This is a genomic window from Bradyrhizobium sp. CCGE-LA001 (assembly GCF_000296215.2).
Classification (GTDB): Bacteria; Pseudomonadota; Alphaproteobacteria; order Rhizobiales; family Xanthobacteraceae; genus Bradyrhizobium.
This window is the reverse complement of sequence record NZ_CP013949.1, coordinates 5693182-5804322: the sequence shown is the minus strand read 5'-3', so window position 1 is coordinate 5804322 and position 111141 is coordinate 5693182. Positions and strand designations below refer to the sequence as shown.

General features: G+C 64.9%; 106 protein-coding genes, 1 tRNA gene and 1 pseudogene (1 of these 108 only partly in view). 44 read left to right on the top strand and 64 right to left on the bottom strand.

From position 1 onward, the window contains the following. The first annotated feature begins 80 nt into the window (after window positions 1-80). The gene (gene ppdK / locus BCCGELA001_RS27160) at window positions 81-3020 is read left to right on the top strand and encodes a pyruvate, phosphate dikinase (protein WP_060736727.1); all 2940 of its coding nucleotides are present in this window, start codon (window positions 81-83) and stop codon (window positions 3018-3020) included. A 507-nt stretch (window positions 3021-3527) separates the two neighbouring features. Further along, window positions 3528-4973, top strand: coding sequence for a cell wall hydrolase (locus BCCGELA001_RS27155; RefSeq protein WP_060736726.1), 1446 nt, complete (start codon window positions 3528-3530; stop codon window positions 4971-4973). Between the two features lie 102 nt (window positions 4974-5075). Here BCCGELA001_RS27155 and nadC read toward each other — a convergent pair whose 3' ends face one another. From nadC to nadA, 3 genes are all read right to left on the bottom strand, one after another. Then, entirely contained in the window at window positions 5076-5954 is an 879-nt protein-coding gene (gene nadC, locus BCCGELA001_RS27150; protein ID WP_008562133.1) for a carboxylating nicotinate-nucleotide diphosphorylase, read from the bottom strand. Between the two features lie 10 nt (window positions 5955-5964). Continuing rightward, on the bottom strand, window positions 5965-7572 hold the full coding sequence (locus BCCGELA001_RS27145; RefSeq protein WP_060736725.1) for an L-aspartate oxidase: 1608 nt from the start codon (window positions 7570-7572) through the stop codon (window positions 5965-5967). A gap of 189 nt (window positions 7573-7761) precedes the next feature. Further along, on the bottom strand, window positions 7762-8871 hold the full coding sequence (nadA, locus tag BCCGELA001_RS27140; RefSeq protein WP_008562147.1) for a quinolinate synthase NadA: 1110 nt from the start codon (window positions 8869-8871) through the stop codon (window positions 7762-7764). A 334-nt stretch (window positions 8872-9205) separates the two neighbouring features. Between nadA and BCCGELA001_RS27135 the strand changes: the two genes are divergently transcribed. From BCCGELA001_RS27135 to BCCGELA001_RS27110, 6 genes are all read left to right on the top strand, one after another. Beyond that, the gene (locus tag BCCGELA001_RS27135; protein WP_008562149.1) at window positions 9206-10456 is read left to right on the top strand and encodes an MFS transporter; all 1251 of its coding nucleotides are present in this window, start codon (window positions 9206-9208) and stop codon (window positions 10454-10456) included. Window positions 10457-10497: 41 nt separating this feature from the next. Next, entirely contained in the window at window positions 10498-11484 is a 987-nt protein-coding gene (gene acuI / locus BCCGELA001_RS27130) for an acrylyl-CoA reductase (NADPH) (RefSeq protein WP_060736724.1), read from the top strand. A gap of 116 nt (window positions 11485-11600) precedes the next feature. Beyond that, window positions 11601-12200 carry a hypothetical protein gene (locus BCCGELA001_RS27125; protein WP_060736723.1) on the top strand — a complete coding sequence of 200 codons (600 nt, stop codon included), beginning with the start codon at window positions 11601-11603 and terminating at the stop codon, window positions 12198-12200. A gap of 164 nt (window positions 12201-12364) precedes the next feature. Beyond that, the gene (locus BCCGELA001_RS27120; protein WP_008562160.1) at window positions 12365-12601 is read left to right on the top strand and encodes a DUF6894 family protein; all 237 of its coding nucleotides are present in this window, start codon (window positions 12365-12367) and stop codon (window positions 12599-12601) included. Window positions 12602-12950: 349 nt separating this feature from the next. After that, window positions 12951-14921, top strand: coding sequence for a methyl-accepting chemotaxis protein (locus tag BCCGELA001_RS27115; protein WP_060736722.1), 1971 nt, complete (start codon window positions 12951-12953; stop codon window positions 14919-14921). Window positions 14922-15174: 253 nt separating this feature from the next. Continuing rightward, window positions 15175-16863 carry a methyl-accepting chemotaxis protein gene (locus BCCGELA001_RS27110; RefSeq protein WP_060736721.1) on the top strand — a complete coding sequence of 563 codons (1689 nt, stop codon included), beginning with the start codon at window positions 15175-15177 and terminating at the stop codon, window positions 16861-16863. Window positions 16864-16867: 4 nt separating this feature from the next. On the opposite strand, the gene BCCGELA001_RS27105 is transcribed toward BCCGELA001_RS27110, so the two are convergent. The 6 genes from BCCGELA001_RS27105 to ygfZ all read right to left on the bottom strand — a co-directional run bounded on the left by BCCGELA001_RS27105 (window position 16868) and on the right by ygfZ (window position 23572). Next, window positions 16868-19567 carry a DUF2339 domain-containing protein gene (locus tag BCCGELA001_RS27105; protein WP_060736720.1) on the bottom strand — a complete coding sequence of 900 codons (2700 nt, stop codon included), beginning with the start codon at window positions 19565-19567 and terminating at the stop codon, window positions 16868-16870. A 45-nt stretch (window positions 19568-19612) separates the two neighbouring features. After that, window positions 19613-20581, bottom strand: coding sequence for an NUDIX hydrolase (locus BCCGELA001_RS27100; RefSeq protein WP_060736719.1), 969 nt, complete (start codon window positions 20579-20581; stop codon window positions 19613-19615). Window positions 20582-20801: 220 nt separating this feature from the next. Then, window positions 20802-21308: a tyrosine phosphatase family protein gene (locus BCCGELA001_RS27095; protein ID WP_008570647.1), complete on the bottom strand. Its 507-nt coding sequence runs from the start codon at window positions 21306-21308 to the stop codon at window positions 20802-20804. A gap of 148 nt (window positions 21309-21456) precedes the next feature. After that, on the bottom strand, window positions 21457-22071 hold the full coding sequence (locus BCCGELA001_RS27090) for a YfbR-like 5'-deoxynucleotidase (protein WP_008562188.1): 615 nt from the start codon (window positions 22069-22071) through the stop codon (window positions 21457-21459). Next, the gene (locus BCCGELA001_RS27085) at window positions 22068-22694 is read right to left on the bottom strand and encodes a DNA-3-methyladenine glycosylase I (protein WP_008562191.1); all 627 of its coding nucleotides are present in this window, start codon (window positions 22692-22694) and stop codon (window positions 22068-22070) included. Before BCCGELA001_RS27085 ends, BCCGELA001_RS27090 begins: the two co-directional genes overlap by 4 nt. Further along, entirely contained in the window at window positions 22691-23572 is an 882-nt protein-coding gene (gene ygfZ / locus BCCGELA001_RS27080) for a CAF17-like 4Fe-4S cluster assembly/insertion protein YgfZ (RefSeq protein WP_060736718.1), read from the bottom strand. Before ygfZ ends, BCCGELA001_RS27085 begins: the two co-directional genes overlap by 4 nt. Window positions 23573-23673: 101 nt before the next feature. On the opposite strand from ygfZ, the gene BCCGELA001_RS27075 reads away from it, so the two are divergent. From BCCGELA001_RS27075 to BCCGELA001_RS27055, 5 genes are all read left to right on the top strand, one after another. Beyond that, entirely contained in the window at window positions 23674-25008 is a 1335-nt protein-coding gene (locus BCCGELA001_RS27075; RefSeq protein ID WP_008562204.1) for a dihydroorotase, read from the top strand. Window positions 25009-25180: 172 nt separating this feature from the next. Then, the gene (locus BCCGELA001_RS27070) at window positions 25181-26050 is read left to right on the top strand and encodes a sulfurtransferase (RefSeq protein ID WP_008562211.1); all 870 of its coding nucleotides are present in this window, start codon (window positions 25181-25183) and stop codon (window positions 26048-26050) included. 90 nt (window positions 26051-26140) lie between these two features. Beyond that, window positions 26141-26830: an RNA polymerase sigma factor gene (locus BCCGELA001_RS27065; protein WP_008562212.1), complete on the top strand. Its 690-nt coding sequence runs from the start codon at window positions 26141-26143 to the stop codon at window positions 26828-26830. 87 nt (window positions 26831-26917) lie between these two features. Beyond that, window positions 26918-27451 carry a DUF4142 domain-containing protein gene (locus BCCGELA001_RS27060; RefSeq protein ID WP_060736717.1) on the top strand — a complete coding sequence of 178 codons (534 nt, stop codon included), beginning with the start codon at window positions 26918-26920 and terminating at the stop codon, window positions 27449-27451. Window positions 27452-27460: 9 nt separating this feature from the next. Beyond that, the gene (locus BCCGELA001_RS27055; protein ID WP_008562214.1) at window positions 27461-27781 is read left to right on the top strand and encodes a cupredoxin domain-containing protein; all 321 of its coding nucleotides are present in this window, start codon (window positions 27461-27463) and stop codon (window positions 27779-27781) included. Window positions 27782-27964: 183 nt separating this feature from the next. On the opposite strand, the gene BCCGELA001_RS27050 is transcribed toward BCCGELA001_RS27055, so the two are convergent. The 4 genes from BCCGELA001_RS27050 to BCCGELA001_RS27035 form a co-directional block, all read right to left on the bottom strand. After that, entirely contained in the window at window positions 27965-28231 is a 267-nt protein-coding gene (locus BCCGELA001_RS27050) for a hypothetical protein (protein ID WP_008562226.1), read from the bottom strand. A gap of 211 nt (window positions 28232-28442) precedes the next feature. Further along, window positions 28443-28820 carry a TIGR02301 family protein gene (locus tag BCCGELA001_RS27045; protein WP_008562229.1) on the bottom strand — a complete coding sequence of 126 codons (378 nt, stop codon included), beginning with the start codon at window positions 28818-28820 and terminating at the stop codon, window positions 28443-28445. Between the two features lie 45 nt (window positions 28821-28865). Further along, the gene (locus BCCGELA001_RS27040) at window positions 28866-29300 is read right to left on the bottom strand and encodes an NUDIX hydrolase (RefSeq protein ID WP_008562231.1); all 435 of its coding nucleotides are present in this window, start codon (window positions 29298-29300) and stop codon (window positions 28866-28868) included. A 3-nt stretch (window positions 29301-29303) separates the two neighbouring features. Continuing rightward, window positions 29304-29804, bottom strand: coding sequence for a hypothetical protein (locus BCCGELA001_RS27035; RefSeq protein ID WP_060736716.1), 501 nt, complete (start codon window positions 29802-29804; stop codon window positions 29304-29306). 77 nt (window positions 29805-29881) lie between these two features. Here BCCGELA001_RS27035 and BCCGELA001_RS27030 point away from each other — a divergent pair, with 77 nt between their 5' ends. Further along, entirely contained in the window at window positions 29882-30646 is a 765-nt protein-coding gene (locus tag BCCGELA001_RS27030; RefSeq protein ID WP_008562234.1) for an SOS response-associated peptidase, read from the top strand. Window positions 30647-30761: 115 nt separating this feature from the next. Here BCCGELA001_RS27030 and BCCGELA001_RS27025 read toward each other — a convergent pair whose 3' ends face one another. From BCCGELA001_RS27025 to BCCGELA001_RS26995, 8 genes are all read right to left on the bottom strand, one after another. After that, entirely contained in the window at window positions 30762-31955 is a 1194-nt protein-coding gene (locus BCCGELA001_RS27025; protein WP_008562236.1) for a CaiB/BaiF CoA transferase family protein, read from the bottom strand. 36 nt (window positions 31956-31991) lie between these two features. Next, the gene (locus BCCGELA001_RS27020; protein ID WP_060736715.1) at window positions 31992-32921 is read right to left on the bottom strand and encodes a glycine/sarcosine/betaine reductase selenoprotein B family protein; all 930 of its coding nucleotides are present in this window, start codon (window positions 32919-32921) and stop codon (window positions 31992-31994) included. Between the two features lie 173 nt (window positions 32922-33094). Continuing rightward, window positions 33095-33487 (bottom strand): hypothetical protein, encoded by a 393-nt coding sequence (locus BCCGELA001_RS27015; RefSeq protein ID WP_236840754.1) that lies wholly within the window; start codon window positions 33485-33487, stop codon window positions 33095-33097. Next, window positions 33484-33663, bottom strand: coding sequence for a hypothetical protein (locus BCCGELA001_RS36220; protein ID WP_082813680.1), 180 nt, complete (start codon window positions 33661-33663; stop codon window positions 33484-33486). The genes BCCGELA001_RS27015 and BCCGELA001_RS36220 overlap by 4 nt, the downstream gene beginning before the upstream one ends. A gap of 189 nt (window positions 33664-33852) precedes the next feature. Next, window positions 33853-34434, bottom strand: coding sequence for a hypothetical protein (locus tag BCCGELA001_RS27010; protein ID WP_008562249.1), 582 nt, complete (start codon window positions 34432-34434; stop codon window positions 33853-33855). 10 nt (window positions 34435-34444) lie between these two features. Next, window positions 34445-34888 (bottom strand): GNAT family acetyltransferase, encoded by a 444-nt coding sequence (locus tag BCCGELA001_RS27005; protein WP_008562251.1) that lies wholly within the window; start codon window positions 34886-34888, stop codon window positions 34445-34447. Further along, window positions 34885-36309: an FAD-binding oxidoreductase gene (locus tag BCCGELA001_RS27000; protein ID WP_060737861.1), complete on the bottom strand. Its 1425-nt coding sequence runs from the start codon at window positions 36307-36309 to the stop codon at window positions 34885-34887. The genes BCCGELA001_RS27005 and BCCGELA001_RS27000 overlap by 4 nt, the downstream gene beginning before the upstream one ends. Window positions 36310-36325: 16 nt before the next feature. After that, window positions 36326-37315: an L-threonylcarbamoyladenylate synthase gene (locus BCCGELA001_RS26995; RefSeq protein ID WP_060736713.1), complete on the bottom strand. Its 990-nt coding sequence runs from the start codon at window positions 37313-37315 to the stop codon at window positions 36326-36328. Between the two features lie 68 nt (window positions 37316-37383). On the opposite strand from BCCGELA001_RS26995, the gene BCCGELA001_RS26990 reads away from it, so the two are divergent. Then, window positions 37384-37460 (top strand) — tRNA-Pro (locus BCCGELA001_RS26990). A gap of 290 nt (window positions 37461-37750) precedes the next feature. On the opposite strand, the pseudogene BCCGELA001_RS39475 reads toward BCCGELA001_RS26990, so the two are convergent. The 3 genes and pseudogenes from BCCGELA001_RS39475 to BCCGELA001_RS26980 form a co-directional block, all read right to left on the bottom strand. Beyond that, window positions 37751-37837 (bottom strand): annotated as a pseudogene (locus BCCGELA001_RS39475) (hypothetical protein); the annotation flags it as partial. 61 nt (window positions 37838-37898) lie between these two features. Next, window positions 37899-38225: a hypothetical protein gene (locus BCCGELA001_RS26985; protein ID WP_008562260.1), complete on the bottom strand. Its 327-nt coding sequence runs from the start codon at window positions 38223-38225 to the stop codon at window positions 37899-37901. A 110-nt stretch (window positions 38226-38335) separates the two neighbouring features. Beyond that, on the bottom strand, window positions 38336-38560 hold the full coding sequence (locus BCCGELA001_RS26980; RefSeq protein ID WP_060736712.1) for a hypothetical protein: 225 nt from the start codon (window positions 38558-38560) through the stop codon (window positions 38336-38338). A 782-nt stretch (window positions 38561-39342) separates the two neighbouring features. Here BCCGELA001_RS26980 and BCCGELA001_RS26975 point away from each other — a divergent pair. The 4 genes from BCCGELA001_RS26975 (at window position 39343) to msrA (ending at window position 45077) form a co-directional block, all read left to right on the top strand. Then, entirely contained in the window at window positions 39343-41367 is a 2025-nt protein-coding gene (locus tag BCCGELA001_RS26975) for a TonB-dependent receptor (RefSeq protein WP_236840753.1), read from the top strand. Window positions 41368-41545: 178 nt separating this feature from the next. Then, window positions 41546-43867: a molybdopterin guanine dinucleotide-containing S/N-oxide reductase gene (locus BCCGELA001_RS26970; protein ID WP_060736711.1), complete on the top strand. Its 2322-nt coding sequence runs from the start codon at window positions 41546-41548 to the stop codon at window positions 43865-43867. Between the two features lie 115 nt (window positions 43868-43982). Beyond that, window positions 43983-44405, top strand: coding sequence for an OsmC family protein (locus tag BCCGELA001_RS26965; protein WP_008562279.1), 423 nt, complete (start codon window positions 43983-43985; stop codon window positions 44403-44405). Window positions 44406-44561: 156 nt separating this feature from the next. Continuing rightward, window positions 44562-45077, top strand: a complete 516-nt coding sequence (gene msrA, locus BCCGELA001_RS26960) for a peptide-methionine (S)-S-oxide reductase MsrA (protein ID WP_060736710.1) — start codon at window positions 44562-44564, stop codon at window positions 45075-45077. A gap of 145 nt (window positions 45078-45222) precedes the next feature. On the opposite strand, the gene BCCGELA001_RS26955 is transcribed toward msrA, so the two are convergent. After that, the gene (locus BCCGELA001_RS26955; RefSeq protein WP_008562283.1) at window positions 45223-46383 is read right to left on the bottom strand and encodes an MFS transporter; all 1161 of its coding nucleotides are present in this window, start codon (window positions 46381-46383) and stop codon (window positions 45223-45225) included. A gap of 1267 nt (window positions 46384-47650) precedes the next feature. Here BCCGELA001_RS26955 and BCCGELA001_RS26950 point away from each other — a divergent pair. Next, window positions 47651-48583 (top strand): AraC family transcriptional regulator, encoded by a 933-nt coding sequence (locus tag BCCGELA001_RS26950; protein ID WP_008562285.1) that lies wholly within the window; start codon window positions 47651-47653, stop codon window positions 48581-48583. Between the two features lie 3 nt (window positions 48584-48586). Here the strand turns inward: BCCGELA001_RS26950 and BCCGELA001_RS26945 are convergent, their stop codons facing one another. The 7 genes from BCCGELA001_RS26945 to BCCGELA001_RS26915 all read right to left on the bottom strand — a co-directional run bounded on the left by BCCGELA001_RS26945 (window position 48587) and on the right by BCCGELA001_RS26915 (window position 55601). Continuing rightward, window positions 48587-49501: a catalase gene (locus tag BCCGELA001_RS26945; protein ID WP_008562287.1), complete on the bottom strand. Its 915-nt coding sequence runs from the start codon at window positions 49499-49501 to the stop codon at window positions 48587-48589. A 115-nt stretch (window positions 49502-49616) separates the two neighbouring features. Next, on the bottom strand, window positions 49617-50849 hold the full coding sequence (locus BCCGELA001_RS26940; RefSeq protein ID WP_060736709.1) for a Zn-dependent hydrolase: 1233 nt from the start codon (window positions 50847-50849) through the stop codon (window positions 49617-49619). Beyond that, complete coding sequence (locus BCCGELA001_RS26935; RefSeq protein WP_008562294.1) at window positions 50842-51627, bottom strand: ABC transporter ATP-binding protein; 786 nt, start codon at window positions 51625-51627, stop codon at window positions 50842-50844. The genes BCCGELA001_RS26940 and BCCGELA001_RS26935 overlap by 8 nt, the downstream gene beginning before the upstream one ends. Further along, window positions 51624-52397 carry an ABC transporter permease gene (locus tag BCCGELA001_RS26930; RefSeq protein ID WP_008562296.1) on the bottom strand — a complete coding sequence of 258 codons (774 nt, stop codon included), beginning with the start codon at window positions 52395-52397 and terminating at the stop codon, window positions 51624-51626. Before BCCGELA001_RS26930 ends, BCCGELA001_RS26935 begins: the two co-directional genes overlap by 4 nt. 72 nt (window positions 52398-52469) lie before the next feature. Then, window positions 52470-53414, bottom strand: a complete 945-nt coding sequence (locus tag BCCGELA001_RS26925; RefSeq protein ID WP_060737859.1) for an ABC transporter substrate-binding protein — start codon at window positions 53412-53414, stop codon at window positions 52470-52472. Between the two features lie 106 nt (window positions 53415-53520). Further along, window positions 53521-54246, bottom strand: coding sequence for a histidine utilization repressor (hutC, locus tag BCCGELA001_RS26920; protein WP_008562299.1), 726 nt, complete (start codon window positions 54244-54246; stop codon window positions 53521-53523). After that, window positions 54243-55601, bottom strand: a complete 1359-nt coding sequence (locus BCCGELA001_RS26915) for a formimidoylglutamate deiminase (protein ID WP_060736708.1) — start codon at window positions 55599-55601, stop codon at window positions 54243-54245. The genes hutC and BCCGELA001_RS26915 overlap by 4 nt, the downstream gene beginning before the upstream one ends. A gap of 84 nt (window positions 55602-55685) precedes the next feature. On the opposite strand from BCCGELA001_RS26915, the gene hutI reads away from it, so the two are divergent. From hutI to hutU, 3 genes are read left to right on the top strand one after another with little or no spacing between them, the layout of a single operon-like run. Then, window positions 55686-56900 carry an imidazolonepropionase gene (gene hutI / locus BCCGELA001_RS26910; protein WP_008562313.1) on the top strand — a complete coding sequence of 405 codons (1215 nt, stop codon included), beginning with the start codon at window positions 55686-55688 and terminating at the stop codon, window positions 56898-56900. Further along, window positions 56897-58456 carry a histidine ammonia-lyase gene (hutH, locus tag BCCGELA001_RS26905; protein WP_083543529.1) on the top strand — a complete coding sequence of 520 codons (1560 nt, stop codon included), beginning with the start codon at window positions 56897-56899 and terminating at the stop codon, window positions 58454-58456. Before hutI ends, hutH begins: the two co-directional genes overlap by 4 nt. A gap of 9 nt (window positions 58457-58465) precedes the next feature. Further along, window positions 58466-60136 (top strand): urocanate hydratase, encoded by a 1671-nt coding sequence (gene hutU, locus BCCGELA001_RS26900; RefSeq protein WP_060736706.1) that lies wholly within the window; start codon window positions 58466-58468, stop codon window positions 60134-60136. Window positions 60137-60141: 5 nt separating this feature from the next. On the opposite strand, the gene BCCGELA001_RS26895 is transcribed toward hutU, so the two are convergent. Further along, window positions 60142-60762 (bottom strand): TetR/AcrR family transcriptional regulator, encoded by a 621-nt coding sequence (locus BCCGELA001_RS26895; RefSeq protein ID WP_060737858.1) that lies wholly within the window; start codon window positions 60760-60762, stop codon window positions 60142-60144. 255 nt (window positions 60763-61017) lie between these two features. Between BCCGELA001_RS26895 and BCCGELA001_RS26890 the strand changes: the two genes are divergently transcribed. The 8 genes from BCCGELA001_RS26890 to BCCGELA001_RS26855 are packed head-to-tail and all read left to right on the top strand — an operon-like array spanning window position 61018 to window position 69381. Further along, window positions 61018-61878 carry an FAD binding domain-containing protein gene (locus BCCGELA001_RS26890; protein ID WP_008562331.1) on the top strand — a complete coding sequence of 287 codons (861 nt, stop codon included), beginning with the start codon at window positions 61018-61020 and terminating at the stop codon, window positions 61876-61878. Beyond that, entirely contained in the window at window positions 61875-62399 is a 525-nt protein-coding gene (locus tag BCCGELA001_RS26885; protein WP_008562334.1) for a (2Fe-2S)-binding protein, read from the top strand. The genes BCCGELA001_RS26890 and BCCGELA001_RS26885 overlap by 4 nt, the downstream gene beginning before the upstream one ends. Further along, the gene (locus BCCGELA001_RS26880; RefSeq protein WP_060736705.1) at window positions 62396-64771 is read left to right on the top strand and encodes a xanthine dehydrogenase family protein molybdopterin-binding subunit; all 2376 of its coding nucleotides are present in this window, start codon (window positions 62396-62398) and stop codon (window positions 64769-64771) included. Before BCCGELA001_RS26885 ends, BCCGELA001_RS26880 begins: the two co-directional genes overlap by 4 nt. A 23-nt stretch (window positions 64772-64794) precedes the next feature. Next, on the top strand, window positions 64795-66036 hold the full coding sequence (locus tag BCCGELA001_RS26875) for an ABC transporter substrate-binding protein (RefSeq protein WP_060737857.1): 1242 nt from the start codon (window positions 64795-64797) through the stop codon (window positions 66034-66036). Window positions 66037-66046: 10 nt separating this feature from the next. Further along, complete coding sequence (locus BCCGELA001_RS26870) at window positions 66047-66922, top strand: branched-chain amino acid ABC transporter permease (protein WP_060736704.1); 876 nt, start codon at window positions 66047-66049, stop codon at window positions 66920-66922. Then, complete coding sequence (locus BCCGELA001_RS26865; protein WP_060736703.1) at window positions 66919-67917, top strand: branched-chain amino acid ABC transporter permease; 999 nt, start codon at window positions 66919-66921, stop codon at window positions 67915-67917. The genes BCCGELA001_RS26870 and BCCGELA001_RS26865 overlap by 4 nt, the downstream gene beginning before the upstream one ends. Continuing rightward, window positions 67914-68669 carry an ABC transporter ATP-binding protein gene (locus BCCGELA001_RS26860; protein ID WP_060736702.1) on the top strand — a complete coding sequence of 252 codons (756 nt, stop codon included), beginning with the start codon at window positions 67914-67916 and terminating at the stop codon, window positions 68667-68669. The genes BCCGELA001_RS26865 and BCCGELA001_RS26860 overlap by 4 nt, the downstream gene beginning before the upstream one ends. After that, window positions 68662-69381: an ABC transporter ATP-binding protein gene (locus BCCGELA001_RS26855; protein ID WP_060736701.1), complete on the top strand. Its 720-nt coding sequence runs from the start codon at window positions 68662-68664 to the stop codon at window positions 69379-69381. The genes BCCGELA001_RS26860 and BCCGELA001_RS26855 overlap by 8 nt, the downstream gene beginning before the upstream one ends. A gap of 2 nt (window positions 69382-69383) precedes the next feature. On the opposite strand, the gene BCCGELA001_RS26850 is transcribed toward BCCGELA001_RS26855, so the two are convergent. From BCCGELA001_RS26850 to pstS, 5 genes are all read right to left on the bottom strand, one after another. Further along, a complete protein-coding gene (locus tag BCCGELA001_RS26850) occupies window positions 69384-71393 on the bottom strand; it encodes a putative bifunctional diguanylate cyclase/phosphodiesterase (RefSeq protein WP_060736700.1) in 2010 nt (669 codons plus the stop codon). Between the two features lie 310 nt (window positions 71394-71703). Beyond that, window positions 71704-72588, bottom strand: coding sequence for a BJP family subclass B3 metallo-beta-lactamase (blaBJP, locus tag BCCGELA001_RS26845; RefSeq protein ID WP_008562361.1), 885 nt, complete (start codon window positions 72586-72588; stop codon window positions 71704-71706). 291 nt (window positions 72589-72879) lie between these two features. Then, a complete protein-coding gene (locus BCCGELA001_RS26840; protein ID WP_008562362.1) occupies window positions 72880-73998 on the bottom strand; it encodes a hypothetical protein in 1119 nt (372 codons plus the stop codon). A gap of 450 nt (window positions 73999-74448) precedes the next feature. Continuing rightward, window positions 74449-74727 carry a hypothetical protein gene (locus BCCGELA001_RS26835; protein WP_008562364.1) on the bottom strand — a complete coding sequence of 93 codons (279 nt, stop codon included), beginning with the start codon at window positions 74725-74727 and terminating at the stop codon, window positions 74449-74451. Window positions 74728-74891: 164 nt separating this feature from the next. After that, window positions 74892-75947: a phosphate ABC transporter substrate-binding protein PstS gene (gene pstS, locus BCCGELA001_RS26830; RefSeq protein WP_008562366.1), complete on the bottom strand. Its 1056-nt coding sequence runs from the start codon at window positions 75945-75947 to the stop codon at window positions 74892-74894. 393 nt (window positions 75948-76340) lie between these two features. Between pstS and BCCGELA001_RS26825 the strand changes: the two genes are divergently transcribed. From BCCGELA001_RS26825 to BCCGELA001_RS26810, 4 genes are all read left to right on the top strand, one after another. Continuing rightward, complete coding sequence (locus BCCGELA001_RS26825; RefSeq protein WP_060736698.1) at window positions 76341-77192, top strand: 3-hydroxybutyryl-CoA dehydrogenase; 852 nt, start codon at window positions 76341-76343, stop codon at window positions 77190-77192. A 136-nt stretch (window positions 77193-77328) separates the two neighbouring features. Beyond that, window positions 77329-77793 carry a group III truncated hemoglobin gene (locus BCCGELA001_RS26820; protein ID WP_008562378.1) on the top strand — a complete coding sequence of 155 codons (465 nt, stop codon included), beginning with the start codon at window positions 77329-77331 and terminating at the stop codon, window positions 77791-77793. A gap of 234 nt (window positions 77794-78027) precedes the next feature. Next, window positions 78028-78684 (top strand): QcrA and Rieske domain-containing protein, encoded by a 657-nt coding sequence (locus tag BCCGELA001_RS26815; RefSeq protein WP_060737856.1) that lies wholly within the window; start codon window positions 78028-78030, stop codon window positions 78682-78684. A gap of 137 nt (window positions 78685-78821) precedes the next feature. After that, the gene (locus BCCGELA001_RS26810; RefSeq protein ID WP_060736697.1) at window positions 78822-80567 is read left to right on the top strand and encodes a methanol/ethanol family PQQ-dependent dehydrogenase; all 1746 of its coding nucleotides are present in this window, start codon (window positions 78822-78824) and stop codon (window positions 80565-80567) included. Between the two features lie 107 nt (window positions 80568-80674). Here the strand turns inward: BCCGELA001_RS26810 and BCCGELA001_RS26805 are convergent, their stop codons facing one another. The 7 genes from BCCGELA001_RS26805 to xoxF5 form a co-directional block, all read right to left on the bottom strand. Beyond that, window positions 80675-80932 (bottom strand): hypothetical protein, encoded by a 258-nt coding sequence (locus tag BCCGELA001_RS26805; protein WP_008562384.1) that lies wholly within the window; start codon window positions 80930-80932, stop codon window positions 80675-80677. Between the two features lie 54 nt (window positions 80933-80986). Further along, window positions 80987-83299 carry a xanthine dehydrogenase family protein molybdopterin-binding subunit gene (locus BCCGELA001_RS26800; RefSeq protein WP_008562386.1) on the bottom strand — a complete coding sequence of 771 codons (2313 nt, stop codon included), beginning with the start codon at window positions 83297-83299 and terminating at the stop codon, window positions 80987-80989. Between the two features lies 1 nt (window position 83300). Beyond that, entirely contained in the window at window positions 83301-83753 is a 453-nt protein-coding gene (locus tag BCCGELA001_RS26795; RefSeq protein WP_060737855.1) for a (2Fe-2S)-binding protein, read from the bottom strand. A 629-nt stretch (window positions 83754-84382) separates the two neighbouring features. Next, window positions 84383-84946: an S-(hydroxymethyl)glutathione synthase gene (gene gfa / locus BCCGELA001_RS26790; protein ID WP_008562400.1), complete on the bottom strand. Its 564-nt coding sequence runs from the start codon at window positions 84944-84946 to the stop codon at window positions 84383-84385. A 33-nt stretch (window positions 84947-84979) separates the two neighbouring features. After that, window positions 84980-86089: an S-(hydroxymethyl)glutathione dehydrogenase/class III alcohol dehydrogenase gene (locus BCCGELA001_RS26785; RefSeq protein ID WP_060736696.1), complete on the bottom strand. Its 1110-nt coding sequence runs from the start codon at window positions 86087-86089 to the stop codon at window positions 84980-84982. A 60-nt stretch (window positions 86090-86149) separates the two neighbouring features. Next, window positions 86150-86641 carry a c-type cytochrome, methanol metabolism-related gene (locus BCCGELA001_RS26780; RefSeq protein ID WP_060737854.1) on the bottom strand — a complete coding sequence of 164 codons (492 nt, stop codon included), beginning with the start codon at window positions 86639-86641 and terminating at the stop codon, window positions 86150-86152. A gap of 115 nt (window positions 86642-86756) precedes the next feature. After that, window positions 86757-88562, bottom strand: coding sequence for a lanthanide-dependent methanol dehydrogenase XoxF5 (gene xoxF5 / locus BCCGELA001_RS26775; RefSeq protein ID WP_060736695.1), 1806 nt, complete (start codon window positions 88560-88562; stop codon window positions 86757-86759). A 513-nt stretch (window positions 88563-89075) separates the two neighbouring features. Between xoxF5 and BCCGELA001_RS26770 the strand changes: the two genes are divergently transcribed. After that, window positions 89076-90044 carry a helix-turn-helix domain-containing protein gene (locus BCCGELA001_RS26770; RefSeq protein WP_060736694.1) on the top strand — a complete coding sequence of 323 codons (969 nt, stop codon included), beginning with the start codon at window positions 89076-89078 and terminating at the stop codon, window positions 90042-90044. A gap of 56 nt (window positions 90045-90100) precedes the next feature. Here BCCGELA001_RS26770 and BCCGELA001_RS26765 read toward each other — a convergent pair whose 3' ends face one another. The 6 genes from BCCGELA001_RS26765 to BCCGELA001_RS26740 form a co-directional block, all read right to left on the bottom strand. Next, entirely contained in the window at window positions 90101-90526 is a 426-nt protein-coding gene (locus tag BCCGELA001_RS26765; protein ID WP_060736693.1) for a hypothetical protein, read from the bottom strand. A gap of 134 nt (window positions 90527-90660) precedes the next feature. Then, the gene (locus BCCGELA001_RS26760) at window positions 90661-91650 is read right to left on the bottom strand and encodes a Bug family tripartite tricarboxylate transporter substrate binding protein (protein WP_060736692.1); all 990 of its coding nucleotides are present in this window, start codon (window positions 91648-91650) and stop codon (window positions 90661-90663) included. A 107-nt stretch (window positions 91651-91757) separates the two neighbouring features. Next, window positions 91758-92816 carry an FUSC family protein gene (locus BCCGELA001_RS26755; RefSeq protein ID WP_008562439.1) on the bottom strand — a complete coding sequence of 353 codons (1059 nt, stop codon included), beginning with the start codon at window positions 92814-92816 and terminating at the stop codon, window positions 91758-91760. Between the two features lie 157 nt (window positions 92817-92973). Continuing rightward, window positions 92974-93903, bottom strand: coding sequence for a substrate-binding periplasmic protein (locus BCCGELA001_RS26750; RefSeq protein ID WP_008562440.1), 930 nt, complete (start codon window positions 93901-93903; stop codon window positions 92974-92976). Next, a complete protein-coding gene (locus BCCGELA001_RS26745; protein ID WP_008562441.1) occupies window positions 93900-94253 on the bottom strand; it encodes a c-type cytochrome in 354 nt (117 codons plus the stop codon). The genes BCCGELA001_RS26750 and BCCGELA001_RS26745 overlap by 4 nt, the downstream gene beginning before the upstream one ends. Window positions 94254-94265: 12 nt before the next feature. Beyond that, window positions 94266-95930, bottom strand: a complete 1665-nt coding sequence (locus BCCGELA001_RS26740; protein ID WP_008562442.1) for a methanol/ethanol family PQQ-dependent dehydrogenase — start codon at window positions 95928-95930, stop codon at window positions 94266-94268. A 333-nt stretch (window positions 95931-96263) separates the two neighbouring features. On the opposite strand from BCCGELA001_RS26740, the gene BCCGELA001_RS26735 reads away from it, so the two are divergent. The 5 genes from BCCGELA001_RS26735 to BCCGELA001_RS26715 all read left to right on the top strand — a co-directional run bounded on the left by BCCGELA001_RS26735 (window position 96264) and on the right by BCCGELA001_RS26715 (window position 98834). Then, window positions 96264-96656, top strand: coding sequence for an EF-hand domain-containing protein (locus tag BCCGELA001_RS26735; RefSeq protein ID WP_008569482.1), 393 nt, complete (start codon window positions 96264-96266; stop codon window positions 96654-96656). Window positions 96657-96778: 122 nt separating this feature from the next. Next, complete coding sequence (locus BCCGELA001_RS26730; RefSeq protein WP_060736691.1) at window positions 96779-97102, top strand: hypothetical protein; 324 nt, start codon at window positions 96779-96781, stop codon at window positions 97100-97102. 224 nt (window positions 97103-97326) lie between these two features. Then, on the top strand, window positions 97327-97407 hold the full coding sequence (gene pqqA / locus BCCGELA001_RS26725; RefSeq protein WP_008562446.1) for a pyrroloquinoline quinone precursor peptide PqqA: 81 nt from the start codon (window positions 97327-97329) through the stop codon (window positions 97405-97407). Window positions 97408-97624: 217 nt separating this feature from the next. Next, window positions 97625-98494, top strand: coding sequence for a hypothetical protein (locus BCCGELA001_RS26720; protein ID WP_060736690.1), 870 nt, complete (start codon window positions 97625-97627; stop codon window positions 98492-98494). 130 nt (window positions 98495-98624) lie between these two features. Next, window positions 98625-98834 (top strand): hypothetical protein, encoded by a 210-nt coding sequence (locus BCCGELA001_RS26715; RefSeq protein WP_060736689.1) that lies wholly within the window; start codon window positions 98625-98627, stop codon window positions 98832-98834. A gap of 21 nt (window positions 98835-98855) precedes the next feature. On the opposite strand, the gene BCCGELA001_RS26710 is transcribed toward BCCGELA001_RS26715, so the two are convergent. The 5 genes from BCCGELA001_RS26710 to BCCGELA001_RS26690 are packed head-to-tail and all read right to left on the bottom strand — an operon-like array spanning window position 98856 to window position 102519. Then, a complete protein-coding gene (locus tag BCCGELA001_RS26710; protein WP_144441484.1) occupies window positions 98856-99203 on the bottom strand; it encodes a hypothetical protein in 348 nt (115 codons plus the stop codon). 26 nt (window positions 99204-99229) lie between these two features. Then, window positions 99230-100024: a pentapeptide repeat-containing protein gene (locus tag BCCGELA001_RS26705; protein WP_060736688.1), complete on the bottom strand. Its 795-nt coding sequence runs from the start codon at window positions 100022-100024 to the stop codon at window positions 99230-99232. 48 nt (window positions 100025-100072) lie between these two features. Next, window positions 100073-100810, bottom strand: a complete 738-nt coding sequence (locus BCCGELA001_RS26700) for an ABC transporter ATP-binding protein (RefSeq protein ID WP_008562477.1) — start codon at window positions 100808-100810, stop codon at window positions 100073-100075. Then, entirely contained in the window at window positions 100800-101537 is a 738-nt protein-coding gene (locus BCCGELA001_RS26695) for an ABC transporter permease (protein WP_008562479.1), read from the bottom strand. Before BCCGELA001_RS26695 ends, BCCGELA001_RS26700 begins: the two co-directional genes overlap by 11 nt. A gap of 1 nt (window position 101538) precedes the next feature. Then, window positions 101539-102519 carry an ABC transporter substrate-binding protein gene (locus BCCGELA001_RS26690; protein ID WP_060736687.1) on the bottom strand — a complete coding sequence of 327 codons (981 nt, stop codon included), beginning with the start codon at window positions 102517-102519 and terminating at the stop codon, window positions 101539-101541. Window positions 102520-102606: 87 nt separating this feature from the next. Between BCCGELA001_RS26690 and BCCGELA001_RS26685 the strand changes: the two genes are divergently transcribed. Next, on the top strand, window positions 102607-102966 hold the full coding sequence (locus BCCGELA001_RS26685; protein ID WP_060736686.1) for a hypothetical protein: 360 nt from the start codon (window positions 102607-102609) through the stop codon (window positions 102964-102966). Between the two features lie 181 nt (window positions 102967-103147). Here BCCGELA001_RS26685 and BCCGELA001_RS26680 read toward each other — a convergent pair whose 3' ends face one another. After that, window positions 103148-103966 carry a quinoprotein dehydrogenase-associated SoxYZ-like carrier gene (locus BCCGELA001_RS26680; RefSeq protein WP_060736685.1) on the bottom strand — a complete coding sequence of 273 codons (819 nt, stop codon included), beginning with the start codon at window positions 103964-103966 and terminating at the stop codon, window positions 103148-103150. Between the two features lie 50 nt (window positions 103967-104016). Continuing rightward, the gene (locus tag BCCGELA001_RS26675; RefSeq protein ID WP_060736684.1) at window positions 104017-104943 is read right to left on the bottom strand and encodes a quinoprotein relay system zinc metallohydrolase 2; all 927 of its coding nucleotides are present in this window, start codon (window positions 104941-104943) and stop codon (window positions 104017-104019) included. Between the two features lie 125 nt (window positions 104944-105068). Between BCCGELA001_RS26675 and BCCGELA001_RS26670 the strand changes: the two genes are divergently transcribed. Further along, on the top strand, window positions 105069-105953 hold the full coding sequence (locus tag BCCGELA001_RS26670; RefSeq protein WP_060736683.1) for a substrate-binding domain-containing protein: 885 nt from the start codon (window positions 105069-105071) through the stop codon (window positions 105951-105953). Then, on the top strand, window positions 105950-106507 hold the full coding sequence (locus tag BCCGELA001_RS26665) for a PQQ-dependent catabolism-associated CXXCW motif protein (RefSeq protein WP_060736682.1): 558 nt from the start codon (window positions 105950-105952) through the stop codon (window positions 106505-106507). The genes BCCGELA001_RS26670 and BCCGELA001_RS26665 overlap by 4 nt, the downstream gene beginning before the upstream one ends. Before the next feature lie 39 nt (window positions 106508-106546). Here BCCGELA001_RS26665 and BCCGELA001_RS26660 read toward each other — a convergent pair whose 3' ends face one another. The 6 genes from BCCGELA001_RS26660 to BCCGELA001_RS26635 all read right to left on the bottom strand — a co-directional run. Next, window positions 106547-106849 carry a copper-binding protein gene (locus tag BCCGELA001_RS26660; RefSeq protein WP_008562514.1) on the bottom strand — a complete coding sequence of 101 codons (303 nt, stop codon included), beginning with the start codon at window positions 106847-106849 and terminating at the stop codon, window positions 106547-106549. A 142-nt stretch (window positions 106850-106991) separates the two neighbouring features. Continuing rightward, entirely contained in the window at window positions 106992-107600 is a 609-nt protein-coding gene (locus tag BCCGELA001_RS26655) for a hypothetical protein (RefSeq protein WP_008562515.1), read from the bottom strand. Then, window positions 107597-108445 carry an ABC transporter permease gene (locus BCCGELA001_RS26650; protein ID WP_008562518.1) on the bottom strand — a complete coding sequence of 283 codons (849 nt, stop codon included), beginning with the start codon at window positions 108443-108445 and terminating at the stop codon, window positions 107597-107599. The genes BCCGELA001_RS26655 and BCCGELA001_RS26650 overlap by 4 nt, the downstream gene beginning before the upstream one ends. After that, the gene (locus BCCGELA001_RS26645; RefSeq protein ID WP_008562521.1) at window positions 108442-109248 is read right to left on the bottom strand and encodes an ABC transporter ATP-binding protein; all 807 of its coding nucleotides are present in this window, start codon (window positions 109246-109248) and stop codon (window positions 108442-108444) included. The genes BCCGELA001_RS26650 and BCCGELA001_RS26645 overlap by 4 nt, the downstream gene beginning before the upstream one ends. Then, the gene (locus BCCGELA001_RS26640; RefSeq protein WP_060737851.1) at window positions 109245-110213 is read right to left on the bottom strand and encodes a YVTN family beta-propeller repeat protein; all 969 of its coding nucleotides are present in this window, start codon (window positions 110211-110213) and stop codon (window positions 109245-109247) included. The genes BCCGELA001_RS26645 and BCCGELA001_RS26640 overlap by 4 nt, the downstream gene beginning before the upstream one ends. Window positions 110214-110221: 8 nt before the next feature. Then, window positions 110222-111141 carry the 3' portion of an ABC transporter substrate-binding protein gene (locus tag BCCGELA001_RS26635; protein ID WP_060736681.1) on the bottom strand. The gene runs 262 nt beyond the window's last position, so the window shows 920 of its 1182 coding nt (coding positions 263-1182); the start codon falls outside the window, past its right edge; the stop codon is at window positions 110222-110224.

Here is a 111141-nt window from a genome sequence, read left to right as displayed (position 1 = left end):
ACTGTCCGTCTTGCGCGGGCCCGCCCAAAATGGTGTAAGGCCCGCGATTTCCCATTCCTCTCGCAGGTTGTGTGCAAGCTATGGCCAAAGCCGCCTCGAAGCCGAAGAAAATCCCAGCGAAAATGCCAGTGAAATCAAAGTCCTCGGCCGCCGCTAAAGCTGCGCCGCCGGCCCGCAAGGCGCTGGCTAAGAGCGCGCCGAAGCCGGTTGCCAAGCCTTCTGCAAAGCCCGCCGCCAAGCCGGCGGCGAAGGCCGTGACCAAGGCGGCTGCGCCGAAGGTCGCTGCGAAGCCCGCGCCGAAGAAGGCTGCGCCCGCCAAGGCCGCGCCGACGGCGGCCAAGGCCGGCAAATGGGTGTACACGTTCGGCGACGGCAAGGCCGAGGGCCGCTCGGAGATGCGCGACCTGCTCGGCGGCAAGGGCGCCAACCTCGCTGAGATGGCCAATCTCGGTCTGCCCGTGCCTCCCGGCTTCACCATCCCGACCTCGGTCTGCACCTACTTCTACGCACACGACAAGTCCTACCCCAAGGAGTTGCAGTCGCAGGTCGAGAAGGCGCTGGACCATGTCGGCAAACTGACGGGCAAGGTGTTCGGCGACACCGGGAACCCGCTGCTGGTCTCCGTGCGCTCCGGCGCGCGTGCCTCGATGCCGGGCATGATGGACACCGTGCTCAACCTCGGCCTTAACGACCAGACCGTGGAAGCGCTGGCCGAATTGTCGGGCGACCGCCGCTTCGCCTATGACAGCTACCGCCGCTTCATCACCATGTATTCCGACGTGGTGCTCGGCTTCGAGCATCATCACTTCGAGGAGATCCTCGACACCTTCAAGGACAGCCAGGGCTACACGCTCGATACTGACTTGTCGGCCGACGACTGGGTCGAACTGGTCGGCAAGTACAAGGACGCGGTCGCGCGCGAGATCGGCAAGGAATTCCCGCAGGATCCGCACGACCAGCTCTGGGGCGCGATCGGCGCGGTGTTTTCGTCCTGGATGAATGCGCGCGCGGTGACCTACCGCAAGCTGCACGACATTCCGGAATCCTGGGGCACCGCGGTCAACGTGCAGGCCATGGTGTTCGGCAACATGGGCGAGACCTCGGCCACCGGCGTTGCCTTCACGCGCAATCCCTCCACCGGCGAGAGCAAGCTCTACGGCGAGTTCCTGATCAACGCCCAAGGCGAGGACGTGGTGGCGGGCATCCGCACGCCGCAGGACATCACCGAGGATGCACGCAAGGAGTCGGGCTCCGACAAGGCGTCGATGGAATCGGCGATGCCGGAGGCCTTCAAGGAGCTGACGCGAATCTACACGCAGCTCGAAAAGCACTACCGCGACATGCAGGACATGGAGTTCACCGTCGAGCGCGGCAAACTCTGGATGCTGCAGACCCGCGGCGGCAAGCGCACCGCCAAGGCCGCGCTCCGCATCGCGGTCGAGCTCGCCAATGAAGGCCTGATCTCGAAGAAGGAAGCGGTCATCCGCATCGATCCGGCCTCGCTCGACCAGCTGCTGCATCCGACCATCGATCCCAATGCCAAGCGCGACGTCATCGCGACCGGCCTGCCGGCTTCGCCGGGTGCCGCCTCCGGCGAGATCGTGTTCTCCTCGGACGAAGCGGCCAAGCTCCAGGGCGACGGACGCAAAGTCATTCTGGTCCGCATCGAGACCAGCCCGGAAGACATCCACGGCATGCATGCCGCCGAGGGCATCCTGACGACGCGCGGCGGCATGACCTCGCATGCGGCGGTGGTCGCGCGCGGCATGGGCAAGCCCTGCGTCTCCGGCTGCGGCACCATCCGCGTCGATTACGGCCGCGGCACCATGAGCATCGGCTCGCGCACCTTCAAGACCGGCGACGTGATCACTATCGACGGCTCGCTCGGCCAGGTGCTGGCCGGCCGGATGCCGATGATCGAGCCGGAACTGTCCGGCGAGTTCGGCACGCTCATGACCTGGGCCGACCAGGTCCGCAAGATCGGCGTCCGCGTCAACGGCGACACGCCCGATGATGCGCGCACCGCGATCAAGTTCGGCGCGGAAGGCATCGGCCTCTGCCGCACCGAGCACATGTTCTTCGAGGAGACCCGCATCCGCACGGTGCGCGAGATGATCCTCTCCGAGGACGAGCAGTCGCGCCGTGCCGCGCTCGCCAAGCTGTTGCCGATGCAGCGCGCCGATTTCGTCGAGCTGTTCGAGATCATGAAGGGCCTGCCCGTCACGATCCGCTTGCTCGATCCGCCGCTGCACGAGTTCTTGCCGCACACCCATGCCGAGGTCGAGGAAGTGGCGCGCGCCATGAACACCGACCCGCGGCGCCTCGCCGACCGTGCGCGCGAACTCTCGGAGTTCAATCCGATGCTCGGCTTCCGCGGCTGCCGCATCGCGATCGCCTATCCCGAGATCGCGGAGATGCAGGCCCGCGCGATCTTCGAGGCTGCGGTCGAGGCGCAGAAGCGCACCGGCAAGGCCGTCGGCCTCGAGGTGATGGTGCCGCTGATCGCGACCAAGGCGGAGCTCGACCTCGTCAAGGCGCGGATCGATGCCACCGCGCAGGCGGTGATGCGCGACACCAACACCAAGCTCGCCTATCAGGTCGGCACCATGATCGAGCTGCCGCGCGCCTGCCTGCTCGCGGCCGAGATCGCGCAGTCGGCCGAGTTCTTCTCGTTCGGCACCAACGACCTGACGCAGACCACCTACGGTATCAGCCGCGACGACGCGGCGAGCTTCCTCGGTCCCTACGTTGCGAAGGGCATCCTCTCGGTCGATCCCTTCATCGCGCTCGATCAGGAAGGCGTCGGCGAACTCGTCAAGATCGGCGTCGCGCGCGGCCGCAAGACGCGCCCGCAGCTCAAGGTCGGCATCTGTGGCGAGCACGGCGGCGATCCCGCTTCGGTCGCCTTCTGCCACCAGATCGGCCTCGACTACGTCTCGTGCTCGCCCTACCGCGTGCCGATCGCGCGCCTCGCCGCCGCGCAGGCCGCACTCGGCAAGGCCGTCGCGAGCCAGGCGTAAGACGCATTGTAGTGTTGAATGCGAAAGAGGCGGGGCCAAGCCCCGCCTCTTTCATTTCGTGCAACGCTCTCACCAAACGTCATTGCGAGCGCGCGACACTCGGTGTCATCGCCCGGCTTGACCGGGCGATCCAGTACTCCGAGACAGGAGTGATCTACTCGAGAGGCCGCGGCGTACTGGATGCCCCGCCTTCGCGGAGCATGACAGCTGCGGAGGCGCCTTGTGAAACGCTAAAACAGCGGAAACCCCACGCGTCCCGTAATGACACGTTTCGTCAAGAGTTCCTTCACCATTCGCGTTGACCGGTTGTTTACCGCTTTGGCTCGTGTAGCATTTACCAATACGCTCAATCTCCCCGTGAAAACACCCGTACTCGCTTGAGTGTGCCGTGCGCGCAACGCGGATTAACGCCCCGGCAACCTAAATTGGATACTTACGATAAAGATCGAATTGCACGGATGTACTGACGTTCGGTCTTTCTGGCGTAAGCGTAGCGTGAGCGTAACGATGTCAGTGTTGCGTAACCATCCGAAGGGCGCGCGGTTCGCGTCCTTCGGCATCGGTCTCTGCATCTTCGCATTGATGCCGAGAGAGACCGGCTATCAGGACATTGCCTCGCTCTTGGCACGTCAACCCGGCGTCGCCGAGCGGTGGCAGAAGCAGGTCTTTTCCGCCGCGTCCTCCATTCAGCTGGCAACTTACAGCTTCTCCCGGCCCATTGGCACTTCCGTTCCGCAGAGCGCGATGGTTCGTCTCGCGAGCATCGATGGCCGCGACGTCACCGGCGCGATCAGCCGCAATCCGGCGCTGCAGGCGCCGCCGCGCTACCAGGCCGCCGATTTTCCCAAGGTCGACCGTTCGATGAAGGGTGATCGCCTCGCGATCGCGGCGCCGACAACGTCTCCCGACACGGCTGCGCCGTCAGCGCCCGCGCAGGAAGATCCCGCGACGTCGAACAGTTCGGTGTTCGGTGCCAAGACCGCGGCGTTGCCGCAAGCGATGTCGCCGGAAACCGCAGCCGCGCTCGATCCCGAGCTCCAGGAAGCGCTCCGCGCGCCGCCGCTGCCGCAATACACCAATGCGCCGCAGGCGAGCGATGCCGCGCGCGCGTTCGCGGTGCAGCCGCTGGAAGCGCTGAAGCGGGCCACCGCGCCGGCCGCGCCCGCACGCGATCCCTTTAGCGTCAAGACGTCGAACCTGTTCTTCGGCAGCTCCTCGCTCGGCGGCAATCTCGAAAGCATCGAGAGCTGGCAGCCTGGCGCCGAGCCGCTGATCGTGACGCCCGATCCCGACATGAAGGTGACGGCCTCGCTGTCGCCGCCAACGGCGGAAATCGCCAAGGACATCGAGAGCGGCGAGAGCGTCGCGCCGAAGGGCGAGGTCAATGCCGACAACCAGCGCACCAAGTCGCCGGCGGAGCGGCTCGCGCTCGACGACAAGTCGCGCGCCAAGTCCGAGAAGTGCCTTGCTGAAGCCGTTTATTTCGAGGCCCGCGGCGAAGCCGTGCGCGGCCAGATCGCGGTGGCGCAAGTGGTGATGAACCGCGTGTTCTCCGGCAAATATCCCGACACCGTGTGCGGCGCGGTCTATCAGAACAAGCACCGCCATCTCGCCTGCCAGTTCACCTTCGCCTGCGACAACAACACCGACGTGATCCGCGAGCCCGAGATGTGGGAGCGCGCGAAGAAGATTTCGAAGGCCATGCTCGACGGCCAGATCTGGCTGCCCGAGGTCGGCAAGTCCACGCATTACCATGCCTATTGGGTGCGCCCGTCCTGGGTCGCCGAGATGAAGAAGATGTACAAGACCGGCGTGCACACCTTCTATCGCCCGCGCAAATGGGGCGACGGCAGCGAGGCGCCGGCCTGGGGCACGCCCGCACAGACCGCGGCGCTCTCCGCCGAGCTCGCGCAGGAAGCCAAGAGCTCCGCGGAAATGGGCGAGCGGCGGTAGTGATCGTCATGCCCGGGCTCGTCCCGGGCATCCCCGTTCTTCGCAGCGCATGGCAATCCGTGGATGGCCGGGACAAGCCCGGCCATGACGAGAGAAGTTCCCTTACGCTTCGATATCGAGCGCACAGTCGAAGTTCGGCGCCGAATGCGTCAGCGCGCCGGCGGAGGCGTAGTCGACACCGGTCGCCGCAATGGCCGCGATCGAGTCCAGCGTGACGCCGCCGGATGCCTCCAACTCGAGCCGCCCCTCGTTGAGCCTCACGGCCTCACGCAGCGTGGCGAGGTCCATGTTGTCGAGCAGCACCGCGTCGGCCATTCCGGTGGCGAGCACCTCGCGCAGCTGCGCCAGCGTGTCTACCTCGATCTCGATCTTGACGAGATGGCCGGCATGGGCGCGGGCGCGCTCCAGCACCGGGCGGATGCCGCCGGCGACCGCGATGTGGTTGTCCTTGATCAGGATCGCATCGTCGAGGCCGAAGCGGTGATTGAAGCCGCCGCCGCAGCGCACGGCATATTTCTCCAGCGCGCGCAGGCCGGGGGTCGTCTTGCGCGTGCAGCAAATGCGCATCCGCGTGCCTTCGGTGCGGGCGACATAGTCGGCCGTGAGCGTCGCGACGCCGGAGAGGCGCCCGACGAAGTTGAGCGCGGTCCGCTCGGCCGTGAGAATGGCGCGCGCGGGCCCTGACATCGTCAGCACATGCTGCCCACGGGCAACGCGTGCGGCGTCGCGGACATGCGCGCGCACCTCAATGTCGGACGAGAGCTTTTGCAACGTCGCCAGCGCCAGCGGCAAGCCGGCGATGACGCCGGACTGCCGCGCGACCAGGATCGCCTGCGCCGTCGTTGCTTCCGGAATCGTCGCCAGCGAGGTGACGTCGCCGGCACGCCCGAGATCTTCGTCGAGTGCGCGCTGCACGGCCGCGTCAACCGCGAGCGGGGAGAGGAAGGCGTCGGGATAGAGCAGTGAGATTGCGGTGATCATGAGAACTCCGTCAGGCCATCAGGGGTTGCGCGATGCGCGGTGTTGAGCGATCGGCGAGGCCGTCGGCGGCCTCGCGCATAGCGGCGAGCGTGGTCATCGTTCGCTTCGCCAGGGCAGGGAGTTCAGCCGGGTGATCCAAGCGGAAGTGCGCGCCGCGGCTCTCACGCCGGATCCAGGCCGCGGCGGTCACGAGCAGCGCAGCCGCTGCCATGTTGCGCAGCGCGATGCTCGCAGCCTCGCGCTCGAGGGCGGCGAAGCTGCGGACGGCATCGGTCAGGCCATCGTCGTCGCGGATCACGCCGACCCGTGCACTCATCATCGTCCGGAGCCGTTTCACGGCCGCAGCATCCGGTGCGGCGCCGTGCGACGTCACCAACGCGTCGGGAAGCCGGGCAAGCGAGGGGACGGCACAGCCGGCGATGTCCTCGGCAATGCGCGCGGCATAGACCACGGCTTCCAGCAGCGAATTGGAGGCGAGCCGGTTGGCGCCATGCGCGCCGGTGCAGGACACTTCGCCCGCCGCCCAGAGCCCGTCGATCGAGCTGCGGCCGCGCGCATTCACGGCAATGCCGCCCATATGATAGTGCGCGGCGGGCGCGATCGGGACGGCCTGGCTGGCGGGATCGATGCCGGCAGCAATGCAGCTCGCATGGACGGTCGGAAATCTTTCGGCGAAGCGCGCGCCCAGCGCCTGCCGCGCATCGAGGAACGCGCCTCGCCCGGCCGCAATCTCCGCGAACACGCCGCGGGCGACTATGTCGCGCGGCGCGAGCTCGGCAAGCGGATGGCGTGCCGTCATGAAGCGCTCGCCGCGGCCGTTGATCAGCGTCGCGCCTTCGCCGCGTAGTGCCTCCGTTGCAAGGGGCGCGGGATCACGCCCGGCCATGATGGCGGTGGGGTGGAACTGCACGAATTCGGGATCGGCGATCACGGCGCCGGCGCGTGCGGCGATCGCAAGGCCCGAGCCGCCGGCCTCGCGCGGATTGGTGGTGACGGCATAGAGATGCCCGAGGCCGCCGGTGGCGAGCACGATCGCGCCCGAGGCGAGGAGGATCGGCCGTGCGGTGGGATTGTCGGCATCGCGCAGCTGAAGACCGGTGACCGCGCCATCCTCGGTCAACAACGCTTCGGCGGCGAAACCTTCGATGATGCGGATCGACGGCGTGCGGCGCACGGCCTCGCTCAACGCGGCGATGATCGCGGCTCCCGCGCCGTCGCCGCGCACATGCACGATGCGTCGCGCCGAGTGCGCCGCCTCGCGCCCCATGGCGAGCCTGCCTTCGAGGTCGCGGTCGAATGGCACGCCATAGGCTAGCAGATCATGAATCCGCGGCCCGGCCTCACGCGCGATGCCGAGCGCGACCGCTTCGTCGACGAGGCCGCCGCCGACCGCGACGGTATCCGCCGCATGCGCTTCGGGGCTGTCGCCTTCGGCCATCGCCGCCGCGATGCCGCCTTGCGCCCATGCCGATGATGCGCCCCGCCCGAGCGGCGCGGCCGAGATCAGCGTCACTGGCCGCGGCGCCAGCTTCAGCGCGCAGAACAGCCCGGCGAGGCCGCCGCCGACGATGACGACGTGGTCGGTGCTGCGGGTGAGGTCGTGGATATTGTTGGCCATGATATTTCCTCTTGCTACGCAGTCGTCCCCGCGAAGGCGGGATCCATAATCCCAGGGAGTAGTTGCGACGCGAGCTCATCACCACGAGTCATCGCCAAACATCTGCCTGTGGTTATGGGTCCCGGATCTTCGCTCCGCTTCGCTGCGCTTGTCCGGGACGACAGCTGTGGTCGTTGCTGCGCTTCGTACTCAGTTCTTCAGGTTGATCATCCGCTCGACCGATTGGCGCGCGCGGCTCGCGAGCGCGGGATCGATGGTCACTTCCTCGCGGAGCGTCAGCAGGCTCTCCAGGATGTTGGCGAGCGTGATGCGCTTCATGTGCGGGCAGAGATTGCAGGGGCGCAGCATCTCCACATCGGGCAGCTCGGCCCGGACGTTGTCGGCCATCGAGCATTCCGTGATCATCACCAATCGCCGCGGCCGCTTGTCGCGCACCCAGCTGATCATGTGCGCGGTCGAGCCGGTGAAGTCGGCTTCCGCCAGCACGTCCGGGGGGCATTCGGGATGCGCGATGATCTGCACCGTGGGATCGGCTTCGCGGAGGCCGCGCAGCTCGTCGCCCGTGAAGCGCTCGTGCACCTCGCAGGCGCCCTTCCAGGCGATGATCTTCACGTCGGTCTTGGACGCCACGTAGGTCGCGAGATAGCGGTCGGGGAGGAAGATCACGCTCGGCGCGTTCAGGCTCTCGACCACCTGCACCGCGTTCGACGACGTGCAACAGATGTCGACCTCGGCTTTCACCTCCGCCGAAGTGTTGACGTAGGCGACCACAGGCACGCCAGGAAACTTTTCGCGGAGCAGGCGCACGTCGGCCCCGGTGATGCTGGCGGCGAGCGAGCAGCCGGCTCGCGAGTCCGGTATCAACACCGTCTTGTCCGGGTTGAGCAGCTTCGAGGTCTCCGCCATGAAGTGCACGCCGCACTGCACGATGATGTCGGCCTTCACCTTGGTGGCTTCGACCGCGAGTTGAAGCGAGTCGCCGCCGATGTCGGCAACGCAGTGGAAGATCTCCGGCGCCTGGTAATTGTGCGCGAGGATCACGGCGTTCCGGGCGCGCTTCAGTTCGTTGATCGCCTTGATCGTCGGTGCCATCAGCGGCCATTCGATCGGTGGGATCACGTGCTTCACGCGCTCGTAGAGGGATGCGGTGGCGCGCTCGACCGTTGGCGTCCAATCCAGTGAGGGCGTCGGCAGGGCCAGTTCGGGCCGGCGGGGCGTGGGGGGAGGGACGCTGTTGACGGTCTGGCCCTGCGGCCGGTTGGCGAAATCGTCGGGGCCGTAAATTCCAGTGATCGGCATCGAAGCCTCCCTCAGATACAATATACTCAATATGAGTATATCTAAAGCCCGAATATTCCGACCTGCAGGCCGGAGCAGATAAGATCAGGAGTTAGATATGCTCAACGTGAGTAAATCAAAGGTAACATGCTTCCTGGGTGCCCGCTAGGGGCTGCCACACACATTCCCGTCAAGTCGCCGGCCTGTCTCGGACCGGACGCAGGAAACGCAATGCTCCCGCGGCAGCCCTTCTTGGAATGCAATCGTTTTCAGCTTGGGATTTTCATGCAGATGCATTAAGTGCGTCGCTGGGGCTTGCTATCCGCGGAGCCGCCAGCGACAGACGAGGAACACCATGTCGACACAGGTAGGCGAGCTTCAGGCCTCACGTGCCTCCAATTGGCGCACCCCGGCTGTCATCATCCTCTGCGGCTGCGCGATCGGCATGCTCGGCTTCGGTCCGCGCTCGGTGCTGGGCTTCTTCGTGCAGCCGATGAGCCATGAGTTCGCTTGGGGCCGCGACGTGTTCGGCCTTGCGATCGCCGTCCAGAACCTGCTGTGGGGCCTCGGCCAGCCCGTCGCGGGAGCGGTCGCCGATCGGTTCGGCCTTTTCCGCGTAATGTGTGTCGGTGCTCTGCTCTATGCCGGCGGCCTGCTCATGATGCGCTACTCCTCGACGCCGCTGTCGCTCGACATCGGCGCCGGCGTCATGATCGGCTTCGGTCTCGCCGGCTGCTCGTTCAATCTGGTGCTGTCGGCGTTCAGCAAGCTCCTGCCGGCCGAGAAGCGCGGCCTTGCGCTCGGCGCCGGCACCGCGGCGGGATCCTTCGGACAGTTCCTGTTCGCGCCGATCGGCGTCGCGCTGATCGACAATTTCGGCTGGCAACAGGCGCTCTCCGTATTCGGCTTCCTGATGCTGCTGATCATCCCGCTATCGCTGGCACTCTCGACGCCGCCGGTCGCGAGCACTGCCAACACGACGCCCGCGGACGAGCAGACGTTCACGAGGGCGCTCGCAGAGGCCTTCGGCCACCGCTCTTACGTGCTCTTGGTGCTTGGCTTCTTCACCTGTGGCTTCCAGCTCGCCTTCATCACCGTGCATCTGCCCGCCTTCCTGGTCGATAGCGGCATCACGGCGCAAACCGGCGGCTGGGTGATCGCGGCGATCGGCCTGTTCAACATCGTGGGCTCGCTCAGCGTCGGCTACCTCCAGAACTCGCTGCCCAAGCGCTACATCCTCTCGACGATCTACTTCACCCGCGCGCTTGCGACGCTCGCCTTCATCTCATTCCCGATCACGCCATTCTCGGCGATCGCATTCGGCGCGGTCTCGGGCCTGACCTGGCTGTCGACGGTGCCGCCGACCTCCGCGCTAGTGGCGCTGATGTTCGGCACGCGCTGGCTTGCGACGCTCTACGGCTTCGCCTTCGTCAGCCATCAGGTCGGCGGCTTTCTCGGCGTCTGGTTGGGGGGCATCGTGTTCGAGCGCTTCGGTTCCTACACGCCGATCTGGTGGCTCTCGATCCTGTTTGGTGTGCTCTCCGCGCTGATCAATCTTCCCATCGTGGAGAAACCGGTTCAGCGGGCGGTTGCGCAGCCTGCCTGATCGGCTAAACATTCCCGACAAACAAGTCAGGGAGTTCAGTCGTGGGCACATTCAAGGCAATCCGGATCGACAAGGCGGATAAAGGCACTACCGCCGCTCTCACGCAGTTCGACGAAGCCGAACTGATGGACGGTGACGTCACCGTGCGCGTGGAATGGTCGACGCTGAACTACAAGGATGGCCTCGCGCTCACCGGCAAGGCGCCGGTGGTGCGCCGTTTCCCGATGATAGCCGGCATCGATTTCGCCGGCACGGTCGAAGCGTCCTCGCACCCGCATTGGAAGGCGGGCGACCAAGTGGTTTGCACCGGCTGGGGCATGGGCGAAACCCATCTCGGCGCCTATGCCGAGAAGGCGCGGGTGAAGGGCGATTGGCTGGTCGCGTTGCCGCAGGGCCTGTCGGCGCGCGACGCCATGGCGATCGGCACCGCCGGCTTCACCGCGATGCTCTCAGTGCTGGCGCTGGAGAAGCACGGCATCTCGCCGAAGAGCGGCCCTGTCGTGGTGACGGGCGCGGCTGGCGGCGTCGGCTCGGTTGCGACGGCGGTGCTGTCGAAGCTCGGCTACCACGTCATCGCCTCGACCGGCCGTGCCTCGGAGGCCGACTACCTGAAACACCTGGGTGCAGCCGAAGTGATCGACCGCAACGAATTGTCGGCGCCGGCAAAGCCTTTGGCCAAGGAGCGCTGGGCGGGTGGCGTTGACAGCGTCGGCTCGACCACGCTCGCCAACCTGCTGTCGATGACGAAGTACGGTGGCGCGATCGCGGCCTGCGGCCTGGCGGCCGGCATGGACCTGCCATCGTCCGTCGCACCGTTCATTTTACGCGGGGTGTGCCTTCTCGGCATCGATTCGGTGATGTGCCCGATCGAGCCGCGAAAGGCCGCCTGGCAGCGCCTTGCGTCCGATCTGGATCGGACGAAGCTCGCTGAAATCACTAAGGAAATTTCGCTTTCCGAGGCGCCTGACTGGGGCGCGAAAATCCTCGCCGGCGAGGTCCGCGGCCGTATCGTGGTAAAAATTGTCTAACGGCGTTCAGACTTTACCAACCAACCTGCTCCAATGTTGCCATGGTTGGTATGGTAAGCAGCGGGTAAAGGAAGATACGGCATCGCCCGCTGCGGGGGTTGGGTTCGGAGTAGAGCATGCTTGCGCGTATTGTGTTGGGGGCTGTCACGGCGGCAGTGACGTTTGCGCCGGCCATTGCCGGAAGCATGAATGCTGATGAGGCGCGCCGCTTCGTCGCCGGCAAGGTGTTCGCCTTCACCTGCTTCGATGGCACCCGCGGTGCGGGCCGCATTCTCGACGACCTCGGCGCTGCCGGCGCCGTGCAGTTCTCGGGCGCGGGCCCGGTCAAACATCTCCGCCTGCCCGGCAACACGCTCCAGATCCGCGGCCAGAACGTCTGCGCCTCGATCAAGGGAATTCCGTTCGAGCCCTGTTTCAACCTTGAAAAGACCGATGATCGCAGCTTCCGCGGCTCGGTCTCCGGCATGGGCTTCGCCTATTGCGACTTCCACCATCAGGGCGGCAATCAGATGCTGATGGCGCGCGCCGCCGCGCGTCCGCGTTCGCTGCGCTCTTCGGAGCGTACCGGTTCGGTCCCTGCACCGCACACCGAAGTCGCCGCGCGCGTCGAGACGCCGCGTGTCGAGAGCGGTCGCCTTGAGCCGGTGAAGGCGGAAGCCAAATCGGAAGCCCCGAAGATCGAGGCTCCGCTGGAGCTGCGCCGCTCTACGCAGTGAGTCGGCTGCGGACCGTTCCCGCACACTTTTCCCGTTGAAGACATCGATCGAGCACGGAGTCGCCGCGCCGTAGTCGTACGGACGGCGGTTTTCATGCGTTGGTAGCTGTTCGCGTCCCAGTTTGCGTACGGCCGAGGGACGCGGCCCTACGCAAGGGTTCAACGATGTCGCTGTACTTCTTCCGCATCAGCACCGGCCGTTATTCCGGCGCCGCCGATCAGCCCTACGAGTTCGAGGACCGCGCAGCGGCCTGGACCGAAATGACCGAGGTCTGCGCCAATCTGCTCGGCAGCATCGCCCGCGGCCTGAAGCCGAATGGCGAGTGGCGCATGGAGCTGCTCGACGAAAACAAGAAGCCGGTCTTCTGTATCAGCCTCGTGGGAGAAACCGTGATGCGGTAGAACGAGGCCTCCATCGCTGCTTGTGATCGACTTGTGCAGCGCACGACGATAGAGACGGGGGCTGGGCGTCCTCGCAGGTGCTGTCCCCGCGCAGATGTTTCTGGCGACAGCGATCGACTGAAGGTCGAGGGTTGGCCGGTGTCCCGCGGCCCGACCGTGGCGTCTCTCAACAGAAGGTCTGCAACCGACGCGCGTGATGGCGCCGCGGCAGCGCGCATCCGTACTGCCGTGCCGCGACAGATTCGCGCAGGGTTAACCTTCCGGAAAAGCGATGTAGGCATGATCTCTGCAATTGTCCGGGCGCTGAGTCGTCCTACGCGTATTGCGTCTTCATCGTTGGAGCACATTCATGAGCGGCATTTCCATTCGCCTCACCCATAAGGTCATGGCGATCGGACTTTTCGGCCTCGTCGGTCTTGCCGCCTTCGGCGCGATCTATGAGATCGGCAGCCTCTCCCAGGATGCGTCCCGCGAAATTGCCAACCGTGCCCGCGCGATCGCCGATCTCAACAAGCAGCTCTCGATCGAGATGCTGGAAGCGCGCCGCAACGAGAAGAATTTCCAGCAGCGGCGGAACGAGAGCTACGCCAAGGCGCATGGTGAACTGATGGGGCAAATCAACCGCGATTTCGAGGAAATGGAGCGGCTGACGGCGGCCGGCGGCATGCGTGCGTTGTCCGACAAGATGAAGCAGGCCCACGCCGGGTTCAAACGCTACGCCGCGGACTTCGGTGCACAGGTGACGGCCGAGACCAGGCTCGGGTTGAACGAGACGCTCGGCCTCTCCGGTTCGCTCCGCACCGCGGTGCACGACATCGAGGTCAAGCTGAAGGAGATCGACGATCCCCGGACGACGAGCTGGATGCTGATGATGCGCCGGCACGAGAAGGACTTCATGCTGCGGCGCGATCCCAAATACGTCGCCGAGGTGAAGAAGGCCGGAGTTGAATTCTCCAAGGCGATCGAGGTCGTGGCCGTCCCGACGGCGGTGATGCACGACGTCACGTCCAAGCTCCAGAAGTACCAGTCCGAGTTCGCGGCTTGGGCCGAGACCGCGCAGCAAAGTGCCGCACTCGATGCCAGCATGATGAAGACGTTTCGCGATCTCGAGCCCATGATGGTCGAGGTGCGGACCGCGGTCGATGCCATGTACAGACAGGCCGACGCCGCTGAAGCGGCGACCCGCGAGGCCGTGCGCTTGTGGATGGCCGTTGCCTTCGGCGTCACCCTTGTCGCGCTCGCCGTGATCGGCTTCGTGCTCGGCCGCTCGATCTCGAAGGCGCTCGGCGCCATGGTAGGGGCCATGACGCGGCTGGCGCGCGGCGAGCTTTCGATATCCGTTCCCGGTGTCGGACGCCGCGACGAGATCGGCGAGATGGCCGGCGCGGTCGAGGTATTCAGAACCAACATGGCGGACGCCGAGCGGCTGCGTGCCGAGCAGGCGGAGGCCGACGCACGCGGGCGCGAACAACGCAAGGCGGACATGCGGCGGCTCGCCGACGCCTTCGAGGGCACGGTCGGTGAGATCGTCGAGACCGTGTCGTCGGCGGCAACCGAGCTTGAGGCGTCTTCCAACACGTTGACGCAGGCGGCCGAGCGCGGCAACGGGCTTGCCACGACTGTGGCAGCGGCCTCGGAGGAGGCCTCTGCCAACGTGCAGTCGGTGTCTGCGGCGAGCGAGGAGATGACCTCCTCGATCTCCGAGATCAGCCGTCAGGTGCAAGAATCGGCGCGAGTCGCCGACGTTGCCGTGGACCAGGCGCAGCGCACCAATGCGCGGATCGCCGAGCTGACGAAAGCGGCCGGCCGCATCGGCGACGTAGTCAGTCTGATCAATACCATCGCCGCCCAGACCAATCTGCTGGCGCTGAATGCCACGATCGAGGCGGCCCGGGCAGGCGAGGCGGGCAAGGGCTTTGCCGTCGTGGCCACGGAAGTGAAGGCACTTGCCGAGCAGACTGCGAAGGCGACCGGCGAGATCGGCCAGCACATCGGCGCAATCCAGGCTGCGACGGAGGACTCCGTCGGTGCGATCAAGGAGATCGGCGACACCATCGCGCGCATGTCCGAAATCTCCTCGACCATCGCCGCTGCGGTGGAGGAGCAGGGCGCGGCGACCCAGGAGATCTCCCGCAACATCCAAAATGCTGCGCATGGCACCTCGGAGGTATCGGAGAACATCGGTCAGGTCCAGCGTGGTGCCGGCGAGACTGGAGCGGCTTCGGCGCAGGTACATTCGGCCGCACGGTCTCTGTCGCAGGAGAGCAACCGGCTGAAGAGCGAGGTGACGCGTTTCCTGGAGTCCGTGCGAGCGGCGTGACGCTGGTTGCGTCGTTACTGCAAACCATCACACGGGGCCGAGATCTGTGCGGCTGGTTGCAGAAATGGTGACTGCCCGGCGGTGTCCCGTAGTTTTACGTAGGATCGTGTTAACGACTGCTTGCGACAATGCGGCGCAATCTTACGGGATAAGAACCAGCCAGCATTGTTGAACTGATCCCCGCCCGGTCGTCCGTCATGACGCCTGAGGCGCGGGTGACGTGCGCGTTGCCGGTATCATCGGGATTTGTGTGATGTCGAAGTTGTCGATCGTTTTCAAGCTGCTGACCGTGCTGTCGGTCCTCGTGCTCTCGCTCGCCGGAGTCGGCGTGATGGCGATCGGCACGATGCAGAACATCAACGCCCACACCGTCGAGATCGCGGAGAGCTGGCTGCCGAGCGTGCGAGCTCTCGGCTCGATGCGCGCCGACATCAACGAACTGCGCGTCGCGCTGCGTCTTCATCTGATGCAGGACACCGCCGAAGGCAAGGAGGCCGCCGAGAAGCGGCTAGCAGGCCTGCGCGAGCGCATCGAGAAGTCTCGCAGGGTCTACGAACCGCTGATCAACGCTGCCGAGGAACGCTCACTCTACGAGCAGTGGACCAAGGCGTGGGCCGAGTACCTGAATGGCGTGCAGGAGGTCATGGCGCTCTCGCGCAAGAGCATCGGGCGCTTCCCGACCGACGCCAACGAGATGTTGCAGACCAAGGTGGCGAAGATGGCCCAGGCTGCCGATCCGCTGCTCCAGAGAGGCATCGAGCTCAATAACAAGGGCGCCGAACTGGAGACGAAGCAGGCGGCTGACAGCTACGCCTTGATCTTCCGCGTGCTCGTGGGCGTCATCGTCGCGGCCGTCGTGATCGCGATCGGCGCGGCCTATTATCTCGTGCGCGACGTCTCTCGCGGCATTGCCTCGATCATCCGTCCGATGCAATCGCTCGGCGAAGGCGACCTCTTGGCCGAGGTGCCGCATCGCGGCGAGAAGACCGAGATCGGCGCGATGGCCGATGCGCTCCAGATCTTCAAGGAGGCGCTGATCGCCAAGAAGGCCGCCGACGAGGCAGCCAGGCTCGACGCCGAGGCCAAGATCGAGCGCGGCCGCCGCGTCGATGCCATCACCCGCAAGTTCGAAGCCATGATCGGCGAGGTCGTCGGCACCGTCTCCTCGGCCTCGACCGAGCTCGAGGCATCGGCGTCGACGCTGACCAATACGGCGCAGCGCGGCCAGGAGCTTGCGACCGTCGTCGCAGCGGCCTCCGAGGAAGCCTCCACCAATGTCCAGGCCGTGGCCTCCGCCTCGGAGGAACTGTCCTCCTCCATCACCGAGATCAGCCGCCGCGTTCAGGACTCGGCGCGGATGGCCGCGGAAGCCGTCGAGCAGGCGGCGCGCACCAACGAGCGCGTCAACGCGCTGTCGCAGGCCGCCGCGCGCATCGGCGACGTCGTCGAGCTCATCAACACCATCGCAGGCCAGACCAACCTGCTGGCGTTGAACGCGACTATCGAGGCCGCGCGCGCGGGCGAAGCCGGCCGCGGCTTCGCGGTCGTCGCGTCCGAGGTCAAGGCGCTGGCGGAGCAGACTGCGAAGGCGACCGGCGAGATCGGTGCGCAGGTGTCGGGCATCCAATCCGCCACCCAGGAATCGGTCAGCGCCATCCAGGAGATCGGCGGCACCATCGAGCGGTTGTCCGAAGTGTCCGCGGCGATTGCCGCCGCCGTCGAGGAGCAGGGCGCGGCGACGCAGGAAATTTCCCGCAACGTGCAGCAGGCCTCGGTCGGCACGCAGGAGGTCTCGGCGAACATCACCGACGTGCAGCGCGGTGCGTTCGAGACCGGTGAGGCCTCGGTCGAAGTGCTGTCGGCTGCGAAGTCGCTCGCGACCGACAGCACCCGCCTGAAGGTCGAGGTCGCGCAGTTCCTGGAATCGGTGCGCGCGGCCTGATCCCTTAGCTGCTCGCCTGCGGCGCCGGCGGCGGTGCGATCTGCCGTCGGAACAGGATGCGCTGGTAGAGCCAGCCGATCGCCACCAGCACGACGCCGAGGCACATGAACGACAGCGCGCGATAGACGCCTGTCAGCGTCGACATGTCGATGACGAAGGCCTTCAGGATCGTCAGCGCGATGACCGCGGCGGAGGCGAGCCGCGCGCGCTCCGAATTGACGAGGATGCCGACGCCGAGCAGCACCACGCCGAAGGCGAGCCAGCCGATCGAATAGGTGTATTGCTCCGCGCCCGTGGTGCCGCCGTAGAGCAGGACCGGGCCGTGATAGAAGCGGCGGATCTCCAGGGTCACATAGCTGAGTGCGAACACCAGTGCGCCACCTGCAATCGTGTTGGCGTAGGCGACGGAGCGATGTCCCGCCACTGCATAGGACAGCAGCAGCATCAGCACGGCCGGCAGGGCATAGCCGAGCAGCAGCAGGTTGAACACGAGACCGCCGACGTTGACGCCGGAGAACAGCAACGGGTTCTCCAGGATCAGGAGGCCGAACACGCTGATGACGCCGGCGATCGCCGTGAGCGCGACAGCGCCGACATTGTGCACGAGGCTGCCGCTGCGCAGCCGCAGCCGTTCCAGCCCGATCGCCATCGCCAGCGTGATGCAAACCTGGAGAGCGAATTCGAGCAGCGAGGGGACCGCGGTCATGCGGCCGCCGGTCGCGAAGTGGCGGATCTCCATGAAGGCGAGCAGCGCGGTGAACAGGATGGCCGCTGCCTCGACCACGCGCAGCGGCGCGTCGTCGGCGCGGCGGCGCAGGAAGATGCTCGCGCCCCAGAACGATGCCGCCGGGAGGCCGTAGCCCCACAGCAGCCAGTTGAAGACCGGCGTGGTGCCGACGGCATCGCCGACGATGCGCGGATCGTAGCCGATCCGCGCAGTGACGATCGCGGCGAAAATCGCAGCTAGCCGGCGCAGCACAGGAATCGGCCGCTGCAACGAGATCCAGGCCGTACCGAGCGACATCAGCGCGAGCGCGATCGTGAGCCAGCCCTTCTCCAGCGCGAAGGTCAGCGCCAGCGCCAGCGCGCCGAGCGTGCCCGTGGCGAACAGTGCGATGGACGTGGCGAGCCCCGGTCGGTCGTCGCGGCGCGAGAGGGCTTCGGTCGCGGCGCCGAAGGCGGCAGCGAGCAGCACGGCGAGGATCGCGAACGGGATCGAACGGTCGAGATGGGCGATGCGCGCATAGAGCGCGACCAGGATCGCGATCGGGGTTGCGACCGCTGCCGCCGACCACACCACCGGAATGACGGCCGAGTTCGACCGGCCCTGCGCCAGGAAGCCGGCAATGCCGAAGCCGGCTGCGAAGACCGCAGCCGTCACCAGATGCAGCGTTACGGAGCCGTCGATCGCCGTCGGGCCGACACCGGCAATCGGGCCGCCCGGCAGCACCAGCATGTCGGGATTGGCGCGCACCGCCCATTCGGCGAACACGATGAAGACGGCTGCACCGGCCGCGCCCAGCGCACCGGTCGCGGCCGGCGCGCGCCAGGCGACGAACAGTGTTCCGGCGACCAGCAGCGCGAAGGCGATCAGCGCTAGATCGGCATGTGCGCTCGACAGCACGATCAGCATCGCGCCGAACAGATAGGCGCCGAGCGAGCTCGATGACACCGGCTCGATCTCGCCGTCCTCGATCGTCGGCCCGAACATGAAGCCGCAAACGACGAGCAGCGCGGCCAGCACGAAGCCGGCGATCACATGGAAAGCGTGCGGCGCGACCTGAAGCTCGCCAGTGTCGAGACCGGGGAAGGTCCAGAGCACGGCGAACACGATCGTGGTCACAGCGAGCCAGCGCCACAGCCGGATGCGGGCAAGGCCGAAGCTCGCGGCGGTGACGATGGCGAGATAGATATAGAGCGCCCAATAGTCCGGCTTGCCGCTGGAAACGAGGATCGGCGTCACGAACGCGCCGACGACGCCGAGGCCCGCGAGCGCCGGTCCGTGCAGAAGTGCGGCGGCCAGCGTTCCCATCGCGACGATGCCGAGCAGCACGAAGGCCGTCGCAGGCACGAGGAAGCCATAGAGCGCATAGGCGGCATAGATGGTGGCGAACGCCACCGCCGTTCCGGCCGCGGTGAGGATCGCCGGGATGTTGGCGATCGGCAGCGCCTGGATGGTCGAGATGCTCTCCTTGCGGCGCGTCCATTCGCCGGCACTCAGCAGCGCCAGCGCGAACAGGCCGCCGAGGAACACGCGCACGCCGGGGCCGAGCAGGCCGGCCTCGATCGAATAGCGCACCATGAAGAAGCCGCCGAGCGCGAGCGCAAGCCCGCCGATCCACACCACCCAGCGCGTGCCGAGCCGCTCCTCGAAGCCGGGGGCAGGCGCGGGCAGTGGCGGCGGTGGTGCGGCTTCAGGGCTCGCCTCAAGCGGCGGCTCAGCAGCTTCGGTGATGGACGGGGCCGGCGCAGGCTCCGCGTCGGGCGCCAGCGGCGGCGGCTCTGCCTGCGTTGGTGCGGGGGTCTCTGCCTGCACCCACGCAGGCACGGGCGGCGGCTGCACCGGCCGCTGCGCGTATACCATCTCTTCGAGCGAGCTCAGCCGCCGCCGCAGCTCGGCCGCCTGGCTCGAGGCCTTGATCGCGATGAAGAAGGCGGCGATCGCAATGATCAACGCGAAGACGTCAAACGGGCCGTCGAACATGAAGCCTCCAGGCGACCGGCGGGGAGGGCGGTCGCGAATCCTTGTCTAGCGCCGGGAGCGCACGCGCAAGCCCGGCGCGGGCCGCTCCTGGAGCACGTCCCGACGGAAGCGATAGAGCGCTGCCGGGCGTCCGCCGGTCTGTGTCGACATCACCCCGGTTGGTTCGACCAGGGCTTCCATTTCGACGAGGCGCCGGAAATTCTGTTTGTGCAGGTGCCGGCCGGAGATGGCCTCCACCGTATGCTGCAATTCGGTGAGTGTGAATTCGGCGGGCAAAAGTTCAAACACCACAGGGCGATACTTCAGTTTTGCCCGCAGCCGCGCGATCGCCGTGGCGAGAATCCGGCGGTGGTCGAACCGCATCGAGCTCCCGAGCGCGGGAAGCGCCTTGCGCGCTAATGCCGCAGGGCGGCCATCGCGCCGTGCCTCCTCGATCAGCCCCGCCTCGTACAGGAGCTCGTAGCGGTCGAGCACGCGCTCCTCGTCCCAGGGCGCACCATCGAGACCGAAATAGAACCGCACGCGATCCTTGCGCGGCAGCGCGCGCGTCGTCTCCGGCGTCTCCTCCTCAGCCCATCTCGTCAGCGCCGGAATGATGTCGCGGGCGATGATGTCCGGCGGCTCCTGGCGCCAGTCCTCCCAGGGGAAGAAGCGGTACCATGGCTCGAAGCTGGCGCTGGTCGCTGCGAGCTCGCCGCCGGTGGCACGCGTCAACGCGAGATAGCCGATCGAGACCATGTGCGCGCCGGTGTCGCCGGCCTCGGCATGACGGCCGCGATCGCCGAACGTGTAGAGCTGCTCGACGTAGCCGAGACGCAGCCCGGTCTGCTCCTCGACCCAGGCGCGCAGGCCGATCTCGAAGGTGCGATGGGCCAGCGCATCGAACGGGCCGAACGGCAAGCCGGCAAGCCCGTCACTGCCGCGAGCGGCGAGGATCAGCGGCTCGTGGTCCTCGATCGCGACGATCGCGGCCGTGAGGCCAATTTCGATCGGCGTCAGCAGCGTCTCGCTCATGCGATGATGGTCGCGGATGTTGCGAGAAAGATATGCCGGTTGATCGCGGCGAGCTCTCCGCAGGTTCGCTGCAACCTCTCCCGCTTGCGGGAGAGGTCGGCGCGTAGCGCCGGGAGAGCGCTTTCTCCTCTAGGGGACTGTCCCGTTGCGGAGAGACCCTCTCCCCAGCCCTCTCCCGCAAGCGGGAGAGGGGGCGCACCTGTGCTGTGGCGCGCAGCGGTCATTCGAGCTCGATCACGAAGGGGTGGCCCTCGACCATCATCGCGCCCGGGCCCATCTCGTCGAGCGCGCGCAGCATCCGGCCGTTGCGTCCCAATGCCCGATCGGCGAGGCTGACGATGCGCCGGTTCGGCGAGGCGATCGGCGAGGCTGCGCGGATCTTGCGGGCGATCTCGATCTCGTCACGATTCGGGTTGAGTGCGCACACCGCTGCAAACGCGCTCGCGGTGGAGCGGCTGATGCCGGCGTAGCAATGCACCACCAGCGGCGCAGAGCGATCCCAGCCGCGCACGAAATTCAGCACCTGCTCGATATGCGTCTCGGACGGCGCGACGAAGCCGTCCATCTCCTCGGTGATGTCGTCCATCGACACCTTGAGATGGTTGGCCGGCAACACCGACACCGGCCGCGCCACCTGCTCGACATTGGCCATCACGGTCAGCACGTGGCTGGCCTTGGTGAGGCGGACAGTTTCGGGAAGCGCGGCGAGGGAACAGACGTGGATCATGGTGGACCTTTTTGCCGCGGATTATAGCGAGCGATCGTAGGGTGGGCAAAGCGAAGCGTGCCCACCACTTTCGTCGCAATTAGGAAAAGTTGGTGGGCACGGCGCAAGAGCGCCTTTGCCAACCCTACGGGGCAACGAAGGAATGATGCTACGCGAACACCGCGCCGAACCGCTCCAGAAACTGCTTTTCGGCCCGCGCCGCGGTCCAGGGCGTGAGGTAGTCGCGCCGAACGCTGTCGGAGAGGTCGGGATCCTTGCCGAACAGGCGCCGCGCCTCGCTCTCGCTGAAGCCGGCAAGCTCGGTCGCTTCCAGATAGGCCGCGCCGCGATCGGCGGCCTTGATGGCCTGCGTGATCTCGTCCGGCAGCTCCGGCGGCAGGCCGAAGCGGATATGGATGGCGCCGAGCAGGCGTTTCTCGACCGCCTTGTAATGGCCATCGAGCACCGCCTTGAACGGAGAGATCATGTCGCCGATCACATATTCGGGCGCATCGTGCAGCAGCGCCGCAAGCCGCATGCGCTGATCGACGCCCGGCATCTCGTGCCGCATCACGGTTTCCACCAGCAACGTGTGCTGCGCGACCGAGAAGATATGTGCGCCTGTCGTCTGCCCGTTCCAGCGCGCCACCCGCGCCAAGCCATGTGCGATGTCGGCGATCTCGATATCGAGCGGAGAGGGGTCGAGCAGGTCGAGCCGCCGGCCGGACAGCATGCGCTGCCAGGCGCGGGACTGCGCATCGTGCGCGGTCTTCTTCGCCGTCATTTGTCCCTAAGGCGCGGCTTGCGCTGCGTCTTGCCGCAGGTCGCGTGGCAATGGCAGTCGACGAGATGGTCGTTGACCATGCCCGTCGCCTGCATGAAGGCATAGACGATGGTCGGGCCGACGAACTTGAAGCCGCGCGAGGACAGCTCCTTGGAGATCTGCACGGACAGCGGCGTCGAGGCCGGCACGCTCGCGGTGGTCTTGAAATGGTTGACCTTGGGCTTCCCGTCCATGAAGTCCCACAGCAGCTTCGAGAAGCCGGGTCCCTTCTCCATGATACCGAGATACGACTTCGCGCTCAGGATCGTGCCGTCGATCTTGGCCTTGTTGCGCACGATGCCGGCGTCGTTCATCAGCGCATGCACCTTCTTCTCGTTGTAGCGCGCGATCTTCTCTGGCTGGAAATCGTCGAAGGCTTTGCGGAAATTGTCGCGCTTGCGCAGGATCGTGATCCAGGACAGGCCGGCCTGGAAACCGTCGAGGATCAGCTTCTCATAGAGCGCGCGGTCGTCATATTCCGGCACGCCCCATTCGGTGTCGTGATAGGCGACATATAGCGGATCTTCGCCGGGCCAGGGGCAACGCGTCTTTCCGTCGGGATGCAGGCGAGGGGCGCGGCTCATGCGATGGGTTGCTTGGTTGGAATGCGCACGCTCTCGGGTTCTGCGAGCGTCAGTTCGAGGCCGCCGGCGGTGAGCGGCTGGCCGGCGTCGAGAGCGTCCGCAACGCGGTCGATGCGCACCAGCGCGATGCCTTTGCCGCCCGCCGTCGAGCCGATGGTGCCGACTTGCTTGTCGCCGGCGAGAATGGTTGCTCCGGCCTCGGGCGAGGGACCGTCAAGCAGCACCTTGACGCTGCGGGTGCGCGCGGTGCCGCGATGCTGCATGCGCGAGACGACCTCTTGGCCGACATAGCAACCCTTGTCGAAATCGACGCCGGCGAGCCGGTCCATATTGGTTTCGTGCGGGAACGCGTCGCCGTACATGAAGTCCAGCCCGCCGCGGGGAACGCCGAGCGCGATGCGGTGGGACTCGTACTCGGTGGCCTCGACGAGCTCTGCGCCGATCAGGTCGGACAGCTTCTGCCCGAGATCCTCGGGGATCAGGATGCGATAGCCGAGCTCGCCATTGCGCGGATCGGCAAAGGCAAGGTCCGGCTGCGCCGCGAGTGGGCCACCCCAGGCTGCGAGCACGCCGAGACTGTCCGACAGGTTTTCCACCGTGACCTTGGCGCGCAGCTTGTAGAATTTCAGCTTGGTGGCGAATGTTTCCGCCAACGCTTTCGGGCAGTCGATCAGGAACCCGCCGCCATGGCCGGCGGGCACCTCCGTGATCAGGAAATCCACGACGATCTTGCCCTGCGGCGTCAGTAACGCACCGAATCGGCCCAGGCCCGGCTTGAGCCTGTCGAGGTCGGTCGTGATGAGGCCGTTGAGGAAGTTGCGCGCATCCTCGCCCGCGACCTTGACCACGCCCCGGTCGGGAAGAAACGCTGATTTCATGCGAAAATCTCTTGCGACATGTTGCTCCGGAACGTAAGCCCGCAAGGCAAAAACGACAAGACCTCGAGCCCTGCGCTTGGGGATGAGAGAGGCCCTTTGCCATGACCCAGCGTTTCGACGTGATCCTCAAAGGCGGCACCGTGGTCAACCAGGACGGCGAGGGTGTTCGCGATATCGGCATCAGCAATGGTCACATTGCCGAGCTGGGTCCGCTGTCGCAAGGCTCAGCTGCCGAGGTGGTCGACTGCAAGGGCCTCCACATCCTGCCCGGCGTGATGGACACGCAGGTGCATTTCCGCGAGCCCGGGCTGGAGCAGAAGGAAGACCTCGAGACCGGCTCGCGCAGCGCCGTCATGGGCGGCGTCACCGCCGTGTTCGAGATGCCGAACACGTCTCCATTGACGGTGACCGAGACCACCTTCACCGACAAGGTGAAGCGTGCCCATCACCGCATGCATTGCGATTTCGCCTTCTTCATCGGCGGCACCCGCGAGAACGTGCAGGATTTGCCGGTGCTCGAACGGGCGCCGGGCTGCGCCGGCGTCAAGGTTTTCATCGGCTCCTCGACCGGCGCGCTGCTGGTCGAGGACGACGAAAGCCTACGCCGCATCTTCCAGGTGATCCGCCGCCGCGCCGCCTTCCATGCTGAGGACGAGTATCGCCTCAACGACCGTAAATCGCTGCGCATCGAGGGCGATGCGCGCTCGCATCCGGTCTGGCGCGACGAGACCGCGGCACTGATGGCGACGCAGCGGCTGGTGAAGCTGGCGCATGAGACGGGGAAGCGCATCCACGTGCTGCACGTATCCACCAAGGAGGAGATCGAGTTCCTGCGCGATCACAAGGACGTCGCCTCCTGCGAGGCGACGCCGCATCATCTCACGCTGGTCGCGCCCGAATGCTACGAGCGGCTCGGCACGCTGGCGCAGATGAACCCGCCGGTGCGCGGCGCAGATCATCGCGCCGGCATCTGGCGCGGTATCGAGCAGGGCATCATCGACGTGCTCGGCTCGGATCATGCGCCGCATACGCTTGAAGAGAAGTCGAAGACCTATCCGGCCTCGCCCTCGGGCATGACCGGCGTGCAGACGCTGGTGCCTGTCATGCTCGATCACGTCAACGCCGGCCGGCTATCGCTGGCAAGGTTCGTCGATCTCACCAGTGCCGGCCCCGCGCGTCTTTACAACATGGCCTGCAAGGGCCGTATCGCCGCCGGCTACGATGCCGACTTCACCATCGTCGACCTCAAGCGCAGCGAGACCATCACCAACAAATGGGTGGCGTCCAAGGCCGGCTGGACGCCCTATGACGGCGTGCGCGTGACGGGCTGGCCCGTCGGCACCTTCATCCGCGGCCGCCGCGTGATGTGGCAGGGCGAGCTGGTGACGCCCTCGCAAGGCGAGCCGGTGCGCTTTCTGGAGACGTTGAAGCAGTGAAGCGCGAGGTCGAGCTTCGTATTCCGCCGTCATGCCCCGGCTTGACCGGGGCATCCAGTACGCTAGGGCAATAGCTGGTACACATCACTGCGGCCGCTGGGATACTGGATTGCCCGCCTTCGCGGGCAATGACAGCGTTCCCACGATGCGTGAGCTATAATTGGGAGAAAGCATGACCATGCCATCACCCCTGATCACCACCGAGCAGCTCGCCGCCATCCTCGGCGATCCCAATCTGCGCCTCTACGACTGCACGACCTACAACGAGCCGGTGCCGCCGGGCAGCGACGTGCCCTATCGCGCGGTGCCGGGCGACAAGACGTTCGCCGCGGGCCACGTCCCCGGCGCCGATTTCCTCGATCTGCAAGGCGAGTTCTCCGACACCTCGGCAGAGCAGTTCTTCATGATGCCCGATGTGGCTCAGCTCGAGGCCGCCTTCGGCCGCCACGGTCTCGATGCGGGCAAGATCATCGTGCTCTACAGCATCGGCACGATGATGTGGTCGACGCGGTTCTGGTGGATGCTGCGCTCGCTCGGCGTCGATGCGCGTGTGCTCGATGGCGGTTTCGACAAATGGAAGGCGGAGGGGCGGCCGGTCGAGACGGGCGCGCCGAAGGGATATCCGGCGACGACATTCAAGGCCACACCGCGCCCAGGCTTCTTCGTCGACAAGAACATCGTGAAGGCGCGGATCGGCGATCCCGCGACCGTCATCGTCAACGCGCTCGGTCCGCAGTTTCATCAGGGTCTCGAGCCGAGCCGCTACGGCCGGCCCGGCCGCGTTCCCGGCAGTATCAACGTTCCCGCCGCGACGCTCACCAATGCCGACAAGACGCTGACGACGCTTGCGGATGCCGCGGCGAAATTCGCGGCCCAGGGCGTCACGCGGGATAAGAATGTTATCCTCTATTGCGGCGGCGGTATCTCGGCCACGATCGATCTGCTGCTACTGACGCAACTCGGCTACGACAGGCTGACGCTCTACGATGCCTCAATGGGCGAGTGGGCGAGGGATCCCGCGCTGCCGATCGAGGCGGACTAAGGGGACCCGCCAGGAGAGCGCAAGAAAGTCGGGAACCTTTCCCCTGGGCTCGCATCCAATGTCTGGATGAAGGGAAACAGGTGATCGCCCATGCAACGGACCGTAGCCGGCCTGTCCGCCGATGCCAGGACACCGGAAGCCGAGCTGATCGATCGTGCCCGGAGCCGCGACGAGGCGGCGTTGCGCGAGATCATGCAGGCCAACAACCGCAGGCTCTACCGACTCGCGCGCGGAATCCTGCGCAGCGACAGCGAGGCGGAGGACGTGGTGCAGGAAACCTACGTCCGCGCCTTTACCCATCTCGATGGCTTCCGCGGCGAATCTGGATTGTCGACCTGGCTGTCACGAATTGCCATCAACGAGGCGCTTGGCCGGGCGCGAAGTGCAAAGCCTCAGGTCGAGTTCGACTCGGTGTCCGAAGCTGCGCTCGAGGCACAGATCATCAAGTTTCCCGTTTCTCCCGCAGGCGATCCGGAAAGGACCATGGCCCAACGTGAAATCCAGCGCGTCGTCGAACGCGCCATCGACGAACTGCCGGATGTCTTCCGCATGGTATTCGTCGCGCGCGTCATGGAGGGCATGAACATCGAGGAGACCGCCGATCTGCTCGGCGTGAAGCCTGAGACCGTGAAGACGCGGCTGCATCGCGCCCGCACCATGCTGCGCGAGAATGTCGAGAAGGAGATCGGTCCGGTGATGATGGATGCGTTTCCGTTCGCCGGCTGGCGCTGCGAGCGCCTGACCGCGTCAGTGCTGAAGCGGCTCGGCATTGGCGGCTGAAATTTTCGGGAACGTTTACGCGAAGATCCCATCCAACGCCTGTGAAGCAACGCCGGCAAACCGACCGGCAGCACAGGAGTGTCAAGCATGTTTACCCGATGGAGCGCGGCCATCGCCGCAGCAATTCTGTTGTCGAGCCCGGCGCTGCTTCGAGGCGCGAACGCCGCCGACAAGCCCACCGATCCGCAGATTGCCCACATCGCCTACACTGCGGGCGTGATCGACATCAACGCGGCCAAGCAGGCGCAGAAGAAGGCCAAGAACAAGGACGTGAAAGCATTTGCCGAGGACATGCTGCGCGACCACGAGGCCGTGAATAAGCAGGCGCTCGCGCTGGTCAAGAAGCTGAACGTCACGCCCGAAGACAACGACACCAGCAAGGCATTGTCGAAGCAGGCGAGCGACAAGCTGGCCGAGCTCGACAAGCTGGACGGTGCGGCCTTCGACAAGGCCTATGTCGCGAATGAGATCGCCTACCACAAGGCGGTCAACGGCGCGCTGGAGACCCAGCTCATTCCGTCTGCCAGCAATGCCGAGCTGAAGAGCCTGTTGCAGACCGGCCTGAAAATATTCCAGGGCCACCAGCAGCACGCCGAGCACGTCGCGGCCGAGCTGAAATAGGGAGCGCAAATGAGACCAGGACGCCTCGCTGCGACCGCGCTCGCGGTCGTCTTCCTGTCGATGACCCTCCCGGCGCACGCCGCGACTATCGAGATCACGATGGAGAATCTCGTGATCTCGCCGGCGGAGGTAACGGCGAAGGTCGGCGACACCATCTCATGGATCAACAAGGACGTCTTCGCGCACACCGCCACGGCGAAGAACGGCGATTTCGACGTGACACTGCCGGAGAAGAAGTCGGCGACATCAGTTCTGAAGAAGGCCGGAATGGTCGAGTATTACTGCCGCTATCATCCCAACATGAAAGCGACGCTCAAGGTTGAGCCGTGAAGAGGAGGGCGCGCGTTCCCGGCTCCATCGGGAACATGTCCCGGTCATCGCGAGACTAATGCTCGTCTGCGTTCGATCGCTTCCGTGCGATAAATGCGGCAGACTTCGCGACGCCTTTCGCAAAGTCATTCATCCGTAGACTGGCCCCGCCCATGTGGCGGGGTCATTTTCGAGAAGGGCTTACTACTGCCTTGCGAGGCTGACCGAGAATTCGCCGTTGCGGATGCGGCCGGGAAAGCCCTCGACGAATTTCGCCACCGCGTCCTCGCCATACGTTCCGACCAACTCGGCAAAGGCCGCGAACAGGCTCGCCTGCGCCAGGCAGTCGCCATCGACGCCGTCATGGCGCGCTTCGGCCCAGGCTTCGTTGAGATAGCTCAGTGCGGCCTGTTTCTGCTCGTGATCGGGCAGTGGCGCGCGGGCGGGGGCGTAGGAAATCGGCTGGCTCATGAAACTCGGTCAGGGCTGGGGCGCGATCCACGGCGATGCGCTGTGCGAGAGGTGTAGCACGGGCGTTAACGACCGCTAGGCCACATCTTTAAGAACGGTTAACGGCTGTGAACAAAGTCGATGACAGGGTGCCAGCCGCACGCGCCACAGCCCAACCCTCATGGTGAGGAGCGTGCGAAGCAGCGTCTGCCCGCGGCCGGAAGAGATGAGCTCAGTTCGCGTAGCGCGCCGTCAGATCCCGCGAGATCTTCGAGCCTTCCTCGATATAGCGGCGGATCGCGACCGTCGCCGCCGGCGTGCAGCTCCGGTAGGTCTGCTGAAAGCCGTTATAGCCGCGGTTGAAACCGGCGATCATGCGGGAGCGGCGCTCGCCCGAGGGTGTTTCGGCATCGATCAGCGCCTGCATCTCGTTGCGCCATTTGTTGCCCTCGTTGGACCCGCAGATGCCGCGCAGATAATGCAGCCCGCCGAGGATCTCGGCCAGCCGCTGCAGGTCGCCGTCAAACGGCGCCGCCACGCCCTGGGCCCGGGCAGGCACGCAGGCGCAGGCGAGAATCAGGGCAAAAATGGCCAGAAATCGCGTGAACATCGGCGGCTGTATGCCCCCTTGGGGCGGTGGACGCAAGGCGGGGCGTCAGGGTCCGATCAGACGCGCAGCGGACTGGATGACCTCCTCCAGTCCTCCGGTCAGCTTGAGGTCGCCGAGGCCCGCCAGGGCATCCGGGGCGATCCAGCGGTAGTCGTCGAGCTCGTCGTTCAGAGCCGGCTCCTTGGCCACCCAGCGGGCGGCAAAGGACATGATCAGATAATGGCCAGCACCGGCCGAAGCCGGCAGCACCTCGCGCCAGCCGGCAAGGCCGACGATGTCGATGGCAAGCCCGGTTTCCTCGTCCACTTCACGCAGCAGGGCCTGGTGCAGCGATTCGCCGAATTCGACCCGGCCCCCGGGCAGCGAATAGAACCCTTTGGCGGGCGAGCGGGCGCGGCGGGTCAGCAGCACCTTGCCGTCGCGGAAAATCGCGGCACTGACTGCGATCTGGGGATGGGATGGCTGAACTGCCGATACCACGGCTCAGTTCGCCATGATGGTGTCGATGTCGGCCTCCGCGCCGCCATTGATGATGCCGCCGCAGGCCGCGATCAGCGGCTTGACCCAGGCCGTGGCCTGCTCGGCGAGCCGCACGCGCGTCGTGTCCTTCTCGACCTCGCGCATGGCCGAGCCGACCGCGGTCAGGATCGAGGTCATGGTGTCCGTGATATGATCGAACTGCGCGCGCACGCTGGGATCGGCCTTCTCATAGGCTTCGATGGCCAGATCCCGGGCCTTGAAATTCGACGCCGTGAAATGCTCGGCATAGGACAGCGGCGACCAGGTCAAAAAGTCTTCCGCACATTCCGGCATGTCAGGGACCATTTCCAGCAGCATCACCGCTTCATTGAAATGATTGAGATAGTCGGTGGCAAGCCCGGTCCGCGGGTTGATATTGGCCACGCGCAGCCGTTCGGCCCAGGCGGCCGCCTCGGGGCCCGTCTGTACATGCGTCCGCGCGGGTTGGGAGGCCATTGAGCTCATCGGCCGCAGTGTTAACGTTCGGGGTTAAAAGGACCTGAACGGACCCTATATAGACGGCCTGATATAGACGGTTTGGGATGTGTGGACGCTTCGTCATAACTTCGGCCCCCGCGGCTTTGCGGCAACTGTTCGGCTATGTCGAGCAGCCCAACTTCCCGCCCCGGTACAATGTCGCCCCGACACAACCGATTCCGGTCGTATGGATCGAGAACAGCGCGCGGCATTTCCGCCTGATGCGCTGGGGCCTGTTGCCGACCTGGGTCAAGGATCCCCGCGGGTTCACGCTCCTCATCAACGCCCGCTCCGAGACAATTCTAGAGAAGCCTGCCTTCAAGAAGGCGATCCGACGGCGGCGCGGGCTGATCCCCGCGGACGGCTATTACGAATGGAAGACGGAGGGCGGCCGCAAGCAGCCGTTCTTCATTCACCGCGCCGACGGCGCGCCGATCGGTTTCGCCGCGGTGTTCGAGACCTGGATGGGGCCGAACGGCGAGGAGCTCGACACGGTCGCGATCGTCACGGCGGCGGCGGGCGAGGATCTCGCCGCGCTGCATGACCGCGTTCCCGTCACCATCAGCCCGCGCGATTTCGAACGCTGGCTCGACAGTCGCGGCGACGAGGTCGATGCCATCCTGCCGCTGCTGACCGCCCCGCGCATCGGCGAGTTCGCCTGGCACCCGGTCTCCACCCGCGTCAACCGCGTCGCCAATGACGACGAGCAGCTGGTGTTGCCGATCAGTGCGGAGGAGATGGAGGCGGAGGCCGAGGCGGCCAAGCCGAAGAAGGTGGTGCGGAAGGTTGCGGCGAACTCGGCGGATGATGGGCAGGGGTCGTTGTTTTGATCACTGGTGCCGTAGGGTGGGCAAAGCGAAGCGTGCCCACCATCGCGCGCCCAGCACATCGTGAGATGATGGGCACGGCGCGTTGCGCCTTTGCCCACCCTACGGCGGCGGAGTTTTACACAATCTCCCTCGCCCTCAGCTCCGCGATCTCCGCAGCATCGAGCCCCAGCTCGCCCAGCACCGCATCCGTATCCGCCCCGAGCTCCGGCGCCATGCGGTCCAGTCTGCCGCCGCCATGGGCGAGCTTGAATCCGCTGCCGGCGAAGCGCAGCCGGCCGTAGGGCGTATCCAGCTCTTGAATGGCACCTCGCGCGGCAATCTGCGGATGGTCGATCACCTCCTCGACCTTCCAGATGCTGGCGCAGGGCGCGCCGGCGTCTTCTAGGATCGTCTCCCATTCGCGCGCCGGTTTTGCCGCCAGCGCCTCCTCGATGATGGCGCGTAGCGCCGGCTCGTTCTCGTTGCGGGAGAACCAGTCGGCGAAGCGTGGATCGGTCAGCGTGTCCTCGCGGCCGAGCGTCGACATCAGCGCGCGGTATTGCTTCTCGTTGTTGACGGCGAGCAGGATGTGGCCGTCGCCGCACTTGAACAAATTCGCCGTGGTCCTGCGGCTCACCGCCTGGTTGCCTGACAATTGCTGGCGATGGCCGGCGACCGACCAATCCGCGATCTGGCCCGAAAGGAACGCCAGCGTCGCCTCCAGCATGGAGACGTCGATCAGCTGGCCCTTGCCGGTGCGGTCGCGCTGGTACAACGCGCTCGACACGCCGAAGGCGGCCGTCGCGCCCGAGAGCACGTCGCATACCGCAAAGCCGGCGCGCGTCGGCCCGGTCTCGGGATGGCCGGTGATCGCCATGATGCCCGACAGCGCCTGCATCTTGCCGTCATAGCCGGGCCGCAGGCGGTCGCGTCCGGTCTGGCCGAAGCCTGAGACCGCGCAATAGATCAGCTTTGGATTGATCGCGGAGAGCGCCTCATAGCCGATGCCGAGCTTGTCCATCACGCCGGGGCGGAAATTCTCCATGACGACGTCAACCTGCGCCGCGAGCTTCTTCACGATCGCGATCGCCTCGGGCTTCTGCAAATCCAGCGTCAGGCTGCGCTTGTTGCCGTTGACGGCCTGGAATGCCGGCGCGAGGCCGCGCTCGGCCCATTCGCGTGAGAGCGGCGTGCGGCGCATGTCCTCGCCCTCGCGCCGCTCGACCTTGATGACGTCGGCCCCCAGCAGCGCGAGCTGGTAGCTCGCATAGGGGCCGGCCAGCACTTGCGTGAAGTCCAGGATCTTCACGCCCTCGAAAGGTCGCGTCACGTCGCTCTCCCAGCTTGTTCTGATTGTTGGACGACGTCAGGCGGCGCGGTTGCCGCGCGCGATCTCCTTCTGCTTGTCGAATTCTGAGCGGCGGCGCGCCAGTTCCTCGGGCGAGAGTTGCGCGACGTTGTTGTAGTCGAGCTTCCAGGACGCGTCCTCGCTCCAGCGCAGCGGCGACTGCATCGTCGTCTGCGGGCCGCTCGCGCTCTCCAGCAGTTTCAAGGCCAGCTCGAGCGTCTGCGCCTGCGAGGCGATGTCGTGCGGCTTGCCGGCGGAATTGCCGAGCGGGAAGTCCGAGAACAGGAAGCGCGGCACCGCCGCGTGCTCGATGATGTCCTTGGCGCAGCCCATGATCACGGTGGCGATGCCATTTCGTTCCAGATGCCGTGCCACCAGCGCCGTGGTCTGATGACAGACCGGGCAGTTCGGCACCAGCACGGCGACGTCGACCTTGTCGGCCAGGCAGCGCGCCAGGATCTCCGGCGCGTCGGTGTCGAGCGTGACCCGATGGCTGCGGTTGGTCGGCGCGCCGAAGAAGCGCGGGGCGACCTCGCCGATTCGCCCCGCAGCGCTCGCTTTCAGCAGTTGTGGCAGCGGAAACCAGGTGCCGTTGTCGGTCGCCGCGGTGTGCTTGCGGTCGTAGCCGATATGCGAGATGCGCAGGTCGTGCGACTTCGACGTGTCGCCGTCATAGACTTGGTAGAATTTCGCAGCTCCATTATACGCCGCGCCCGGTCCCTGGTCGCCCTTGGCGGGATCGAACGGCGCAGCGGTGGTGATGATCGTCACGCGTGACTGCGACAACGGCTTCTTCAGCGGCTGAAACGGCGCTTCGGTGTAGTGCGCCCAGCGATACGGCGTGGTGTAGCCGATCGCCGCGTAGTAATCGCGCGTGCGCTGCATGTAAGGGACGGGAGCATCATAGTCGGGCGCAAAGCCGAATTCGTCGTCGCGCGGAGCGGACATGGGCGCGTCTCCTGGTTCTTGGTTGGAGCCAGAGTAGAGATAGTTTTCGCGTTGCTCAACGGGGGCGGGGGGGACGCAGGCCTGAATTGCAGATGTGGATGGTGCAGCGTCGGCGCTGCTCCGCGAACCGACGGTAGAAAGTCCTCGCTGACGACGAGCGTGATTCGGGATCGCTAGTTGCGAGTAGCGATCGGTTGCGTGCCTTGTTGGCCGGATATCCTGGCACGCCATCGCTCTTCAAAGGTGTCGGCTTCTTCCAGTGCCAACGCTTGCGCATCTAAGGGATTGCCGGGCTTGCCAGCTATGACAACGCCATCAGCTTTTTCGCGAGAACTGGGTCCGGAGGAAGCCTCTGTCGGCCACGCCAGCAATGATTTCGAGAGCATGGGCTTGCCCGCGTACCAGCACTTTCGTCCGTCGATGAGACGATAGGACCACCATTGCCCTTGCGGATTTGCCGGCATTGCAGCGGCGCATTGCTGCTTAGCATGCACGCTTGTCATGTCGAATGATGAGAGCGCAGCAGTGCAAACGGCCAAAGCAAACGATTGAAGTGGCTTGCTCATGAGCAACTGCCTTGCTGCTGCAATCGACCTACAGCAACAATCAAGGCGGGGCATTCGAGAACTTCCACCAATTTTTCAAGGATGCACGCATTATCCTTGTGGCAGGGCCGTAGGTATTCTTCCAATATGAGTTGCGCTTCGCTAATCGCTTGCAGTGCCAATTGCTGATCAGTCATCCTGCTTACTCATCAACTAGTTGCGCTACGCGAATAGCGGACGCAGAAATCAAGTCAGCTTTGCGGAATATCCCCGCTCTTTTTTCACTTTTTGTTTCAGCTTCCGGCTTGCGGCGGTGGCCAGGTACCGCTCGCCTGGAGCAAAGCGGCCGTCACGCTAGGAACATCGGCGTCCACGTTCTCGCAAGTTCACCTGAACACGTGTAGCGCCACATATTGCAGCAGCATGATCGCCTTGGCGTCGATGATCCGTCCGTCCGCGATCATCGCCAGCGCCTCGTCGATGCCGAGCTCCAGCACCTCGATGTCCTCGCCCTCGTGTTCAAGGCCACCGCCGTCGCTGACGCGCATTTCCGGCTCGTATTCGGCGACGAAGAAGTGCACCTTCTCGGTGAGGGCGCCGGGGCTCATGAACGCTTCGAACACCTTGTGGACATGGTGCAGGCGAAAGCCAGTTTCCTCCTCGGCTTCGGCGCGGATGCGCATCTCGGGCTCGGCGTTATCGAGCACGCCGGCGGCCGCCTCGATCAGGAGGTCGTCATAGCCGCGGATGAACGCCGGCAGGCGAAACTGCTTCACCAGGATCACCGTGCGCCGCGCGCGGTTGTAGGGCAGCACCGTGGCGGCGTTGTCGCGCTCATAGGTCTCGCGGTGCTGCGTCTGCCACTCGCCATTGGCGCGCCGGTATTCGAACGTGGTGTTCTTCAGCGGCGTCCAATTGTCGGAGAGCACGCGGACGTCCTTGATGCGGACGCGATCGGAAATGGTCATGAGCGGGATCTCAGTTACTTGGCGTGGTCGCGCGGCCGTCGAGCCACTTCTGGAACATCACGGACGTCGAGAGCTCGAAGCCCAGCGATCCGTAGAACGCGTTGGCCTGCGCATTCTCGCGCCGGACCAGGAGCTGGAGCTTGGCGATGCCCGCACGCCGCAGCCAGTCCTCGGCGGCGGCCATGATGACGCGGCCATAGCCGCACTTCTGGCAATCGGGATCGACCGCGACGTAATAGACCCAGCCGCGATGGCCATCATGGCCGACCATGACGCTCGCGACGATCGCGCCGTCGTCGCGGCCGAGCAGGATTGTCGAATTGTCGCGCCGCCGCGCCAGCGCGATGTCGGCATGCGGATCGTTCCAGGGCCGCGTCAGGCCGCAGCGCTGCCACAGCGCAACGACGTCCTCCACGTCGGCATCCCCGATCGCATCGATCGCGAGCGCGCTCACAGCACCTTCCCCGGATTCATGATGCCGTGCGGATCGAGCATCGCCTTGATCGACCGCATCAGTTCGATCGCGGTCTTGTCCTTCACCTCCGGCAGCTCGTCGCGCTTGAGCACGCCGATGCCGTGCTCGGCCGAGATCGAGCCGCCCATGCGCAGCACGATCTCGAACACCACCGCGTTCACATCGTGCCAGCGCGCCAGATAGTCGGCGGTGTCGGCGCCGACCGGCTGGCTGACATTGTAGTGCAGATTGCCGTCGCCGAGATGGCCGAACGGCACCGGCCGTGCGCCGGGGATCAGCTTCACCACGGCGGCATCGGCCTCGGCGATGAAGTCAGGCACGGCGGCGATCGGCACCGAGATATCGTGCTTGATCGAACCGCCCTCCGGCTTCTGCGCCGCCGACATCTCCTCGCGCAGCTTCCAGAAATCGTTGCGCTGGGCGAGGCTCGCCGCGATCACGGCGTCGTCGACGATCTCCTCCTCCATGGCGCGGGTCAGGATCGTCTCCAGCGGCGTGCGGGCGTCCTCGCCGGGCGAAGACAATTCCATCAGCACGTACCAGGGATGCTTTGCGTCAAGCGGATCGCGCACGTCGATGCCGTGGCGGACCGAGAAGTCCACCGCCATCTCCGAGAGCAGCTCGAAGCTCGTCAGCGCGTTGGCGGCTTCGCTTTGCGCGATCGTCAGCAGCTTGAGCGCCGCCGCCGGCGATTTCAGGCCGACGAAGGCCGTCTCGATCGATCGCGGCTTCGGAAACAGCTTCAGCGTCGCCGCGGTGATGATGCCGAGCGTGCCTTCCGCGCCGATGAATAGGTTGTGCAGATTGTAGCCGGTGTTGTCCTTCTTCAGCTTCGAGAGCGTGTTCAGCACGCGCCCGTCGGCGAGCACCACTTCCAGCCCCAGCGCCATCTCGCGCGCCACGCCATAGGCCAGCGCGGCTGTGCCGCCGGCATTGGTCGAGAGATTGCCGCCGATGGTGCAGCTGCCCTCGGCGCCCAGCGACAGCGGAAACAGCCGGTCGACCTCCGATGCTTTCTGTTGCGCGATCTGCAGCACCACGCCGGCCTCACAGGTCATGGTGTTGGAGGCGGTGTCGACCTCGCGGATCTTGTCGAGCCGGCGCAGCGACACCACGACCTCGCCATTGTGCGGCGTCTGGCCGCCGACCAGGCCAGTGTTGCCGCCCTGCGGCACCAGCGCGATCCTGTGCTGCGAAGCGAGCTTGCAGATCTCCGAGACCTCGGCGGTCGAGCCCGGCCGCAGCACCAGCGGCGAGCGGCCGTGGAACAGATTGCGCTCCTCGGTGACGTAAGGCGCGATGTCGTTGGCATCGGTGATGGCGTGGCGGGCGCCCACGATCTTGCGAAATTGGTCGATCAGCTCGGGCGCAAGCGGCGGGATGGCAGGCTGATTGATCATTGTCTCTTCTTCGCTCTCATCTTGCCGCGGCAGCCCGGCGCAGCCGGTCATTGATCGCTTCGCCCAGGCCTTCTTCCGGAATGGCCATCACCGCGATCGCGCGCGGGCTCTTCGCATCGAGGGCGCGAAGATAGCCGAACAGATTGGCGGCGGCTTCATCGAGATCACCTGTGGGCGACAGATTCATGACGGCTGCGGCGGCCTCGATGCCCGGCATGCGATCGGGCCCGAACGCCAGCAGCGCTTCGCCCGGGGCAACCTCACGTGCATTGAGCCGCACATGGGCGCGCGGCGCGTAATGCGAGGCCAGCATGCCCGGCGCCAGCGGCTGGCTGTCGTCGCTCTCGGCTTCCGCCGGCGGCCGCGCCAGCGGCGCGCCGAGCACGGCCTCGATCCGCTCGCGCGACAGGCCACCGGGGCGGAGCAGCGTCAAAGTCTCGAAGCAGCCGACAATGGTCGATTCGACGCCGACCTCGACCGGCCCGCCATCGACGATCAGGTCGATCCGCCCCGATAGATCACTTTCGACATGGGCGGCCAGCGTCGGCGAGACATGACCGGAGATGTTGGCGGATGGCGCCACCACGGCTCCGCCGAAGGCACGCAGGATCGCCTGCGCCACGGGGTGGGCCGGGATGCGGATCGCGACCGTGTCGAGGCCGGCGGTGGCAAGGTCCGCGACGGGGCAGTCGTCCGTCTTCGGCAGCACCAGCGTCAGCGGCCCCGGCCAGAAGGCTTCCGCAAGCGCTAGGGCGCGCGCATCGAACCGCCCGATCCGGCGCGCGGCCGCGAGGTCGGCGACATGGGCGATCAGCGGATTGAACGCCGGCCGCCCCTTGGCGGCGTAGAGATGGGCGATCGCGGCGGCATTGGCGGCATCCGCCCCGAGCCCATAGACCGTCTCGGTCGGAAACGCGACCAGCCCGCCGGCCGCGAGCACGCGGGCAGCCGTGGCATCGGCCGCCGCGCCGGCCGGTAAAATCAGCGTTTCAAGACCCGTTTTCACAGGGATAAAATTCCTCTAGCCCGCCGCTTGCGGTGCGCCAAACCCGACGCTATAAGCCGCCTTCTTGTCGGAGTGTGGCTCAGCCCGGTAGAGCACTGCGTTCGGGACGCAGGGGTCGCAGGTTCGAATCCTGCCACTCCGACCATTCTTCCAAAAGTTGACGTTTTCCAGAGACTTGGCGGGCCGGCCGCCGGGGCCTCGGGAGCGCCTTTCTGCAACGATTTTCGAGGCGGGTCCACGGCCGATTTGGCCCAAGCAGGGACGCCTGTGCGCGCGGCATGGCTCGTCAAGCGACGATCCAGATCGGCCGGCGCTTGATGCCCGAAACTGATCTTCGTCGGCACCGGCCTGGATCGATTTCTGAGCCTTCTTGACGGCTTTGAGAAGGGTATCGTCAATCCGACTCTGCCATTCGCGCCCCGAAGCCTTGAAATGCTCGAGGACAACCGGGCTCAGTCGCAGCGAAACCAGCTTTTTTTGTACGTGCCTTGTTGGGGCCTTTACAGGGTCGCCATCGGTCAACGGATCGAGCCGAGCTCAACGGTCTCGCGTTTACCCGGTAACGTTCCTCTTCCGGCAAACGCTACCGCCGCGCCACCACGACGCCCACCAGAAACGCCACCATCAGCGACGGCAGCGGCGCCTCGCGCACCATGCTGCGGACGATGTCCGGCCAGTGCTGATCCGGGACGAGCTTTGGAGATCTGACCTCGGCGAGCGGCGCCATGCCCCACTCGGAGGCGAGCTCGGCGATCTCGCTTTGCGCCAGGCGCACGCCGTTGCGGACGCGGAAGATGGCGGCTTCCGATCGGTCGCGCGGCGCGAGCGCCATCAGCGTTGCGACGGCGGTGCGCAACGTCATCTCGCCATAGCCTTGCAGCCTCACCGACTCCTCGGGATCGGACGTCATGCGAAATCCCTCGCGGGCGCGAAGCGTCACGATTTACGCCAGGCCCGGCATGGAAATGGTGATGCGCGACGTTGGTTCCGCCGGGGTGAAGCGAATCGCGAAGGATCGGATTATTTCCGCAGCAGCTCGCTCAGGGCCGCCGTCGCCTCGGCACAGCGGATGTCGTCGATCTCGCGCGACAGGCTGAGTGCGCTGGCTTTCAGCTCTTCCACCTTCCAGCTCTCGGGATGCTGGCTTTCCAGCTGGCCGAGCCGCTTGTTGAGGTCATCCAGTCTCGACTGGAGCTGCCCGATGCTGGCGGCCCCATTCACTTTCCAAACGCGTTGTGCACGCATCGTCGTTCCCCTGATCGTCTCACGGCCTTGTGAGAGCGGTTCGTGGCCGGATTGGGAGTTTCTTTTGTTCGGCTTCAGACAGTTGGGAACCGTTGCAAATTCGCAACGCGGTCCTGGGTTGGACCTCTCCTCGCACTCCCCTGTGTCGCCCTATCAAGACATCACCATAAAAATATTCACATTTACCGAAATTCGGAAATGACGTAGTGTCGGGCGCAGCGTTACAAGCGCGACGCGCGTCTTCGACGCGCTAAGGCGTTGCAGCTTGTCCGGCACGAGGGCGCATCAATGACCGCGCTCGCGGTCGCCCATCGAGGGCCCCCTATGCGGTGGCCCGGCTCTTGCTCGGCAGTATGATGTATCTGTATAAACATCATACTGGGGGTGCCGTGAGTTTGTCAGGTGGTGTTGCAAGGCAAGCGTTCGAGCCCGGCCCGATCGCGCATCATCCTGCTCCATTCGCGGATGATGCGCCTCGCGCCGGGGCCGGACCGCTGCAATGCGTTGATGAGCGAGCAAGGCGATGTTGCGCGCTGTCGGTCCTGGTCGCCGCCGCGCTCCTCGGCGGCGACGGGGGCGCATCTGCACAGCAAAACGGCGCCTCGCGCGAACTGCCGCCGGTTCAGGTCATCGGCAGCGAGACGCAGCGTGTCCGAAAGCCTCCGCCATCGCGGCGTGCCAGCAAGCCGGTGCCCTTCCGAAGCCGTAGCCTTGCTGATCCGGCAGCGACGCCGGGATCGGACCCGGCCGGTGTCGCGTCCGGCCCGAAGCACTCTCCGAGCATGGCGAGCGAGGTGATCGTCACCGGTGCGGAGATCAACGCGCGCCCGGTGACCCGGCCGGGCGAAGTGCTGGAAGCCGTGCCGGGGCTGATCGTGACCCAGCACTCCGGCGAAGGCAAAGCCAACCAATATTTCCTGCGCGGCTATAATCTCGACCACGGCACCGATCTCGCCATCTATGTCGACGGCGTCCCCGTCAACATGCGCACCCACGGGCATGGCCAGGGCTATGCCGATCTGAATTGGCTGATCCCGGAGACCATCGCCGCGATGGATGTGCGCAAGGGGCCGTATTTCGCCGACGAGGGCGACTTCGCCTCCGTCGGCAGTGTCCATATCGGCCTGATCGATCGCACCGAAAAAGGCCTCGCGCAGGTGACCGCCGGCAGCTTCGGCTATCGCCGCCTGCTCGGCATGGATTCGGCGCAGCTCGGTGACGGCGCGCTGCTCATTGCCGGCGAGCTCGGCACCTATGACGGGCCCTGGGTCAATCCGGACCAGGTGCGCAAGCTCAACGGTCTCGTGCGCTACAGCCAGGGCACGGCGACAGACGGCGTCACCGTCACCGGCATGGCCTATGCCAACAAATGGAATTCCACCGACCAGGTGCCGCAGCGCGCGATCACCAGCGGCCTGCTCGACCGTTTCGGATCGGAGGACAGAAGCGACGGCGGCAACACCAACCGCTTCGCGCTCTCGGGACGCATCGCGCAGAGTGACGATCTCGGCTCGTGGAAGGCGAATGCCTATGTCGTGAAGAGCCAGCTCGATCTCTTCAACAACTTCACCTATTTCCTCAGCGATCCCGTGCTCGGCGACCAGTTTCACCAGCACGACGACCGCCTGATGGCGGGCGCCAACATCTCGCGCACGCTCAACGGTTCGTTTGCGGGCCTGCCGATGCAGACCACCTTTGGGCTGCAATCGCGCTATGATGCGATAGACCTCGCGCTCACGAACACGTTCCAGCGCGGCTTCCTGTCCAACATCCGCAGCGACAAGGTCGGCGAAGGTAGCGTCGGCGTCTATGCCGAGAACACCGTGCGCTGGACCGACTGGCTCCGGACGACGGCCGGCTGGCGCGGCGATTACTATGCCGCCGACGTCACCTCGCTGTTCAATTCCGCCAATTCCGGCAAGGTCGATGCAGCGCTCGGCAGTCCGAAATTCAGGATGGTGCTCGGCCCGTTCAATCGGACCGAATTCTTCCTCGGCGCCGGATACGGCATGCATTCCAACGACGCCCGCGGCGCCACCACGACCGAAGATCCGAGCGATCCCGCGACGCGGCTGACGCCGTCGCCGCTGCTGGTGCGCACCAGAGGCGCCGAGATCGGCGTCCGCAGCAGGATCATTCCCGGCCTCGACACCGCGCTCAGCGTGTTCGTCCTCGATCAGGATTCCGAGATCCTGTTTGCTGGCGATGCCGGCGACACCGAGGCAACGCGCGCCAGCCGCCGCTACGGGTTCGAATGGACCAACCACTACAGGCCGGCATCCTGGATCGGCATCGACGCCGATCTCGCAATGACGCATGCGCGCTTTCGCGGTTACAACGCCGCGCAGGCGGAGGCCTATGCCGAGCTCGCCGGCTATCCCGAGGCGCAGATCGGCAACGCACCCGGCAATTACATTCCCAACGCGCCGCCGATGGTGGCATCGGTCGGCATCACGCTCGGCGAGAAGACCGGCTGGTTCGGCACCGTGCGCTGGCGCTATCTCGCCTCCAGCCCGCTGACGGAAGACAATGCGTTCCGCTCGGCCGCGACCAGCATCTTCAACGGGCGCCTCGGCTATCGCATCGAGAATGGCTGGCGCGTTCAGCTCGACGTGCTCAATCTCTTCAACACGCGTGCGAACCAGATCACTTATGCCTATGGCTCGCTGCTCAAGACCGACACGCTGTATGGGCTCTGCACGGCTGGCGCCGCGCCGGCCGCGGTCTGCCGGAACGGCGTCATGGACTACGTGCTCCACCCGGTCGAGCCGCTGACGATCCGCATGACGGTGGCGGGGGCGTTCTGAGAAGCGTGCCGGATGGCCCTGCCGGTGTGGCGCTCCGCTGAGCGGCTAGACATTCGTTCCAGCGGAACGTCCGACAGATCGTAGCGCACAGGAGACCGGCGTTTGCGGCAGCCCTGATCTCATGACATCGGGACGTGGAGCGCTATACTGCCACCACGACCGGAACAAGGATCAGACGATGGACGATACGATTGGCTTCCCCGACCCCGGCCTCGACCTGTCCGACGGGTTCAAGCCGCACACCTCGCATTGGGGCGTGTTTTCGGCACGCAATGGCAAGGCCGGACTCGAGGTGAGGGCCTATGCGGGCGATCCCGATCCGAACGGCATCATCGACAATTTCCCCGGCGCATTGCGCCACCAGGCCCGCATTGCCCAGCCGGCGATCCGCCGCGGCTGGCTCGAGCGCGGTCCCGGTCCGGACGATCGTCGTGGCCGTGACGAATTCGTCTCCGTCAGCTGGGACAAGGCGCTCGACCTGCTCGGCGACGAGCTGATCCGCATCCGCGACACAAGCGGCCCCGGTGCTGTCTTCGGCGGCTCCTATGGCTGGTCGAGCGCGGGCCGTTTCCATCATGCCCAGAGCCAGGTGCATCGCTTCCTCAATATCGCCCTGGGCGGCTATGTGCGCTCGGTCAACACTTATTCCTCCGGCGCGTCCTCGGTGCTGCTGCCCCAGATCCTCTGCGGATACGAGGACATCACCAAGCGCAACGTCACCTGGGAGCAGATCGCTGCCGATACCGAGATCGTGCTGGCGTTCGGCGGCATGGCGCTGAAGAACTCGATGGTGGCCGGCGGCTCGATCAGCAAGCATGTCGAGCGCGGCGCCATGGCCGCGGCGCGCAAGCGCGGCTGCGAGTTCGTCCTGGTCAGTCCCCTGCGTGACGATCTGCCGATCGAGGCCGGCGCCGAATGGATGAGTTGCATACCCGGGACCGATACCGCGCTGATGCTCGGCATCGTCCACACGCTGGTCGCTGAGAACCTGCACGATCAGGCCTTCCTCGATCGTTACACGGAGGGTTGGCCCGTGTTCCTGCGCTATCTCACCGGGGAGAGCGACGGGCAACCCAAGCACGCCGACTGGGCCGCCGCGATCTCGGGCGTCGACGCCGACACGATCCGCAAGCTCGCGCGCCGCGCCGCCGGAAAGCGCGCGCTGATCACCGTCTCGCATTCGCTGCAGCGCGCCGAGCATGGCGAGCAGCCGGTGTGGATGGGCCTGGTGCTGGCGGCGGCGCTCGGCCAGATCGGCCTGTCCGGCGGCGGCTATGCCTATTCGCTTGGGGCGATCGGCTATTACGGCCGGCGCGTCAACGACGTGCCGGGGCCGACACTGGGGCAGGGCCGCAACGGCGTTGCCGATTTCATTCCGGTGGCGCGCATCGCCGACATGCTGCTGGGTCCCGGCAGCACCTATCGCTACAACGGCGAGACGCGCACCTATCCGGATATCCGCCTCGTCTACTGGGCCGGCGGCAACCCCTTCCATCACCACCAGGACATCAACCGCCTGCGCAAGGCGTTTGCCAAGCTCGACACGCTGGTCGTGCACGAGCTCGGCTGGACCGCGACGGCCCGGCACGCCGACATCGTGCTGCCCGCGACCATGACGCTGGAGCGCGAGGACATCGGCTATTCCACCAACGATCCGCTGATGGTCGCCATGCACCGGATCGCCGAGCCGTTCGGGCTTGCACGCGACGACTACGATATCTTCGCCGATCTCGCCGAACGCCTCGGTGCGCGCGAGCCCTTCACCGAAGGCCGCACCTCGCGGCAGTGGCTCGAGCATCTCTATGAGCCGACCCGCGTCTCGCTCGCCAAGCGTGGTCTGGAAGCGCCCGGCTTCGACGAGTTCTGGCAGCGCGGCAGCCTCGTCGTGCCGCAGCAGCCCGATGACGGCGGCCGGCTGCGGCGTTTCCGCGAAGATCCGGTCGATCATGCCCTGCCGACGCCGAGTGGCCGCATCGAGATTTTCTCGGCGAAGATCGCGGGCCATGGCGACGCGGATTGTCCGGGCCACCCGGTCTGGCTGGAGAAGACGGACATGCCGAAGCCGGAAGCGCCGTGCTTCCTCGTTGCCAACCAGCCGGTGACGCGTCTGCACAGCCAGCTCGATTTCGGCGGGCATTCGCTCGGCTCGAAGCATCGCGGCCGCGAGGTCGCGCGCATGAATCCGCGTGATGCAGACGCGCGCGGCATCAAGGACGGCGACATCATCCGCCTGTTCAACGATCGCGGCGCCTGCCTTGCCGCCGTCCACGTCACCGACGGCATCGCGAGCGGCGTCGTGCAGCTTCCGACCGGCGCCTGGTACGACCCCATGGACCCCGAGGACGACGCGCCGCTCTGCGTTCACGGCAATCCGAACGTGCTTACCCGCGACATCGGCACCTCGTCCTTTGCACAGGGGTGCACGGGGCAGTTGACGTCAGTGGAGGTCGAGAAGTTCACCGGCAATCTCCCGCCGATCCGGGCGTTCGATCCGGTATAGCGGCGATGGTCGCTCTTTGGCGCTGGAGGGTTGCAAAAGCTTGCTGTGCGGTCACGCCGATGTCGCCTTTCAACGGTACGAGCGCGGGGGCCCAAATCTAACCAGGAGAACCAGGATGATCCGCAAGGCAACAGCAGTATGGAAGGGGACCGGTCGTGACGGCACGGGCCAGCTCTCCAGCGAATCCGGTGTGCTTGCGCACACGCCCTATTCGTTCAAAACCCGCTTCGAGAACGAGAAGGGGACCAATCCGGAGGAGCTGATCGCCGCGGCCCATGCCGGCTGTTTTACGATGGCGTTGGCCTTCGGCCTTCAGATGGCGGGTTTTACGCCGGAGGAGCTCTCGACGGAGGCCGCCGTCACGCTCGAGCCGGAAGGCAAGGGCTTCAAGATCAGCAAGTCGGCGCTCACCTTGCGCGCGAAAGTGCCGAATCTCGATGATGCGGGCTTTGCGAAGATCGCCGGTGAGGCTGAGAAGAACTGTCCGGTGTCGAAGGTGCTCAACGCCGCCATCACGCTCGACGCCAAGCTGGGCTAGCGGCGAGCTCTCGTGTCCATCCGGTTCTGAGAGGCGGAAGCGGCCGAAGCTTGGGCTCGCGAGAGGAGCCGGATGGACAAAGACCCGTCTTTCGGCCGGGCACCCGAAGGCATATATTCTCTCAGAACGGACGGAGCGATCAACAGGGAGCGTCAGATGACGACAGAGCGCGCAGTTTTGGCCGGAGGCTGCTTCTGGGGCATGCAGGATCTGATCCGCAAGCAGCCCGGTGTGATCTCGACCCGCGTCGGCTACACCGGCGGGCATGTGAAGAACGCCACCTATCGCAATCACGAAGGGCACGCCGAAGCCATCGAGATCATCTTCAATCCCGCTAAGACGAGCTTCCGGACCATGCTGGAGTTCTTCTTCCAGATCCATGATCCGACCACACTCAACCGTCAGGGCAACGATCTCGGCACGAGCTATCGTTCGGCGATCTTCTACACGAGTGATCAGCAGAAGCGGATCGCCGAAGACACCATCGCCGACGTCGAGGCGTCTGGTCTGTGGCCCGGCAAGGTGGTGACCGAAGTCGCGCCCGCAGCAGAGTTCTGGGAAGCCGAGCCCGAGCATCAGGATTATCTCGAACGCTATCCTGCCGGATACACCTGTCACTTCATCCGGCCCGACTGGAAGCTGCCGCGCCGGGCAGTTGCTGCCGAAGGCTAGGCCGAGCCGTCGTGCGGTCAGTGCGCAGCCCGGCCATGCGCAATCGGGTCGTGGGCAACGCCGATGTCGGCGATGCCCATCGCCTCACGAGAGCGCGCGTGACGACGCCGGCGATCGATCAGGGCTGAGCGATCCGTGAGTTCTCTCAGGCTTCGACGCGCGATGTCCGGGCCTGCTCCCGCGTGACGATGCCCGCCGCCAGCGTGACGAGACCCATCAGCGCCGCCAGCAGCCAAAACGCCATCGGCAGCCCGCTGACGCCGGCAACGAAGCCGACGCCGGCGGGACCGATCAGGATGCCCGCATAACCGGCTGTCGTGATTGCCGCGACCGCCAGCCCCGTGGGCATGGCGGTTTGCTTGGCCGCCCCGCGGAACAGGACCGGCACGAGGTTCGATGCGCCGAGGCCGATCAGCAGGAAGCCGGCCATCGCGACCGCCGCCATCGAAGCCGTGAGCAGGACCACGAAGCCCGCGATGGCGATCAGGCTTCCCCACAGCAGCGTCGCGCGGTCGCCGATGCGCGCGACGACGGCGTCGCCGCCGAGCCGCCCGATCGTCATCGCGATCGAGAACACGATATAGCCGGCGCCACCTTGCGCCTCCGAGACGAGGCCTGCGCCGATGACGAGCAGCGCGCCCCAATCGAGCATCGCGCCTTCGACCAGGAAGGTGATGGCGGCCAGCAGCGCGAGCAGCAGCACCGATCCATGCGGCAGCACGAATAGCGGCCCTTCCTGGGCCTGGGCCGACCGGAGCAGGCGCGGCCAGGTCACCAGCATTGCGATCAGCATCAAGGCAGAGCAGATCAGCGTGCAACTGAGCGCGCCCAGCTGCAGCGAGAGCAGCGCCGTCATCAGCGCGGATCCGGCGAAGCCGCCGATGCTGAACAGGGCGTGGAAGCCGGACATCAGCGGACGAGCCGCGGCGCGCTCGACCTCCACGGCATGGATGTTCATGGCGACATCGATCGAGCCGAGCGCGGCGCCGAACGCAAACAGCGCCAGCGCCAGCGCCGCAGGCGAGCTTGCGATCGCGAGCAGCGGCAGGACGACGGCGAGGCCGAACCCGCCCGCGAGGATGATCGGCCTGCTGCCATAGCGCGCGCTCAGCACGCCGGTCAGAAGCATGGCGAGGACCGATCCGATGCCGAGGCTGAGAAGCAGCAATCCGAGGATGCCGTCGTCGACGCCGAGGCGCGACTTCGCGAACGGCACCAGCGGCGCCCAGCATGCGATGCCGAAGCCTGCGACGAGGAAGGCGAGCCGGGTCGCGAGGCGCGTCGCCGGCCGGTCGGCAGAAAGCATGGGAACTCCAGGGAATCAGGGAGGGTGGGATGCCTTCAGGAGCCCCCGAATTGCCGCGCCTTTATGTCCGCGGCTGCCCGAATCGTCGCAGCAGGCATCTCGATGCGGAATGGCTGCCGCTGGGCAAAACACCCGACCCATTTGCGCGGTGTGAGTGTCAAGCCCCGCAGCGAGAAATATTCCACTTTTACCGAAATTCGGAATTGACGTATGGGTCGTTCATCCCGGCTCACCCTTGAGGGGCGGTCATGTTGTCGTGTGATCGCAGAGCCGGGCTTGCGGTGGACGCAGCAGCGTCGTGCGCGAAAGCCAAGGGCAGGGCGGATTGCTCTTCGTGAGCCCTTCGCATCGCGTGGACGAACGGCGCTGTCAGGTTCGTCGCGTCATATTCCGAGGGTAACGTGCACAACGCCCGCGGACCCTGTGGCGCCAACGAACCGTGCGTACGGCAAAACCGTGTGGTCCTGGCCGTCGTTGCTACGGTCAAGCTCTTGCGGATGCGGCACTAGCGTCAACCGGCGCAGGGCCGGTGAATTCCGTGAGGGCGAGGGAGGCCAGAAAGAATTCGGCTCCCGGGAGAGCGCGGCATAAGCCGTCCGACCATCGCGCAGGGAAGGCCGTGTGTTGGGCTTCACCTGTATGCTGCTGTGCGGTTTTCTGCGCGTGCCTTTTGCGCAGCGGACCGCGGGTGCCGCCGGCACCCGGCCTTCCCCGCACCCTCTTGGATATGAGGGTGCGTGACCAAGCAAAGCTCGGGCGGATTGCGCCGCGAGTCTGCGAAGGCGTGTCTGCTGCATACTGCTGTCATCGCCCGGCTTGACCGGGCGATCCAGTACTCCGAGAAAGTTGTTATTGAGCCGAGACGCCGCGGCGGACTGGATTCCCCGCCTTCGCGGGGAATGACAGCGGTAGTTGGAGAACCGACGCTGCCACCTCACACTGTGTCATGCGAGGAGCGAAGCCACGAAGCAATCCAGAATCCCTCCGCGGAAAGACTATGGATTGCCCCCGCCTTTCAAAGCGTTAGTGGACGAGTCGCCGCGCTCGTAATGACGATGGGGGGAACGATGGTGTGCGGCAGGCCAGAATCAGAGCTCCACTTCGCTCGCTATGAAGCACCTCGCCAGTCGATCGTGCGTTCGTGAAAACGCGTAAAGCTCGTCTTGTGTACAAAAGTGGACAGTCGCTTCCGGATATCGGATAATGCACGCCTGAAATTGCAGGACACTGTGGCCTGCGTTCGGGCTTCCACAGAAGGGACTTCCCGATGACCCAGCCAGGCGCCTATGGACAGAGGCTCGGGCACTTCCTGCGTTTGACGGAAACGCCGCCCGCCTTGGTCACGCGCTCGCTGCGCGGCACCGAGCTCGCGGTGACCGAAACCCGGAATGATCGCCCGGTGCGAGGTCTGTCCGGTTCGTTTGCCGCCGAAGACGCCTTTCTTGTCAGCCTGAAATTACAGGATTACCCGGATTGCGAGCTTTGGGATGACGGCAAGTGCATCATGAAGGCTGACGTCCACGCCGGCACGACTTATCTTTACGACCTCAAGCGCGATCCGCGCTATGTCATCGACAAGCCGTTCCACTCCCTGCACTTCTACATTCCACGTTCGGCACTCGACAGCATCTCCGAGCAGTGCCATGCGCCGCGGATCGACGAGCTCGATTGTCGGGTCGGCCTTGGACACGACGACGAAACGATCCGCCACATCGGCGCATCGCTGCGGAAAGGCCTGCGCAGACCGGACGAGGCCAACCAGCTCTTCATCGATCACATGATGCTCGGGCTGACCGCCCATGTCGCTCAGACCTATGGCGGGCTTGCGCCGAGATCCGAGCCCGCGCGGGGTGGCCTTGCGCCCTGGCAGGTGAAGCGCGCTTGCGAGAGGCTGGAATCCGACCTCGGCGGCAAGCTCTCGCTCCAGAAGATTGCGGCTGAGCTGGATCTCTCGGTCAGCCATTTTTCCCGCGCATTTCGCGTCTCCGTCGGCTTGCCACCGCACCAATGGCTGCTTCATCAGCGCGTCAAGGCTGCCAAGCAGCTGATGACGGTTCGCGACCTGCCGCTGACGGAGATCGCGATCTCGGCCGGGTTCGCCAACCAGAGTCACTTCACGCGCGTGTTTTCCTCGATCGTCGGCGCCAGCCCGGCCGCCTGGCGCCGTGAGACGCTCGGCGCTTCGCGCGCGGGGGCGTGAACCTCAGCGTCGTTTCGCCAGCGAAATGGCATAGCCGGTGCGCCGCGCCGCAAAGATCTCGTCCGGCGGGTGGCCGATGCCGTCGGCAAGATTGACCGGGTCGAAAATCGAGGCGTCGCAGGCCTCGTTCGGTTCGAATGCCGTGATCACGATCGTACCCAGGCGCACCTCTTCACGGCTGTCCTCGTCCGGCCAACGCACGGTCACGTCCATGACCGGGTCGCCCGGACGGTCGAGCAGCGCCATCACGTTGAGGCGAGCATCGCCCGTGGCAATCCGCCCCTTCAGGTCGTGGTGCAGGAAGTCGGCCGGCATCGTGTCGGCTTCCTGTTCAGTCAGCGTGAAGTCGTCGCCGACGGGCGCGACCTTGAACTTGATGAAGCGTGTCTCGCCGTTCGTGCTGGTGGCCGGAAAGGCGTGCACGCCCCAATAGGTCGTGCCGGCAAAGCTTCCGGGCAGCTGACGCGCGGCGACATAGTCCGCCTGATTGAGCGTCTCGGGATTGGCCGACGAGAAGGCTGCGATCCTGGCCTCGTTCAAGGGGGGAATGCGTGCTTCGAGGAAGGCCAGCATCTGTTCGAGTGTCCTCGCGAAATGCACGGGCGCGCTCTGTGTGAGGATGTCGGACCGATGAGCCTCATTGCCGAGCCTGAAGCTGAAGCCGCGCAGCACCTGCCGGTTGGTGTCTGCCACGTCGGGATTGCCGCCGCCCACCGAGAAACGGGCCAGCACGCGCGATGGTCTCGTAAAGCTCCGCGATCGCGTGACGTTCCCCGCTTTGTCCGACGGGGTATAGGTGCCGCGGACGCACCAGCCTTTGGCGAAGCTCGCGCGCACGTTCGTCGGACGGCCGGCGACGGCCTTGAGGGCTTCGACGATGGAGGCAGGCGTTGCGGCGCCGTTCGGGCTCTCTGACAAGACGGGTCTCTCGTGCGTGCCCCGAGCCTAGGCATGCCGCGCGTCCTGCGTCTTGTTCAAATCAGGCGCGATTTGCCTGATCAGGCCATAATCGATCACGCAAAAAGTAGATAAGCTAGCCGCCGAGAATGCGGCGGCAGGCGTCGACGAACACCTCCGCGCCGGTGACGATATCGGAATCCGCTGTGTTCTCGGTCCAGTGATGGCTGATGCCGCCGATCGACGGCACGAACAGCATGGCCGCGGGCATGATCGTTGCTAGCATTTGCGCATCGTGGCCGGCGCCGCTGGGCATGCGGATGGATCGTCCGCCGGCGAAGGCCTTGCTTGCGGCTTCGATCGTATCCTGAAAGCCGGAGTTCATCATCGCAGGTGCGCCGGTGCGCAGCTTCGTGACGGTGACGGTGCAGGGGCCCTTCGCGTTGACCTCGTCTACCATAGTCCGCAGCAATTGCTCCAGCCGCGCGATGACGGCGGGATCGTCATCGCGGATCTGGAACAGCATCTCTGCGCCGCCCGGAATGATGCTCGGCGCGCCCGGATCGAGCGTGATGCGGCCGGTGGTCCACACCGTCCGCGGACCGCAAGCATCAGGGAAACGTTCGTCGATCGCGACGCAGAACTTGGCCAGCGCCAGCCCCGCATCCTTGCGTACGGCCATGCGCGTGGTGCCGGCGTGGTTCTGCTCGCCGGCGAAGTTGATCCTGTATTGCCAGATGCCGACGATGGAGGTCACGACGCCGATCGCGAGGCGGCCGCTTTCGAGCGTGTCGCCCTGCTCGATATGCGCCTCGAGATATCCGACGTGCCGGCCCGGCTCGGCGGTGACGCGCGCCCGTCCGGAAAGACCCATGTCGGCGAGTGCCTCGCGCATGGAGCGGCCGCTGGTGCGGTCGCGCGCGGCATCGATTTCGGCCTCGGTCACTTGCCCCACAAACGAGCGCGAGCCGAGGAAGCTGCCGAAATGCCCTTCCTCGTCGCACCAGCAGGCGACTTCGACCGCGCCGTTGAAGGCGGGATCGGCATTGAGCACGCGCGCGGCTTCCAGCGCATAGATAACGCCGAGCGGGCCATCGAGCCAGCCGGCGTAATTCTGGCTTTCCAGATGTGAGCCCGCGAGCAGTTTCGGTCCCGGCTTCGTGCTGGTGCCGAAGACGTTGCCGATGCCGTCGATCGCGGCGGAGAGGCCCGCATCGGGCAGCTTCTGCACCAGCCAGTCGAGCGACTGCCTGTGCGGCTCGGAGAAGGTCGGCTTGTGCACGCCGGTCTTGTAGGCGCCGATGGCGCGGAGCGCGTTGAGGTCGGCGAGGACGCGCGTTCCCTCAGTGCGGGGCGGAGTGTCAGGCATGTTCGGCAACCTTCAGCGCCTCGGTGCGGATCTCCTCGACCAGCCGTTCCTTGAGCTGGACGAATTCCGGCGTGGTCTTAATCTTGTAGGAGCGCGGATGCGGCAGGTCGACATTGATCTCGGCCTTGATCCGGCCGGGACGCGCGCTCATGACGATGACGCGGCTGCCGAGGAAGATGGCTTCCTCGATGTCGTGGGTCACGAACAGCACCGTCTTCTGGTCGCGCTCCCAGATCCCGAGCAGCATCTCCTGCATCAGGGCGCGGGTCTGGTTGTCGAGCGCGCCGAAGGGCTCGTCGAGCAGCAGGATCTTCGGATCATTGGCGAGCGCGCGCGCAATTGCGGTGCGCTGCTGCATGCCGCCGGAGAGTTGCTTCGGCCAGTGGTTCTCGAAGCCGGCCAAGCCGACCTGGCGGATGAAGGCGTCGGCGATCTTGTTGCGCTCGCCCTCGGCCACGCCGCGCTCGCGCAAACCAAAGGCGATGTTCTCGCGCACGGTCAGCCACGGGAACAGCGTGTAGGATTGGAACACCATGCCGCGATCGGCGCCCGGGCCGGTCACCTCGCGTCCATCGAGCGTCACGCGTCCGCTGGTCGGACGGTCGAGGCCGGCGACGATGCGGAGCAGCGTGGACTTGCCGCAGCCGGAGGGTCCGAGGATGGTGACGAAGTCGTTGTTGCCGATGACCAGGTCGGTCGGCTCCAGCGCCTTGGTCGGCGCGTTGCCATGGCGCGCAGGAAAGGTGCGCGAAACCTGTTCGATCCTGAGCGTCGTCATGCGAGCTTCCACGGAAACAGCCAGGCGTTGAACGCCTTGAACAGGAAGTCCGAGATGAGGCCGATCAATCCGATCACGATGATGCCGAAGATGATCTGGCCGGTGTTGAGCAGGGCTTGGCTGTCGGTGATCATGTGGCCGATGCCGGAGGACGAGCCGATCAGCTCGGCGACGATGACGTAGGTCCAGGCCCAACCCAGCACCAGCCGCAGGATCTCGGCGATCTCCGGCGCGGAGGAGGGCAGCAGCACCCGGCGGATGATGCCCCGGTCGCTGGCGCCCAGCGTATAGGCGGCTTCGACCAGGTCGCGCCGCGTGGCGCCGACGGTCACCGCGACCATCAGGATGACCTGGAACACCGAACCGATGAAGATGACGAGCAGCTTCTGCAATTCGCCGATGCCGGCCCACAGGATCAGCAGCGGGATGAAGGCGGAGGCGGGCAGATAGCGTGCAAAGGAGACGAACGGTTCGAGGAACGCTTCGACCGGCTTGTACGCCCCCATCAGCACGCCGAGCGGCACCGCGATGATGGCGGCGAGCGCAAAGCCGCCGACGACGCGCCAGATCGTCATGCCGATGTCGTAGAGGAAGCCGTGCTTGGTGAGCAGCTCGACGCCCTCCTGCACCATGGTCAGGGGATTGGCGAGGAAGGTCTTCGACACATGGCCGCCGATCGTCGCCCACGACCAGAGGGCGACGAACAGCACGAAGAACGCAAGGCCATAGGCCGCGCGCTGCCTCGATGTAACGGGGTCCAGAGGACGCATCAGACTATCTATCCGAGAGATCGATTCAGCCGCCGGTCCCGCGATTGCGCGGAACCGGCGGCTTGACGAAGTTTACTTGATGAAGCTCGCGTCGTAGAGGTCTTCGACCTTGGGTGCGGCCTTGATGATGCCGATCTCGAGCAGCAGCTCGGCGGCCTCCTTGTTGAAGGTCAGGAAATCGCCGGCGAAGAATTTCTGGTTCGCGGCCTTGTCCTGCCAGCGCAGATATTTCGCCGAGTTGCCGAACTGCTCGCCGGTCTGCTTCACGTCGGCGCCCATGATCTCATAGGCCTTGGCCTGGTCCTTGGCGATCACCTCGAGCGCCTCGAAATAGCTGTCGGCGAGAGCCTTGGCGGCCTTGGGATTCTCCGTCAGGAATTTCGGCGTGCAGCCGAAGGTGTCCATCACCATCGGATAGTCGAGCGTGGTCGCGATGATCTTGCCCTTGTCTGGGGCGGCGCGCACGGTCGAGAGGTACGGCTCATAGGTCATCGCGGCATCGTTCTGGCCGGAGACGAAAGCCTGCGCGGCCGCAGCCGGCTCCAGGTTCACCACGGTCACGTCCTTCGTCGTCAGGCCGTTCTTCTTGAGCATCCAGGAAAGCGCGAAATACGGCGAGGTACCCGGCGCGGAGGCTGCGACGGTCTTGCCCTTCAGGTCCTTGATCGCGGTGACGTCGTTGCGCACGGCCATGCCGTCGGCGCCATAGCTCTTGTCGAGCTGGAAGATCTGCTTGGTGGCAACGCCGTTGGCGTTCCACGAGATCCAGGTCTCAACCGTGGTCGCCGCGCATTGGATGTCGCCGGAGGCGATGGCGAGATGCCGGTCCTTCTGCGGGATCTTCTTGATGGTGACGTCGAGCCCGTTCTTCTTGAAGATGCCGGCCTCCTTCGCGAGCGTCAGCGGCGCAAAGCCGGTCCAGCCGGAGATGCCGACGCCGACCTTGACGTCGTCGGCGAGCACGGGAGTGGAGGCCGCAAGGGCAATGATCGTCGCAAATACTTTTGAACTACGCATGTTTGTCGTCCTCTTGCCGATCGATGGATTGACGTCCTGTTGATCATTCTCGGTCCGTGCGGACCGTTGCCCGAAGCATTGCACGAATTGTGCCGACATTCTCCTCTCAGCCTCCCTTGAATCGGGCGACAAGGCGGTGAGAGTCACCGGGATAGAGCAGGCGAACCGCGGTGATGGTCCGCGCGCTGCGCCAGGTATAGCGGTCGATCACGAGGCAGGGGGCGCCGACGGCGATGTCGAGCGCCTCCGCCGTGCGATCGTCCGCAACGATGGCACTGATCGTGTGCTCGGCCTCCGTCCATGGGACATGGTGAAGCAGCCAGGAGCCGGGCGGCTCGCGCGCAAAATCCGCGGTTGCGGCATGCGGCACGGACGCAAGGTCGATCAGCCTATCCTCGATGGCGAAGGGCACGTTGTCGGCGCTGTGCCGGCAGGCGATTGCGACCACCTTGCCGGCTTTCTTGACGCCGAGGCGATCGCGGTCGGCAGCGGTCGCCGCGCGCAGCTTGCGGCCGATCAGCTCGTAGCCGTAGGAGCGGCCGAGCCCCGTGATCTCGGCGCGGATGTCGGCAATCTTGAGTACGGCAGATTGATGCTGCGGCCGGCGCACGAAGGAGCCGGCACGCCGTCGCCGCTCGATCAGATCGGCTTGCGCCAGCTCCGACAGCGCCTTGTTCACGGTCATGCGCGAGCAGCCGTAACGCGCGACCAACTCGTGCTCGAATGGAATGCGATGGCCCGGTGGCCATTCGCCGGTCAGGATGCGCTTCTCGATGTCGGCGCGGATTCGCTTGTACAGCGTCGGCTTGTCGCCATCGGTTACGAGGCTCATGCGACGAGCCTCCGCACTGCCGCGTTGAAACCCTCGCGCGCGGCTTGACGCAGCCTATGCCGGCCGCCTTCAACGACCTTGCCGCCGCCGGCCCAGACGCAGTCGATCGCGCCATCGCCTGCGGCGAAGATCCATCCGTCGATGGCTGCATCGCCAGTGCGTTCCGCCAGCGAAGGATGCGTCGTGTCGAGCGTGACGATATCGGCGCACGCGCCCGGTGCGAGGCCGACCATCGGTTGCGCCAGCGCTCGCGCGCCGCCCGCAAGAGCATGGTCGAATAGCGTGCGACCCGTGGAGCGGCCCGCGCCACTGGAGAGCACGTTGCGCTGGCGGTGCTTGAGGCGCTGGCCATATTCGAGTTGGCGCAATTCGTCGGCGACGCCGACCAGCACGTTGGAATCTGTGCCGACACCGAACGCGCCGCCGGCAGCGAGAAACTCGCGGGCCGAAAAGATGCCGTCGCCGAGGCTTGCCTCCGTGATGGGGCAGAGACCCGCGACAGCACTGGTCTTGGCGAACGCGGTGACTTCCTCATCCGTCATGTGCGTGGCGTGGATGAGGCACCAGCGCCGATCGAGCGGCGCATGCTCCAGCAGCCATTGCACCGGCCGCCGTCCCGACCAAGCCAGGCAATCCTCGACTTCCTTCACTTGCTCGGCGGCGTGAATGTGCACCGGCCCGCCATCGGCAAGCGGGATGATCGCCGCGAGCTCGTCGGGTGTCACCGCGCGCAAGCTATGCGGCGCGATGCCTATATTGGCGCTCGGCAAACCGCTGATCGCCTTGCGCGAGGCGGCCATGAGCGCGGCGAACTGATCGACCGAGCAGATGAAGCGCCGTTGGCCCGCATGCGGCAGCGCGCCACCAAATGAGCCATGCGCATAAAAACTCGGCAGCAGAGTCAGCGCAATGCCGGAAGCTTCGGCAGCCTGTGCGATGCGCGCGGCCATCTCGCCAAGGTCGGCGTAATGGGCGCCGTCGCGATCATGATGCAGATAATGGAATTCGCCGACGCGGGTAAAACCCTGCTCCAGCATCTCGACATAGAGCAGCGTTGCGACGGACGCGACGTCGTCCGGCGTCATCGCCAGTGCGAAACGGTACATCGTCTCGCGCCAGGTCCAGAACGTGTCGGTGCTGTCGCCGCGCAATTCGGCGAGGCCCGCCATGCCGCGCTGGAAGGCGTGGCTGTGCAGGCTAGCCAACCCCGGAACCGCAAGTGCGTGGCGCTCGTCGCCGGCGGCCGGCGGCACGCCCGGCGTCACCTCCGCGATCGCGCCGGCGGTGATCACCACCTGCACGTCATTGGCCCAGCCCGAGGGCAGGAGCGCGGAGGTGAAATGCAGTCGGGTCATGATTACACGCCGGCTGGACAGAACGATCCCACGATTATATGTCTAGACATATAAGTCAAGCATCCCACGCGAAGGGACCGTTGCATGGCAGAGCGCTTCGACCGGATCTGGCACAATGCCCGGCTCGCCACGATGCGGGCCGACCGTCCCGATCTCGGAGAGATTGAGCGTGGCCTGATCGCCGCGCGCGGCGGCCGCATCGTCTATGCGGGTGCGCAAGCTGATTTCCCGGCAAATTCTGATGCGGCCGAACGGATCGACTGCGGAGGACGTTGGATCACGCCGGGTCTTGTCGATTGCCACACCCATCTCGTCTATGGCGGCAACCGCGCGCATGAATTCGAGCTGCGCCTGAAGGGCGCGAGCTACGAGGAGATTGCGCGCGCCGGCGGCGGTATCGTCTCGACGGTGGCCGCGACACGCAAGGCGAGCGAAGCCGAGCTTGTCGCGAGCGCGTTGCCGCGGCTCGACGCCTTGATCGCCGAGGGCGTCACCACGATCGAGATCAAGTCCGGATATGGGCTCGATACTGCAACCGAAACGCGCCAGCTCGCCGCGGCGCGCAGCCTTGGCCGGGAGCGGCCCGTTGCGATCCGCACGTCGTTCCTGGGGGCGCACGCGCTGCCGGTCGAAGCCAATGGCGACAAGGATCGTTACATCGATCTCGTCTGCAACGAGATGCTGCCCGCCGTCGCGAAGGCCGGCCTTGCCGATGCCGTCGATGCCTTCATGGAGGGCATCGCGTTCTCGGCCGAGCAGACCGCACGGGTGTTCGAGACGGCGAGGCAGCTTGGACTGCCTGTCAAACTCCATGCCGATCAGCTGTCGAACCTAGGTGGTGCTGCGCTTGCGGCGAAATTCTCCGCGCTCTCGGCCGATCACCTCGAGCACACCGACGAAGCCGGCGCAGCCGCGATGGCGAAGGCGGGTACCGTGGCGGTGCTGCTGCCCGGTGCATTCTACTTCATTCGCGAGACGCAGAAGCCACCGGTCGAGACGTTCCGCAAGACTGGCGCCTGCATGGCGCTGGCGACCGATTGCAATCCCGGCAGTTCGCCGCTGACCTCGCTGCTGCTCGCGATGAACATGGGCGCGACGCTGTTTCGGATGACGGTTGCCGAATGCCTTGCCGGCGTCACCCGCGAAGGCGCGCGCGCTCTCGGCGTGCTGCAGGAGACTGGTACGTTAGAGGCCGGCAAATGGTGTGATCTCGCCATCTGGGATATCGAGCGGCCGGCCGAGCTAGTCTATCGCATCGGCTTCAACCCGCTGCAACGCCGAGTATGGAGGGGGCAGTGACAGGGCAGGGCGCGACCATCGTCGTCAAGCCGGGAACGTCCAGTCTCGACGATCTCGCGCGCGTGCTCGAGGGAGCTTCCGTCGTGCTCGATGCCTCGTTCTGGCCGCGCGTCGAGGCCGCGGCGGAGATCGTCGCGAAGGCGGCGCGCGCCGACGCGCCGGTCTATGGCATCAACACCGGCTTCGGGAAGCTGGCGTCGAAGCGCATCCCGCCCGATCAGACCGCGCTGCTCCAGCGCAATCTCATCTTCTCGCATTGCTGCGGCGTCGGCCAGCCGACACCCGAGCCGATCGTCCGCCTGATGATGGCGCTGAAGATCGTCTCGCTCGGCCGCGGCGCCTCTGGCGTGCGCCGCGAGGTGATCGAGCTGTTGCAGGATATGTTGACCCGACAGGTCTACCCATTGGTGCCACAGCAGGGGTCAGTCGGCGCCTCCGGCGATCTTGCGCCGCTGGCGCATATGACGGCCGTGATGACCGGAGAAGGCCAAGCGATCGTTGACGGCAAAATTGTATCCGGCGCCGATGCGCTCAAGGCTGCCGGCCTGGCGCCACTGACGCTCGGCCCGAAAGAGGGGCTCGCGCTGATCAACGGCACGCAGTTCTCGACCGCCTACGCCATATCAGGCGTGCTGCGCGCATTCCGCCTGGCGCGTGCCGCGCTCGTGACCGGTGCATTGTCGGTGGACGCGGCGATGGCCTCGACGGCGCCGTTCCGTCCCGAGATCCAGGCGCTGCGCGGCCATGCCGGGCAGATCGCTGCGGCGGCGACGTTGACGGCGCTGCTCGACGGCAGCGACATCCGCCTGTCGCATCTCGAAGGCGACGAGCGCGTACAGGATCCCTATTGCCTGCGCTGCCAGCCGCAGGTCGCCGGCGCCGCACTCGACCTGATCACGCAGGCGGCGCGCGCGCTGATGGTCGAGGCCAACGCTGTCACCGACAATCCGCTGGTGCTGGTTGAGACCGGCGAAATCGTCTCGGGCGGCAACTTCCACGCCGAGCCCGTGGCCTTTGCCGCCGATGCGATTGCACTCGCGCTCTCGGAGATCGGTGCGATCAGCGAGCGGCGCATCGCCACGCTGGTCGATCCCGCGCTCAATTTTGGCCTGCCGCCGTTCCTGACGCCCGATCCCGGCATCAATTCCGGCTTCATGATCGCCGAGGTGACGGCGGCCGCGCTCTATGCCGAGAACAAGCAGCGCGCAGCTGCCTGCTCGATCGATTCGACGCCGACCAGCGCCAACCAGGAAGACCATGTCTCGATGGCTGCACATGCCGCGCGGCGGCTCTCCGACATGTCCGACAATCTCGCCGCCATCCTCGGCATCGAGCTGCTCGTGGCCGCCCAGGGCATCACGCTGCGCGCGCCGCATGCGACCAGCGCGCCGCTCGCTGCCGTCATTGCCAAGCTGCGCGAGCACGTGCCCGCGCTCGGTGCCGACCGCTATATGGCCGGCGATCTCGCCAAGGCAGCCGCCTTGATCGAAGCCGACGCGCTGCCGGCGATCGCAATCACCGCGCTTCCATCCGATCCGTTTCCGAGACTTGATTAAGAGGTCCGCATGAACCGCCGACTGGACAATGACCGCATCATCCGCGCCCCTCGCGGCAGCGACATCAGCGCCAAGAGCTGGCTCACGGAAGCGCCGTTGCGCATGTTGATGAACAATCTCGATCCTGATGTCGCGGAGCGCCCGAGCGAGCTAGTCGTCTACGGCGGCATCGGCCGCGCCGCACGCGACTGGGACAGCTTCGACCGGATCGCGGCGGCCTTGCGCTCACTCGAAGCCGACCAGACGCTGCTGGTCCAGTCCGGCAAGCCGGTCGGCGTGTTCCGCACCCACGCCGACGCGCCGAGGGTGCTGATCGCAAACTCCAACATCGTGCCGCATTGGGCGACGCTCGATCATTTCAACGAGCTCGATCGCAAGGGCCTGATGATGTACGGCCAGATGACGGCCGGCTCCTGGATCTATATCGGTAGCCAGGGGATCGTGCAGGGCACCTACGAGACCTTCGTCGAGGTCGGCCGTCGCCACTATGGCGGTAGCCTCGCCGGCAAATGGATTCTCACGGCCGGTCTCGGCGGCATGGGCGGCGCGCAGCCGCTGGCCGCGACCATGGCCGGCGCCTCGATGCTCGCGGTCGAATGTCAGCCGAGCCGTATCGAGATGCGGCTGCGCACCGGTTATCTCGATCGCCAGGCTGCGACCCTCGACGAAGCCCTCGCGATCATGGCAGACGCCGCGCAGACAAAGAAGGCGGTCTCGGTCGGCCTGCTCGGCAATGCCGCGGAGATTTTTCCGGAGCTGGTGCGCCGCGGCGTCAGGCCCGACATCGTCACCGACCAGACCAGCGCGCACGATCCGATCAACGGATACTTGCCGAAGGGCTGGACGCTGGCGGAATGGGAAGCCAAGCGCGGCTCCGCTCCGAAATCGGTCGAGCGCGCTTCGAAAACTTCGATGGTCGAGCATGTCCAGGCCATGCTGGATTTCCACGCGCAGGGCATCCCGACGCTCGACTACGGCAACAACATCCGCCAGATGGCGCAGGACATGGGCCTGAAGAACGCCTTCGATTTCCCGGGCTTCGTACCTGCCTATATTCGCCCCTTATTCTGTCGCGGCGTCGGGCCGTTCCGCTGGGCTGCGCTGTCGGGCGATCCCGAAGACATCTTCAAGACCGACGCCAAGGTCAAGGAGCTGATGCCTGAGGACAAGCATCTGCACAATTGGCTCGACATGGCCAAGGAGCGCATCAAGTTTCAGGGCTTGCCGGCGCGGATCTGCTGGGTCGGTCTCGGTGATCGCCATCGCCTGGGCTTGGCCTTCAACGAGATGGTGGCGCGCGGCGAGTTGAAGGCGCCCATCGTGATCGGCCGCGATCACCTCGACAGCGGTTCAGTGGCGAGCCCCAACCGCGAGACCGAGGCGATGAAGGATGGGTCGGGCGCGGTGTCCGATTGGCCCTTGCTCAATGCGCTGCTCAACTGCGCCAGCGGCGCGACCTGGGTCTCGCTGCATCATGGCGGCGGCGTCGGCATCGGCTATTCCCAGCACGCCGGCATGGTGATCGTCGCCGACGGCACGCCGGAAGCGGCCAGGCGGATCGAGCGCGTGCTCTGGAACGATCCCGCCAGCGGCGTCATGCGCCATGCTGACGCGGGTTACGACATCGCGATCGACTGCGCCCGCGACAAGGGGCTCGATCTGCCGAGCCTTGCGAGGTAACGCCTTCAGTCGCTCTCCAGGAGCCTCGGCATCGTCGTCTTGGCGCCGTCCATGAAGGTCTGGACGGCGTCGCGGACAATCGCGTCGAGATCCGGCGGGATCGGCGTCGCATAGATGAATTTGCGGATGGCGAGATAGAAGATGCGGCCGTGCAGACCCCAGAATAGCTCGGTCTCGCGTTCACTCAACGAGTGTGCTTTCGCGTCGGGCAGCTTCAGTTCATAGCGCAACTCGCCAGCGGCGGGCTCGATGATCTCGCGCCTGACGATGTCGAGATAGCGGCCGGTGATGCCGAACGATTTCATGCCGGAGAAGACGAAGATCCGCACCCAATTGTACTCGAACACGCGTTCGACATAGTCGAGATAGAAACGCGTGAGCCTGGCCTCCAGCGGCAAGGTCCGGTCGCGGATCATCGGTCCCCAGTCCGGCGACCAGCGGCTGAGATAGACCTCCTGGTAGACCCGCTCGATCAGCGCTTCCTTGCTCGGGAAGTGGCGATAGATCGCCGAATGCGTAATGCCCATGCGCTTGGCGAGCTCGCGGGTCTGGCCCTCGAAGCCGCGCTCGGCGAAGAAGCGGATCGCTTCCTCCACGATCGCGCGCTCGCGATCGGCCGCACGCATGTTGCGGCGCTTTGGCGCAGACTTGCTGCCTGTCTCGGTCCGCTTGCGAACCGCACGCTTCGAAGTTTTCTGCGCTTTCCGGGCCATTTCGTCGCTGAATCGAACGTCTTGCCTCCTTCATAGCCCAAGCTGGTTTTGTGACCAAATGGTCATTTCCTGTTGACCGGCCTCCGGCGCCGTGTCAGGATTTTGAGACCAGGTGGTTACAAATCTGGCATCCCGGCTGATGAGCCGACGGATATCGGGGAAACGGCAGTGAAGGCGAAGGCTTTCAGCTATTTTCGTGCTGCGACGATCGACCAGGCGCTGGACGCTCACGCGCGCGCCGGGGACGATGCGCGCTTCATCGCCGGCGGCCAGAGCCTCGTCCCGGCGCTGTCGCTGCGGCTGCAGGCGCCGCGGCTATTGATCGACATCACCCATATCAACGAGCTGCGCGGTGTCACGCGCGAGGGCGGCCACTTGCGCATCGGCGCGCTGACGCGTCATTGCGAGATGCTGAGCGAGCCGTTGATCGCCGAATTCGCGCCGCTCCTGCATGCGGCCGCGCCCTTCGTCGCCCATCCCGCCATCCGCAACCGCGGCACGTTCGGCGGCAGCGTCGCGCTGGCCGATCCCGCATCCGAATTTCCGGCGATGACCCTGGCGCTGGATGCCGAGATCGAAATCGCAGGCCCTTCCGGTCGCCGACGGGTGAAGGCGGATGATTTTTTCCTCGGCCTGTTCGAAACGGCTTTGCAGCCGGGCGAGCTGATCACCGCGGTCCATGTTCCGCTGTTTAGGGCCGACCAGCGCTTTGCATTCGACGAGCTGGCGCGACGGCGTGGCGATTACGCGCTGGTTGGCTGCGGAATATTGGCGACTTTCATCGACGACCGCATTGACGACATCCGCATCGCGTTCTTCTCCGTCGGCGACACGCCGACACGGGCGAGGAGTGCCGAGGCGGCGCTGATTGGCAAAGGACTCGATGCCGACCGTATCGCTGCTGCACAAGCCGCGCTCGAAGGCGATCTCGCGCCGCCGGAGAGCGACGAGGTGCCGCCGGCGATGCGGCTGCATCTCTCCCGCGTGCTGCTCGGCCGCCTGCTCGGACGTCTCGGCGAGGGCTCATGAGCGGCTTCGAGGACAGCCTGCTGGACGAGGTGGACGAGACCGTCCGGATTCGCCTTGTCGTCAATGGCCGCAAGGTTGTCTGCGAGGTCGCGCCGCGTCACACGCTGGTCGATTGCCTGCGCGACACGCTCGAGCTGACCGGCACGCACGCCGGCTGCGAAATGGGCGCCTGCGGAGCCTGCCTGGTGCAGCTCGATGGCCGCGCCGTACATTCCTGCCTGGTCTTCGCGGTGCAGGCCGACGGCGCGACCGTCAACACGATCGAAGGCCTCACCGAGAGCGGTGTGCTCGCCGAGCTCCAGGCCGAATTCCACCGTCGCAATGCGCTACAATGCGGCTTCTGCACGCCGGGCATGCTCGTCAACGCCCATGAACTGCTTTCGCGGGTGGCACAGCCGAGCCGCGAAGAAATCCGCGACGCGCTGTCGGGCAATTATTGCCGCTGTACCGGCTATGAAGCGATCATCGATGCGATCGACACCGTCGCCAAAGCGCGCAGTGAGAACGGAGGCGCGACATGAGCGCACCGCTGACCTCCCTGGATCGCCCGAACTCCTATATCGGCCGCTCTGTGCCGCGGCCGAACGCAAAGCGCCTGCTCGCCGGGCGCGGGCGCTATGTCAGCGATCTCCGCCTGCCGCGCATGCTCCATGCTGCGTTCCTGCGCAGCCCGCATGCGCATGCTAGGATCGTCGCGATCAATACTGACGAGGCGCGCACGCTCGAAGGCGTGCATCTCGTCGCGACGGGTGGAGACCTTGCCAAGATCTGTACACCTTGGATCGGCACGCTCGACCATTTCAAGGGCATGACCTCGGCACCGCAACTGCCGTTGCCATTGGATCGCGTGGTCTGGGCGGGTCAGGCCGTGGTCGCGGTCGTCGCCGAGAGCCGCGCGATTGCCGAGGATGCGCTGGAGCTGATCGAGGTCGACTACGAGGACCTTCCTGTGGTCGTCGATATCGACAGCGCGCGTGAGGCCGGCGGCCCGCTGGTCAATCCCGGCAGCGCCAATAACACCTGCTTCCGCAGCCAGCTCGACAACGGCACCGTCGACGACGCATTTGCAAACGCCGCCCACGTCGTGGAGGAGGAGTTCTCCTTTGGTCGCCACACTGCGGTGACGCTGGAGCCGCGCGCCATCGTCGCGGATTACGATCCGGCGGCCGGCATGCTCACCGTGCATCACGCGACGCAGACGCCCTACCAGTTCCAGGATCTCTATTCGCGCCATTACGGTATTGCCGAGGCCCGTGTTCGCGTGATCGCGACCGACATTGGCGGCTCCTTCGGGATGAAGCTGCATGTCTATCACGAAGACATGGCGGTGGTCGGCCTTTCGATCCTGCTCGGCCGTCCGGTCAAATACGTTGCCGACCGCATCGAGTCCTTCGTGTCGGACATTCACGCCCGCGACCACCGCGTCCGCGCCCGGATGGCGCTGGATTCCAGGGGCGAGATCCTGGCAATGGACGTGCTGGACCTAACCTCGATCGGCGCATTCTCGACCTATCCGCGCACCAGCGTTGTCGAGGGCAACCAGGTGATCCGCCTGATCGGTGCGCCCTATCGCTTCAAGAATTATCGCGCCACGCTGGAGGTGATCTTCCAGAACAAGGTGCAGACCAGCCAGTACCGTGCCGTCGGCCATCCGATCGCCTGCGCGGTCACCGAGCGCCTCGTCGACTTGGCGGCCGCGAAGCTCGGCCTCGATCCCTTTGCCATCCGCGCGCAGAACGTGATCGCGGACGATGCCTATCCGCAGACCTCACCGACCGGCTATCGTTTCGAGGCCTTGTCGCACCAGGCCTGCCTCAAGCGTCTGCACGAGCTGATGAACTATGGCGCGCTGCGTGTCGAGCAGGCGGACTTGCGCAAGCGCAGCGTCTACCGCGGCATCGGCATTGCCACCTTTGTCGAGATCACCAATCCAAGTCCTGCGTTCTACGGCGTGGGCGGCGCGCGTATTTCGTCGCAGGATGGGGCGATCCTCAGCCTGACGCCGTCGGGCGAGGTGCGCTGCCTGATCTCGGTGACCGAGCAGGGGCAGGGCACCGAGGCGATCATCAGCCAGATCGTGGCCGACCAGCTCGGCCTTGCGCAGGAGCACGTCAAGGTCATCACCGGCGACACCGAGGTGACGCCGCATGGCGGCGCCACCTGGGCCTGCCGTGGGGCCGGCATCGGCGGCGAGACCGCGCTGCAGGCCGCGCGTGCGCTCAAGCGCAACATTCTGGAGATCGCCGCGCTGATCCTTCAGGAGCAGCCGTCGGCGCTCGACATCATCGATGGTGAAGTGGTCGACGCCGGCACGCGGAACCAGCGGCTGCCGATCGCGGAGATCGCGCGCATCGCCTATTTCCGCTCCGACACGTTGCCGCCCGGCACGCAGGCGCAGCTCACCGTCAGCCACCATTTTGCGCCGCAGGGCTATCCCTTCGCCTTCACCAACGGCATCCAGGGCTGCTCGCTCGAAGTCGACGTCGAGACCGGCTTCGTCAAGCTCCTCAAACATTTCATCGTCGAGGATTGCGGCCGCGTCATCAATCCGATGCTGGTGGACGAGCAGCTCCGCGGCGGCATCGTGCAGGGGCTGGGCGCGGCGCTGTTCGAGGAGTGCCGCTACAGCGAGACCGGGCAGCTCATGAACGGCTCGCTTGCCGACTATCTCGTGCCGATGCCGATGGAGATGCCCGACATCGTCATCGCCCATGTCGAGACCCCGACTGCCGACACCGAGCTCGGCGCCAAGGGGGTTGGCGAGGCCGGCACGGCGGCGGCCTCCGCCTGCGTGCTCAACGCCGTCAACGATGCGCTTGCGCCGTTCGGCGCGACGATCAACGCCGTCCCGATTACGCCCGCAAGAGTCCTGAAAGCCCTGAAACGATTCTAGAAAAAAGACAGTTGGAGGAAATCATGCCTAAATCCGGTTCGACCCTGCGGATATCCCGCCGCACCGCGCTCGCCGGCCTCTCGGCCAGCGCAGCATTGCTCGCCATGCCCCGGCTCGGCCGTGCCGCGGACGAGACGATCCGTATAGGCTTTCCGACGCCGCTGACAGGCCCGTTCGCGGCGGAAGCGCGCGACCAGGTCAAGTGTGCCGAGCTCGCCGTCAAGCTCGTCAACGACAAGGGTGGCATCGGCGGCCGCAAGGTCGAGCTGCTGGTGCGCGACGACAAGCTCAATGCCGGCGAGGCCGCGACCCGCACCCTGGAGCTGATCGAAAAGGACAAGGTTCACGCCGTGGTCGGCGCGCTCTCCAGCGCGGTGCAGCTCGCGGTCAACGAGGTCACCCGCGCCCGCGGCGTGATCTACGTTTCCATCAGCCAGTCCGATACCATCAACGAGGCCAAGGATTTCAGCAAATACACCTTCCACGAGGCTCTGAACCCGCACATGACCACTGCCGCGGTGGCGCGGCAGACCCTGAAGAAGGGGATGAAGGTCGCCCATCTCGTCGCCGATTATGCCTACGGCCATGAGATGCTGCGCGGCTTCAAGCGCGCGCAGACGGCGATCGGCGCGGAGAGTGTCGGCGAGATCCTGCATCCGTTCGGCGCCGCTGATTATTCCACCTTCATGCCGCGCCTGATGTCGATGCGCCCGGATGTGCTCTGCATCTCCAATTTCGGCCGCGACCAGGCCAATGCGATCAAGCAGGCCGTGGATTTCGGCATCAAGCAGCAGATGAAGATCGTCGTGCCCGTCATCCTCCACAACCAGCGGCTCGCGGTCGGTCCCGACGTATTCGAGGGCGTGGTCGGCGGCGCCAACTATTATTGGGGCCTGGAGACGCAGAGCAAATCAGCAGCCGCCTTCAACACGGCGTTCAAGGCCGCCAATGGCGGCGCGATCCCGACCGACTACGGCGCCTACGGCTATTCCGGCGTCGGATCGCTGCTTGCGGCCATGCAGGCCGCGGGCGGTACCGATACGGACAAGGTCATCGATGCCCTGGAGAAGCTGCAATATGATCTGACCAAGGGTCCGCAGCATTACCGCAAATGCGACCACCAGTCGGTGCAGTCGGTGCTGGTGCTGGAGTCCAAGAAGAAATCGGCCATGGCTGGCGACAACGATCTGTTCGCGATCCTCGCCAACGACGCCGGTTCCGATGGCATGCTGCGGACCTGCAGCGAACTCGGCCACGCCACTTAAGACTGAGACGATGGATCTGTCGCTGATCATCATGCAGCTTCTCTCCGGGATCGCCCTTGGGGCGGTCCTGGTGATCACTGCGCTTGGCCTGACGATCGTGTTCGGCATGCTCGGGGTGGTGAATTTCGCCCATGGCGCGCTGTTCATGATCGGAGCCTATGCGGGCCTCTATCTGGCATCGCTCACGGGGAGCTTCTGGTGGGGGCTGCTACTGGCTCCCATCCTGATCGGCGCCTTCGGCATGCTGATCGAGTTCGTCCTGATCCGCAGGCTCTATGGACGCTCGATCGACGATCCGCTGCTGCTCACCTTCGGCCTCAGCTACATCCTGGTCGAGGGCGTGCGCATCGTGTTCGGCAGCGACGGCATCCCATTTCCGACCCCGCCGCAACTGATCGGCGTGCTCGATCTCGGTATCGGCTTTTTTCCGCGCTACCGCCTGTTCGTCATCGTGCTGGTCGCAGTAGTGTTGCTTGCGCTCTGGCTGACGTTGGAGAAGACCCGCGTCGGCTTGATCGTGCGGGCCGGTGCGCGCGACCCCACCATCATGCAGGTGCTCGGCGTCGACATCGGCCGGGTGTGGCTCGCGATCTTCGGGCTCGGCGTTGGGCTGGCTGCGCTTGGCGGCGTGCTCGCGGGGCCGATGCGTAGCGTAAATCCCGAGATGGGGTCCCTGGTGCTGGCGGAAGCGTTCGTCGTAACCGTGATCGGCGGCCTCGGCTCGATCGTCGGTGCGGTCGTGGCCGGGCTCATGGTCGGCATTTCCATCAGCCTGGTGGCGCTGTTCGCGCCGGAGATGGCGACCATCGTCATGTTCGCGCTGATGGCGGTGGTGCTGCTGATCCGCCCGCAGGGTCTGTTCGGCGTCAGAGGGAGGACGGCATGACGTCATCACCGGGCGGCCAAACTCTCGCCAAATCTGCACCGGGCGGATTTGACCGTATTCTCGACCACCGCGTGCTGCTCTCGATTGCGGTGCTCGCCATATTGCCCTGGCTGCTGCCGTCCAAGGCGCTGGCGGTCAACGTCCTGATCTACGGCGTCGTGGTGATGGGCTACAATCTGCTGTTCGGCTACACCGGGCTGTTGTCGTTTGGCCAGGCCGCGTTCTTCGGTGCGGGCGCCTATTTTACGGGGATCGCGATCGGCCGATATGGCGTGCCCTGGTTTGCGGCGGTGGCGATTGCGGTGCTGCTCAGCACCTGCCTGGCAGCCCTGATCGGCATCGTCTCGACGCGCACCCGTGGCATCTACTTCTCCATGGTGACGCTCGCTTTGGCGCAACTCGTCTACTATGTCGCGCTCCAGGCGGCCTCCTTCACCGGTGGCGAGAACGGACTGCGCGGCTTCACCGTCGACCGCATCAGCCTGTTCGGCCTTCAGGTCAACTTCCTCGATCCTGTCAACAAGTACTACGTGCTGATGGTCTTTGCGGCATTGGCGATGTGGTTCCAGTCGCGCATCCTGAACTCTCCATTCGGCGCCGTCATCGAGGCGATCCGCGAGAACGAGCAGCGGGCGCGGGCCTGCGGCTATGACGTCGAACGCAGCAAGCTGGTCGTGTTCATGCTGTCGGGCGCGATCTCATCGCTCGGCGGCTGCATGCTGGCGCTGCATCTATCGATCGTGCCGCTCGACATCCTGCACTACCAGACCTCGGGCATGATCGTGATGATGGTGCTGCTCGGCGGCGCCCGCAGCTTTTTCGGACCGTTCGTCGGTGCTGCCAGCTTCCTGATCCTGGAGGACGTCATCTCGCTCTGGACGCCGCATTGGCAGATCTTCGTCGGCGCGATCTTCGTCCTGTTCGTGCTGTTCCTGCCCAAGGGTATCTGGGGGACGCTGCTGGATGCCCTTGGCTTCGGAAAGGCGCGGCCATGAGCGCCGAGCTGCTTCGGGCCGAAGGCATCGGCAAACGATTTGGCGGTTTCACTGCGCTTGAAGGCATCACCGTGTCGTTCGCGGCCGGCCAGCTGACCTCGATCATCGGGCCGAACGGCGCCGGCAAGAGCACTTTCTTCAACATCCTGTCCGGCGCGCTGACGCCGACGTCGGGCAAGCTGCATTTCAGGGGACGTGAGCTCAACGGCCTGCCGCAGCACCGCTTCGTGCATCAGGGCATTTCGCGGTCGTACCAGATCACGAACATCTTTCCGGACCTGTCCGTGCACGAGAACGTCCGCGTCGCGGCACAGGCGCTGACCGTGAGCTACGACATCTGGCGAAACCGCACCCGACTGACCGAGCTGAACGCGAGTGCCGATGCGGCGCTGGACGCGGTCGGATTGCTCGGCAAGCGCGGCGAACTGGCAAAATTCCTGTCGCACGGCCAGCAGCGCGCGCTGGAGATCGCGATCGCATTGGTATCCGAGCCGGAATTGCTGCTGCTGGACGAGCCGACCGCCGGCATGGGGCCGGAGGAGACCAAGGACATGGTCGCGCTGCTCGAACGCCTCGCAGAGAAGCGCACCGTGCTGCTGGTGGAGCACAAGATGAAGATGGTGCTGGGACTGTCGAAGCGCGTCGTCGTGCTGCACCACGGCCGCCTCCTTGCCGACGGTGCGCCGGACGAGATCAGGAGCAACCCGGAAGTTCGCCGGGTCTACCTGGGACAGAGTGAAGGCTATGGCTGAGACCGCGCTGCTCGACATCGAAGATCTCCATGCCTGGTATGGCGCAAGCCATATCCTCCACGGCATCTCACTGCACGTGAACGCCGGCGAAGTGGTCGCGCTCGTCGGCCGCAACGGCGCCGGCAAGACCACCACCTTGCGGGCGGTGATGGGCCTGATGCCGAAAGCTCAGGGCCGCGTGCGCTTCGCTGGCAGGGAGCTGTTGCCCCTGCGGGCGCATCAGCGCTTCCACCTTGGCCTCGCCTATGTGCCCGAAGAGCGCCGCATCGTTCCCGGCCTGTCGGTGCGCGAGAACCTCCGGCTCGGCCTCGTCGCCGCGGGCAGCGACGTCGAGGAGCGCGCGGCCATCGACGAGATCGCCGAAACCTTTCCGCGTCTGAAGGAGCGCCTCGACCAGGAAGGCGTGACGCTCTCCGGCGGCGAGCAGCAGATGCTGGCGATCGCGCGGGCGCTGATCGCGAAGCCCAAGATGATCCTGCTCGATGAGCCCTCCGAGGGCATCATGCCCGTGCTGGTCGAGGAGATGGGCGTTCTGTTCCGCCGCTTGCGCGACGAGGGCAAGACGTTGCTGCTGGTGGAGCAGAACGTCGAATGGGCGCTGCGGCTGGCCGACCGCGCAGTGATCATCGATCAGGGCGAGGTGGTGCATCAGAGCAGCGCGGCGGCGCTGCTTGCGGACACGGACATCCAGGAACGTTACTGCGCGGTCTGACGTCAGGCCACGACCTTGGCTCCGCCGCCCTCAAGACGAAGCCGTTCGTCCGCCAGATAGGCGCCAATCGCGTTGGCAGGCATGGGCTTGGCGAAATGATAACCTTGGATGAAGTCGCACCCGAGGCGGCGCAGGGTGTCGAGCTGCGCGCGCGTCTCGACGCCCTCGACGACGCAGGCGATCTCCATGTCGTCGCACAGGCCCGTGAGCGACTTGATGATCTTGTAGCTCACGGGATTGTCGTTGATGTCGGAAACGAAGCTGCGGTCGATCTTGATCATGTCGAGCGGCAGCCGGTGCACATGGCTCAGAGACGAATAGCCGGTGCCGAAATCGTCCAGCGAAACGCCGCAGCCCATTGCCTTCAGGGTCGCGACCGATTGCTGCGCGCGCACGAAGTCGAAGGTGACCGCGGTCTCGGTGATCTCGAAATCGATCCGATGCGGTGGCAAACCACTCTTCTCGATGATGGAGATCAGCGGCAGAATTCCCTCCGCCGCGCAGACGTCGTGGGCGGAGAGGTTGAACGACAGGCGGATGTGATCGGGCCAGGTCTTGGCGGTCGCGAGCGCGCGAACCAGCAGCGCCTGCGTCAGCGGGCGGATCAGGCCGATGCGCTCGGCGGCCGGAATGAAGTCCGCGGGCGAGACCAGTCCGAGGCGGGAGCTGTGCCAGCGCGCGAGGACCTCGAAGCCGGCGGTGTGCTCACTCATAGCGTCCACGATCGGCTGGAACACCAGATCCATCTCAGTGCCGAGGTCGGCGCTGCGGAGCAGATTCTCGATGACGCCGCGGCTGCGGATCTCGGCCTCGAGCTCGCTCGAGAAGATGACGGTGCGGCCGCGCAGATGGCGCTTGGCGTGATAGAGCGCATAGTCGGCGCATTCATAGAGTGCCTCCGACGTCGCCGCGGAGTTCGGGAACAGCGCGAAACCAATCGAGCAGGACAGCCCGGTATGAGCGGTGTCGAGCTGGTAGGGCAATTTGACCTGACTGCCAATGCGTTCGCCGAGCCGCATCAGATCGGCATCGTCGGGATCGCCGCACACAACGAGGCCGAACTCGTCGCCGCCAAGCCTGGCGAACTCCACGCGCTGCGGGCCAAAGCCCTTGCAAACCTCGCGGATGCGTTTGCCGGCCTCGATCAGGACACGATCGCCGACGGTGTGGCCGTAATTGTCATTGATCGGCTTGAAGCCGTCGAGATCGATGATTCCGACCGCGACGCGAACGCCCCTGCGCTCGGCATCGGTGAACGCGCTCGACAGCTCGGCGAAGAAGCGGCGGCGGTTCGGCAGCTCGGTGAGGGAGTCGAGATTGGCAAGGCGGAAGTTCTCGTCCGAGAGCGCCTGCGTCGCCGCCTGCTGCGCGAGCAACGACTTGCGGCTCGCGACGAGATCGGCGAAGTCGCGGTAGTAGATGAACAGCACCGTCACCATCGCGCCGGAGACCAGGAGATTGTTGACGGCGATCGCTTTCAGCGTCGGCTCCCCGGTGGCGAAGAAGAACAGCACATAGGGCACGTCGACGATCAGCGTCACGATCAGCGCCGCCGAACGCAGATGCATCAGCGAGAAGATGCAGCCGATCACGGTGACCGCCATGTAGAAGGCGACTTGGCTCTTGGCGAAGGGATCGCCGTAAGGGTAGAGCGCGAAGGACCAGACGGTGAAGCCGGCACCGATCGGCAGGGTCAGCCAGTTGGTGGCGCGCAGATTGCGCAAGATGTCGGCGTCGCTGCGCACGAGGTGGCGTTGACGCAGCCACCAGTAAGTGCGCAAAGCCGCGAGCACGGTGAGCACGCTCGGCACGATCATCGTCAGCCAGTCCGGCGCCACGTTCACATAGGTATAGGCGACGGCGATCGTGTTGCTCATGAGGATGAAGTAGAGCAGCGGGACCTGCTTGGAGAAGGCGTCAAACTGCGCGCGCATCAAGTCCGGATTGTCGGCCGGAACGCGAAACAGCCGTATTGCGGCGGCCAAATGAGATTTCAAATCGGCAACAGGCATTGAAATACGAGTCCCGGATCCCTGAAAAAACGCCGGCGATCTTGCACGGCCCGGGTAAAGGGCACGTTAGATCGGGTTCCGTCGGACAGGGCTGCGCCGGTTGCATGAGACCGCGGGGGCCCTAGAACCGTGCAATGGTGATGCTCTGTTAAGCATGCCGGGCGCCCAGGTCGGACGCTTCGGCTGCGTCAGGTGGTTTGCGGCTACGTCCTGCTAACCATGCCCGGCGCAGCGTATTGTCGCACGTCAGCGGCCCGGGCTGACGTGCTGGTTCGCCTCTCTGCGCTGGGAGGATGAAACGTGGTCGCCGCTATTTCTTGTCCAGCGCCGCGGTCTGCTTGGCCAGCTGCTTGTCGAAATCATCGGAAAGGCCGGCGATGTAGGTTGCGAGCTCCCCCGGCTTGACGAAGGGATTCGGTACGCCGTCCTTCATCTCCGCGCGCTTGGCCTGCATGCCATAGACTTCGGGATGAGGCCCGAGCAGCACGTCGATCTTCATCGCCTTAGCCTTGGCGTAGGTCGCGCGGTAGTCGTCGACGATGCCCGGATAGGTCGGCTGCCCGACCAGCCTGTTCAACGCCACCGTGCCGCTGCAGAAGAACAACACCTCGCGGTTCTGATCGCCGTCCTTGACGCTCATCTCCCAGCTCGTACAACCCGGCGAGTGGCCGGGCGTTGCGTGAGCGGTCAGCGTGACATCGCCGAGCGTGACCTTGTCGCCTTCCTTCACGGTGCGGTCCACCTTCACCGCGGGAAAGGCGAGGTCCTGGTTTTTTTCGTCGCCGGGATAGTAACCGCCTTCGAGCAGCGGCTTGTCGCGCTCGCCGGCCACGAGCTGCGCACCGGTCTCTTTCTTGATCTCGGCGAAGCCGCCGGTGTGGTCGAGATGCGCATGCGAGTTGAGGATGAGTTTGATATCGGAAACCTTGAAGCCGAGCTTGGCGATGTTGTCCTTGATCATGCCGGTCGACTGGGGCATCGCGGTGTCCATCAGGATCAGGCCCTGCGATGTCTTGATGACGTAGACGGCAATGCCGCCGGTGCCGACATAGTAGATGTTGCCGATCAGCTGGAACGGCTCGAACGGTGCCGTCCACTTCTGCATGGCCGCCGCCAGGAAATCCTTGATGGTCTGCGCCTGCGCGCCGGTCGTAAGCAGCACGATTGCGCATAGTGCGGCCGTGAGCCTTCTCATGGTTCATCTCCCAGATTGTTCTTGTCGTTTCGATCGGGCGCGGACGTCGGTGGCTCGACCGCTGCGCAAATTACTTCGTGGCGGACGTTGCGGGCAACTTCGTGTCTGGAGATATCTGATGTGCCGCGCGAGAATAACGGCAAGTCGGCCGAAGGCGCTACGAGCAACTTGGCGCCCGATCGCCACGGGGGTAACCGTCTGACGCGGCCGTTTGCCCGCCGCGAGGACGGGTTGCGCGATGCAGAAGGCAATCCCCAGCACTTCGCGCGCTGATGGTCGCAGAGGAAAGGATCAGGCGAGCGCGGCTTGGCGTTCGCGCACGGGCTCGCGGACCCGATCGGGTTTCGCAGGCTCTGCGAGACGCGTAAAATTGCGCTGGCTCGCGTGCACGGGCGCCTCGACGATGACCCCCTCGCAGACGATCTGCCCGCCGAGCATCTTGAACTCCAGCTTGTCGTAGCGGGGCATCGTCTCGCCCGGCGCGGGCGGCAGCAGCCCGATACTGCCCTGGATGTTGAGCGTGGCATCGCCGGTGCCGTGAAGACGAGGATTCCACATCCTGACGCCGGTTTCCGCCCAGCGCTGCCGGATCAGTGCGGCGCGATCGGCGGGTTCCGCTGGGCGCGCCCGAACGTTCCGCACGTTACGTGCTTCGGAAGCGGGACTGACAGGGGCGGGGGGCTCGATATTCGTGACGGCGGCGTCTGGTTCGGCAGACCGAGCCTCCGCATCGATGGTTGCGGCGGCCGGAGGATCATTTGCTGGGAGCGGCGTAATCTCGACGTTTGGAGAAGAGCCGCCGTCGGAGCTGGCGTCCGCCGCAACGCTGTCGGCGTCGACTGCGGGGATTTCGTTGACCAACGGATCGATGGCTGTGGAGACGACGAGCGAGGGACCGTGCTCGGCGACGGCGTCGGGAACTTCCTTCAGCGCGGTCTCGACCCTGGCCGACGAAAGCGGCAATACCTCTGCAACGACGGGTTCAAACGGAGTCGGGATATCAGAAGAGATATCGGTGACGACATCGGCAGCTGCGACTGGCTCGTGCGTGAGATCCGGCGGTGAAACCGAAGCCTCTTCGACGGCAGGCACCGCCAAAACCGCCTCGGCCTCTGTCGGCGACTCTGGAGCTGAAGCGTCGTTGGCGCAAATGTCGGTCGACGGGCTCTCCGCGACGGCACAAACAGCCGTGTCATTCTCCGCGGCCGGCGGAGCCGCAACCGCGAGGTCAGCCCCATCATGCTGTGGCGCCACGCCGATATCTGCGACTGGAGCCGGCGCAGTTTCCACGACGTCGACAATGGTGGCCGGACCAGCTGCGGCACTCGGCGCGATGTCAACACTGCCGCCGCGCGGTGAAGACCGAAGCCGGGTGAACGCCCATTTCACCGCAGGGATGCGGCGCAGCAACGATATCAGTCTCGAAAGCACTGGGAGTTGTCCAAGAGGTACTCGGCGTGAGGCAATCGCTGATTCGCCAGCAATGTGAAAAACTGCCCCGGCCGTCACACCGATGTCAATGTAGGTGGGACCAATTGCAGAACATCGGTGCATCGTGAGGAGTGGTGCGCGATGCTGGCGTGATCATCGCTACAGTGCGTTCCGGCGACATCATCGCGGCTGCTCTTCTGTCGAGAAGGAGCGAACGCGGGATCTCCGGGACATGCCCTAGGCGAGACTCTTATCGTCGACCTTGCGTCTGACATCGACGGCGACGAACTCTGACTGCCCAGAACACGAGCGGATGAACGAGCCGGCTCTCAGGGTGTCCTGAGCGTCATGAAGAATCGGCCGGCCACTGATCGGTCCCGCGCCGGGGAGAGGAGCCTCGGCCCCTCTCCAGATTTCGAGCGGGGCGCTTTATTTGCCTGCGCCTGCGCCTGCGCTCCCGCCGGCCTGGCTGCCCATGTTGTTGGTGTTGCTGCCGCCGGCCGATGGGGTCTGCGCACCCTTGCTGTCGCTGGCCTCGTTTTGCATGTTCGACGAACGGCCTGTCGTCATCCCCTTGGTGCCGGGCCCTCGCGACGAGGGACCGACGTCGCCCTGGCCGGATGCGCCGGGGGCGGGCTGTGTCTGCGCGACGGCGCCGCCGGTCGCCAGGGCCATGATGCATGCGGATGCCAGAATGATCTTTTTCATTGTCGTCTCCTTGACTTCACCTCGAAGACAACCTGCCGCTGCTGACGACGTTCCCATCGCCGCCGATGTCGGGGCCGTTCCGTTCAACCGCGACGAGTGAGGAACCTCTCGTGTGTTCGCATCAGCGTGAAAGTCGCCGGGATAGCGCGAGGTCTGCCTTGGGCTCAGTGCTCGACGTCGGCTGATGCAGAGACCGTCTCGGCCGCTCCGATGCTTTTTCGCCAATAGTGATCGATCTGGTCGATCAAGAGGAGCGGCAGCGGCACGTAGTTGAGCGTTTCGGCATGCGATCTTCCGCCTACGAGCGACCAGCGGACGAAGTCCATGGCAGCTGCCGACCGCTCCGGAGATTTCGGCTCCTTCGGCATCAGCACGAAGGTCGTGGCCGTGATGGGGTAGGCGTCTTCGCCGGGCGCGTCGGTCAGCACCAGATGGAAGTCCTTCACCGCTTTCCAGTCCGCACTGGAGGCTGCGGCCTTGAACGATCCTGCGTCGGGGATCACGAAATTGCCGGCGCTGTTCTGCACCAGGCCGAAGGAGATCTTGTCGAGCCGTTGCAGTGCGTAGGTGTATTCGAGGTAACCGATCGAGCCCGGAACGTGGCTGACCAGCGAAGCGACGCCCTCAATGCCGTTGCCGCCCACTCCGCGCGGCCACTTGACCGATGTGCCTTCACCGACGCTCGTCTTCCATCGTGGGCTGACTTTCGAGAGGTAGTTCGTCCAGTTGAATGTCGTGCCGGATCCGTCGACGCGATGGACCACGGCGATCGGCGCATTTGGCAATCTGATGTCGGGATTGATCTCGCTGATGGCCGGATCATTCCATGATTTGAGCTTGCCGAGATAGATGTCGGCGAGCACCTGCCCGGTGAAACGGATCTGTCCGGGCCTGACACCGGCGATATTGACGACCGGCACGACGCCTCCGATCACGATCGGGAATTGCATCGGGCCGAGCCTGTCCAACTCGTTGGGATCGAGGGGCATGTCGCTTGCGCCGAAATCGACGGCCTCGTTCTTAATCAAGTCGACCCCGATGCCCGAGCCGACTGCTTGATAGCTGACGGCATGGCCTGTCTTGGTATTATATGCGTCGATCCATTTGGCCATCACAGGGGAAACGAAGGTCGAGCCAGCCCCTTTGGTTTCGGCTGCCAAGCTTTGCGTGGCGGCCAGCAGAGCGGTAAGAATGACCGGGAGCTTGATGTGTTTCGTCATGGGTCTGACGCCTAGCAGCTGAGGCACGAAGCCAGTGTGGCCTGTCTCACAATCACGCCGAGAGGAATTCGCGCTGGCGATGGCGTAGCAATCACACCACAGCGCTGGCGTGCACCGCGTCATCCGATCGGGCGAGGTCGAGGTGGTCCGAGGTCTGCCGAGCTTGCCGCGTCTCCTCTGCGAGGGCGCTGGGGCGGGGCGCAAATTCGGGCAAACCGCTTGGCAGGCCGCCAAATCCTGCCCTCTAGCGACCGAATGGCGGCTTTATTCCCGCCTCGGATGCGTTAAGGAACAGGATCGGGTCGCGCCAGCCCAATGCCGGTGCTAGACCCTGACCAGGAACAATGGCCAGGCCACACTGGTACGGGCCGCAAGCATGAAGGATGTGACGCAATGATCCAAACCGTTGGCATCATCGGGGCAGGGACCATGGGGAACGGCATCGCGCAGGTCTGCGCGGCGGCTGGGCTCTCGGTCGTGATGGTCGATATTTCCGATGCGGCGGTGAACCGCGGCCTTTCGACTGTCGGCGGCAGCCTCGAGCGCCTGGTCAAGAAGGAAAAGATGTCGGCGGCTGACCGCGAAGCGACGCTCAAGCGCATCACCGGCACCACGGACCGGGCGAAGCTGTCGGATTGCGATCTGGTCATCGAAGCCGCGACCGAGAACGAGGAGCTCAAGGTCAAGATCCTGAAGGACCTCTGTGCAACCTTGTCGCCGCGCACGCTGGTTGCAACCAACACCTCGTCGATCTCGATCACGAAGCTCGCCGCAGCGACCGACCGCCCCGATCGCTTCATCGGCATGCATTTCTTCAACCCGGTGCCGGTCATGGCGCTGCTGGAGTTGATCCGCGGCTTGCAGACCTCCGACGACACCCACGCCAAGGCGCTGGATTTCGCCAAGCGCGTCGGCAAGGTGGCGATCACGGCCAAGAACAGCCCGGGCTTTGCCGTCAACCGCATCCTGTGCCCGATGATCAACGAGGCGATCTTCGCGCTTCAGGAGGGAATCGCGACGGCGGAAGAGATCGACGCCGGCATGAAGCTCGGCTGCAACCATCCGATCGGACCGCTGGCGCTTGCCGATCTGGTCGGTCTCGACACCATGCTGTCGGTGATGGAGGTCTTTTACAAAGGCTTCAACGACCCTAAATACCGGCCAGCCCCCCTGCTGAAAGAGATGGTCGATGCCGGCCATCTCGGCCGCAAGACCGGGCAGGGCTTCTACACCTATAACGCCTGATGAAGGCACCGGCGGCGGGTCTCAGCGTCCGCCGCCAGATCCCGCAATTTGCGCTGCGACAAAGACGCCGTGCGCAATTGGCCCGACAATGCTGGACGGGCGGCTCGCGGGAACAATCGAACGGATAACAGAGGACATGTCAGATCGACTGAAGGCCGAGCGCGAGGCGGCGGCTGCGCGGCGGAACCTGCTGACCCAGGATGCGATCGAGCGCACCGGGATCACCGAGGAGATGATCGGGGAACTCGTCACTCGCTTCTACGGACGCGTGCGCGAAGACGCACTGCTCGGTCCGGTCTTTGCGATCGTCCAGAACTGGGACGAGCACCTCGCTAAGCTCCGGGATTTCTGGTCGTCCGTCGTGCTGATGAGCGGCCGCTATCATGGCTCGCCGATGCGGGCGCATCTGCCGCTGAGTCTGGTCGGCGATCATTTCGACCGCTGGCTCGATCTGTTCGAGCAGACCGCACGCGAGGTCTGCCCGCCCGCGGCGGCCGCGCTCTTCATCGACAAGGCGCGGCGCATCGCCGACAGCTTTGAAATGGCATCGGCAACCGTCGCAGGCCGTATCGCATCGCCGCGTCACGTGCTCCGGTCGTAAGGCGATCTGCGCCGCTTTTGCACTGCGCACCGAGAGCGCGGTGCACCAATTCCAACATCATTGGCCTGATCTGCAAAATCGTCATGCTGATCGCGCGGTGTGACGTTGAAATTGCAAAAATGCCTTTGAATGCATTTATGGTCCCGCAATCAAAGCGAGCAAAGCCATATTGATGCACTGCGGCGCCAATTCTTCGCCTTGTTTTCGGCAGAGTTCCAGCGCCTGCTATCGGGCATGTCGAGCGCACCGTTCAACGACCCTTCCTCATCATCATCCGATCATGACGCGGAACTTGAAGCCGATGCGGGCATCGAGCAAACGCGGCGAACGCTGCTGCTCGGCGCGCTTGCGACCACCGCTTGCCTCTGCTGTTCGCCGCCGGCGCGCGCGGGCGAAGATCCGCCCGGTTCGGACGAACGGCCCCAGAAGGGCGATGTGCTGGTGTTCTCGGAAGGCGACCAGGAAGGCAAGCTCATCACCGCATCCGATCTGAAGGCTGGCGGGCCGCCGGTCCATGCCTGGCCGAAGGATCCCAATACATCCGTGGTGCGCAGTGCCTCACGGCTCAACGAGATCCTGATCATCAAGCTCGATCCCGCCGATCTCGACGAGAAGACACGCGCGCGTGCCGTCGACGGCATCATCGCCTATTCCGCGATCTGCTCGCATGCGGGCTGTCCCGTCACCGCCTGGGTGAAGAGCGACGTCGGCGACAAGGAGGTGTTCAAGTGCATGTGCCACAACTCCGAATTCGATCCTCGCGCGGGCGCGCAGGTCGTGTTCGGGCCGGCACCGCGACGGCTTGCGGCGTTGCCGCTGGCGCTCGCTGACGGCGCACTCAGCGTCGCCGGCAATTTCATGGGAAAGGTAGGTGGCACGCAGCCAGGATGACGGCGGGTTGCGGGCCATGCCCGCGTCACGAGAGGCCGCATCCGCCGACGGGCGGACGACGGGACGAACGACAAGAAACAACAAGAACGACAAGAATTCACAACAAGAATTCAAACGGATGAAAAAGGGGAACGTCCATGAAAACTTCCACCAGGAAGCAATGGTTACTGTCCGGCTTCGTCGCCTTTACGTGTCTTGCTTCAACTCTTGCCTCGACCGTCGCCATATCAGGTCCGATCGAGAATTACTCTCCGGTCACCGCGCAGCGATTGGAAAATCCCGAGCCAAGCAACTGGATGCTCTACCGGCGCACCTATGACGGGCACGGCTATAGTCCGCTCGATCAGATCAACACCTCGAACGTAAAGAACCTCACGCCGGTCTGGACCTTCGCCACCGGCGTGGTCGAAGGCCATCAGGCACCGCCGATCGTCAACAATGGCGCGATGTTCGTGACGACCCCGATGGGGCAGGTGATCGCGCTGAATGCGAAGACCGGCGACGAATACTGGCGCTACAAGCGGCAGCTTCCTGACGATCTGTTCCAGCTGCATCCGACCAACCGCGGCGTCGGCCTGTGGGAGGACAAGCTCTACCTCGCCACCACGGACGACCACGTGGTCGCGCTCGATGCCAAGACCGGCAAGGTGCTGTGGGACACCAAGGTGCAGGACTACAGGAAGGGCCAGTACCTGACCCTGATGCCGTTGATCGTCGACGGCAAGGTCATCGTCGGCGGCTCCGGCGGCGAGTTCGGCGTGCGCGGTTACGTCGTGGCTTATGATGCCAAGGACGGCAAGGAGCTGTGGCGGACCTACACCATCCCCGGCGAAGGCGAGCCCGGTCACGACACCTGGCAAGGCGACGACTGGAAGAACGGCGGTGGGTCGGCCTGGATGACCGGCAATTACGACAAGGAGACCAAGACGATCTATTGGGGCATCGGCAACGCGGCGCCATGGCCCGGCGAAACCCATCCCGGCGACAATCTCTATACTGCATCCGTGCTCGCGCTCGATCCCGACACCGGCAAGATCAAGACCCATTTCCAGTATCATCAGAACGATTCCTGGGATTGGGATGAGGTCGAGGCGCCGATGCTGATCGATCTGCAACGCAACGGCCGCACCATCAAGAGCCTGGTCCATCCGGGCCGCGACGCGATCTTCTGGGTGCTCGAGCGCACGCCGACCAAGATCAACTATGTCGCCGGCTGGCCGTTCGTCTACACCGACGTCTGGAAGGGCATCGACGAGACCGGCAAGCCGATCGTGGATCCCGCGCACAAGCCGGTGATCGGCAAGCGCGTCGAGTTTTGTCCGTCGCTGTGGGGCGGCAAGGATTGGCCGTCGGCGGCCTACAGCCAGAGGACCGGGCTCGTCTACGTGCCTGCCAACGAGAATTTCTGCGGTGGTTTCACCGGCGAGAAAGTGCCGCTCAAGCCGGGCGAACTCTGGCTCGGCACCAAGCCGGAAGACATCGGCCTGAAGACGAGACCGGGCGCCGATCATTTCGGCGAGCTGCAGGCCTGGGACCCCGTCACGGGCAAGAAAGTCTGGCAGCACAACTTCCCCAAGTCGCAACTGTTCGGTTCAGTTACGGCGACGGCGGGCGATCTCGTCTTCGTCGGCGGGACCAACGACCGCAACTTCCGCGCCTTCCACGCCAAGACCGGCGAGCTGCTGTGGGAACAGAAGACCAACTCCGGCATCGTCGGCATGCCGGTGTCCTATGAGATCGACGGCACGCAGTACATCGCGATCCAGTCGGGCTGGGGCGTGGACGCACAGCGCATCCAGGATGCACTCGTGACCAACAATATCGGCATCGAAGCCAACGTGCCGCAGGGCGGCGTCGTCTGGGTATTCGCGCTGAAGAAATAGCTCCGCGGGCGGATCGAAAGAGGCGGAGCGATAGGGGGGTGGCGAATGCGGCGGACGGCAACGTCCGCCGCATTCTTGCTTGTGCCTTGCTATGCTGGCCGTCGCGCCTACTTCCCCTGCCTGTCGACCTTGTCCTTTTCCTTCTGGTTCATCTCGCGAATCTTCGGATCCGGATTGTGCTGGCCCGTCGTCTGGTTCGCCGAGGGAGGCTGGGCATTGGCGTTGGGCAGCGAGTTCTGGTCGGGCCCGGCCGGGCGCGTGGCCGTAGTCGGCGGGGCGGTATTGCCTTGGGCGAACGCGCCCGATGCGGTTAAAAGAAAGGCGCCCGACAGCGAGACTGCGAGCGCCTTTGAGATGTTGATCATCGATCTGCTCCTGTCAGATCGATGGAAACGGCGCGAGGCCGCTTGGGTTCCGACTCAGGCCTCCAATTGCTTGCCGATCGGAAGCGAGCGGATGCGTTTTCCCGTCGCCGCGAAGATCGCATTGATCAGCGCCGGCGCGAACGGCGGAACGCCGGGCTCGCCGACGCCGCTCGGCGGCGTGTCCGGCCCGGGCGGCACGATGTAGACGTTGGTCACCACGGGAGAGTCGTCCATCCTGACGACCTGGAAATCGTCGAAGTTCTTCTGCTGCACCTTGCCCTCCTTGAAGGTGATCTCGCCGTATTTGGCGAGGCTCAGCCCCATGATCGCGGCGCCTTCGATCTGAGAGGCGATGCGCTCGGGATTGACATAGGTGCCGCAATCGATCGCGGTATCGACCCTCGGCACCGTCAGCTTGCCCTTGTCGTCGACGGCGACCTCGACGATGGTCGCGATGTAGCTGACGAAGCTGCGGTGCACGGCGATGCCGAGGCCGTGGCCCTTCGGGACCTTCCGTCCCCACTCACCCTTTTCGGCGACCAGATCGACCACCTTGCGCAAGCGCGCGGTGTCGATCGGGTAGCTGTCCTGGGGCTCGCCGTAGTTCCAGAGGTCTTTCACCTCGGGCTTGACGATGCGCGGGCTCCCGATCAGCGCGAGCAGCGTCTCCTTCTGGTCGCGGCCGGTCGCTTGCGCAATCTCGCCGACCATCGATTGCACCGCGAAGGCGCGCGGGATGTTCGAGACCGAGCGGAACCAGCCGATGCGCGTGAATGCCGCGGCTTCCGGGTTCTCACAGGAGATGTTGGCGATCTCGAACGGCATGTCGACGAGGCCCATGCCGATCTCGAAGGGCGCCTGATGCACGGTCCCGGCGGCGAACGTCGAGGCGATGCTGGGGGCCACACTGCGATGGCGCCAGGCGATCACCTTGCCGCTCTTGTCGAGACCCGCCTCGATCCGCTCGACCGAGACGGTGTGCAGGAAGCCGTTGTGGATGTCGTCCTCGCGCGTCCACTGCACCTTCACCGGTGCGCCGAGCTCCTTCGAGAGCAGCGCGGCCTCGAGCGCGAAGTCGCATTTCGACTTGCGTCCGAACCCGCCGCCGAGCAGCGTGACGTTGACCGTGACGTTGGCTTCGGGAATGCCGAGCGTCTTGGCGACGTCCTCGCGGGTGCCGCCGGGGCTCTGTACCGGCGCCCAGATCTCCGCCTTGTCGCCCTTGACGTCGGCGACCGCCACCGGCGGCTCCATGGCGACATGCGCAAGATGCGGAACGTAGTACTCGCCGACAATGACCTTGTCGGCGCTCTTCAAGGCGGCGTCCGCATCGCCTTCCTTGCGCAGGACAAGGCCAGGCTTGCGGGAAGCCTCCTCGAGCTCCTTGCGGTAGGCGACAGAGTCGTATTTGCCGTTGGGGCCGTCGTCCCAGGTCAGCTTCAGCGCGTCGCGGCCCTTGATCGCCGCGCCGGTGTTGCGCGCGATCACCGCGACGCCGCCGAGCGGCTGGAATTTCGACGGCCACGGCCAGCCGCGCACCTGCATCACCTTCTCGACGCCGGGGATCTTCAGCGCCTCCTCCGGCTCGAACTTGACCAGCTTGCCGCCGGTCACCGGCGGGCGGGCGATCACGGCATATTTCATGCCGGGCAGCCGCACGTCGGCGCCGTAATGCGCCTTGCCGGTGGTGATGTCGTGGAGATCGACGATGCCGATCTGGCCCTTGCCGAGATAGCGGAAGTTCTTGGGGTCCTTCAGCTTGAGGCCTTCGATGCTGGGCACCGATTCCTTGGCGGCGTCGGCAGCGAGCTCGCCGAAGCCGAGCTTGCGGCCGCTGGCGCTGTGGACGACCTCGTGGTTGACCGCCTTGACCTCGGTGGCTGGTACGCCCCAGCGCTTCGCCGCGGCCTGCTCCAGCATGGTCCGGGCGGAGGCGCCGATCTGTCGCATCGGGATCAGGTAATGCCGCGTGCTGCGCGAGCCGTCGGTATCCTGGTTGCCGAACTTGACCTCGTCGCCATGGGCCTGCTGCACCTTGACCTTGGACCAGTCGGCTTCCATTTCCTCGGCCACGATCAGCGGCAGGCTGGTGCGCACACCGGTGCCCATTTCCGAACGATGCCCGACGATGGTCACGATGCCGTCCGGCGCGACCGAAACGAACACGCGCGGATCGACCACGACGCCGTGCGGCATCTTGCCTGCGCCGGTTTCATAGGCGAATGCCTGGCGCGACATCACGGGCGCGGCGAGCACGAAGCCGCCGGTGATGCCGAGACCTTTCAGGATGCTGCGGCGCGAGACCTTCTCCACCCTGATGTTCTTTTCGAAGCCGCGAAGCTTGCGGGGGTTGTCGATGAAATTCATGTCACACTCCCGTTGATGCGAGATGGACGGCGTTCTCGATGCGCTGGTAGCAGCCGCAACGGCAGATGTTGCCGGCCATCCCTTCGCGGATCTGGTCGTGCGAGGGCTTCGGGTTGTCCATCAGGAGGGCTGCTGCCTGCATGATCTGGCCGGCCTGGCAGAAGCCGCATTGCGGCACGTTCACCTGCCGCCAAGCCTTTTGCACCGGATGATCGCCGGTCGGATGCAGCCCCTCGATCGTGGTGACCTCGCGCCCGGCGACGTCGTTGACCGACGTGATGCAGGCGCGCACGGCCTGCTTGTCGACGATGACGGTGCAGGCGCCGCACAGGGCCTGGCCGCAGCCATATTTGGTGCCGGTCAGGCCGGCCTCGTCACGGAGGAACCAGAGTAGCGGGAGATCCGGGTCGCCGTCCCAGCTCTGTTCCTGGCCATTGATCTTCACCTTGATCATGATCGTCCCTCGCTCTTCATAAGCATGCCAAATTGAAATTGCGCCGACGCCGGTCGGCGACGGTTCGCGCGTCGTGTCGCCGCATTCTGCCGTCATCCCGCGCGGGCAAATCCCGAAAGGGGGCAGGAACGCTAATGGCGATGTTTGGATGGGCTCGATACCTCCCGTTTTTGTTCTTAATTGATTGAACTTCGCGCGGCATCGTGACGGCGCGATCGTAACAGAGATCGCTCCGGCTCGGCGTTCACAGCCGAGTGTTCACCAGGAAAACATTGCATCCATGGTTTGTCAAAAGCAGGGCGCGGCGGCATGCCGCGCGCTTGCGATGCGGGGGGCAGTCAAAAAAGCTTCGTCCGGCAGGAAGGCTGCACGGACGAAGCAGGATGCCTCAGTCGAGGGAGGGAGAACGTAGGCACCGGGAGCTTCAAGCAGGAAGCTGACGGTCCTGCGCAGTCATTCAGAGACCAGGACTGAGGAGCTGATGGTCCTCACATACGCGTGGTGCAGAGGCGGCGGCATCGCCGCGGCGGTCCCCGGACGGAGACCGATCCGGCTCGCTGGCGGTGGTCGGCGCCAGCGAGCGGGTTGGAGACTGGCGGAGGCTCGATGGCTCCACCCGAGTGGCCTTCCTAGGCGGCCTTGGCTTTTGCCACGTGGGTCGCGATCGCATCCATCAGCGGCGGCGACAGGCAGTCATAGGGCTCCAGCCCGATCTCCTTCAGCCGCGCGCGGATGCCTGCCATCTGCTCCGGCTTGACGCCCGCTTCGATCACCGAGGAGACGAAGGCGGCGAATTGCGGCGCCTGCGAGCCCTGCTCCTGGAACAGCTCGGGATGGATGAAGTCGAGGCCGTAGAACGGATGGCCCTTGTTCTCGATGCGGCCGTACATGTGCGTGCCGCAGGCCTTGCAGGCATAGCGCTGGATCACCGCGGACGCATCGACGATCTGGAGCTTGTCGCCGTTCTCGAGCACCGAGACGTTCTGACGCGGCACCACGGCGACGACCGAGAAGGTCGCGCCTTGCGGCTTCCAGCATTTGGTGCAGCCACAAGCGTGGTTATGCGCGACGTCGCCCTTGATGCCGACCTTGACCGGATGGTCCGAGCATTTGCAGACCAGCGTGCCGCCGGCGAAGCTGCCGCTGCCCTGTTTGAGGCCGTTGTCGATCGATGGATGGAGTGCAACAGTCATGGGTCGATCCTCCTTGGTGTGATGGCTTTCGAGCTAGAACACGACGACGGAACGGATGGATTTGCCCTCGTGCATGAGGTCAAACCCCTTGTTGATCTCATCGAGTTTGAGCACGTGGGTGATCATCGGATCGATCTGGATCTTTCCGTTCATGTACCAGTCGACGATCTTCGGCACGTCTGTGCGTCCGCGCGCGCCGCCGAAGGCGGTGCCGCGCCAGTTGCGGCCGGTGACGAGCTGGAACGGGCGGGTGGCGATCTCCTTGCCGGCCTCGGCGACGCCGATGATGATCGAGGTGCCCCAGCCGCGATGGCAGGCTTCCAGCGCCTGGCGCATCACCGTGGTGTTGCCGGTGCAGTCGAAGGTGTAGTCGGCGCCGCCGTCGGTGAGACCGACGAGGTGCTGGACGATGTCGCCGGTGACCTTCTTCGGGTTGACGAAGTGGGTCATGCCGAACCGCTTGCCCCAGTCCTCCTTGGAATCGTTGATGTCGACGCCGATGATCTTGTCGGCACCCGCCATCTTGGCACCCTGGATCACGTTGAGCCCGATGCCGCCGAGGCCGAACACGACCACGTTGGAGCCCGGCTCGACCTTCGCGGTGTTGACGACGGCGCCGACGCCGGTGGTCACGCCGCAGCCGATGTAGCAGCTCTTGTCGAACGGCGCGTCCTCGCGGATCTTGGCGACCGCGATCTCCGGCAGCACGGTGAAGTTCGAGAAGGTCGAGCAGCCCATGTAGTGGTAGATCGGCTTGCCCTTGTAGGAGAAGCGGCTGGTGCCGTCGGGCATCACGCCCTTGCCTTGCGTCGCGCGGATCGCGGTGCACAGATTGGTCTTCTGGCTGAGGCAGCTTTTGCACTGGCGGCATTCCGGCGTGTAGAGCGGGATGACGTGGTCGCCCGGCTTCACCGAGGTCACGCCGGGACCGATCTCCCGGATGATGCCGGCGCCTTCATGGCCCAGGATCGATGGGAAGATGCCTTCGCTGTCGAAGCCGTCGAGCGTATAGGCGTCGGTATGGCAAATGCCCGTGGCCTTGATCTCGACCAGGACCTCGCCGGCCTTCGGTCCTTCCAGGTCGACCTCGACGATCTCGAGCGGCTTCTTGGCTTCGAAAGCGACGGCGGCGCGTGTCTTCATCGGTAACTCCTCAGATCTTCGTAGAATGCCAGGACGTCGTCTCGGCAGTCCTGGCAACGTTCATTTATTGCCCATGCAGGCGTCTTCGGCCTTGGTGTAGGCCTCTGTCTTGTCTTCCTTCTTGGCGGGACGCTGCCGGCCCAAGGCTTCGGTGGAGCGGGCGCGCAGATAGACGTAGAGATCGTCCATGTAGCAGGCGACGTTCGGGTTGTCGCCGAAGGCCGGCATGACGTTTTCCTGCGCCGTGGAGATGTTCTTGCGACCGGATGCGACCACGCCGAGGAAGTCGCCATAGCTCATGCTCTTGACGGAATCCTTCAGCGCCGGCGCGTAGGTGGAGCCCATGCCGTCCGGGCCATGGCAGACGTGGCAGTCGGAATGGTAACGTCGGTATCCGGAATAGGTGAACCAGTCCACGGTGCCGTCGGCCGAAATCTTGTAGGTCGGGGTTCCGTCCTTATCGAGCCACTTTCCGTCGTCTTCCTTCTTCACAGCGGCCGGGTCGCCCGGACCGTCTGCGACCGCGATTCCGCCGGACGCAACGAAGATCATCATCACAGCAATGACAGAGCAGATTTTACGCAAGAGATTGTCCTCGGAAGGCGTTCGGTGGAGACGAGCCGGCGCGTGGAGTTGATCCACGCGCCGGAGCGATGCTGAGCGAGGCCTAGTTCGGCAGCGAGAACACGGTCAGCGTGCCGCCGAGTGCCGTGTAGTTGCTGAGGGCCGCGTAGCCGCCGACGGCGCCGAGACCTGCGGTCGGATCGGTCAGACCTGCCGCCAGACCGATGCCGGCCCAGCCGCCCACGCCGGAGAGCACGGCAACGTACTGCTTGCCGTTGTTCTCATAGGTGGTGACGTTGCCGATGATGCCCGAGGGAGTCTTGAACTTGTAGAGCTCCTTGCCGGACTTGGCATCGACCGCCTTCAGGTAGCCTTCGAGCGTGCCGTAGAACACCACGCCGCCTGCCGTTGCGAGCGCACCCGACCAGACCGAGAACTGCTCCTTGTTCGACCAGACGATCTTGCCGGTCTTGTTGTCCCAGGCGATGAAGTTGCCCATGTGGCTTTCACCCTGGGGCGGGTACATCGAGAGCGTCGCACCCACATAGGGCTGGCCCGCGGTGTAGCTCACCTTGAACGGCTCGTAGTCCATGCAGACGTGGTTGGTCGGAACGTAGAACAGCTGCGTGTCCGGCGAGTAGGCTGCCGGCTGCTCGTCCTTGGTGCCGAGCGCGGCCGGGCAGATGCCCTTCGTGTTCTTGTCCTCTCCGCCGTGCTCGGTCGAATATTGAGCGACGACCTTGGGGCGGCCATAGGTCGGCGAGTTCTTGTCCATGTCGACGCCGGAGGTCCAGTTCACCTTCGGATCGTACTTTTCGGCGACCAGCAGTTCACCGTTCTCGCGGTCCATGGTGTAGGCGAGACCGTTGCGGTCGAAATGGGTCAGCAGCTTGCGATTCTGGCCGTTGATCTGCTGATCCGTGAGGATCATCTCGTTGACGCCGTCATAGTCCCACTCGTCGTGGGGCGTCATCTGGTAGACCCACTTGGCCATGCCCGAGTCGGCGTCGCGCGCGAAAACGGTCATCGACCATTTGTTGTCGCCAGGACGCTGCTTCGGATTCCAGGTCGAGGGATTGCCCGACCCGTAATAGACCATGTTCAGTGCGGGATCGTAGGACAGCCAGCCCCAGGTGCAGCCGCCGCCAATCTTCCATTGATCGCCCTGCCAGGTCTTCAAGCTGGAGTCGGGACCGACCGGCTTGCCGAGCGACGTCGTCTTGACCGGATCGAGCTTGATCTGGTCATCCGGGCCTTCGGAGTAGGCGCGCCAGACCTGCTTGCCGCTCTTGAGGTCGTAAGCGGTGACATGGCACTGCACGCCGAACTCGCCGCCGGAGATGCCGACGAGGACCTTGTCCTTGACGACCAGCGCAGCCGACGTACCGGTCTCGCCCTTTGCCGGGTTACCGTTCGTCGCGCTCCAGGCCACTTGGCCGGTCTTGGCGTCGAGCGCGACGAGGTTGGTGTCCGCCTGATGCAGGATGATCTTGCCGTCGCCGTAAGCGAGTCCGCGGTTGACCGTATCGCAGCACATCACCGGGATGACGTTCGGATCCTGCTTCGGCTCGTACTTCCAGACAATCTTGTTCTCGTTGGCAAGGTCAATAGCATAGACCTTGTTCGGGAACGGCGTGTGCACGTACATCATGTTGCCGATGATCAGCGGGCCGCCTTCGTGGCCGCGCAGCACACCCGTCGAGAAGGTCCAGGCTACCTGAAGCTTCCCTACGTTCTGTGCGTTGATCTGGTTCAGCTTGGAATAGCGGGTATTGGCGTAGTCGCCCGCCGGCATCACCCAGTCTTTCGGGTTCTGCGACATCTTGATCAACTCGTCATTGGCTGAGGCGCTGCCGACGGCGAGAGCCGCCGCGGAGCCAAGATAGGTCGCCAGTAGCACCTTGCGCATAGTCATTCCTCCGTTGGTCTCGTTTATTGTTTCCGAAGCATTGCTTAATCACCGGGCTTCTCGTCCGGCGTCTGCTCGTGCAGGGCGGTCACGATTGGGACCAGAAACGATGCTGTGGTGTTTCCTCCTCCTGATGAGAGCCACGGGTCCACGTGCTGGAGCGGCCCGTTCTTTTTGTTCCTGCTGCAATCCCTAACGACTTCGCCACCGGGAAACTTGTCCAAGAGAGAAACCGGTTTGCTTGACAGCGCACGGGGGCGAAGATTTTGATTTTGCAGTAGCGAATTCAGCGGCTTCGTGCTGCCGCGGGGCCGCCTTCGACGCTCAGGTTCCCCTTGACGGCGCTGCAACTAAGGCGGAGGATTAACTTTCAAGGGCGGCAATGGAACGATGGCGCACGTTGCAAGAGACCGCTCAAATTCGAGGTAAACGTCACGCAATCACGGCTGAGGGCTCCGGTAGCGCTGGTCGCGATTCGCGTCGAATCTCCGGATCAAACCAGTGGCTGGATTAATGTCCGACACAATTCATACGCTCTCGACGACCGGAATGACGCCGAAGCGCCAGATCCAGAGTTGGATCGACGGGCTGACGAGCCTGTGTGGGCATTTCGATGTCGATCCGCTGGAGGCGTCTTCGCTCGAGGGGCGCATCGACTACACAACTGTCTCGCGCCTGAAGCTCTGCCAGATCGAAGTCAGTCAGCATCGCATCGCGCACACGCTGGCGCGGGCGAAGGCCAATGAACACCCTTACATCAAGATCCACTTCCAGACCTACGGCGTGTCCTATTTCGAGCAGGAAGGCCGCCACATCGAAATCAATCCGGGCGACATCATCGCCTATGACGTCTCCTGCCCGCATTCGATCATCAGTCCCGCCTTCACGCGTCACGACGTCGTGATCGTGCCGAAGGCGCTGCTGCGAGACCGCGGATTCCCGTCGCAGCGGATGCCGGCGTGCAAATTGTCGGCGAAGACCGGGACGGGCCGGATCGCCCATGATTTCGTCCACGCCACCTTCGACGAGGCAGCAAAACTCTCGGCGAACAGCGCGGTGGGCGTCGCCGATTCGCTGATCGACCTCCTGCTGCTGCCATTGCGCGAGGCCGACACAATGTTCGATCGTGTCGGGCCGGAGGCGATGTATGTGCGTGCGCAGTTCTTCATCCGCGAGCACCTGCGCGATCCGGATCTGTGCATCGACCAGATCTCGGCCGAGCTCGGCTGCTCCAAGCGTTATCTGCACATGCTGTTCTCCGAGCGCGGCACCACGGTGAGCGACTATATCTGGCAGGCGCGCCTGCAGAACTGTCGTCAGGAATTAGAGGCTCACGCCGGCAAGACCATCACCGACGTCGCGTTCTCCTGGGGCTTCTCCAGCTCATCGCATTTCAGCCGCGTGTTCCGGAAATATTTCGGCGTGGTGCCGTCCTCGATTCACAAGGCGCAGCAGGGCGCGGCGAGCTCGAACGAGCATTAGGCTGGTGCGCTGCGGCCGACAGGGGGCCTGTTACGTGCCGGCGGACGCGATGTCTCTCAAGCCGACGCGGCCATGTAGGGAATGCTGGCCACGAGAACGACCAGCAGCACCGCGTTTCCGAACATCCCGCTCCAGTGCAGCCGGCGCAGCCGACGCGGGGCTTCAGAATCACCAGCGTCCCTCGCGCTGAGTTGGTCGTCCATCCGCCGCATGAACCAAGGGCGCCCCCAGATCGCCATGGCTGCGATCAGGCCAACGCCCATCGCGGCCATCAGGCGCCCCTCGAGCAGCAAAGCCACCGTCCCGATGACGCCGGCGACGCGCATCACCAGAAAATGGGCGTTGAACATTCCGCGCAACAGCTGGGCGACGGGCTGGATATCGAGCCTGACCAGCAGAAAGGCGGGCGAGGCAAGCGTGAAATAGCTCATCGGAAAGAGCAGGATGATCATAACGGCGACGGCGACGGCATCTGGTGTCATGCGCTCGGCCTTTCCCGTCCGCGTCGGTCGGCGTTCCAGCGGCGGCGCACAATCTTAGCGCGAAAGCGCGTTTCCGACACTGGGCTTTAGTCGAACGCCGGCGCCGCTAACCAAACGGCGTCTTGCCCAAAGGTTCAGGCCGGCTCGAGACCCAGCGACTTTGCGCTCTCGATCCAGATCGGCAGCTCGCGCTGATACAGCTCGTTGGTTTCCTTGAAACCGATCGCGGGCTCGAGCACGAAAGTGGCGAGAACCTCCTTCACCTTCGGATCGTTGTTGGCGGCGACGCAGAACTCGGCCAGGCGGTCGACGATCGGCTGCGGCGTCGCCTTCGGCACCGCCCAGCCGGAGAAGCCGCTTACGGTGAAGAATTTCGACGTCGCGCCCTGCTCGGGGAGCGTCTTGACGTTCGGGATCGCGTCGACCTTCTTCGAGTGCACTGCGAAGACGGTGCCCCGGTCGCTTTGCAGAACCGACTGTGCAGCTGTGTAGCTGCCCATGGCAGCATCGAGGGTGCCTTCCAACATTCCCGTCCACATCGGGGCTTCGCCGCGATAGTGAACCGGCTCGATGTTGAGGCCATATTGCTTGTTGAGCTCGTTGATCGTCATGTGCGGGGCCGAGCCCGCACTGTAGGTGCCGAAATTGACCTTGCCGCTCTTGCGCGCGAAGGCGACGAAATCCTCCAGCGTCTTGACGCCGGTTTTCGGGTTCGCAACCAGCAGGAGGCCGGCGCCGGGGATGACGCTGACGAGGGTCAGATCCCGGTCCATGTCGTAGCCCGGATTCTTCACCACCATCCGGTTCATGATGTAGGTGGTCGAGATCGAGCACAGGATGGTGTGGCCGTCGGGCTCCGCACGGGCGACTTCCGCCGTGCCGATCGCGCCGGAGGCGCCGGGTTTGTTCTCGACGACGACGGTCTTGCCGACCTGCTTGGAGATGAATTCGCCAAAGGCGCGCGCCAGGAGATCGGTCTGTCCGCCGGCCGGGTAGCTGCAAATCATGCGGATCTGCCGCGAGGGCCACGCAGCTTGCGCCGAAGCGCCGCGTGAGACGAAAGGCATCGCGAGTGCGGTTGTACCGGCAGCGACGAAGCGGCGGCGATCGAGTTTTGCGGACATGATTCCCTCCCGGATTTTCTCCGAAGGTACTGCATCAGACTGGCGCTGGCATGGAGGCAAGGCGAGACAGATTGGCGCATTCGAACGGCGGACTGCCTGTTTTCGCATCATATCGGCGGCCGCGCCTTCCGCATGAGGCGTAGCCAGACGATCTCGGTCAAGGCCACCGCGACGAGACCGAACGCGCCGCCGATCAGCACATTGGCGATGCGTTCCTCCGCGATGCCGCTGGCGCCCCCGGCAAAAGAGGCCGCGAGGGCGATGAAGAAGCAGCGCAGGCCGAAACCGACGACGTAGCGGGAGAACGAGATCAGGGTGAGGGTGGCCGCGAGCACCGCGAGCGCGTAGCCGACCCGGCTTTGCGGCAGCGCGATGCCGGCGAGGAGGCCGAGTGGCACGCCGACGAGCGCGCCGACCGCGCGCTGCTTCAGCTTGCCGGTCGAGGCGGAGAGGTCACCCACGATCACGCTTGCGGCCGACCACATCACCCATTGCCCCTGGGCGAGGTCGAGCATCTCGACCAGCGCCGCCGCGGCGAAGACCGCCATGGCGGTCGCGCTCGCGGGCAGAAGCCACTCGGCCGCGGGCGGCCCGAACGGGGCCGCACCACCGTTCTCTCGCCGCCGGTCATAGATCCGGATGGCGCAGACCAGCGCCAGTGCGATCGGCGAGGACTGAAGGATGATGCCGGCGTGACGCAATGCATCCGCGGCACTCGCGCCCTCCCGCACCTCGCAGGCGAGATAGACGGCGGGGATGAACACCCAATTGCCGAGCGTGCGGAAATCTTCGCCGTGGCGCGTCACGGCCACGGCAAGGAAGCCGGCGAGCGCCGTCAGCACGACGAATAGCGGCTTGATGGGGCTTGCGAGGAAGAGAGCGGCAAAGGTGACGAGAATGGCAAGGTAGTGCCATGCGATCGTTTTCGGTGCCAGTTGCAGCCTGAGCGCGGGAATGAGCAGCGAGACCGCGATCAGCCCGAGATTGAGCAGCGCCGTCTCGCCCGACGCGAAGTAAGCGGCGACGATCGGGCCGACGACGATCAGTGCCCGCAGGAGTTCACCGGACTTGATTTCGCGAGCGAAGATGTCGCGCAGGCCTGCGGCGGACGGGGCGTTCAAGGTGGCACCGAAGGTCGAATGAAACGCCGGCATCATACGGTTCATAGGTCCCGCAGGCCAGTCGATGCCATCATGGTACGCTAGCCGGATCGTCATTCCGGGATGTGTGCGCAGCACGCAGGCCCGGAAATCCAACAGGCTGCATGCGCTGTGACCCCTTGATTCCGGGGCCGCCCTGCGGGCGCCCCGGAATGACGACATCTCACCGCTGAATGATCTTCATCCAGACATCGCCGAGGATCGCAGGCTCGCGCGGCGGCAGATAGGTGAGCCCGGCCTGCTTGCCGAGTTCGGCGATCTTACCTTCCGCGGCGAGCGCCGTCAGCGCCTTGTTCACGGCCTCGATCAATGCGGGATCGCCGGCAAGCCCGACATAGCCGCGGTTGGCGCCGATCGGATAATAGTAGCCGGACGCGGTGATCCCCGTATCGGGGTGGGCGGCGCGATGGGCGTCGAAGCGCGCAAGGTCGATCAGCGTCGCGTCATGGTCGCCGCGCTGGAGCGCGCCGAGCAGGTCGTCGCGGCCGGGGACGAGGTGGGTGATGTCGTCGATCAGGCGCCCCTTGTCGAAGGTCATCAGGATGGCATCGCCGAGCGAGCCGCTTTCGATGACGAGGCGAAGGCCGGCGAGATCGCCGATGCCACCGATCTTGCGCCCCTTCGCCTTCGGCCCGAGCACCACCGCCATCGGCGAGTAAACATAGGGCTGGCTCGGTGCGAGCACGCCGAGTTCGACGCGGCGCCGCCTGTCGTCACGCGTGGCCCCGACGAAATCCGGCAGGCGCGCCGTCTTCATGCCGGGCTTGACCAGGGAATCCGTCGTCAGTGCGTAGCCGCCGACCAGCGCGCAGCGACCGTCCGAGAGCAGCGCGTTGGCCTCGAGCTGCGGGCTGGAATCTTCATCGAGCCTGCTCTCGAACCACTGGATCGTCAGCGGCCGCCGCAGGCGCTCGGCGACCGCCTGCGCCAGTAGCACGTCGAAACCCGCATCCGGCTTGCCCTTTTGATGCACTGATAGCGGCGGCCGGTCTTTGTCGAGACAGATCTTCAGCGGATCCTCGGCCGCGTGCGCAACGAGAGGCGCCGCCGCGAGAATCGCGGCAGCGCTCCAGACGGCGAGCCGACGTCTCATGGCTTTCTCCGGCTGGAGACAAAGGCCCAGAGATTCCCGATCTCGTCGTCGCTGAGGATGTCGGCCCAGGGCGGCATCTTGTTGTTCTTGCCGTTCTTCACCGTGGTGACGAAGCGCGTCTTGTCGTCGGGAATGGCGCGCAGGTCCGGCGTGATGGTGCCGGAATTCATCAGATTGGGGCCGTGGCAGTGCGAGCATTTCGAGGCGTAGGTCGACTTGCCATGGTCGATCTGCGCCTGCATGGAATTGCCGGTGGCGTCATCGGCGCGAACGGTCGCCGCAAGCGCGACCGACAGCACCGCGACGGCGGCGATCATCGCCGCCGTCTTGTGAGAAGTCACTTTCAGCATCGTACCCGTTGGCTACTGCTTGACTGCAAAGACCCACAGCGAGCCGCCGGGCGGCACCTGGGCCAGCCGCTCGTCGCCGGAGAACAGCGAATAGACGCCGCCATAGCCGCTCGTCACGGCGACGTACTGCACGCCATCCTGCTGCCAGGTCACCGGCTGCCCCTCGATGCCGGAGCCGGTCTGGAACTGCCAGAGCTTCTTGCCGGTATCGGCATCGAAGGCCTCGAACTCGCCGGTCAGCGCGCCAGAGAATACGACTCCGCCGGCCGTCGACAGCACGCCCGAGAAGCGCGGAATGTCGCTCGGCGCTTCCCATTTCGATTTCCCGGTCATGGGGTCAATGGCCTTGAGGTGACCGCGCGGCCCGTCGCCGTACTCCCAGAGGTCGGTCAGATCCATGCCGAGATACCATTCCCCCTGCTTGAAGGTGACGGGCTCGGTCTTGTACCTGCCGCCGAACGCGAGCGTGTTGGCATAGGCAAGGCCGGTCTGCGGATTGAACGACATCGGTTCCCAGTTCTTGCCGCCGAGGATCGACGGATAGACCGTGACCTTCTTGCCCTCGCGCGCGTCCTTCGAGACGTCAGTCTCGATCGGACGTCCCGTCTTCATGTCGATGCCGGACGCCCAGTTGACCTTCACGTAAGGATTGGCCGCCAGCAGCTTGCCGTTGGTGCGGTCGAGCACATAGAAGAAGCCGTTGCGGTTGGCGTTCATCAGCGTTTTGGTCGGCTTGCCCTCGATGTTCACATCGGCGAGCACCATCTCGGCCACGGCGTCGTAGTCGAACGGGTTGTTCGGCGAGAACTGGTAGTGCCACTTGATCTTGCCGGTCTTGGGATCCATCGCCAGCACGGAGCAGGTGTAGAGATTGTCACCGGGGCGCACTGCCGAGTTGAACGGGCCGGGATTGCCGATGCCCCAATAGATCGTGTTCAGCTCGGGGTCGTAAGACCCGGTGATCCAGGTCGAGCCGCCGCCGAGCTTCCAGGTGTCGCCCTTCCAGGTGTCGCCGCCGGGCTCGTCCGGCGAGGGGATCGAATGGGTGCGCCAGAGATGCTTGCCCGTCGCCGGATCCCAACCGTCGATGAAACCGCGCGTGCCGAACTCGGCGCCGGAGATGCCGGTGATGACCACGCCGTCGGCGACCAGCGGGGCCACCGTCATGGAGTAGCCTTCCTTGATGTCGGCCGCCTTCTGCCGCCACAGCTCCTTGCCTGTTTTCGCGTCGATCGCAATCACGTTGGCATCGAGCGTCGTACGGAATAATTTGCCTTCGTGGATCGCGACGCCGCGATTGATGATGCCGCAGCAGACGATCCGGGGCGTTTCGGCAGGATATTCGATCTTGCTCTTCCAGATCTGCTTGCCGGTCTTGACGTCCACCGCCATGGTCGCATTGTGCGTGGTCACGTAGATCACACCCTGATAGACGATGGGCTGGGACTCCTCGCTGCGATCGTCGTTGAAGGAGTAATTCCAAACAGGGACGAGGTTCTTGACGGTATCCTTGTTGATCTGTTTCAGCGTCGAGAAGCGCTGAAGATTGTAGCCCATCCCGTAGTTGAGAACGTTCGACGTATCGGTCACACCCTTGACCAGCTGGTCGGTGGTCTGTGCATACGCGCAAGTTGATACAAGCATGACGAGGCTCGCGGCCATCGCAAGGCGTTTCATCCGTTCCTCCCAATATGCGCGTCTTTGACGCTGCGGGAGCAACACTCCGCCCGAATGCAAAACGCGTCAATACGAAAGTCGTAAGTGCGACGCCGATATGTTGAACGGCAGATGCAGTCACCTGACAGAAACCTTACAAACCCCCTCACACTTGTGCGCAGGCGCTGGAGAAATTCCGCGGTGCGAGGCGGTCGAGACGGAAAGCGACGAGCTTGACGCGGGAGTTCCGCGAGTTGCGGCGCGCGCAGGTTGTAATTTCCGACTTGAACCGGGGCTCGTTGCGGACTTATGTCGGTTTGATCCCGCTCGAATCGAGGTTCTCAGGAGGTTTCGATGATGTCTCGTCACTCGGTTGCGCTTGCTCTCACGATCGCATTGCTGTCCGGTCCGGCCTTCGCGGCATCCGGTGGCGCGGTTAAGATGTTCGATACGGACAATGACGGCACGCTCGATCTCGCGGAGGTGAAGAAGGCGGCCACCGCATTGTTCGCCAAGCTCGATCCTGATCGCGACGGCACGCTGGACGCACGTGAGTTGCGCGGGCGGCTATCGGCGAAGGAGCTGGCCGCCGCCGACCCCGATCGCGACGGGACCCTGACGCTGGACGAATACCTTGCCGTGGTGGAGCAGCGCTTCAACGCGGCCAATCCGGATAAGGACGGAACGCTCGATGCAAAGGAGCTGAACGCACGGGCCGGCCGCGCGCTGGTGCGCCTGCTGCGCTGAGCGCCGCACTGCCGGGAGCTTAATTCCGGACCGAAGCTCGGAACATCAGGCTGTGCGGCCTGTTCTTCTCGCGATGTCCTGCTCGGCGCCGGGGCAGCGCGGCGGGAGAAGAGGAGAAGCAGATGAACACGAAACGTTCCGTTCTTGCTGCCTGCGCGATCCTGACCTTGAGCGCGGGCGTCGCCATTGCCGGCCCGTGCAACACCGGCAGCGCCAGCACCGACAAGGATGCCGGTTCCGGTCCGGTCACCGTGGGATCGGCACAGTCCCAGAGCTCGTCCAGTGAAACGGGTCAGCATCCGCCGACCAGCACGATGAACCGCGCCAGCAGCGGCGCGGCAGCCTCGTCGGAAGATGCACAGCGTCAGATGCAGAGCCAGCCGACCGCAGCGGAGCGGGCGGAAGGCGCCAAGCCCAATACGCAAACGGCAGGCAAGGACTGCTGACGCGGCGCTCGTCGTGCCGATTCGAGCGCGGTGTGTCGCGCGAAGTCATCTTGTTCAGCTCCGTGCTTGACCAAGAGCGAACTGGCTTTGCCCGAGAGAGAAATGCAGCCGCGAAGAATTGACACGGATGCGTTCGACATTTGAAACGGCGCTTGAACTGTGGGGGACCCAGCCCTAGGTTTTGCCCCGCGCGATGTCGCGCTCAATACCTTGGGAGACCCCGAATGGCTTGGAAAGCTCCGAAGATCGTGGAAGTGCCGGTGGGCATGGAAATCAACATGTACGCCTGCGCTTCGCGCAAGTAAGACTGACGACCTGCCGCGGCTTCGACGGCAAACGCCGCCGAAGCCGTGGCAGTGTCGGGCCGTCGCCCGCCGTGGTTGAGCTCGTGCTCTGGCGCTGACGTTAGCCGCACACACCTTCAATCCTCTCCATCAAAATCTCAATCGCGTTCTGCGGCACTGTGTTAGGCTCACGCCTGGTCAGCGCTGCATCAGGCAGCGCACGCCTTCGGGGCAGGGGATGGGCGGCGGGGCTTGCAAATTCGGGATGGCTCTTGCGTGCATGGCCGCGCTCGCTCCGGCCTGTGTCAGTGCTGAGGAAGGCTTCGATACCGAGCACATCTTCGGCTTCATGATCGGTACCGATATCGGCAATGTCGGCGAGCGCGAGTTTCAGACGCAGACGACGGGAGGCTTCGGCAAGGGCAGGGGCACCTATCGCGCGCTCGAGCACGAGGTCGAGATCGAGGTGGTACCGCTGCCGAATTTCCGCGTCGAAGTCGGAGGCACCGCCAGCCTGCACGACATCACCGGCGTCCCTGACATCGACGACCGCCGCCAGTTCAACTTCCAGGGCGCCTCGCTCGATCTGCGCTATCGCCTGCTCAACCGCGAGCAGGCGCCATTCGGCCTGACCGTCGCCGCAGAGCTCCACGGCAACCGCATCGACGAGACCAGTGGCGCGAAGGGACGGATGTACGGCACCGAGTTCACGCTCGCCTTCGACCGCGAGCTCGTCCCGAACTTCGCCATTGCTGCGCTCAATCTGATCTATCAACCGGAATGGGCGCGCTTCGAGATGGCGGGACTGTCCGAGAAGAGCTCGACGATCGGGGCCGCGTTCGCCGGCCTGGTCCGCGTGAGGCCCAACGTGCTGCTCGGCGGGGAGATGCGTTATTTTCGGCAATACGAAGGCATCGGCCTCGGCGAGTTTTCGGGCCAGGCTCTGTTCGTCGGTCCGACCGCTTATTTCCAGCTTTCCGAGCGCTCGCGGCTGACCTTGAGTTGGAGCATGCAGGCCTGGGGACGTCCGGCCGGATCATCCGCCAATCTCGATCTCGTCAATTTCGAGCGCCACCAGGCCAGATTGGTATTTGGCGTTAATTTCTAGTTGTGGGGCATGTCTCCTGCGCGCGGGCAGAGGGTGTAGAGCAGAGTTCCACACCGGATTTGAAACTTCCCCCTCCTTGGGACGTAGTTTTTCGTGTTAATCTCGATCGCCCATGCGAGAGGATCCCGGCATGAACCCGATTGACCTGGTGGTGACTGTGTGCGCGGTGCTCTCGCCTGCGACTTGCGAGGAGCAGCATCTGGTGTTCCACTATTCCGGGTCGCCGCGGCAATGCGCGATGGCCGCGCCCCCCTACATTGCGCAATGGGTCGGCGAGCATCCGAAGTGGCACGCGATAAAGTGGCGCTGCGAATACCCGCACCCGAACGACAAGGCATAAAGGCTCCAACGGAGAGCCGCGCTACTTGCTGCAGTCCTTCAGATCCTTGTCCGCGATCGAGAACACGGCATCGGCCCTGATCTCGATATCGCGGACAACGCATTGGCGTCCACTGGGATAGCCGACCTTGGCATCGTAGCGGCCGGGCTCGACGCCGACGATGCGCAGCCGTTCGTCGTGGTCGACCTCCTTGTCCTTGTCGTTCAGGCATTGGTTCGGGCCCCAGTCGGTCTTGCCGGCGGGAGCGAGCTGGAAGCCGGAGATCGTCTCCGCCGTCAGATTCCAGAGCCGGATGCCCTTGCCCTTGGCCTGCGCGGCGGCTTCGCCGGCAAGCGCCAACAATGCGATCAAAGCCAGAACCCAACGCATCAGCCAGTCCTCCCAAAGGCGCGCCTTCATTTCCTGATCAGGCGTTCGCGGTTCTTTGCCTTGTCGAAATTTTTGGCGCGGTCAAGGCCGTTCGGTGCGATCAGCTTCGCCGAGACGAGATCGGCGCCATCGAAATCGGCGTCGATGACGATGGCGCCGGTCAGATCGGCGCCACCGAGTTGGGCATTTTTCAGCGATGCACCGCTCAGGTCGGCGCCCCTGAGGACCGCGAATTCGAGGTCGACGCGCGACAAATCGGCGTTGCGCGCGTTCAGCCGTTCCAGATTGGCGGATCTCAGCACCGCGCGCATCAGCCCCATCGACTGGTTGCGCATGTCGGCGCCGAGATGCGCATCCGCAATCGACGTGCCGACCATGCTTGCGCCGGTGAGATCTGCCGTGATGCGCGCACCAGTCAGATCGGCGCCGTCGAGGCGAGCACGTGCCATCTGTGATGCGAACAAATTGGCGCCCTTCAGACTCGCGCCCGTGAGATCTGCATCCAGCAGCCACGCCTGATCGAGGATCGCCCCGTCGAGCCGGGCGCCGGCGAGTTTCGTCTTGTTGAGCCGTGCCGCACGGAGAATTGCTTTGGTGAGGTCGAGGCCACTGAGATCGAGCCCCGATAACCGCTTGCCGGTGAAATCGGCCGGCGCGCCGGCGATCGCTTGGGCTAGTGTGGCTTCGACCTCCTGCCGGCTCATCTCGGCGGAGACCATGGCGGGTGACGTCAGATCGAGATCGCGCATCATGTCCTGCGCGCGCGATGTTGTCGCGAGCAGAGCAAGGCCAAGCGCCGTCAGGGCGATCGTTCGCGTCATCAGCAGACTCCGCTGCGAGCCAATCTAGCACGTGCGTCGAGCGATTGCCTATGAGGCATCCCGCCCGGCGCGTTCGTCGCCTTCCTCTTGGATGCGTCGCGCTAGCCCGGCCTTGATTGCCGCAATCTCGGCTTCGCCCCGTGCGTCGCGCGGAATCGCGATCGGCACCTCCTGCACGATGCGGGTAGGGCGCGGCGACAGGAAGAGCAGGCGGTCGCCGAGCCGGATCGCGTCGTCGAGGCTGTGGGTGACGAGCAGCGTCATGACCGGACGGCTCGCCACCAGCGTTGCGATCTCGTCGCGCAAGCGGCCGGCGAGCGCGTCGTCGAGCGAGGCGAGAGGTTCGTCGAGCACCAGCAGATCGGGCTCGACCGCGAAGGCACGGGCCAGCGCTACGCGCCTGGCAAGGCCCAGCGACAATTCGCCGGGGAAATGGTTGCGATGCGCCTCCAGCTCCAGGATCCTGAACAGCTCGGCGAGCTTCGCATCGGTGACATCAGGCGCCGCCAGTCGCACGTTCTGCTCGACGGAGCGCCACGGCAGCAGCCGCGGCTCCTGGAACACCATGCCGATCCGCGCCTGCGGCGGGCGCGCGATGCGCCCCTGAAATTCGTGGTCGAGCCCCAGGATGATGCGCAGCATCGTGCTCTTGCCGCAGCCGGAGGGGCCGATCAGCACGCCGACCTCGCCGGATTGCAGCGCGAATTTGACCGGCGCCAGCACCTCGTGCGTTCCGCCCGCGGCACTCCTGAACGTCTTGCCTGTGATCTCGACCTCAAGCCGCACGGGGGCGCCACCGTGTTGCGCGGGCTTCGAACGGCTGCACCAGCAAGGTTTCGATGACGAGCACAACGGCGGCAAACGTCAGCGAATAGGCGAGCAGGCGCGGCGTGTCGAACAGCTGGAAGGCGACGCCGATCTCGAAGCCGACCCCGTTCGGCCGTCCCAGGAGCTCGGCGACCAGCACGATCTTCCATACCAGCGATAGGCCGGAGCGGGCGGAGGCTGCGATATAGGGCGCGAGCTGCGGCAGCACGACGTGGCGGAAGGCGCGCCATCGCGGCATCGCGAACACGCTCGCCATCTCATCGAGCGAGCGGTCGAGCGCGCGGGTGCCCTCGCGCAGGGTGACGATGGCCGTCGGCAGCTTGTTGATGGCGATCGCCGCGATCGCGGCGGCCTCGGTGAGGCCAGCCCAGATATAGGCGAGCACGATCACGACCAGCGCGGGCAGATTGAGCAGCAGGATCAGCCAGGGATCGCCGAGCCGGTCGGCGAGCTTCACGCGGCCCATCAGATAGCCGATGGCGCTGCCGAGCGACATCGCCAATGTGAAGGCGAGCGCCACGCGCGCCAGTGTCGCGCCGAGATGCAGGAACAACGCGCCGGATGCGGCTTCCGCGATCATCACCTGGAGCACCGCCGGCGGAGACGGCAGCTTTGCGCCGCCGGCGAACAGCGCGGCGATCCACCAGACTGCGAGGAGCAGGGCGAACGAGAGAAGACGCAGCACCTCAGTCTCCAGGGACCGCGTGATAGAAGGTGCCGGGATCGAGCTCGGCCGCCGGTCCCACGAGATCGCGGCCGCCGGTCTCCGCCAGCACGCGGTAGAGCACGCGCGCATCCGCCTCCTCGTCGGCAATGCTCCGGCGCGGGATGCCGTCGCGATAGCGGTCGCGGTAGGTCTTGAGCATGGCCGGATCGCCCGTGCCGGTGAGCGGCGCGATCTTGTCCCAGGCCGCGTCCGAGGTCACCAGCAGCTCCTTGGCCTTGCGCGTCATCGCGATGAAGCGCGCCACGGCGTCGCGATGACTTGCCGCCCAGTTCTCGTCGAAGACATAGCCGACCGCGGCGACCGCGCCCTTGGCGCCGAGCTTCGGCAGGATGTCCTCGATGCCGGCGAGCCGGCGAAAGCCCTTGGCTTCGAGCTGCGCGCAGAAATTCCAAAAATTGAGGCTCGCATCCATCTCGCCGTCGAGGGCCTTGGCGGCGATCAAGGGCGGGGCGCCATAGACGATGGTTGCCGCAGACTTCAGGTCGATGCCGTCCTGCTTCATGCTTGCCTGGAGCAGCAGCCAGCTCTTGTCGATCGCACCGCCGGCCACGGCGAGCTTGCGCCCCTTCAGATCCGCAAGCGTCTTGATCGGCGAATTGGCCGGCACCATCACCGCGCCGAGCGCACTGGAATAGGGATAGAAGGTGAGCTTGGCGCCGAGCGCGCGCTCGCGCGATACCCACAGCCAGTCCGACAGGATGATGTCGGCGCTGCCTGCGCGCATCGCGATCTTGCCGGCCTCGGTGCTCGCGAGCTCGGTGACCTGGAGCGACAGGTCGGCCTCCTTGTCCAGGCCGCTCGCGCGGATCGCGGCCAGCTCCCAGGAGAATGTTCCGGTCTTCTGCACCGCAAGGCGGACGGTCTCCGCGGCGCGGCCGGGTGCGGCAAGGGTCAACGCGAGCGTCGCCGCGAGCGCCAATGTTCGACCAGAAGCTCTCATCACCTTGTGAGCCGTTTCCTCTGACAGACTGCTTTTCAGGACAATACGCATAGCATAGCTTGGGCCGCAACCAGCGGGAGGATGCGCATGAAACTGGCGGGACAGCTACGACCGATTGTCGCCGCATTGACGGTATTGACGGCGACTGCGTGCGCGGCGCAGGCCGAGGAGGCCAACGATTATCCGACATCGGCGCGCGCGGAGTACGTCTATGGCTGCATGAAAGCCAATGGCGAGAGCCGGCAGTCGATCGAACAATGTTCCTGTTCGATTGATGTGGTGGCTTCGATCATGCCCTACGCGCGCTACGTCACCGCGGAGACCGCGCTCAGCATGTCCCAGGTGCGCGGCAATCTCGGCGTTCAGTTCCGCACCTCGGAGCAGGCGAACTCGGCGGTGAATGATTTGAGGCGCGCGCAGGCGGAAGCCGAGGTGAGGTGTTTTTGAGGTGCCCTTCCCTTCTCCCCTTGTGGGAGAAGGTGGCGCGGAGCGCCGGATGAGGGGTATCTCTCCAAGTGCTCAGGCGTGTGAGAGTATCGTTCGCGGAGACATACCCCTCACCCGTCTCGCCGCTATCGCGGCGATCCACCCTCTCCCACAAGGGGAGAGGGAGTCAGCGCAAGCCTCATTACGTCCCTGGCTTCTCCACGTCCCACTCGTTCCTGAACACGTGCCCATCCGTGTCCTTTGCCTCCGCGCGAAAGCGCTTGGCGCCGTTGGAGACATAGGTGAAGCGGAGGTTGGGGTCTTCCGAGATCGAGATGCCGCCTTCCATCGACAGCACGGGGCTGTCGTCCTGCGTCAGTTTGATCTGGTTCACGAAGAAGGCCGGGATATAGAGCTGCGTGACCTGGTCCATCTGCAGCCCGGAATTGTTGGGATGGCCGATCATGATCTGCGCCTCGCGCACGCGGCTCGCCGGCGCCTCCTCGCGCGCGAATCGCCGGTAGCGCATCTGGCCGAGCCGGGCCTTGGCTTCCTCGATGTTCTTGCCTGCGGGTGCGGAGCAGCCGCCGGAGGCCTTCACGTAGACTTTCGAGACATAGAGCTGGCCGTCGCTGAGCTCGGCGACCGCATGCACATCGGTGTAATTGTTGACGCGCACCCGCGTCGAGATCTCCGTGACATTGGCATCCGGTCCGAGCTCGAACTTCGCCGCCATCGGCGCGGGATTGCGGTCGATCACCAGCGTGATCGAGCGGATGCGCCGCGCATCGCCGGGCGACAGCTTGCTGCGCAAGGTCACCGGCACGATGGCCGCGTCCTCGGCGCGATACGGCATCTCGATGCCAATGACGGCGCTGCCGTCGTTCATCGGACGGTTGCTGAAGATGTCCTGCACCAGGCCCGGCCAGGGATCGTTGGCTTCCTCAGCCTGCGCCGGCACCGCGAGAGCGAAGCCGAGCAGGAGGGCGGTGAGGGTCAGGCGGCGTGTGCATACCGTCATGGTCATGGTCCTGCGGACGATACGTCGTTCGGTGCAGCCTAGCGCGCCTGCTACTCCCATTCAATTTCCGAGAATGCTGCGGTTGCGTTGCGGGAATTGTAGTCCTCGAACAGCTCCCATCGCGGCCGCTCCGCCGCCGCGGCCTTGTCGGCGGCGCTTCGAATCGGCTCGCCCTTCTTGTTCAGCGCGCGAACGTCGGACAGCAGCGTTGTCAAATAGCGCTGTTCATCGGTCAGCGCGGCAGGCCAGTCGCTCACGGGGCCGTGACCGGGAACGACGCGCAACGCCGGGATCGCCTCCATTCCCGTCAGCGTATCGAGCCAGCCGCGGATGCTGCCATCCATGACCGGAACGTGGCGGAGAAAGACGAGATCGCCGGCGAACAGGGTGTTGGTCGTCTCGTCGAGCACGGTCAAATCGCTATCGCTGTGCCCGGTCGGCCAGGCGCGCAGGGCCAGTCGACGCGATCCGAGATCCAGGTTCATCGTGTCCGAAACCAGCAGGGTCGGGGCGATGATCTTCACGGGATCGATCAGTTCGCGGCCCATGATGCGGCGGAAATTGTCGAGATAGAAGGGCCCTCGCGTCGCGAGCGCCTGCGGCAGCTTCAGATGGCCGACGAAGGTGGGGTTTTCGGCGACGAAGGCTGCATTGCCGAAAACATGATCGGGATGGCCGTGGGTGTTGATGACGTAGCGGATCGGCTTGGGCGTCTTCGCCCGCACGGCGGCCAGCAGCGCCTCACCCTCGCGCACGCTACCGCCGGTATCGATGACGGCCACCGCATTATCGCCCACGATGAAGCCGACATTGGCGATGCCGCCCTCGTTGTCGCGGGTCATCAGGGCGATGGTCCCGGAGTGTACGAAGATTCCCGGCGCGACTTCGCTCACAGGCAATTCGGCCGCCCCGGCGCGTGCTAGCGTCGCGATCCCCAGCAGGGACAAGGCCGAGACGATTGAAGCGGTGCGAGACACTTTTCTGCCTCAGTTGAACGGATTTGGCCCACTGCACTGCAACAAGAAAGCCAACACCAATTGGCAAAACATGGCGCGTCATGCGTTGCATGGATAACATTCAAACAAAGCGAGGAGGAAGCGCGATGACGGAGACCGGACGACATCGTCGCTGGTTGTTTTCACTGTGGGTCCTGGTTGCATCCTGCGTGGTCGGCGATGCCGCCGTCGCGCAGACGAGCGAGACCGGCGACCTCTCCTTCGAACTGGTCGATCCCAAGGTGCTGCGCGTCTGTGCCGATCCGCGCAACCTGCCGTTTTCCAACGAGAAGGGCGAAGGCTTCGAGAACAAGCTGGCCGAATTCCTGGCGGAGAAGCTCCAGAAAAAGCTCGATTACGTTTTCTTTCCGCAGGCCGCCGGGTTCGTGCGCATGACGCTGGGTGCGCATCGCTGCGACGTCATCATGGGCTTTCCGCAGGGCGACGATCTCGTGCAGGGCACCAATCCTTATTACCGCACGAGCTATGCGCTGGTCGCCAAGGCCGGCAGCGGGCTTGAGGACGTCGAGACGCTCGAGGATCCCAAATTGAAGGGCAAGCATGTCGGCATCGTCGCCGGTACGCCGCCGGCAACCAACATGGCGCTGGCCGGCTTGATGGGTGATGCAAAGCCCTATCAGCTGATGATCGACACGCGCTTCGACAATTCGGCGCAGGCGATGATCGACGATCTCAGCGCCGGCAAGATCGATGCCGGCGTGCTGTGGGGCCCGATGGCCGGCTACTACGCCAAAAAGGCCGGCGCGTCGTTCCATGTCACGCCGCTGGTGAAGGAGACCACCGGACCGAAGCTGGTCTATCGCATCGGCATGGGCGTGCGTCCCGCCGACCAGAACTGGAAGCGGCAGTTGAACAAGCTGATTCAGGAGAACCAGGGCGAGATCAACAAGATCCTGCTCGACTTCGGCGTCCCGCTGCTCGACGAGAGCAACCGGCCGCTCGGTGCGGAGACGGTCAAGAAGACGCCATGAGGCCGCATCTTGCCGTTGCGCTGCTTGCTGCCATTCTGGCAGGGCAGGGATCGGCGCAGCAGCAGGAGCCGTTCGAGCCCGAGGGCTATCGCACCGACCAATACCGCGCACCGGTGCCGGCGGCACTTGCCGGCGCACGCGTGTTGTCGACGGCGGAGGCCGAGGAGATATGGCGCGCGAAGAGCGGGGCCTTCGTCGACGTAATGCCGCGGCCGCCGAAGCCGAAGAACCTTCCCGAAGGCACCGTCTGGCGCGATGCGCCGCGGAGGAACATTCCGGGCAGCATCTGGCTGCCCGATACCGGCTACGGCATGCTGCCGCCGGCCATGGACGACTATCTCCAGCGCGGCCTCGCCCGCGCCTCGCACGGCGACAAGACTGCACTGCTCGTGATCTATTGCCTCGCCGATTGCTGGATGTCCTGGAACGCGGCCAAACGTGCGATGGCGTATGGATATTCCAACATCGCCTGGTATCGTGACGGCACCGACGGGTGGGAGGGTGCGAAGCTGCCCGTCGAGGACGCGCAGCCGGAACCGCGCCCGGACCAGTAAGATTGGATGCAGTGCCTGCCTCTCCCCGGAAGCAGGCAGCTATTTTTGCTTCTGCAACTTCGTCAGCGTACCCGTGCCGTTCGTCTCGGTGGCCGTATAGCTCACCCTGTCGCCGGCATGGACGGCGTCCAGCATTGCCGCGTCCTTCGCCTTGTATTCCTGGAGCGCGCCGGCGTTGCCTGTGCTGGCGCCGACCGTGCCTTTCTGCGTTTGCTGGATCGAGATGGTGCCGTTGAGCCGATCGATCCGCGTGATCATTCCGGTCATGTCTTCGGCAAAGGCGCTGGATGTCAGCATGGTGACGACCGCAGCGCTCCCGAGGATGAATTTCGTTGTTCCCATCAAGGCCTCCCGAGGTTGGATGTCTTGGGTTGACTTCGACAAGACATCCCGGAGCGATTTGGTTCCGCCGGATGGCGCGGCGAAAGGTTAACGATCGCGCTGATATCGCGGGAACTTTCCGGAGGCGTCAGTGAGGCTGACGCTATTCCATTTCCTGCTGGATCACGCGCCCGAGCGCGAACAGGCGCTGGTCGATCGTGGTCGGAACCTCGCAGACGAATCGCACCACTTTGTGACGATCCTCGAAAATGCGCGTCTTCCAGATCAGCTCGTTGCTGAGGGCCTCGACCTTGGCCTCATCGCGCGGCGTTGCGCCCTGGAGCGCCTGAAGCGCAAGTGTCTCCTCGCGGATCTTGTCGGCGGCCTCGCGTTGCTTGCGGCTGACGCGTTCGAGCCCGCTCATGACCTGGGAGCGCTGGGCGTTGAGCGTGTCGAACAGGCCGGCAAACAGCAGTTTTGCGTTGGCGGACTTGTCCGAGGCGGAGGCGGCGAGAAACTCCTTCACCGATTTCTCGGCCTCGTCCAGCGGCGTCTTGCGCGCCGACAGCTTTGCGACCAGTGCGCTGACCTTGGCGTCGTCCTTCCACTTGTTCTGGACGTCGTCGAGCGCCGGCCCGGCCCAGACGGCCGAAAGCGAAATCTCCGGCACCTTCGCCTGGGTGCAGGGCCAGTCCGGATAGCGCGGATCAGCCGCGCGGGCAGCCGCGCCCGACAGCGCAATTGCGATGGCAGCCAAAATCCAAGCCTTCATCCTTCGCCTCCCGCCGGTCCGCGTCGCGCCAGCCCACGCGACGGATCATAGGCGAAAATCGCACCGATCATGAAGGCGATTGTGCAGATCGCGACTACTGACAGTGAGATCCAGTTGATCTGTCCGTACAGCGCGAAGCGGATCAGCTCGACCGCGTGGGTGAACGGATTGACCTCGCAGAGATAGTACAGATAGGGGCTGCCCTCCTGGACCCGCCAGAGCGGATATAGTGCGGAGGAGGCGAAGAACATCGGGAAAATGACGAAATTCATCACGCCGGCGAAGTTCTCCAGCTGCTTGATGCCGGAGGATATCAGCATGCCGAGCGAGCCCAGCATCAGTCCGGACAGGATCAGCGCCGGCAGCACGGTGAGGTAACCCGACGGCGGTGGGGTGATGTCCCAGAACCAGGCGATCAGGAGGAACGCATAAACCTGGAGCAGCGATACGGCCGTGCCCGCGAGCAGCTTGCAGAACAGCAGGAACCCGCGCGGCAGCGGGCTCACCAGCAGCGTGCGCATATTGCCCATCTCGCGGTCATAGACCATCGAGAGCGAGGACTGCATGCCGTTGAAGAGCTGGATCATCGCCATCAAGCCGGGCGCGATATAGACCTCGTACAGGATGTAGGTCTCGTAAGGCGGGATGATGGAGATGCCGAGCACCTGGCGGAATCCCGCGGCGAAGATGAACAGCCACACCAGAGGCCGCACCAGCGCCGAGACGAAGCGCTCGCGTTGATGCAGGAAGCGCAGGCCCTCGCGCCAGACGATGCCGGTGAGGCAGGTCATGTACTCGGCGAATGAGAAGCCGCGCGGCGCCTCGCGGGTGGCGATGCTGCTCATGCGTTGCCTCCCGGCATGGTTTGCGCGCCGGTCAGGCGCATGAAAGCGGTGTTGACGTCCTGCGCGCCGGCTTCCGTAACGACCTGGCTCATCGGTCCCTGCGCCAGCACCTTGCCCTGGTGCAGCACGACGAGGTCGTCACCGGGCAGGATCTCGTCGAACAGATGCGTGGCCCAGAGCACGCCGATGCCTTGTTCAGTGACGAGCTGGCGGACATGGCTGATGATGTCGGCGCGCGCCTTGACGTCAAGGCCGACGGTCGGCTCGTCCAGCAACAGCAGCCGCGGCCGGTGCAGCAGTGCGCGGGCGATCTCCAGCCGCCGCATCTGTCCGCCGGAGAGGTCGCGCACCTTGCTGCCCGAGCGCTCGGCAAGGCCGATGCGCCCGAGCAGCTCGGCGCTGCGCGCGGCCGCCTCGCGCCGGCTGATGCCGTGGAGGGCTGCGTGATAGAGCAGGTTCTGCGTCAGCGAGAGATCGAGATCGAGCGTGCGCGGCTGGAACACGACCCCTAACAGCCGCAGCGCCTCGCCGGGGCTTTTGCTGATGTCGTGCCCGAAGATGCCGACACGCCCCGATTGGATGCCGAATAGGCGCGTGATCAGCGAGAACAGCGTGCTCTTGCCGGCACCGTTAAGGCCCAGCAGTGCCGTGAAGCTCGCCGGTAGCACGCGGAAGGAGACGTCGGTCAGCGCCCGCCGCGGGACGTAAGCATGGCTGACGCTGTCGATCGACAGCGCCGGCACCGTGGCCGCGTCCGGCCCCGGCGTCTCGCGCGGTTCAGCGGTCGGGGCAGGCATCGTCATGGCGCGATCGCGACGCCCCAGGGCAGTTCGCCGACCTGGATGGTCTTGATCACCTTTTGCGCGGCGACGTCGATGACGGAGACGTCGTTCGACACGCCGTTGGTGGTGAGCAGATATTTCTCGTCCGGCGTGAACGCCACGTGCCAGACCCGCTGACCGACCAGAAGATATTTCGTCACCTTGCGCGTGGCGACGTCGACCACGGCGATGCGATTGGCCGGGCCGAGCGCGACGAAGGCGGTCTTGTCGTCCTTGGTCATGCCGATCCCGACCGGCTGGATCGCCTCTTTCCGTAGGCCCGGGATCTCGAACGTGACCTTGCCGATCACCTCGTGTTTCCTGGGGTCGATGATCGAGACGGTCCCGCCGATCTCCGAGGACACCCACACTTCGGAAGAATCATGCTTGAACTCGGCAAAGCGCGGGCGCGCATCGACCAGCACGTTGGCGACGATCTGGCGCGTGGCCGTGTCGATGAAATGCGCCATGTTGGTCGTCTCGGACGTGTTGATCAGCGTCTTGCCGTCGGGGCTGATGGTCATGCCCTCGGGCTCGACGCCGACCTGGATGTCGCCGAGGCGTGCGCGCTTCTCGAGGTCGATCACGGTCACCGTGTTGTCGTTCTCGTTGGCGACATAGAGGATCTTGCCGGCGGCGTCCTGTGCGAACAACTCCGGATCGGGACCGGACGGCAGGCTGTCCACCACGGTCTGCGTCTTGGCATCGATCACCTGGATGGTGTCGTCGTCGCCGACCGCGACCATGACGAACTTGCCGTCGCGCGTGAAATCGATTCCGCGCGGGCGCTGGCCCACCTTGATGGTCTTGGTCACCGTCCAGCTGTCGGTGTCGATCACCGACACCGTGTTGCTCTTCTCGTTCGAGACATAGGCGATGAACGCGTGCGCGGGCGCGGCCGCCAGCACCAGTGCGGAGAGAAGCCCAACACGCCACATGCGCGACATCTGCATCCTCATTTCAGCTTGCATTTGCTTTCCGGACGATCGTAGCCGAGCGTGTCGAGCTCGGAGACCTGGTGCAGGAAACCCTCCTGCGGCGACACCGACACCACCATGCGGCCGTCGACCAGCAGGATCGGCTGGCGCAGCTGCAGATTCCAGTCGCGCAAGGTCAGCCGTGTCCCCTTGAAGGCGGCGACCGAGAAATCCGGGCCCTTGATGAAATCGGTGACCTTCTTGACGTCCCCGGAATTGGTGCGGGAGGTGGCTTCGCCGATCATGCGCACCGCCGTCCAGGCCTGCATGTCGAGCGCGGTCATGCGCCTCGCGTTCAGCTTGACGAAGCGGTTCTGAATCTGGAGGGCGCCCCATTGGTCCTGCGCCGCGTCCCAGCTGCGCGGCACGAGGCCGGCCGAGCCCGCGATGGGGCGAGGATCCCAGGTGCGATAGGGCAGGTAGGCGCCGAACACCTCGCTCTCGTCGGCCGCGACCAGTACGTCATAGGCCGGCGCCTGTTGCGTGAAGACAGGCATCTGGCGCTGGATCAGCGTGACGCCGGAATCCGTGCGGCGGGCGCCGCCTTTGTCCTCGAAGCTACGCTCCTGCACGATCTTGGCGCCGAAGCGCGTCGCGGTGCGCCTCAGGGCCTCGGCGAACAACTTGTCCTCGTCATGCGAGCCGACCACGAGCAGCCAGCGCGACCATTTCTTCCACACCAGATACTGACCGAGCGCGTCCGCCAGCATCGCGCGGGTGGGCGCGGTATGGATGACGTTGGCGCGGCAATCGGCCTCGCGCAGCCGCTCGTCGATTGCGCCGACGTTGAACAGCAACGTACCGCGATCGCGCAGCGCGTCCGAGATTTTCAGCAGCGCGTCGGCCGGCAGGTCGGCGATGATGAAGCCGTTCTTGTCGGCGAGGGCGGTTGCGGCCT

Excerpts from the sequence above, each read along its gene's own strand:
- ppdK (WP_060736727.1), top strand. The coding sequence starts at position 81 with ATGGCCAAAGCCGCCTCGAAGCCGAAGAAAATCCCAGCGAAAATGCCA.
- BCCGELA001_RS27155 (WP_060736726.1), top strand. The coding sequence starts at position 3,528 with ATGTCAGTGTTGCGTAACCATCCGAAGGGCGCGCGGTTCGCGTCCTTC.
- nadC (WP_008562133.1), bottom strand. The coding sequence starts at position 5,954 with ATGATCACCGCAATCTCACTGCTCTATCCCGACGCCTTCCTCTCCCCG.
- BCCGELA001_RS27145 (WP_060736725.1), bottom strand. The coding sequence starts at position 7,572 with ATGGCCAACAATATCCACGACCTCACCCGCAGCACCGACCACGTCGTC.
- nadA (WP_008562147.1), bottom strand. The coding sequence starts at position 8,871 with ATGCCGATCACTGGAATTTACGGCCCCGACGATTTCGCCAACCGGCCG.
- BCCGELA001_RS27135 (WP_008562149.1), top strand. The coding sequence starts at position 9,206 with ATGTCGACACAGGTAGGCGAGCTTCAGGCCTCACGTGCCTCCAATTGG.
- BCCGELA001_RS27125 (WP_060736723.1), top strand. The coding sequence starts at position 11,601 with ATGCTTGCGCGTATTGTGTTGGGGGCTGTCACGGCGGCAGTGACGTTT.
- BCCGELA001_RS27120 (WP_008562160.1), top strand. The coding sequence starts at position 12,365 with ATGTCGCTGTACTTCTTCCGCATCAGCACCGGCCGTTATTCCGGCGCC.
- BCCGELA001_RS27115 (WP_060736722.1), top strand. The coding sequence starts at position 12,951 with ATGAGCGGCATTTCCATTCGCCTCACCCATAAGGTCATGGCGATCGGA.
- BCCGELA001_RS27110 (WP_060736721.1), top strand. The coding sequence starts at position 15,175 with ATGTCGAAGTTGTCGATCGTTTTCAAGCTGCTGACCGTGCTGTCGGTC.
- BCCGELA001_RS27105 (WP_060736720.1), bottom strand. The coding sequence starts at position 19,567 with ATGTTCGACGGCCCGTTTGACGTCTTCGCGTTGATCATTGCGATCGCC.
- BCCGELA001_RS27100 (WP_060736719.1), bottom strand. The coding sequence starts at position 20,581 with ATGAGCGAGACGCTGCTGACGCCGATCGAAATTGGCCTCACGGCCGCG.
- BCCGELA001_RS27095 (WP_008570647.1), bottom strand. The coding sequence starts at position 21,308 with ATGATCCACGTCTGTTCCCTCGCCGCGCTTCCCGAAACTGTCCGCCTC.
- BCCGELA001_RS27090 (WP_008562188.1), bottom strand. The coding sequence starts at position 22,071 with ATGACGGCGAAGAAGACCGCGCACGATGCGCAGTCCCGCGCCTGGCAG.
- BCCGELA001_RS27085 (WP_008562191.1), bottom strand. The coding sequence starts at position 22,694 with ATGAGCCGCGCCCCTCGCCTGCATCCCGACGGAAAGACGCGTTGCCCC.
- ygfZ (WP_060736718.1), bottom strand. The coding sequence starts at position 23,572 with ATGAAATCAGCGTTTCTTCCCGACCGGGGCGTGGTCAAGGTCGCGGGC.
- BCCGELA001_RS27075 (WP_008562204.1), top strand. The coding sequence starts at position 23,674 with ATGACCCAGCGTTTCGACGTGATCCTCAAAGGCGGCACCGTGGTCAAC.
- BCCGELA001_RS27070 (WP_008562211.1), top strand. The coding sequence starts at position 25,181 with ATGACCATGCCATCACCCCTGATCACCACCGAGCAGCTCGCCGCCATC.
- BCCGELA001_RS27065 (WP_008562212.1), top strand. The coding sequence starts at position 26,141 with ATGCAACGGACCGTAGCCGGCCTGTCCGCCGATGCCAGGACACCGGAA.
- BCCGELA001_RS27060 (WP_060736717.1), top strand. The coding sequence starts at position 26,918 with ATGTTTACCCGATGGAGCGCGGCCATCGCCGCAGCAATTCTGTTGTCG.
- BCCGELA001_RS27055 (WP_008562214.1), top strand. The coding sequence starts at position 27,461 with ATGAGACCAGGACGCCTCGCTGCGACCGCGCTCGCGGTCGTCTTCCTG.
- BCCGELA001_RS27050 (WP_008562226.1), bottom strand. The coding sequence starts at position 28,231 with ATGAGCCAGCCGATTTCCTACGCCCCCGCCCGCGCGCCACTGCCCGAT.
- BCCGELA001_RS27045 (WP_008562229.1), bottom strand. The coding sequence starts at position 28,820 with ATGTTCACGCGATTTCTGGCCATTTTTGCCCTGATTCTCGCCTGCGCC.
- BCCGELA001_RS27035 (WP_060736716.1), bottom strand. The coding sequence starts at position 29,804 with ATGAGCTCAATGGCCTCCCAACCCGCGCGGACGCATGTACAGACGGGC.
- BCCGELA001_RS27030 (WP_008562234.1), top strand. The coding sequence starts at position 29,882 with ATGTGTGGACGCTTCGTCATAACTTCGGCCCCCGCGGCTTTGCGGCAA.
- BCCGELA001_RS27020 (WP_060736715.1), bottom strand. The coding sequence starts at position 32,921 with ATGTCCGCTCCGCGCGACGACGAATTCGGCTTTGCGCCCGACTATGAT.
- BCCGELA001_RS27015 (WP_236840754.1), bottom strand. The coding sequence starts at position 33,487 with ATGAGCAAGCCACTTCAATCGTTTGCTTTGGCCGTTTGCACTGCTGCG.
- BCCGELA001_RS36220 (WP_082813680.1), bottom strand. The coding sequence starts at position 33,663 with ATGACTGATCAGCAATTGGCACTGCAAGCGATTAGCGAAGCGCAACTC.
- BCCGELA001_RS27010 (WP_008562249.1), bottom strand. The coding sequence starts at position 34,434 with ATGACCATTTCCGATCGCGTCCGCATCAAGGACGTCCGCGTGCTCTCC.
- BCCGELA001_RS27000 (WP_060737861.1), bottom strand. The coding sequence starts at position 36,309 with ATGATCAATCAGCCTGCCATCCCGCCGCTTGCGCCCGAGCTGATCGAC.
- BCCGELA001_RS26985 (WP_008562260.1), bottom strand. The coding sequence starts at position 38,225 with ATGACGTCCGATCCCGAGGAGTCGGTGAGGCTGCAAGGCTATGGCGAG.
- BCCGELA001_RS26980 (WP_060736712.1), bottom strand. The coding sequence starts at position 38,560 with ATGCGTGCACAACGCGTTTGGAAAGTGAATGGGGCCGCCAGCATCGGG.
- BCCGELA001_RS26975 (WP_236840753.1), top strand. The coding sequence starts at position 39,343 with ATGGCGAGCGAGGTGATCGTCACCGGTGCGGAGATCAACGCGCGCCCG.
- BCCGELA001_RS26970 (WP_060736711.1), top strand. The coding sequence starts at position 41,546 with ATGGACGATACGATTGGCTTCCCCGACCCCGGCCTCGACCTGTCCGAC.
- BCCGELA001_RS26965 (WP_008562279.1), top strand. The coding sequence starts at position 43,983 with ATGATCCGCAAGGCAACAGCAGTATGGAAGGGGACCGGTCGTGACGGC.
- msrA (WP_060736710.1), top strand. The coding sequence starts at position 44,562 with ATGACGACAGAGCGCGCAGTTTTGGCCGGAGGCTGCTTCTGGGGCATG.
- BCCGELA001_RS26955 (WP_008562283.1), bottom strand. The coding sequence starts at position 46,383 with ATGCTTTCTGCCGACCGGCCGGCGACGCGCCTCGCGACCCGGCTCGCC.
- BCCGELA001_RS26950 (WP_008562285.1), top strand. The coding sequence starts at position 47,651 with ATGACCCAGCCAGGCGCCTATGGACAGAGGCTCGGGCACTTCCTGCGT.
- BCCGELA001_RS26940 (WP_060736709.1), bottom strand. The coding sequence starts at position 50,849 with ATGCCTGACACTCCGCCCCGCACTGAGGGAACGCGCGTCCTCGCCGAC.
- BCCGELA001_RS26935 (WP_008562294.1), bottom strand. The coding sequence starts at position 51,627 with ATGACGACGCTCAGGATCGAACAGGTTTCGCGCACCTTTCCTGCGCGC.
- BCCGELA001_RS26930 (WP_008562296.1), bottom strand. The coding sequence starts at position 52,397 with ATGCGTCCTCTGGACCCCGTTACATCGAGGCAGCGCGCGGCCTATGGC.
- BCCGELA001_RS26925 (WP_060737859.1), bottom strand. The coding sequence starts at position 53,414 with ATGCGTAGTTCAAAAGTATTTGCGACGATCATTGCCCTTGCGGCCTCC.
- hutC (WP_008562299.1), bottom strand. The coding sequence starts at position 54,246 with ATGAGCCTCGTAACCGATGGCGACAAGCCGACGCTGTACAAGCGAATC.
- BCCGELA001_RS26915 (WP_060736708.1), bottom strand. The coding sequence starts at position 55,601 with ATGACCCGACTGCATTTCACCTCCGCGCTCCTGCCCTCGGGCTGGGCC.
- hutI (WP_008562313.1), top strand. The coding sequence starts at position 55,686 with ATGGCAGAGCGCTTCGACCGGATCTGGCACAATGCCCGGCTCGCCACG.
- hutU (WP_060736706.1), top strand. The coding sequence starts at position 58,466 with ATGAACCGCCGACTGGACAATGACCGCATCATCCGCGCCCCTCGCGGC.
- BCCGELA001_RS26895 (WP_060737858.1), bottom strand. The coding sequence starts at position 60,762 with ATGCGTGCGGCCGATCGCGAGCGCGCGATCGTGGAGGAAGCGATCCGC.
- BCCGELA001_RS26885 (WP_008562334.1), top strand. The coding sequence starts at position 61,875 with ATGAGCGGCTTCGAGGACAGCCTGCTGGACGAGGTGGACGAGACCGTC.
- BCCGELA001_RS26880 (WP_060736705.1), top strand. The coding sequence starts at position 62,396 with ATGAGCGCACCGCTGACCTCCCTGGATCGCCCGAACTCCTATATCGGC.
- BCCGELA001_RS26875 (WP_060737857.1), top strand. The coding sequence starts at position 64,795 with ATGCCTAAATCCGGTTCGACCCTGCGGATATCCCGCCGCACCGCGCTC.
- BCCGELA001_RS26870 (WP_060736704.1), top strand. The coding sequence starts at position 66,047 with ATGGATCTGTCGCTGATCATCATGCAGCTTCTCTCCGGGATCGCCCTT.
- BCCGELA001_RS26865 (WP_060736703.1), top strand. The coding sequence starts at position 66,919 with ATGACGTCATCACCGGGCGGCCAAACTCTCGCCAAATCTGCACCGGGC.
- BCCGELA001_RS26860 (WP_060736702.1), top strand. The coding sequence starts at position 67,914 with ATGAGCGCCGAGCTGCTTCGGGCCGAAGGCATCGGCAAACGATTTGGC.
- BCCGELA001_RS26855 (WP_060736701.1), top strand. The coding sequence starts at position 68,662 with ATGGCTGAGACCGCGCTGCTCGACATCGAAGATCTCCATGCCTGGTAT.
- BCCGELA001_RS26850 (WP_060736700.1), bottom strand. The coding sequence starts at position 71,393 with ATGCCTGTTGCCGATTTGAAATCTCATTTGGCCGCCGCAATACGGCTG.
- blaBJP (WP_008562361.1), bottom strand. The coding sequence starts at position 72,588 with ATGAGAAGGCTCACGGCCGCACTATGCGCAATCGTGCTGCTTACGACC.
- BCCGELA001_RS26835 (WP_008562364.1), bottom strand. The coding sequence starts at position 74,727 with ATGAAAAAGATCATTCTGGCATCCGCATGCATCATGGCCCTGGCGACC.
- pstS (WP_008562366.1), bottom strand. The coding sequence starts at position 75,947 with ATGACGAAACACATCAAGCTCCCGGTCATTCTTACCGCTCTGCTGGCC.
- BCCGELA001_RS26825 (WP_060736698.1), top strand. The coding sequence starts at position 76,341 with ATGATCCAAACCGTTGGCATCATCGGGGCAGGGACCATGGGGAACGGC.
- BCCGELA001_RS26820 (WP_008562378.1), top strand. The coding sequence starts at position 77,329 with ATGTCAGATCGACTGAAGGCCGAGCGCGAGGCGGCGGCTGCGCGGCGG.
- BCCGELA001_RS26815 (WP_060737856.1), top strand. The coding sequence starts at position 78,028 with ATGTCGAGCGCACCGTTCAACGACCCTTCCTCATCATCATCCGATCAT.
- BCCGELA001_RS26810 (WP_060736697.1), top strand. The coding sequence starts at position 78,822 with ATGAAAACTTCCACCAGGAAGCAATGGTTACTGTCCGGCTTCGTCGCC.
- BCCGELA001_RS26805 (WP_008562384.1), bottom strand. The coding sequence starts at position 80,932 with ATGATCAACATCTCAAAGGCGCTCGCAGTCTCGCTGTCGGGCGCCTTT.
- BCCGELA001_RS26800 (WP_008562386.1), bottom strand. The coding sequence starts at position 83,299 with ATGAATTTCATCGACAACCCCCGCAAGCTTCGCGGCTTCGAAAAGAAC.
- BCCGELA001_RS26795 (WP_060737855.1), bottom strand. The coding sequence starts at position 83,753 with ATGATCAAGGTGAAGATCAATGGCCAGGAACAGAGCTGGGACGGCGAC.
- gfa (WP_008562400.1), bottom strand. The coding sequence starts at position 84,946 with ATGACTGTTGCACTCCATCCATCGATCGACAACGGCCTCAAACAGGGC.
- BCCGELA001_RS26785 (WP_060736696.1), bottom strand. The coding sequence starts at position 86,089 with ATGAAGACACGCGCCGCCGTCGCTTTCGAAGCCAAGAAGCCGCTCGAG.
- BCCGELA001_RS26780 (WP_060737854.1), bottom strand. The coding sequence starts at position 86,641 with ATGATCTTCGTTGCGTCCGGCGGAATCGCGGTCGCAGACGGTCCGGGC.
- xoxF5 (WP_060736695.1), bottom strand. The coding sequence starts at position 88,562 with ATGCGCAAGGTGCTACTGGCGACCTATCTTGGCTCCGCGGCGGCTCTC.
- BCCGELA001_RS26770 (WP_060736694.1), top strand. The coding sequence starts at position 89,076 with ATGTCCGACACAATTCATACGCTCTCGACGACCGGAATGACGCCGAAG.
- BCCGELA001_RS26765 (WP_060736693.1), bottom strand. The coding sequence starts at position 90,526 with ATGACACCAGATGCCGTCGCCGTCGCCGTTATGATCATCCTGCTCTTT.
- BCCGELA001_RS26760 (WP_060736692.1), bottom strand. The coding sequence starts at position 91,650 with ATGTCCGCAAAACTCGATCGCCGCCGCTTCGTCGCTGCCGGTACAACC.
- BCCGELA001_RS26755 (WP_008562439.1), bottom strand. The coding sequence starts at position 92,816 with ATGAACCGTATGATGCCGGCGTTTCATTCGACCTTCGGTGCCACCTTG.
- BCCGELA001_RS26750 (WP_008562440.1), bottom strand. The coding sequence starts at position 93,903 with ATGAGACGTCGGCTCGCCGTCTGGAGCGCTGCCGCGATTCTCGCGGCG.
- BCCGELA001_RS26745 (WP_008562441.1), bottom strand. The coding sequence starts at position 94,253 with ATGCTGAAAGTGACTTCTCACAAGACGGCGGCGATGATCGCCGCCGTC.
- BCCGELA001_RS26740 (WP_008562442.1), bottom strand. The coding sequence starts at position 95,930 with ATGAAACGCCTTGCGATGGCCGCGAGCCTCGTCATGCTTGTATCAACT.
- BCCGELA001_RS26735 (WP_008569482.1), top strand. The coding sequence starts at position 96,264 with ATGATGTCTCGTCACTCGGTTGCGCTTGCTCTCACGATCGCATTGCTG.
- BCCGELA001_RS26730 (WP_060736691.1), top strand. The coding sequence starts at position 96,779 with ATGAACACGAAACGTTCCGTTCTTGCTGCCTGCGCGATCCTGACCTTG.
- pqqA (WP_008562446.1), top strand. The coding sequence starts at position 97,327 with ATGGCTTGGAAAGCTCCGAAGATCGTGGAAGTGCCGGTGGGCATGGAA.
- BCCGELA001_RS26720 (WP_060736690.1), top strand. The coding sequence starts at position 97,625 with ATGGGCGGCGGGGCTTGCAAATTCGGGATGGCTCTTGCGTGCATGGCC.
- BCCGELA001_RS26715 (WP_060736689.1), top strand. The coding sequence starts at position 98,625 with ATGAACCCGATTGACCTGGTGGTGACTGTGTGCGCGGTGCTCTCGCCT.
- BCCGELA001_RS26710 (WP_144441484.1), bottom strand. The coding sequence starts at position 99,203 with ATGCGTTGGGTTCTGGCTTTGATCGCATTGTTGGCGCTTGCCGGCGAA.
- BCCGELA001_RS26705 (WP_060736688.1), bottom strand. The coding sequence starts at position 100,024 with ATGACGCGAACGATCGCCCTGACGGCGCTTGGCCTTGCTCTGCTCGCG.
- BCCGELA001_RS26690 (WP_060736687.1), bottom strand. The coding sequence starts at position 102,519 with ATGAGAGCTTCTGGTCGAACATTGGCGCTCGCGGCGACGCTCGCGTTG.
- BCCGELA001_RS26685 (WP_060736686.1), top strand. The coding sequence starts at position 102,607 with ATGAAACTGGCGGGACAGCTACGACCGATTGTCGCCGCATTGACGGTA.
- BCCGELA001_RS26680 (WP_060736685.1), bottom strand. The coding sequence starts at position 103,966 with ATGACGGTATGCACACGCCGCCTGACCCTCACCGCCCTCCTGCTCGGC.
- BCCGELA001_RS26670 (WP_060736683.1), top strand. The coding sequence starts at position 105,069 with ATGACGGAGACCGGACGACATCGTCGCTGGTTGTTTTCACTGTGGGTC.
- BCCGELA001_RS26665 (WP_060736682.1), top strand. The coding sequence starts at position 105,950 with ATGAGGCCGCATCTTGCCGTTGCGCTGCTTGCTGCCATTCTGGCAGGG.
- BCCGELA001_RS26660 (WP_008562514.1), bottom strand. The coding sequence starts at position 106,849 with ATGGGAACAACGAAATTCATCCTCGGGAGCGCTGCGGTCGTCACCATG.
- BCCGELA001_RS26655 (WP_008562515.1), bottom strand. The coding sequence starts at position 107,600 with ATGAAGGCTTGGATTTTGGCTGCCATCGCAATTGCGCTGTCGGGCGCG.
- BCCGELA001_RS26650 (WP_008562518.1), bottom strand. The coding sequence starts at position 108,445 with ATGAGCAGCATCGCCACCCGCGAGGCGCCGCGCGGCTTCTCATTCGCC.
- BCCGELA001_RS26645 (WP_008562521.1), bottom strand. The coding sequence starts at position 109,248 with ATGACGATGCCTGCCCCGACCGCTGAACCGCGCGAGACGCCGGGGCCG.
- BCCGELA001_RS26640 (WP_060737851.1), bottom strand. The coding sequence starts at position 110,213 with ATGTCGCGCATGTGGCGTGTTGGGCTTCTCTCCGCACTGGTGCTGGCG.